We start from the raw sequence: 115,343 nt of genomic DNA on the forward strand, positions 1-115,343 counted from the left end.
AAAAACGGAAACAACCAAAGACTCTAGTGAAATTTCCGCTAATGGAGACACCATTACCAAAATAACGACAAAAACAACTGAAACAGTTAAAACCGATGTTCCAATTTTCTCAAATGAAGAGGTAAACAAAGGGCTTGCTGAATATGCTAAACTTAAAGACGAATATGTTGCAGCTGTGAAAAGTAAAAATGCTGCAGAAATTAAAGCGTTAAGCGATAAATATACGGCTTGGGCAAATCAGGCAACAGGCTGGGCAAGCAAGCTAAAGCCAGATGAAATACAGAAGTATTCTGATTATGTGCTTAAGTTAAGCGAAGAATGGACGAAAGCAGCGAAGGAAGCAGTAACTAAGTAAAGCTCAAATTATAGAAAATCGTCATTCTCGCGTATGCGGGAATCTTAAAGCACTTTTGTTAGGCATTAAGATTCCCAATCAAGTTGGGAATGACGGTTCTTCGGAATTTATTTACAATCAATTTTGTCAAAAGTCATCGATCCACCAAACTTTAGTTTGCTTAGGTCTTTGAACTTGGTTTCTCCTTTTACTTCCTGTACATCGCCAAATCCCTCTGCTAGCTGATCACCCTTTTTCAAAAAAACCACTTCCCTAATTGATGTTTTGCCTTCAGACTGAAAAGTATAATTAGCAATTATGGTATCGCCTTTAACAATTCCGGCTAAAGTGCCTGCATTTTTATCTTTTTCGTATAAATTATAACCTAGTGTACCTGTTACCTTATTATCCGCTGTTTTTAACGACAGGGTGGCAGTATCCCGGTTTTTAATATACTGGAAGCACCGAATAGAATCAGGGCTTGCCGTTGCATTGGTTACTATGGTGGAATCTATTTTAGCCTGTGTTTTTTTGCCGTGCCGCCCTGGCAAGATGCCATCAATAAAGTGGCTGCTCCTAGTATTGGGAAGATGTTTTTCATTAGGATATATTCTTTTCTTATCGGATTGATTTTTTATTATTAAGCAAAGCCCCTGCCAAAAAGATTCTTAAACCTGTGCCGATCTTACATTGGAATTATTTTATCCTAAATATATGAGCTATGTTATAAGCTTAACTGGGAAGTTATTTTAAAAAAAACAACGAAATGCTGGTTCCTTTGTGTTCTTCAGATTTAATATCGACCTCTATTTTATGGAATCGGGCAATACTTTGTACAATGGCCAGCCCCAGACCAAAGCCGTTTTCTTCGGTATTTCCCCTTTTAAACCGATCGAAAGCATTTTCTACCAGTGCTGCGCTCATACCAGATCCGGTATCGCTGATGGTGAGGATATATTTTTCGGCCTCGGTTTTATCTGTTATGGCAATGGTACCTCCCTCAATATTGTACTTTATCGCATTATTAATGATATTGATTAAAAGGGTATGTATCAGTGCTTTATTTCCGGTAAAATGAAAATTCTTTGAAAGGTGGGCATTATAACTGATATTTTTATCTGCTATTCGATCTTCCAGATCTTCATATATATCATCGATTTCCTGTTTGAGGCTAATTTCTTCGGTTTTCAGATACTGATTGTTTTCTACCTTCGAAATGAGCAACAGGCTGTTGATAATTACCTTTAAGCGGTTTAAGGTTTTTAAAGAGGCGTAGATTTTGTTTTCATGCTCTACCGGAATATCTGGCGTGTTGAGCATATTTTCGAAGCGCGTACTTAAAATTGAAATGGGGGTAAGCAGCTCATGCGAAACGTTAGCTATAAACTGCTTTTCTAAAGCGAAAAGTGTATTTATTTTACGCATTAAAGAGTTTATGCTATTATCAAGGATTTTAAAATCGTTGGTAGTAGTTGGTATATTTTGGTAATTGTAATGTGACGGATCATCAACCAGATTGATCTTTTTGTCGATAATGAGATAAAAAGGCCTTAATAAAAAGTTTGAGAAGGTAAAATCTGCTACCAAAGTAATAAGTAAGGCGGCAACCAACACAATCAGCATGTAAAAGCGGATCGAATTTTTAATCGATTGGAGCGCTGTCATCGTTTCTCCAATCTCCAGATTATACCAGTTTGTATGATAAGAAAATTTATAATTGAGGATTCTATATACCTCAATATCTCCTTCAATTTCCCTCTTTTCTGTAAATACTTTTGCTGTAGAGTCTTTCTGATTATCGGGGATATCTGTTAAAACGATAAATTCTTCCTTTAAAATATTGTAATCAGTAAAAGATTGTTCCTTATTTAAAAGACTGTCGATCTCATTATCGTTTAAGTTTTTAATGATTTTGTTTTTCTTTTTGATTAAACGGTTGTCAAATTGGTTGTAGGCAAGTTTATCCAACGAAAATAAAATGATAGCCCCCAACACCAAGATGATGGCGATTTTGGTTACTGCATTGTATAAGGAAAACTTAACCTGTAACTTCATTTTATTTAATGGTTCATTGGTTCAATTGCCATTGGTTCATTGGTAGATCGACGCTTAACTTCTGACTTCCGATTTCCCGACTCTCTAGCAATTAATCCGATAGCCAATACTCCTTACGGTTTCAAACCAATCTGTTGCACTAACTGCTGCAAGTTTTTTTCGCAGGTTTTTAACATGAACATCAACAAAGTTGGAATCAGAATTGACTTCTAAAATATCACCCCAAACGTGTTCAGTTAAACTCATTCTCGATACCACGCGGTTTTTGTTCAACACCAAATAGTTAAATATTTCGAATTCCTTTTTGGTAAGGTTTAGTCTTTCATCACCAAATGAAACAGTCCTGTTCTGAATATTGAGCAAAAAATTATGAATGTTTACCTCATTTTTCTCTAACTTGTGTTTTCTACGTGTAATGGCATGCATACGTGCTAAAAGTTCATTTAGCGAAAATGGTTTGGGTAAATAATCGTCTGCGCCTTCATCAAGTCCCTTAATCCGGTCATCTACAGCACTACGGGCGGTTAAGATAATTACAGCATCATCACGATCTTTCATGGCTTTTAACTGTTTTAAAATTTCAAAACCATCACCATCTGGCAAACCTAAATCGAGTAAAATGAAATCATAATTGTTTACAAATATTTTTTCTTCCGCAGAAGATTTTTTCCAGGCATGCTCTACAATAAATCCTTCTTTGCTCAAGAATTCATCCATTTCAAGCGCCAGGCTTTTTTCATCTTCAACTATGAGTACGTTCATTTTAATTTAGTTAATGTTCTTTAGTCTTTCAGCTTTATGCTTTAGTCTCTAAAACTAAGTTAATATTTTTTAAGATGATCGCACAAGCTTCTTCAATTTCTTCTTTGGTAATAATTAAAGGAGGGGCAATGCGCATAGAATTGCTGCAATGTAAAAACCAGTCTGATAACACCCCGTCTAAAATGCAGGCATCAATGATTTTTTTGTTGATCTCGAAATTTTCAAATTCAACCGCCAACATTAAACCTTTCCCCCTTATTTCTTTAATGGCAGGATGTTGAAGGAGCTGTTTAAACAATTGGCCTTTTTCTTCTACTTCGTCAACAATATGATCATCAACCAAGGTACGTAAGGTAGCCAATCCAGCAGCACAACAAACCGGATGACCGCCAAAAGTAGTCATGTGGCCCAAAATTGGCGTATGCGATAATATCGACATAATCTCCAGTGAACTGATAAAAGCCCCAATTGGCATTCCACCACCGATTCCCTTCGCCAGGAGCAGCACATCGGGCACAACATTATAATGCTCAAAAGCAAACATTTTACCGCTGCGACCGAAGCCAGATTGTATTTCGTCGAAGATTAATAAAGTTCCGGTTTCTGTGCATTTTGCTCGTAAAGCTTGCATATAGTTTAAATCGGCCACCCGGATTCCGGCTTCACCCTGAATGGGTTCGATAAAAACAGCAGCAATTTCTGAGGTGATTTTTTCGAGACCAGCAATGTTATTATGCTTGATAAAACTTACATGTGGCAAGAATGGGCCGTAGCCGGAGGAATAGAAATCGCTTTCCATTAAACTTTCGGCACCCTGCGTACTCCCGTGGTAAGCATTTTTGCAAGCGATAAATCCTTTACGTCCAGTATAACGTTTAGCTAGTTTCATTGCGCCTTCTACAGCCTCGGTTCCTGAGTTTAAAAAGTAGGTGCAGCTTAAGCTTTCAGGTAAAATATCGGCAAGGGCCTTGGCAAAATTTACCTGAGGCGTTTGTACATATTCGCCATAAACCATTAGGTGCATGTAGGTTTCTGCTTGCTCTTGAATAGCTTTCACTACCGCGGGATGGCAATGGCCAACATTACTTACACCGATACCGGCAATTAGATCGAGGTGTTTTTTGTTTTGGGCATCGTAAATGTAAATTCCTTTTGCCCTTACAAATTCGAGCATAAGCGGCTCTGGAGAGGTTTGTGCATTGTGTTGTAAAAACAACTGACGTTGGGTAAGCATGGCACAAAAGTACGGATTTAAGAAAGATTCTACTTCTTCTTTGACATCTTGTGATAAAAATCCAGATATTTTCTGCCAATAGAAATCCTGATGTTATTATTTAAAATCACATATGATCTTTCTAATGTTTTAATTTGACTTTCAGCCACAATAAATGATCTGTGGATTTGTGAGAAATCTGCATTTGTCGTTAGTAGTGCCAATGCTTCAGAAAAGCTTGACCTCGAAAGAATTGCTTTGTCCTCTAGGTATATTTTGGTTAATCTCTCTTGGGCCTCTACCGCATAAATTTTGTCTAATTTGATTTTAATAAACCTATTTCTTTGCTCATCGCTTTTTAAAAGAATAAAATCATTAACCTTTTCTGCTTGAATATTTGAAGAATTTGAAAATAACCGCTTAATGATTTGATCAAATTTTGCCTGTGAAAATGGTTTTAATAGAAAAGCATCTGCTTCCAGCTCATAGGAGTGAATGGCATAATTGGCATGGGCTGTAGTAAATACCAGCTTGTTGGTTTTGTGCTTGATTAATTTTGCGAGTTCAATGCCGTTCATTGTTGGTATTTCAATATCAAGAAAGATCACATCAACACGTTTTTTAAGGTTTTCGATTTCTTTGAGCGCAGTTGGAGCGCTACTGTACGACTTGAGTAATTTAAGTTCGGGCTGTAAAGCAATATAATCAGTTATAATATCCAGGGCAGAAAATTCATCATCAATGGCAAGGCAGGTATACATATTTCAGGAGTAATTGAGAGGTTAATTATTTTTAATTTAGAAATGATCGAGACTAAAGTAATAGTTATGTTACAGTTTTCCAAATCTATAAAATTAGGAAAAGATCAAAATGGTCGTTCATGTTGCTTAGTTGGCTGTTCATGTTGGTTAGATGGCAATTGATGCAGAAAATTTTATTTTAGATTTTTATCAATGAGGTTTGAGGTAATTAATCAAATAAATTAACCTTAAACTTTAAGAAAATGAAAAAACTATTATTTATTGGAATGATGTGCTTAACTAGTACTGTTACTTTTGGAGAAGGATTATTAACTTATTCAAAGACGTGTACTGTTCATTATTCAAGAGTTGTACTTAACGAAAATGGAGATCAAATAGGTTTTATAAGTTTTGATACTTCAGCTGCGAGTTGTTCGGAGGCAACGGCAAACGCACGTGCTGCTGCTGATTTATTACAGCTTGCACTTTAACTATTTGTATATTAATAAAGCCAAGTAAATTGGCTTTATTAATATACAAAATCTATAAAAATGTATACGCATTAATACGATTCTTATTTTGTAGATGTTTAGATTTTAAACGTTTATGAGAATTATAAGTTTAATGGTATTGATGAAATTTCAATGTGTAAGTCAAAATAAATTAATATGCCATCAAGATTAAAATTAATTATTAGTTTTTTACTAATAATTTTTAGCTTAACAGTAAAGTCTCAAATTCACGCGATTATTCAATATAAATTAATTACTACAAATAAAAATTTAAGGGATCATAATCAAAATTATATTTTGTATGTAAATGGTTTAAAATCAATACAAGTTTCTGGAAATAGCTTACTTCCTATCTCAAATGAAGATGAAAATAATCTAATGGATATAAAGATAATAAAAAGTGGAAAACCAATATTTATTTTAAAAGATTTTAAAAGCAACAAATTATCTTTATCTGATCATATTTCAACGAAACAATATTTAATTAATGATACCCTGAATTTGTTTAAATGGAAGATAACAAATGATTATAAGGTAATTCAAAAATTTAAATGTAGAAAGGCAGTCACAAATTTTCGTGGCAGAAATTATATAGCATGGTTTACCGAAGAATTGCCAATACAGAATGGACCATGGAAGTTTTGTGGACTGCCGGGACTGATAATTAATGTTGGTGATGATAAATCTTTTTTTAATTATGAGTTAACAGGCATTGACTTAAAATCAAAATTTGATGAAAAAATCATCTCTTTGCCAAAGGAATACTTAAATAACATAGCAATGGAGCATAAAAATTTTATAGCATTAATAAATAAAAAACAGGCGGATTATGAAAAGCTTTCAAGAACATACAACAATAGTGCTAAAGGAGTTTCGAACGTAACTATAAGCATTCCCGAAAAACAAGAAAAATTTTAATGGCCAGATGGTTTATTGCTTTAGCAATCTTCTTTTTTCATAATGTAGTATTCTGTCAAACCGTAAAATTAATCGGAAAGGTTGTAACAAAATATGAAAAATTACCCTCCGCTTCGATTCAACTTAAAACTTTTGGAAATGAAGATATTTTAATTTATGGTTTTTCTGACGAAGAAGGAAATTATAAACTTAGCGGTCCAATAGACCAATCCGATAAATTCGTTTTAATTGCGGCCTATATTGGTTATAAAAGAGATACAGTAATTGTAAGTCGGACTGATCTTTTAAAACAAGCTACTTTTCAGCATAATTTCAATTTAACAGAAGATAAAAGACAGCTTGATGAAATTTACATCAAAGCGCCTAATGCCATTCAGGTAAATAACGATACCACAACCTATAATGTTCAGCGTTTTACAAGTCCTGAGGATAGAAATCTGGAAAGTGTTTTAAGGAAAATGCCTGGAATGGAGGTAAACAAAGACGGAACGATTTTTTTTAAAGGTAAAAAAATTAGCAAAGTATTATTAGAGGGTGATGATTTAACAGGAGAGGGTTATAAAGCCATTACCAAAAACCTAAAGCCCGAGTTTGTTGAAGAAGTACAGGCTATAGAACATTATGTTGAAGATAATCTGCTTAAGGGTATTATTAACAGCGATGATATTGTTTTAAACCTCAAAGTAAAGAATAAGCAAGCTAAAAAGATAATAGGGAGTATCGACGGTGGTTTAGGTACAAACGATAGGAGGGTATTGTCTACAAACCTCATCTCTTTCATTAATAAAACCAAGGCCTTTGCTTTTGCTAACCATAATAATTTAAGTACAGAATCAAATGGGAATATCTTGGATCTGGTAGATGAGAATCGAGCTTTTACAGGAAATAATCAAATTATCCGTCATGAAGTTGGCACTTATAATCCTTTTGATGCGACTTCATATACCCTTAACAATATCATTCAAGGCAGTATAAATGCCATTACAAGGGTAACAGACAAGTTTAAGATCAGCTACGCACTATTGTATTCTTGGAGTAAACTGTACGGACAAACATCTATGCAGAATATTTATTTTCCACCAAATTCGATATATACTGAAGATAATGATGTTAGAACCAGTTTGAGCAAAACTTTTAAAGCTGATTTCAGCGCAGATTACCTGGTAAAAAGTAATGCCCGTTTCTGGGCTAAGTTTACATACAAACAAGTACCTGAGCGATTTAATAGTTCCGCTTTTTCTATATACGATAATATAGTTGGTGATAGTGTTTCGCAAAATCAGGCTGATTTAAACCGAAATTTTAACGCACAGTTGAAGTATACTGTCAAGGCAAATCAAAGAACCGCTTATTTGCTTTCGGCTAAAGTTTTAGCCGATGATGTAAACCAAAACTACCGAACAAGCTCAAAGCTTTATCAAAATATTCCCATATTTAATGGAAGCCAAAATTTATACCAGATAGTAAATAACAATAATTTTAAATTGAAATTCGATTTTGAGGGTTTAAAGAGATACAATACAAGTTTTCTGTATTTAAATGTGGGTAATGAAATTAACCATTTTAAAATAAGATCAAATTTGTTTGGGGAATTCCAGAATAATCAAATATCAATTGGTGATGCTTTTATCAATGATAATCTCTTTAAACTAAATCAAAGTTACATTACTGGGAAATATGTTTACGATAATCAACCTGTTAAGGTACTATTACAGTTAAAATCTACGGTTCAAGTGTTAAAAAATATGGGTAAGGATAGTACTTATTTGATTTTGGAACCAAGTTTATCTTTTTCTTATAAGTTGACCGATATACAGGGTATTTCTTTAAGTTATAACTATAAAAATTCGAATCCCCAGCCTATTGAATATTATGAAAATTATATCCTTACCAATCTGCGTAGTTTAAATAGTGGATTGAATAATTTTTATAATTATAATACTCATAATCTCGGGGTGAATTATAATTTAAATGATTTCGCTAACAGTTATTTTAACCTCAATTTGGGCATAAATGGAAGTTATAGTCAATACGGATTTCTTTACACTAATTTTTTCTTAAATACTTTAAACTACGCTAAGAAAGAACCGTTTAAAGGCGTTAAAACAATAACTGCCAATTTTAACGCAAAGAAATTTTTTCCTGCCTTGTCCATGTCGTTTACGGCAAATTATGTTCCCTCTTTCTTAACTTATTATGGTAAAGCAATCACTGTGATAAATGAATATCATGCTTTTAACCAATCGGCCTCATTAAAAATAAATACCGGGTTTAATCTGCCAATAAATTTTGGATTAGGAACCGAACTGCAAATTAATTCGACCAGAAGTGAAGGAGAACAAATTGCTAAAAATAAAGCCTATAAATACACATTCGAATATAGGTATAAGATCAGTGATAAAATTTTCAATATCTCTTCTTACAACAGGTATAATGTGAATAATCAAAACTTTAACCTGATTGATACGGAACTGCAGTTTAATCCTATTAAAGGGAATTTCAAGTATAGTATTCAGGGCAAAAACCTTGCAAACCTTAAAGCTTTTACCAATTTAAATATTAATGAAGTATATTCTTCTAATTACTCATCTTCTATATTAGGCAGATATATAATGTTTAACGTATCGATGTCAATCAAATAATTAATTAAACAAAAAAGACCTACATCGCTGTAAGTCTTTTTCTTTATTGCCTCTGACCGCCTTTAAATCTATTGAGTAACTCGCGTTTAAAACCTTCCTGCGCCCGGTAAAACTTTCCAACAATTTTTATCGGCAATACCGATTTAAGTTTGTTGTAATATTTTTTATCGAGATTAAGATCTCTTTGCTTGAAGTCGAATTCGCTGGTAATTAAACTTTGAACCTGTGCATCGGTTAGGTTATCTATTTCAGTCGTTTTCCTGAATGAGATCATTTTCTGCATACGTTCTTTTCGCAAGGCATTTTGTTCAGCCTGCATATCGTTATAAATCGGCCAGAAAATTTTAGCCTCTTCTGGTGATAAATCCAGTTTTTGAGTGAAAAATGCTATTTTAAGTGATTCTATTTCTTCTCCCTTTGGTCTTTGTGCCAACAGGGTTGTGGGTAATAAAAACATTAAAGCAACAAAAAGTAAATTTTTCATTTTCATCTGTTTATTCTTGTTTTCAAAGGTGATGAAGCTATCATGATTTCGATATAGTTTTTGTTATTGTTAATCATGATGGTTCCATTAATTATTTAGTTCCTGAGATAAATCACTTGACGAGAAATTACTCAAGATGTAGTTTTCCATTTCTGTATCTGAAGCAGAAGTAGTTTTTATATGAGATGATGTAGTGTTTTGCGCTTCTAAATGATCGATGATCGTACTTTCATCAATGTCATATAATAGCTGCTCGTTTATTGCTTCTGCAGATTGTAGCTGCTGAATCGCAGTAGTTGAGCCGTTCTGGTAAAAATAAACACCAAACGAAGCCATTAATAAGAAACAGGCCGCGCTTGCGTATTTAACAATGTTGCGCCTCCATAAAGGAATAACTTTAGCCTCCCTTTTAGGCTCCGATGCTACAATCCTGTCAGTAATTCTACGTTGCAGCGTATCGAAATAATTTTCAGGTACTGCAAAGGACTGTTCTGCCTTAGGCATTTCAGACAGGGCAATTCGGGTTTGTATGCGTTCCGTTAGATCTTCAAAATAATTCTGCGGAACTTCAAAATTATTGTTACTGGTTTTCTGTTTCAACCCATCTAAAAAGACAGCAGAAAAAATGTCCTCATCACAATTTTCGAAATATCCATCAGGAACGGAGAAAGGATTGCGTTTCCCCATTGCCGCAAGTGCAGGGGCTTCGTTCATCCAGTCGTTATTTTCTATATTTTCGTTCATCACAGATATATGATACAATTAAAGTGAAAAGGTTTAATAGTCTACTTCATCATTTGTAATAAAAGCTTCAATTTTTTTTGCAGCGATGTGAAATGATGCTTTTAAAGCCCCTACGGAGGTACCTAAAACTTCCGAAATCTCTTCATATTTCATATCGTCGAAATATTTCATGTTGAAGATAATCCGTTGTTTTTCAGGCAGGGTAAGGATTGCTTTTTGCAGTTTAAGCTCAAGTTTATCGCCGTTAAAATAAGATGAGGCAACTAAGTTATCGGCAAGCTCGGATGATACTTCATCTAAAGGTGTATTGTTCCGCTGTTTTTGCTTGTTTAAGAAAGTGATGGATTCGTTGGTGGCAATACGGTAAATCCAGGTATAAAGCTGAGAATCGCTTCTAAATTTATCAAGGTTTTTCCAGACTTTAACAAATACTTCTTGTAAAAGATCGTCGCAATCATCGTGGTTTAAAACCAGCCTGCGAATGTGCCAGTATATTTTTTGCTGATATTTTTTCAGCAACAGGTTAAAGGCTTCATTACGCGTACGCTCAACAGCGAACATGGCAAGAATTTCTGAATCTTCAACTTGTTTCATTTATGATAATTATAAAACCACAAAGACACTAAGTCCACAAAGGTTTGGTTATGCTTGGTGTTTTTGGTGTCTTTGTGGTTAAATTTTAAATTTTATTTTTTTCTGCCAATTACTTTTTGAACAGCTTCAACAATGTTTACAGCATCTAAGCCATATTTAGACATTAATTGATCTGGTGTTCCGCTTTCGCCAAAAGTATCGTTAGTGGCTACAAACTCTTGTGGTGTTGGCAATTCTGTAGTTAACAAACGCGCTACACTTTCGCCTAAGCCACCAAATTTATTATGCTCTTCGCAGGTAACCACACAACCAGTTTTTTTAACTGATTTTAAGATGGCTTCGTCATCTAAAGGTTTAATGGTGTGGATATTGATAATTTCAGCATCGATACCCAATTCAGCTAATTTCTCACCAGCTTCGATTGCTTTCCAAACCATATGGCCTGTAGCGATAATGGTAACATCTGTCCCTTCGTTAACCATCCATGCTTTACCGATCTCAAATTTTTGATCCGGATCTGTAAATACAGGAATTACCGGACGGCCAAAACGTAAATAAACCGGGCCTTCGTATTCTGCAATGGCCATAGTTGCTGCTTTAGTCTGGTTGTAATCGCAAGGATTGATGACTACCATTCCTGGCAACATTTTCATTAAACCTATATCTTCTAAAATTTGGTGGGTTGCACCATCTTCGCCTAAGGTTAAACCCGCGTGAGATGCACAGATTTTAACGTTTTTATTAGAATAAGCTACTGATTGGCGGATCTGGTCGTAAACGCGGCCTGTAGAAAAGTTGGCAAAAGTACCTGTAAAAGGAATTTTACCACCAATAGTCATGCCTGCTGCAATACCGATCATGTTTGCTTCTGCAATACCAACCTGTGTAAAACGCTCAGGAAAATCTTTAATAAAAGCATCCATTTTAAGTGATCCAACTAAATCGGCACATAAGGCAACTACATTTTCGTTTTTCTTTCCAGCCTCATGTAAACCAGCTCCAAAACCCGAACGTGTATCTTTTTTTTCTGTATATGTATATTTTTTCATACCCCAAACCCCTAAAGGGGCTTTATTTGTAGTTAAAATTAAAAGTTATTTACTCCCCCTTCAGGGGGCAGGGGGTTAGTAATCCCCTAAAGTTTCTGGTAATTGCGCTAACGCTGCTGCCAACTGCTCATCATTAGGCGCAGTACCATGCCATTTATGTGTGCCCATCATATAATCTACACCAGCACCCATTTGAGTACTCATTAAATTTAGAATTGGTTTACCTTTTCCGGTTAGAGTTTTAGCATAATGTAAGCCTTCAACGATTGCTTGCATATCGTTACCATCGGTATTGATTACGTGCCAGCCAAAAGCTTCGAATTTAGCTTGTAAATCATCCAAGGCAAGTACTTTGTTTGTTGGCCCGTCAATTTGCTGTCCGTTATAATCAACAGATGCAATTAAATGATCTACTTTATTAAAAGGGGCGAACATTGCTGCTTCCCAGTTTTGTCCTTCCTGTAATTCTCCATCACCTAATAAGGCAAAAATGATAGATTTATCTCCGTTTAACCTTTTAGCCAACGCTGCACCAATAGCAACTGATAAGCCCTGACCTAACGAGCCCGAAGCAATACGGATACCCGGTAAATGTTCGTGGGTGGTTGGGTGACCTTGTAATCTAGAATCTAGTTTACGGAAAGTTGCCAGTTCACTTTTATCGAAATAACCAGCATGAGCTAATGTACTGTACCATACCGGAGAAATGTGTCCGTTCGAAAGGAAGAAAAGATCTTCGCCAGCGCCTTCCATTGTGAAATCTGTTTTGTGGTTCAAAACTTCAAAATATAAAGCAGTAAAAAAATCTGTACATCCAAGCGAAGCGCCTGGGTGGCCAGATTGACATCCGTGAACCATTCTTACGATATCTCTTCTAATTTGAGAGGCAATATCTTCTAGATCTTTAATTGTATGTTTCATTAAATAAGAGGTTGTTGTTACATAGCAAAGGTAATATTTTACCCGCTATATCATAATTAGTTATTGATTAAATCGAGTACTTGTTGCGTTGAGTTTTTTGTGTCAACTTTCTTGATGATATGGGTAATTTTTCCATCACCATCTATAATGAAAGTGGTACGTACCGTACCCATGTATTTTTTGCCGTACATATTTTTTTCTGCCCAAACACCGTAGTCGTTTACGATTTTCTGGTCGGTATCTGCAAGCAGGGTAAATGGTAAATTATGCTTGGTAACAAACTTTTGGTGCGATTTTTCGTCATCAACGCTAACCCCTAAAACCACAATGCCTTTTGCTTGTAAGCCCTGGTAGTTATCCCTGAAATCGCAAGCTTCGGCGGTACAGCCTGGTGTATCATCTTTAGGGTAAAAATACAGAACAACCGTTTTGCCTTGATAATCACTTAAAGAAACTTCAATGCCGTTTTGATCTTTTGATGTAATTGCCGGTGCCTGATCACCTTCTTTTAACGCTGCCATATTTATAATGATTGAATTTTGAATGTTATAATGATTGAATGATTAATAGTGCATGCAATTTAAACAGTTTAACTTATTATACTGTTCAATTTATGTTAAAAGATGACATTTAATAGTATAAATGATTGATATTGATGCGGAAATGCTTATGAAATCTGTAAATTCTTAAAATATTGTTCCTATTTAAAGAATGTTACTGTGTATTTTCTGGTGTTTTCTTTCATATCCATTACTATTAATTCCAATGTATGCTTTCCGGAAGTTGTTCTTTCGTCAAAGCTATGCCAAAGTGTAGCTGTTTTAGCATCGAATTCCATCAACGCCCATTTGCCGTCGATATAGCCATTAAAACTTTTTATTCCGGATAGATTATCGCTGATCCTGAAAAATATTTTAGATAAACCCGCCATGTTTTTCCCTTCAGCAATATTTACAGGTACGATCCTTGGTGCAAGGGTGTCAATTGCGATATAAAAACTGCCAAAGTTTTTTGGAGTAGCCTTAACATAGCCATTTTTGAAAAACCCGCCCTGAGATGTACCGTTGTTATTTACAATTAGGGCTTTGCTTCTTAAGTTTTCGGGAAGATTATAAGCCTTGATTGAGATATCGAAACCGATATGCAGCGGCGTGTACTTATTATGAATCTGATGTAAAGCCGACCATGCATTTCCCGTTGGTTTAGGCAACTTTTTATAAGTGAAATTTAAATCGCTGTACAATGTCCCGAGTGGGAAAACCACTTTAATATCATCGGTATTAAACTCATTTACCTTATTATATGGATAAACTATTCCAGTGGGAATAACCGGAGCTGTAACCGGAGCTGAACCTGCATTCACAGTAAAAGGCAGAACAGAAGAGTTTCCTTTCGAATCGGTTATGATGTAGCGCAACTGATGCGAGGCAGCATCGTTGAAATTAATCCTGCCACTGTTTACCAAACCACTATAAATTTTTAAAGGATTGCCGGGTTCGACAAAACTTTTCTGAATACTTCTTTTGGTATTTAAATAAGTTGGGTAATCGATGTGCGAGTTGATGGCCTTACTGTCTTCAAACGCAAAGCGTTCAAGGGCAGAAGTATATATTTTCTTCCCATCAACCTCCAGTTGGATCGAATATACCCCGTTGGTGCCCGATAAACCATTGTGCCGATCGGTTACCACGATGCCAAAGCCAACCTCACCGGTTAAACTGATGGGGGCAGTGGTTTTATAATTGCCATTTGCTCCACTAATGCCGATGGCTTGTTTAGGTGTATTTTCGTTAAAGGTTTTGCCATTTAAACGGTATACATACAAACCATGAATAACAGGTGGAATGTTATCGGGTATGATGATTCCGAAAAATTGCGGGTTTATGGTTTCTTCTGTTTTGGTATCTCTGATTTCGAAATGCAGATGCGGACCGCCCGAACTACCACGGTTACCAGACCAGGCAATAATCTCGCCTTTATGTACCGGAATTAATGTGGCATCGGGGAACTCATCAATCTCAAATGATTTTTTTTCGTATTCAAGGTTTTTAACAATGGTTGCAATTTTGGGAGCAAACCGTTGAAGGTGGCCATATACAGTAGTGAAACCATTAGGGTGGTTGATGTACAGTGCCTGTCCGAAACCACTGTTCTGAACCCTTAACCTCGAAATATATCCATCTGCAACGGCATAAACCGGGTAACCTTCGCGTTGGTTGGTTCTGAAATCAATTCCAGAATGAAAGTGATTGCCGCGGATTTCACCAAAAGAACCTGCAAGGGCAGGAGGGCTAATATCCAAAGGTTGTCTGAAATCGGTAATCGGGTATTTATTCGTACTATAAATCTGTTGCGCCTGAATAAAAGTTGAAGCAAATAAAAGGCAAATTGAAACTAAAAATTTTAACTTGTACTGGATCGGGTTTTTAATCATTCGTTACTTTACATCAAAATTTAAAAGTTGCTTTCCTTCTAACCAGGCTTCCAATTTATCGCCTTTATTTATTTTTCCGACGCCCTGCGGTGTTCCGGTAAAAATTAAATCGCCTTTTTTTAAAGTAATATATTGAGAAACAAAGCTGATTATCTTCTCGAACGAGAATAACAAATCTTTAGTATGGCCTATCTGGCGGCTTTCTCCATTTACCTTCAACTCAAAATTTAAGTTGTAAAGATCCTCAAAATCACTTTTAGGATGGAAGATACTGATAGGTGCCGAGTGATCAAAAGCTTTGGCAAGCTCCCATGGCAATCCTTTTTCTTTATGTTTGCTCTGGATATCACGGGCGGTAAAATCGATGCCTAACCCCACTTCATCATAATAATTAGCGGCGAATTTTTCTGCGATATGTTTTCCTTCTTTACAGATTTTTAATACCACTTCTAATTCGTAATGTACATCATCAGAAAAATCAGGCAGGTAAAAAGGTTTATTGTCTTTTAAAACAGCTGTATCAGGTTTCAGAAAAATTACGGGTATAGTTGGAACCGGATTGTTCAGTTCTTTTGCATGTTCGGCATAATTTCGGCCAATGGCGATGATTTTCATTCTTAAGACTATGAAATATGATAAAATAGACGGGAATTAAATCCACATCAATCAAAAATAGAAAAGAAAATGGTGTTATAAAACCGAGATCCGTTTTACCTGGCTTTCGGAACCGGCAATAACCCTCAAAAAGTAAATACCAGGATTAATCCTGTTTGGAATGACGAAGCTTTTGGTCTGCTCGCCAGCATTTAGGCGTTCATTTGAAAGTGTTGCCACTTCATTTCCCAATAAATCGATGATTTTGATTGTAGTCTGTGTGCCATCTTTTCCGATAGATAAGATAATATTTAATTGATCTTCTACAGGATTTGGATATATTTTTACGATGGTTAACAATTTATCTTTTGCTACAACCGTTGTATTTTTTGGAGTTGTGGAGTAAGTATTGAACATTCCAGAGCCACCAACTGTCATATACAGTGGTTTGTAAGGCGTAATGTTGGCTTTGATTTCAGGAATTCTGCTTACTTTTTTTGTTCTGTTTTTTAAGCTAATGCGAATACTATCACCTTGTTGTGCCCAAGAATTTACGCCGCACAGTAAGACAATGCACAATGTGCATGCAAGTTTTGTGAGGAACGTTATCTTAGCGTAGAGTTTCATCAAATTGGTATAGCAAATGTATTAATTTAAAACAAAGAAATTAAACATTTTGTTTAAAACCCATAATTTAACACAATTTAACAATAAAATTTAAATTTCATAGTGTTAAAAATACACAATAATTTGGTTGTTAAATTGTTATAGTTAGTTTACTTTTGCTCGCAAAAAATAATCAACGAAGTGTCAAATCATAAAAATGTCAACGCGTTAACCGCCGGCGGGGTTCTAATAAGTTTAGGAATTGTGTTCGGTGACATTGGTACATCTCCATTATATACCTTAAATGCAATTTTTACAACCATTTTAGGCGGTAAACAGGATATAAATCCCACAAATGTTCTTGGTGTACTTTCTTGCATCATTTGGACGCTAACACTACAAACCACCATTAAATATGTTATTATTACCTTAAGGGCCGACAATAAAGGTGAGGGTGGTATTTTCTCTTTATTTTCTTTGGTTCGGAAAAAGGCGAAGTGGCTGGTGGTTCCGGCTGTGGTAGGAGGTTGCGCATTACTCGCCGATGGAATTATTACACCAAGTATTACGGTTACCTCAGCAATTGAAGGTTTAACCAGTAAGTTCGATGTGCCGGTTATCCCCATTGTATTAAGCATTTTAACGGTTCTGTTTATTATCCAGCAGTTTGGAACCAATTTGGTTGGAAAGCTTTTTGGGCCCGTAATGTTTGTTTGGTTTGCTGTTTTGGGTGTTTTGGGTATGTTTTTTATTGTTAAAGATTTTACGATCCTAAAGGCATTTAACCCTTATTACGCCATTCATTTACTGGTTACCAATAAACTAGCGTTTTTAATTCTCGGCGGTGTATTTTTATGTACAACAGGGGCTGAGGCCTTATATTCAGACTTAGGCCACTGCGGTAGAAATAACATCAGAATCAGTTGGATTTTTGTGAAATTAACCCTTATTCTAAACTATTTAGGGCAAGGCGTTTGGATTTTGCAGAACAGTGGGAGTTATGTTCCTGGCGCTAAAATGAATCCATTTTTTCAGATTGTTCCTGATCAGTTTCAGATTCCGATGGTTATACTGGCCACTATGGCGGCAGTAATTGCGAGTCAGGCTTTAATTAGTGGATCTTTTACCTTAATTGCTGAAGCAGTACGTTTAAACCTTTGGCCTAAAATTAAAATTGTTTACCCATCGGTTTCTAAAGGCCAGTTATACGTTCCCTCTATTAACTGGATGTTATGGATTGGTTGCTGTGGTATTGTACTGTTGTTTCAAAAAGCAGAGAAAATGGATGCGGCATATGGTTTATCGATCACCATAGCCATGTTAATGACTACCATTCTGGTTAGTTTTTATTTGATAAGCAGACGTTTCCCGAAATATTTAGTTGCGATATTCTTTTTTACCTATGTAATTATTGAAGGAACATTTTTGATCAGTAATTTAACCAAATTCTTACATGGTGGTTGGGTAACCGTATTAATTGGTTCGTTATTGTTTACTGTGATGTGGAGTTGGTTTGTAGCCCGCAAAATCAAAAACCGCTTTGTTAAATATGTCGAAATTGAGGATTATTATGAGATTTTAACCGAGCTGAGCGGAGATGAATCGGTTCCGAAATACTCGTCTCAGCTGGTTTATTTAACCAGTGCGAACTTTAAAACGGAGATTGAATCAAAAATAATCTATTCCATTATACAAAAGGAACCAAAACGTGCCGATGTGTACTGGTTGGTACATGTTGATGTAATGGACGAGCCTTATACCTTAGATTATAAAGTTGAATTCCTGATCCCGGGAAAACTGATCAGGATTGATTTTAGATTAGGTTTCAGGATTGAGCAACGTGTAAACTTATTGTATCGTAAAGTGGTTGAAGAGTTGGTGAAAAATGGAGAAATCGATATTACCAGTCAGTACACTTCGTTAAACAAGCATAAAATTGCTGGCGATTTCAGGTTTGTTCTTTTAGAAAAACATTTATCTAAGTTTACCAAGTTAAGTTTCTATGAAAGACAGATTATGGATTATTACTTTATCCTTAAAAAATTAAGTTTATCAGAAGAGCGGAGTTTTGGCTTGGATAGCAGTTATGTTGATGTAGAGAAAGTTCCGTTGATTTTCGTTACACCAGATGATATTGAATTGAACAGGTTGCCGGTTTAACTGATGAGAACTGCAATTTTAATATTGGGCATCAGTTTGTTTATAGTTGGCCCCATAGCTAAACTATACCATTTCGATCATGCAAATAATTATATGATAGCATCTGGATTGGGGCTGGTAATGATTACCGCGCTGGCCTTTATAAAGAAGAAATAAATTGAATCCTCTTTCTGTTAAAGAATGGGGATTTTTTGTTAGAAGGACATTTGCGAGATCGTCACCCTGAACTTGTTTCAGGGTCTTACCACTCAAGGGCTATCGGTTGGTGTCTCACCGACCGAAACATTTAATCTCTGAAATGTGTAAGAATCCCGAATTCATCAATCCCTGTTTCGTAAAAAATTGCGCTACTCCATTTATAATCTTCTGGTTGAGTACATAGATTCCATTTTTCTCTAGTTGGATTATCGTGTATATAATCGAGTTTTTGTATCAGGGTATCTTCTTTGCTCAAAGGGATGGCCAGTGGATCTCTTTTCCAAAACTGAAATATTCTATCATTCTTTTGTGAACGGTATCGGTTTATAAGTGGAGGGTTATTAACTAACAAGTACCTCCTGAACTCGTGTGCTGTAAATTTGGTAAAGCTGGCTGCAGGAGCCTCCTTTCCGTTTAATTTCAACATATTCCAGATTAAATGAATGTGGTTTGGCATAATCACATAGCCATATACTTCAATAAGTTTTTGATTGACCAGAAATTTTAGTGAATTTATGATGATCATTTTTAAGTTATCATCATTTAATAAATGTGCAAAGTCACAGATGGTATCTGTATAGAAATATGGATAATTGTAATCCATTTGTCCCTGTCTTTTATGGAAGATATGCATAGTTTAAAATTTAAATTGTAGGGACAATTTTAACTCAAGATACGAAAAAAGATAATATGCTGTAGTAGGCTTCGGTCGGTGAGACACCAACCGATAGAACTGAGGGGCTTTTTGTTTTAAAAGGTGGGGATTTGTGGGTTAGTGAGTATCTACCAATAGAAGCATTGCCATGCCAAGGCTATCGATTGGTGTCTCACTGGCCGAAAGAATTGGAAGATACTGAAATAAATTCAGCATGACCAAGTAAGTAATAATCTACTGCTTTGCCCTTAAGTACTTACTGATTGTATTGGTATAATTATCATCAAAGCCTATAGCAGAAATTTCTTTATACTTTATCTTTGTTGGTTCATCATCTATGAAACCTGCAGGATCGAAGTTTAGAATTTTTAAACTTCTTCTTTTCACTTTCACAATCTCTCCGATTTTAAAAAAGAAGCGATCATTGTTTTCGTTTTCTACAGCACATTTTAAGTTTATGCTTTTTATAGAATTGAAAATGGTTTCCCAGCTTTCTAAATCAATTTGGTAAGGCATTTCGATCAGCTTTTTCTGGCCCTCCTGTTCCATTATGGAATCGAAAAATTGATCATAGTCGTTGTGTCTGATCTTGGTAATAGAAGATGTTGGAAAAATAGTAAATCCTTTAAATAGAAAATCATCGTTCTCTTTAAGGAGAACAAAATCAAATGAGTGATCTAAGATATAACCATGAGAAAGCACATAAGATTTGTTACCAACGTCTCTTTTAATTTTGACATAGTTTTTCTGTGTCTGATGTTTCTCTATTTTCTCAAAAATTGTCATATCATTCATTAATAACCTAAGCCTCCGGATTTGCCAGTTTACTATGCCTGTAACCATAGGCAAAATAAACCACGAGGCCAATTACCAGCCAGATGCCGAAGCCGATCCAGTTCGAAATACCAAGTTCGCACATCATATACAAACAGCTGATCAATCCTAAAACCGGAATTAACGACAAGTTTTTGGTAATGCAATAGTAGGTGATGACCACACAGATGATCAAGAAAATCCACATGGGAATTTTGTGTTTAAACAACCCCCAACCGCTTTCGTATTTCTTTTCTACGGGTACTTTTGAGGCTGAAATAAACTGTTCGTAACGATCGGCCGGTAATGCACTTAAATAAGATTCTGCATCTACTTTTTCGGCCAATACAATTTGTGGCGAGGCATTTTTAACAATTTCCTCTTTAACAATTTTAAGTTCATCGCCACTTAAAGAAGTAACAAAAGTTACCGTTTGGATTGTTTTAGGGGAATTGAAAAAGAAAGCTTTTGTTTCTTTCCCATATTTTGTGAATGCAAAAATTATAGTCGCAATTAAAACAATAGGTACAATAAACTTACTGTTTACATAAGGTATCTTGAATTTTCCACGCTGTACATCAGGCCTGTTCTGTAACACTAAAACCCCTGCGCAAACCAGTACGAAAGCGAAAAGTGTTCCGATAGAACAAAGATCGGTAACGATAGTAAGATTCATAAACAACGATGGTACAGCTACAACAAATCCTACCACAATGGTTGCAAACGAAGGTGTTTTGTATTTAGGGTGAATTTTCGAAAAAGATTTTGGTAATAAGCCATCTCTGCTCATGCTCATCCAGATACGGGGTTGACCCATTTGGAAAACCAAAAGCACGCTGGCCATGGCAAATACCGCACTTACGGCAATAATACCGCTCATTAATTTTAAGTTAATCTGATCAAAAACGAATGCCAACGGATCGCCAACGGCTAAGGTATCTGATTTAACAATACCAGTTAAAACCAGTGCAATAGCCACATAAAGGATAGTACATATAATAATCGCCCACATCATTCCGCGCGGTAAATCGCGTTGTGGATTTTTACATTCTTCGGCCGTTGTAGAAATGGCATCGAAACCGATATAAGCAAAAAATACTGCCGAAACTCCCTTTAAAACTCCTGAAACACCGTTCGGAGCAAATGGATCCCAGTTTTTTGTGTCTACATAAAATATACCTACCGCTAATACCAAAAGAATTACCGCAAGTTTAACCACCACCATCGCATTACTGGCATTGCGACTTTCTTTCATACCGCGGTAAATTAACCAGGTAATTAAAATGATAATACCTAAAGCAGGAATATCTGCAACAAGATGAAAACTACCGATTGTTGGGGCGGTAAGCCATGCGTTATTGGCCAAGGCTGTAGCCGAATCTAAATCTGCCAGGTTTTTACCAGCCGCCAGAAGCGCTTCAGCATGTTTATGCCCGTTATAGGCACTTAAATAGTCCATTGTCATCCAGTCGGGTACATGGATGCCCTCTATGCCGAGGGGAGGTATTTTGATGGTAGAGAGTAGTCCTGTAAAGTAATCAGACCAGGATATGGCTACCGTAATATTACCGATGGAATATTCCATAATGAGCGACCAACCGATAATCCAGGCAACCAGTTCGCCGAAAGCTACATAAGAATAAGTATAGGCACTACCCGAAACAGGTACCATTGAAGCAAACTCTGCGTAAGCAAAGGCCGCAAAACTACAGGCTACTGCCGTAAAAATAAATAAAAAGATTACCGCCGGGCCACCATCTGCACTTGCCTTGCCAATCGTACTAAAAATTCCTGCTCCAATAATCGCTGCAATTCCAAAAGCTGTTAAATCGCGAACACCGAGTGTTTTATGTAGTGTATTTTCATGGTCGCCATAGCCTTTTGCCGCATCTTGTAATATCTTGGAAATAGATTTCTTTCTGAATAGCTTTTCGAACATCTTTTGTTTGCTTGTTTCCTCAAACTTATAAAAAGTTTGGTTAAAAACGTTTAAAGCAGGATATAATTTTTAATACACCACACTCTAGTAGGCAAAATGCCAACGAAAAGAATGGCAATTATTAGATTAAAGTAAAAAAAAGCAATTATTTGGCTTGAATAATCCTTTGTTTGATTCGCATAATTTTAGGGTAAGTGAAACAGTTAATTTTGCTATCGATAATCAATCAGATAAATAAGAGTACTTAAATATATGTTTGATTGGAATATTTATATACTATTACAGTACCAATATGAATGCAGATATAGCACAAATAAAATATATAAAAGAACGTCACCAGGGTTTGGCTACTCTACTGGCCTTTGCCTTAATTCCATTGTCGGGTTTTGCTACCGATATTTATATCCCCTCATTACCTACCATGGCTGGCGAAATGCAGGTGAGCAATGTTCAGGTTCAACTTACACTCAGCATTTTTCTAATTAGCTATGGGGTTGCACAACTTTTTATCGGTAGTGTGCTCGATAGTTTTGGCAGATATAAAATCTGTTTATACGCCTTATTAATTTTCGCGGCGGCAAGTATAATCATTGCAACTACCCATAACATTTACCTTATTTATTTAATGCGCATTATCCATGGGCTTACTGTAGGTGCAATTGTAGTGGCAAAAAGAGCATACTTCGTCGATCTTTTTGAGGGCGATCAGCTAAAACATTACCTGAGTTTGTTTTCCATCATCTGGTCTACCGGACCCATTGTAGCACCTTTTATTGGTGGTTATCTGCAAACAGTATTTGGCTGGGAATCTAATTTCTATTTCTTGGCCGGTTTTGCACTTGTTTTTGCGGTGCTCGAGTTATTGTTCAGTGGCGAAACCTTAAAGCATTTTACCGATTTTCAACTGAAAAATATAACAGGTATTTATATCGAAATGATTAAAACAACAAGCTTTACCTTGGGTATCGTGATGTTGGGTTTAGCTTATTGTATGGTAATGGTTTACAACATGACTGGACCATTTATCATCGAGCACCATTTTAAATTTTCTCCGGTTATTGCCGGTTATAGTTCCCTGTTTTTAGGTTTCGCCTGGATGGTAGGGGGCTTTATCGGCAAGGCCACCATTAATAGGCCCTTCTTTAAAAGATTAATGATCAACTCGCTGTTTCAGGTAGCGTTTGTAGTTCTGATGATTATAAGCTTAAATTTTGTTTCTAATCTCTGGTCTTTAATTTTATTTGCCTTTTTAATCCATGTAGGAGCAGGCTTCACCTTCAATAATTACTTCACTTTTTGCCTGAGCAAATTCCCTAAAAATGCAGGAATTGCAGGTGGCTTAACCGGAGGGATTACCTATGTTATTGTTTCTTTTTTGAGTTATGGCATTGTAAACCTGATCCCTGCTAAAGATGAGCGTAACCTCAGTTACAGTTATCTGATCATGATCCTGTTGTCGGTTCTGGTAATGTTTGTGATTCTTAGGATTAGAAAGAAGGATGAAGCCTAAATAGTTACTGCGGTAGTAATTAGAAATGATTTTTTTTGAAGAGCAAAGCCTGCAACAAATGGGTGGGGTTCTGTCCTGCTGTTTGTTACAATCCTTTTTGGGAAAAAGTTGGTAAAAATAATGTATCCAATACCCAAAAGGGATTTTCACTTCCATCAGGTCTATTAACCAGGGTACAGCAGATAAAACAATGGATATGCTTACCGAAAAACATGTTAGTACGTTGAGGTTCTGGATTTTTGCTTAGTTTCCGTGCCCGCTGTGTTTCCGTGGCAAAAAATGCTTAGCAATATGCTAAGGCCAGTTGATAATTCTCCTTCGTTTTGTCACGCTGAGCGGAGTCGAAGTGCCTTTACAACGTCCATGCCGTAAAAAAAGAATTAAACTTCTGTCTTAGCGAGATGCTAAGACCAGAACTAGTATTGATCTGTGCTCATCCTTTTTATCCGTGGTTCAACAAAACAAAAAAGTCGTGGCAAAAAGCCACGACCTTTAATTTATCACTTTAAGGGGATAAAGTCTTCTACCTTCCACCTCACAACCTTCCACCTTTCCTTATCCCAGTTTCTCCAGTTCTGTTTTTACAAAACTTGCCAGTTCTTTTACATATTCTGCGCTGAAATCAAATTTGATTCCTGCTGTTTCATATATTTCGTTCATTGGCTTAGTATAACCTAATGAAAGTGCCGCTAAGTATTGATTTAAAGCCTTTTCTGGATTTTCTTTATAGTTTTTCCAAACCGCAATGGCACCTAACTGGGCAATTGCATACTCAATATAGTAAAACGGAACTTCGAATAAATGCAGTTGTTTTTGCCAGCCATTTCCAAATTGTTGTTCTAAATCTTTCCAATCGGCAAAACCAGCGCCAAAACGGTTAAAAATCTGCTTAAAAGTTTCTTCACGGTCAGCCGCAGTATGGTTTGGGTTGGTGTAAATCCAGTGTTGAAACTGATCAATTACAGCAACCCACGGTAAAGTTTTCAAAACATCAGCCAACTGTTCTTTTTTAGCACGGTTTAAATCTTCTTCGTTGTCGAAATAAACATCCCAGTTATCCATAGAGATGAGCTCCATACTCATAGATGCGAGTTCAGCAACTTCAGAAGGGCAATGTTTAAAGTCGTTTAATTCTAAATCTGCGGTTAAAAAAGTATGTACCGCATGGCCGCCTTCGTGAACCATTGTGGTTAAATCGCGCAACGAATTTGCCGAATTCATGAAGATAAACGGGGCTCCTGTTTCAGCCAATGGGTAATTGTAACCACCTGGCGCTTTACCCTTTCTGCTCTCTACATCAAAAAGGTTATTGGCTTTCATGGTTGCCAATTTTGAGCCCAATTTTTCATCAATGGCATTAAAGCAGGCAATACTTTTATCAATCAGTTCTTCGCCGTTGTTAAAAGGTTTCAAAGCTGGTTTGCCACTAATGCTTACTTCTAAATCCCAAGGCCTTAATACTTCTAGTCCTAAAGCTTCCCGGCGTTTTTCGGCCTGCTCTTTTAAAATCGGTACGATTTCTTTTTCAATAGCATTGGCAAAATCATAACAGTCTTGTGGGGTATAATCGAAACGGCCCAAAGCCTGGAACATGTAATCGCGGTAATTCTCAAAACCCGCATTTAAGGCAACCTGATTACGCAGTTTAATCAGCTCATCAAACAACACGTTTAAATCATCTTTATCAATTAAGCGGCGTTGTTGAATCGTTTTCCATGCATTTTCGCGTACCTCGCGGTTTAAATCTTTGATAAAAATCGAGGCTTGCTCCAAAGTATATTCCTGACCATTTAGCTCAACACTCATGGCGCCTGTAATGCTCTGGTATTTTTGTTGTTTCACCTGTAATTCGGTAAACAGCTCAATATTTTCATCGCGGTAAAGCGCTAATGCTTTTTTTATCGCACGACTGTAAACGAAATATTTTTCTTTGTCCAGGTCATTCATAAAAGGACTTTCGACAAATTTTTTGTTCAATTCGTTGGCGAATGGAGAAATTTTCGGCTCTATTTCAGTTGCAAAATATTGAAATTTTTTAACCAATTCTTCATTTGCGGTATCGCAACTCATTTTAATATACCTCCAGGCAAAATCTTCTTCTAAAGCAGCTTCAAGCTCCGAACGGTCTTTTAACCAGTGTTCTAACCCAGCGGTGCTGGTTATTTCGCGGTTTTGCAGTTCGGTAAAAAGTGGTTCTAAATTTTCCCAGGTAATGTTTAGTTCCTGTGGAATGTATGTTCTAGGTTTCTTAGTTATCATAATGGTCAATTATTGAATTAGAGAATGATTGAAGGAGTGAATGGCTTACGGCGCAATGTTATATGCTCTCATTCAAAATTCAATCATTCGTTCATTTTTATTTATGTCTCAAATACGCATCTATTAAAAAGCATATCGCAAATACTACCGATGCATAACCATTTAAGGTTTGAAACGCCCTGTTCACTTTGCTGATATCATTTGGTTTTACCAGTAAGTGCTGATAAATCAACATCGAACAGAAAAACACAATACCTACGTAATAAACCCAGCTAAAGGAGGTAAAAAACACAGGCAAAATAACACAGGTAGCAGAGAGTATATGCAACAGCACCGAAACATTCAAAGCATTTTTAATGCCAAGTGCCGATGGGATGGAATGTAATTTCTCTTCCCGGTCAAATTCTTCGTCCTGTAATGCGTATATAATATCAAATCCACTTACCCAGAACAATACGGTTAAGGAGTAAAGCACAGGAACCAAGGCAAAATGTCCGGTTACGGCAATGTAAGCGCCGATAGGAGCAAGCGCCAGGCCTAAGCCCAATACCAAATGACAAAGCGCCGTAAATCTTTTGGTGTAGCTATAAAACAAAACTACAAACAAAGCTACTGGCGACAGATAGAAACAAAGCGGATTGATAAAGTAAGTGGTAATGGCGAAAAGTACACAATTGGCGATTACGAAAATCAGCGCTTCGTTTGCCGAAACTTTACCCGCAGGGATATCGCGCATTTTGGTGCGTGGATTTTTTGCATCAATATTTCTGTCCAGATACCGGTTAAAAGCCATAGCCGAGTTTCTGGCAAAAACCATACAAAGCAAAACTAAAATCAGTTTATACCAGGAAAATGGGTTTTCTGTTGTAGTTACGCCCAAAAAGAAACCAATCATGGCAAATGGTAGCGCAAAAACAGAGTGGGCGAATAATACGAGTGAAAAGTATTTTTTCATTTTTTTTTTAGAACTGATTAATTTCCCGCAGGGGATGATTACACAGATTATTTGATTACACAGATTTTTAATGTTAAACTGAAAATTGTGCACCGCGAACCGAAAACCATTTAAAACTTCTTATAATCCGTTGGCACAACAAAATCTTTATTCACCTCATAAATGAAATTCAGCACTTCATCTTTTCCTGTTCCTTTTTCGGCAGAGGAAATAAAGGTGGCAGGGATCTCTTCGAAAAACTCACCTAATTTTTTCTTAAAGGCAGCTACATTTTTCTGGGTGGTTGTCATGCCCTGTTTATCAGCCTTGGTAAAAATTAGCGAAAAAGGTATCTGTTTTTCACCTAACCAATAGCAAAATTCTATATCAATTCCCTGTGGCTCTAACCGGCTGTCTATCAAAACAAAAACGCATTGTAAACTTTCTCTTTTGGTTATATAGGCGCGGATAAATTTCTCCCATTTCTCTCTGCTGGTTTTAGAAACCTTGGCATAGCCATACCCCGGTAAATCGACAATGTACCAGGCTTCGTTAATCAGAAAGTGATTAATTAACTGCGTTTTTCCCGGGCGTTGAGAGGTTTTGGCTAATCCATGTTGATTAACCAACATGTTGATTAATGAAGATTTACCCACGTTAGAGCGGCCAATAAATGCATATTCGGGCATAGTTGGTGCTGGTAGTGCCGAAATCTGGGTGTTGCTGCAAACAAATGTTGCCGTTTTGATAATCATAATGCAAAGGTAGGGTTTTGAGTCCGAAGTCGGAAGTCGGAAGTCGGAAGTTCAAATTGATAATTTTTAAATATGATTTTTGACACTGCGCTGAATACTTTGCGCCAAAGACTTCGGACTCCGGACTAAAGACTCCCGACTTTTATCTATCTTTGCCCCATATCATGAATCAGAATATCACCCCATACCAAGTAGAAGATGCAACTAAAAAGGAGCAGGTTGCAACCATGTTTAATAACATTTCGGGTACTTACGATTTTTTAAACCATTTTCTTTCTCTAGGGATAGATGTATTATGGCGTAAGAAAGCCATTAAAGAACTGGTTTCCATCCACCCGAGAACTTTGCTTGATGTGGCTACAGGAACCGGCGATTTTGCCTTTGAAGCCATTAAAAAGCTTCATCCCGAAAAGGTAATTGGTGTTGATATTTCTGAAGGTATGTTAGAAGTAGCCAAGAAGAAAATTAACGAGCGTAGTTTAAATGAAGTTTTTGCCGTTCAGGTAGGCGATTCTGAAGGTCTGCATTTCGAAAATGATACTTTTGATGCGATTACCTGCGCCTATGGTGTGCGTAATTTCGAAAACCTCGAAAAAGGATTAACCGATATGTACAGGGTATTAAAGCCCAATGGGAAAATGGTGATACTGGAATTTTCGAAACCAAAGATTTTTCCGGTAAAACAATTGTATAGTTTTTATTTTAAACAGGTAACGCCTTTCTTTGGAAAACTATTTTCTAAAGACCACAGAGCTTATACCTATTTGCCAGAATCGGTAGCAGCTTTTCCTGACGGAGAAGATTTTACCAGTCTGATGGAAAAAGTTGGCTTTAAAAGTACCAAACAAAGCATTTTAACGTTTGGAATTAGTTCGATATATGTAGGAACCAAATGATCAGAAAATTAAGCCTCATTCTTTCACTTTTTATTATTTCTACAACCACCTTTGCTCAAAACTGGGGTGGTGGAATAGACGATGAAGATTGGAGTTTTGGTTTTAATTTCCAGTATATCTCAGCCGAATACAAAATTCTTAAAAAGCAAAATTGGCGATCGCCTTTTTATGAGGTGCCAAATTCCCCGGATCCTTCTTACGATCCAAACTCGGGCATTCCGGTTACCTCAACATTAAATTCTATTTCAAGCCCACCGTCGCAAGGTTTTGGGTTGGGTTTTGTAATGAATAGAATGATCTCTGATAACTTCGATATCAGGGCAACGCCGTCCCTTATTTTTAGTGATAGGATAGTAACTTACGAGTATGAACCTATGGCGCCGATCAACGTAGGCAATGGGCAAACGAAAAACTTTCAAACCGTGGTTGAAAGAAAAGTTCAGGCAACCATGTTCGAATTTCCATTAGGCCTAAAGGTGAAGTCGAACCGGATGAATAATTTTAGGGTATATTGGTTGGGCGGCGCTAAATATTCAATAGATATAGCTTCGAAAAAGAAAACTTTCGATGAAGGCGAAACACCTGTAAATAAGTTTTTAAAAAATCAAAGAAATTACCTGTCGTACGAAACAGGTATTGGTTTCGATATTTACTTTGAGTATTTTAAAATGTCGCCCGAAATAAAACTCTCCTATTCGACCAACGATTTGCTTCAGCACGACAATACGGTTTATGCCAATCCAATAGATAAGTTGAAATTACGTCAATTAACATTCAGTTTGATTTTTCAATAGTCCTGCAATCCAAAAAAACTTACCTTTGTTGGTGTAGGTAAATCAAAGATGGTATCTTAAAGAATTACCGAGACTTAAAAATCATAAAAATGTCTAAAATCGTATTAATTACAGGCGCAACTTCTGGTATTGGCGAAGCTTGTGCACATACATTTGCCCAGCAAGGTTACAATCTGGTGTTATTGGCCCGCAGAGAAGATCGGTTGGCAAAAATTGCCCATCATTTAGAAGACAAGTATGCCATTACCATCAAACAGGTTTTTGCTGATGTTCGCGATAAAGAAAGTCTTACCGCTGCTTTAGAAGTTTTGCCGGCAGAATGGAAAAAGGTTAATGTTTTGATTAACAATGCGGGCTTAAGCCAGGGTTTAGATCCGATTGATAAAGGCGATACCAACGATTGGGACACCATGATTGATACGAATGTAAAGGGTTTGCTTTATGTAACCAAAATTGTTTCCAACTGGATGATACCAAACCAGTCCGGCCATATTATTAACATTGGTTCCATTGCCGGAAAGGAAGTTTATCCAAATGGAAACGTATATTGTGCCAGCAAACATGCTGTTGATGCTTTGAGTAAAGGCATGCGCATCGATTTACTGCCCCATGGCATAAAGGTTACCGAAATTAATCCGGGCATGGTAGAAACCGAATTTTCGGTGGTGCGCTTTAAAGGTGATGAAGACCGGGCAAAAAAGGTATATGAAAACCTGGAGCCGTTAATTGCCGACGATATTGCAGATGCCATTTGGTATGTAGTAAGCAGGCCAAGACATGTTAACATTAATGACATGCTGATTATGCCTACCGCACAGGCTACAGCAACAATTATAAACAGAAGTTAACTGTTTAAATTGTTTAAACTGGTTAACTGTTGTGAACAGCAATGGCATTTAACCGATTAAGGGAGGAAGGATATGAGCTATTAACCATGGACCATCAGCCAGAACAATTAACCGATTTAAACAGTTTACCGATTAACCTTATAACCATTAACCAATTAAAAGAAATGATATCAAACACAATAGATCAGGAAATAAAAAAAGCCATGTTGGCTAAAAACAATGCACAGTTAAGAGGTTTAAGAGCAATAAAGGCAGCTTTACTTTTAGCTAAAACAGAGAAAGGATCTTCAGAAGAAATTACGGAAGAAACTGAACTTAAAATTCTTCAGAAACTGATTAAACAACGCCGCGAATCTGCTGATATTTACAAGCAACAAAATCGCGAAGATTTGTATCAGGTAGAAGAAGAAGAAATTGAAGTGATTGGTCAATTTTTGCCAAAACAGTTAGATAGGGCAGAGGTTGCTGCAATTATCGAGGGTGTAATCAAACAATCTGGTGCTACATCGGTTAAGGATATGGGGAAGGTAATGGGCATGGCAAATGCAGCGCTTGCAGGTAAAGCTGATGGTAAATTAATTGCTGAGATTGTTAAAGAAAAACTAGCTTAATTGAGGTAGAGGGTATAAAGGCGTAAGGTTAACAATCTCTGGTCGCTTATCGCTCTGCGCAATGCAAATAACGTTTTTATACCGTTTTCGATTTTATTTCAGAAAAATGGCATAGAAATGCATAAATTTAATTTTACTCTACTAACTTAGTAGCACAATACCATCTAGAATATATATGACCTACCCGATAATAGAAGAAGACGGATTTAAATACATCGAAGCTGGAACAGGCGAAACACTGGTATTGCTACATGGCCTAATGGGCGAACTAAGCAATTGGGAACTGGTTATAGAACAGTTTAAAGATCGCTATCGTGTAATTATTCCAATTTTACCAATTTACGATTTGCCTATTTTAACATTAGGCGTAAAAGCATTGTCGAGATATCTTCATCGCTTTTTAAAATATAAAAATTTAAACCAGGTAGTACTTGTTGGTAATTCGCTTGGTGGCCATGTGGGTTTGGTATTTACGGTTGCCCATCAGGAGTTTGTTAAAGCCTTGGTACTAACAGGTAGCTCTGGTTTATACGAAAATGCTTTTGGAGGATCTTTCCCGCGGAGAGAGAGCTACGATTACATTAAGGAAAAAGTAGAGTTTACTTTTTACGATCCTGCAACTGCAACCAAAGAACTCGTTGATGATGTTTTTAAAACGGTTAACGACAGATCAAGGGTTATTAGGATTTTAACCATGGCAAAATCGGCAATACGCCACAATATGTCTAAAGAACTGTCGAAAATTACCATACCAGTTTCTTTAATCTGGGGTAAAAATGATAAGGTTACGCCACCAGAAGTGGCAGAAGAATTTCATGAATTGTTGCCGAATTCGGAATTAAATTGGGTTGATAAATGTGGGCATGCGCCTATGATGGAACATCCGGAAATATTTAATGCATTTTTAGAGAAATTTTTAGATAGAATATTGTTAAAATAAATGTTTGCAGCAGAAATCATATCAGATGCAATTCCATCACTAAGGGCCGATGACACGGTGCAGAAAGCTTTAGATCGTATGAACGATTTTAAACTAAAGCATTTGCCGGTTGTTAACGAGGTAACTTTATTGGGTTTGGTTTCTGAAGATGATTTACTAAATATTGATAATCACGATACACTTTTAAGCGATAGTGCGGTAAACATACTTAATGTTTTCGTGTTGAGTAATGTACATACTTATGATGTAATCAGGTTATTGAGTCAGTTAAAATTGACAGCTGTTCCGGTTTTAGATCAACAGAAAAATTACCTGGGTTTAATTTCGATCAATAACATGGTAAATGCCGTGGCCGAACAGTATGCGGTAAATGAACCTGGAGGAATTATCGTCTTGGAGATCAGTAACCGCGATAATTCTCTGGCACATATTGCACAGATTGTTGAAGCCGATAATGCACAGGTGCTCTCTTCTTACGTGAATTCTTTCGAAAATTCTACACGTTTAGAAGTAACGCTCAAAGTAAATAAAACAGAAATTACTTCATTGGTAGCTTCTTTCGAAAGATATGATTATCTGGTTAAAGAGGTATACAATAACACGCAGATTGATGATGGGTCGCAGGAGCGTTACGATTCTTTCATGAACTATTTAAATGTATAAACCTACTTTATGAGGATTGCAATTTACGGGAGAGATTTTAATGACACGGTTTTGCCCTACGTTCAAGAGGTTTTTAATCATTTAGCCGAGCATCATATCCAGCCGGTTTTATATTCAAAATTTAAAACATCTCTTCATGGCAAAATTAAATTGCCTGCCAATACGGTTATTTTTCACAACCATAGCGAACTAAAAGACCTTGCCGATGTATTGTTGAGCTTAGGAGGCGATGGCACCTTACTGGATACCTTATCGTTAATCCGCAATTCGGGCATACCCGTAATAGGGATCAATTTTGGCCGGTTGGGTTTTCTGGCCAGCATCAATAAAAATGAAATCGGATCGGCGCTAAAAGCCTTAATTAACGGAGAATATACCCTAGATTCCCGTTCTCTTTTAACTTTAGAATCGGATAATGGCCTGTTTGGAGAAGAGAATTTTGCACTGAATGATATTACCATTCACCGCCGCGATAATTCTGCCATGATGATTATCCATGCCTCAATGAACAATGAGTTTATTAATTCTTATTGGGCCGATGGATTGATTATTGCAACCCCAACAGGATCAACAGCCTACTCATTAAGCTGCGGCGGTCCGATTATTTATCCCGATTCTGAAAACTTTGTAATTACACCCATTGCACCGCATAACTTAAATGTAAGGCCGGTGGTTGTACCAGATGATAATAAACTCTCTTTTGAGGTAGAAGCACGCGAATCGAAATTTCTGGTTTCTTGTGATAGTCGAACGGTAACCGTAGAGCGTTCAGTAAAAATTAGCATAAAAAAGGCAGATTTTTGCGTAAATCTTATCCGCCTTAACAATGAAACCTACTTAAACACGTTAAGGAATAAATTATTATGGGGCATTGATACCCGTAACTACTAAGTATGACGCCAGCCAAACCTCTGTTAATTCTCCTCTTTTTTATCTTTAGCGGACAAATTCTTCGTGCGCAAGAAGGTACCTGGGAAGTTGGGCTAATGGGTGGAGGAGCAGGTTACATGGGCGATCTCAATCAAAATAATCCATTGCAGATTAGTGGACTCTCTGGTGGTGTCTATGTAAAACGTAACTTTAACCAATATTTAGGCGTTCGCTTAAATTATACTTACGGGCAGGTTAAGGCAGATGATGCTAATTCTAATAATGAACAGTTCCGTGAAAGAAACCTGCGTTTTAAAACAGCATTGAATGAATTTAGCGGTTTGATCGATTTTAATTTTTTTAACTTCAGTATAGGTGGCGGAACCAGACAATTCACTCCTTACCTTTTTACTGGTGTTGGTTTAGTTGTTTTTAAACCTACGGTAAAAATTGATGGTAAAAGATACCGGTTAGATCGACTCAGAACCGAAGGTCAGGAAAATGGTTATAACAATGCTGTTTTAACTATCCCATATGGATTAGGGCTAAGGTATAATTACAAAAATACCTGGAGTGTTTTTACTGAACTCGGTTACCGGACACCACTTACCGATTATATTGACGATGTAAGCGGCCGCTATCCGGTTAATCCTGTAATCGTTGGAAATGGCCAAAATCAGGTCAATTTATCCGATCCTTCACGTTACCAAATCGGACAAGCGGGTACACAAAGAGGCGATTTTAGAAAAAGGGACACTTATCTATTTGTTAGTGTTGGCATATCTTTTACCTTTGTATCCTCAAAATGCTATTCCTTTTAAGCTGATTTTGACATAATTAATGGGATTTAAAGAACAAATAGACTATAGCCGCCTGCCAAAGCACATTGCCGTAATCATGGATGGTAATGGAAGATGGGCAAAAGGCCAGGGTAAAGTGCGGGTTTTCGGACATGAACAAGGTGTACTTTCTGTAAAAGACATTGTAGAAGGTTGTGTTGAAGTAGGTATCGAGTACCTCACTTTATATGCTTTTTCTACAGAAAATTGGAACAGGCCTAAAGAAGAGGTAGATGCATTGATGCAGATTCTGATTTCTACCATTAACAAAGAAACCGAAACGCTTAATAAAAACAATATTAAGCTGAATGCCATTGGTAATATTGCATCTTTACCTCAAGAATGTATAGATGATTTAAAAGAAGCCATGGAAAAGACTGCCCATAACGAAAAATGTACTTTAACATTAGCGTTGAGCTATAGTGCAAAGTGGGAGATTTTGGAGGCCGCCAAAAAAATTGCATCGGCTGTGAAAGATAATACCATTTCTTTGGATGATATAAACGAAGACCTGTTTTCATCTAAACTAACAACCGTAAATATACCCGATCCTGAACTCATGATCAGGACCAGTGGCGAGCACCGTATCAGCAATTATCTGCTTTGGCAAATGGCTTATACCGAGTTTTATTTTACTGATGTTTTATGGCCGGATTTCAGACGAGAAGATCTTTTCGAGGCTATTGTAGACTATCAAAAACGCGAACGCCGTTTTGGTAAAATTAGCGAACAATTAAACTAATTTTTCTTTTAACACTTTTTAACAAGCGTTTAAACTAACTTAGCACCACTTTTATACGATAAATGAAACCATAATAAGGGAACAACGTAAAGAAATTTTGCTTTATAAAATATCGTTACCTTTTGGCCATTACTGAACAATTAATTTTAATGAAAAGAATATTTCAAGTTTTAATCCTACTAGTTTTAGCCGCTCCGGCCTTCGCTCAAGTACGTCCACAAGGTCAGGCACCGGTAACCCCTTCTTTAAAGGTTGGTGGCTTAGATCTCGATTATTTTAGTCCAAAAGAATATATCATTGGTGGTACCACGGTAACCGGAACCCAATATTTAGATAAAGAAGTATTAATTACCTTATCTAAACTAACTAAAGGCGATAAAATCGTGCTTCCTGGCGAGGCAACTTCTGATGCGATTAAAACGCTTTGGGCGCAGGGATTGTTTGATGATGTTAAACTTAATATCGAAAAGTTTGTTCAGGATTCGGTTTATTTTGAAATTGAAGTAGTGGAACGCCCGCGTTTAAGCTCCATCGATTTAAAAGGTATCCGTAAATCTGAAAAAACAGCTATTCAGGAAAAGCTAAATGATAAAACAGGTAAAATTGTAAACGATAACCTGTACAATACCACCTCGGCTATTGTTAAAAAATACTTATTGGATAAGGGCTTTTTCTTTACCCAGATCGATTACAAAACACGTAAAGATCCGAATGCAGAAAACAGTGTGGTATTAGAAGCAAATATCGATAAAGGTCACCGTGTTAAAGTACAGCATATCGATTTTACCGGAAACAAAGATTTTAAATCAGCAAAACTTAGAAAATACCTTAAAAACCCTAAACAATTTGCCTGGTGGCGCTTTTGGGGCTCTGGAAAATTCGCGAAAGAAAAATACGAAGAGAACAAGGTAAAAATGATTGCCAAAATGCACGAGAAAGGTTATCGTGATGCCGAATTATTAAAGGATACCATTTACCAGCACAACAAGAAAAAGGTTAACATCAGGATGGACCTTTACGAAGGAAAAAAATATTATTTCGGTAATATTACCTGGGCAGGTAATGCCATTTATCCGGATAGTATTTTGCAAAAAGTATTAACCATCGAAAAAGGTGATGTTTTTAGCGAAGAAAAATTAAATAAAAAATTAAATGGCGGTGGCGAAAACGGTGGCGACATTAACAGTATGTATACCGATAATGGATATTTAACTTTTAATATCGATCCGGTACAGACCAAAATTTATGGCGATACTGTTGATGTGGAATTACGCATGTACGAAGGACCACAGTATACCAACAACCGCATTACTTTAAAAGGTAATACCATCACAAACGATAAAGTTGTTTTACGTGAGATCCGTACCAAACCAGGACAGAAATTTAACAAAAGTGATTTAATCCGTACCATCCGCGAAATTGGTCAATTGGGTAACTTTGATGAATCTAAAACTGTACCTACACCTCGTCCTAATCCGGCAGATGGTACCGTAGATATTGAATATGCTGTAGAAGAGAAACCTTCAGATCAGATTGAGTTATCAGGTGGTTTTGGTGGTGGCCGTATCATTGGTACATTAGGTTTAACTTTCAATAACTTTTCGTTACGTAACTTATTTAATTTAAAAGCTTACAAACCATTGCCAAAAGGTGATGGGCAGAAATTAAGCTTACGTGGACAAACCAACGGTAAATATTACCAATCATATAGTTTCTCCTTCTCTCAACCTTGGTTTGGTGGCGAGAAACCGGTAAGTTTTGGTGTGAGTGCCTTTACTTCATTACAATCTAATGGATTAAGTTCAGATAATGCGCAGTTTCAAAAAATACGTTTAAATGGTGTAACGGTTAGTTTGGGTAGAAGATTAAACTGGCCAGATAACTATTTCCAGTTAAGTCATGCCGTTAGTGTACAACAATACATCTTAAACAACTATTCAGGATATTTATTCAATACGGGTACATCTTACAACATAAGCTTATCACAGGAGATTAGCCGCGATTCAAGAGATTCGCCAATCTTCCCTAAATCTGGATCATTCTTACGTTTCACCGTTCAGGCAACGCCTCCATTTTCATTGTTAAATAAAACAAACTATGCAACAGCATCAGATAGGGAGAAATATCGCTTTACTGAATATCATAAATGGAAATTCGATTCGCAATGGTACCAGCGTGTAGCCGGAAACCTGGTAATCAAAGCGCAGGCCCAATTTGGTTTCTTAGGGCAATATAGCAAAGCAGTTGGCCAATCAGCATTCGAGCGTTTTAAACTTGGTGGTGATGGTATGCAGGGATTCGATTTCTTGCAGGGATCTGAGCTGATCGCGATGCGTGGTTACGCTAACAATGCTGTTATCCCGAATGGATCCGATCCGGCTGTAGCGCAGCAATCAGGTAGCCCAATTTATACCAAATATGTATTAGAGGCACGTTATCCCGTTATTGCAAGCCAACAAGCCACAGCCTTCGTTTTGGCCTTTGCTGAGGCTGGTAACACCTGGAACAGATTTGGTGATTTTAATCCTTTTAACGTTAGAAGATCAGTGGGTGTAGGTGCAAGGATCTTCCTTCCTATATTTGGTTTGTTGGGTATCGATTATGGACATGCATTTGATACCATACCAGGGCTATCAGATGGAGGAAAGCAAAATTTTACATTTAGTATTGCACAACAATTAGGTGGATTTTAATTGATAAAGAACAAAAATTTAACTAATTATGCAATAAATCATTGCTATAGGAGTTTAAAGAAAGCTTAGGTTATTAACTATATCATTAACACACACACAAATGAAGAAGTATCTTTTTATCGCATTCCTACTTTGCACTTCTTTTGGTGCCTTTGCACAGAAGTTTGCTTATGTAGACACGGAGTATATTTTGAAACATTTACCAGAATATAAATCGGCGCTAAGTCAATTAGATGTTGCCTCTAAACAATGGCAGCAACAGGTAGATCAGAATTTTTCTGAAATAGACAGGATGTACAAAGCTTATCAGTCCGATCAGGTTTTGTTAACCGATGATATGCGCAAGCGCCGTGAAAACGAGATTATAGAAAAAGAAAAACAGGCTAAAGAATTTCAACGTTCTAAGTTTGGGCCAGATGGGGATCTTTTTCAAAGCAGGGTAAAATTAATTAAACCCATTCAAGATAAAGTAGCCGAGGCGATTAAACAGATTGCAAAATCTAAATATTTAGACTTCATTTTCGACAAGAGCAGTGAAGCAACAATGATGATTTATGCAAGTAGCAGTTACGATGTTAGTAATGACGTAATTGTAAAATTAGGTTATAAACCAGGGACTGTAAATAATTAGTATATTCGGCCCTGATTTTTGAAGAAAAACAATTAGAAAAAAATAAAAAAAGTAAAATAGAACGATGAGAAAGTTAATTAACGTATTCTTTGTAGCAGCAGGTTTATTGTTTACAGCGAATATGGCAAGTGCACAACAAAAATTGGGTCACATTAATTCTGAAGAGGTATTTGCAAATTTACCAGAGGCTAAAGCAGCTCAAACAACTTTAGAGACCTTAGGTAAACAAAAACAAGCTGATATTGATGCAATGATCAAAGAATATCAAAGTAAAATGGCTGCAGCAGAAGCTAAGCAAAAAACTTTGAGTGAGGCTAACAAAGAAACAGTGGGTAAAGAATTACAAGCTGCGGGTCAAGAATTACAGGATTTAGAAAAACGCATTACTGATGCGCGTACTAAAGCTTCGCAAGATATAGGTACTAAACAAGGTGAATTATTCCAACCTATTCAGGCTAAAGTTGCAACTGCAATTTCTGCTGTAGCTAAAGAAAAAGGTTTAGCTTACGTTTTCGATATCGCAAACGGACAAGGTGGTAACAATTTAGTTTTCTGGGATGGTGGTGATGATATTACTGCTTCAGTAAAAACTAAACTAGGAATCACTGCAACTGCTGCAAAACCAGCGGCACCTAAAAAGTAGTTCTGAGTCGGAAGTTCGGAGTTCAAAATCTCCTTACCAATTCAAAATATAAGGCGGAATTAAGTTTAACTTAGTTCCGCTTTTTTTGTTTTAAGATTTTCGTCATGCTGAATTTATTTCAGCATCTTTGATGTCTAACTTCAGCGCAGCAGATCCTGAAACAAGTTCAGGAAGACGACCGTTTTAAAGATTTAACTTTTCAATATTTATCTATAACTTCCAACACAATGCAGGCTTCGCCAATAGGTATTTTCGATTCAGGTTACGGTGGTTTAACAGTTTTCCGGTCTATTGCCGATAAATTGCCCGATTACAATTATATCTATTTGGGCGATAATGCCCGCTCGCCCTATGGCGACCATTCTTTCGAGACCATTTATAAATATACTTTAGAATGCGTAGAATGGCTTTTTGCTAAAGGATGCCATTTGGTTATCCTGGCCTGCAATACAGCATCTGCAAAAGCGCTTAGAACGATCCAACAGAAGGATTTGCCAAGCAAGTATCCTGGTAGAAGAGTGCTTGGCGTAATCAGGCCCACAGCTGAGGTAATTGATGGTTATACGAATACTAAATCGGTAGGCGTGATGGGGACCAGAGGTACAGTTAATTCTCAATCTTATCCTTTAGAGATCAATAAATTTTTTCCTGAGATTAAAGTTTACCAGCAAAGTTGTCCGATGTGGGTTCCACTGATCGAAAATAATGAACACTTACAATCAGGTGCAGACTTTTTTATAAATGAATATTGCGATCAATTACTTAACCAATCGGCAGCTATCGATTGCGTGCTATTGGCTTGTACACACTATCCTTTATTAATGCCTAAACTGAAGAAGGTATTCCCCGACCATATAAGCGTTTTAACGCAAGGCGAGATTGTATCCAGTAGTTTAGCTGATTATTTAAAGAGGCACCCTGAGATGGAAGAAAAACTAGCTAAACATGGCGAAAGGCATTTCTATACCAGCGGCGATCCAATTGCTTTTGATGAACACGCCTCTATTTTTTTCGGAGAGCCGTTGAAATCGGATAGAATGATTGTTTAACTGTAAACTGAACTCTGGTAATTGTTTGAATTGGTTAACTGGAAATTGCGCATTGAAAATTGTTAATTCCTGAGCTGCGTCCTGCTGAACTTGTTCAGCATCTATTCTGTTGATAAAAATCTTTAAATTGATTTGGTGCCAGCACAACCGGAAAGCTGCAGTAGAACTTTCTCCTTTGCGTCGGTAACTATAAAAGTTCAACTGTTAATATATTAAAATTAATTGAATAGCACGGTCTGTGCTGCTAATTCAAACAAGTGTGTATAATATACACTAACTAAGCCAGCCGTTTAAACCTATTCGAATTAATTCGAAGGAGTTATCGGAGTTAGCGCTAGATTAGTTGCACTTTTAATTCATCTGTCAGCTTAAACTCATCATAATAAAAGAAAACATTTTTCTTTAGGTTGTAACGAGTTAAAAGGATAACTTTGCGGCTTCAAACCCACACAATGAGTGATCAGATAAAACACGAATGCGGAATCGCTTTTATTCGCCTGTTAAAACCACTTTCTTACTACCAGCAAAAGTACGGTACAGCACTTTACGGCCTTAACAAATTATACCTTTTAATGGAAAAACAGCATAACCGGGGCCAGGATGGCGCGGGTATTGCCACCATTAAGCTGGATATGAAACCGGGCAGTAGGTACATTAGCCGATACCGGAGCATGGCATCTAATGCGGTAGCAGATATCTTCGAATATGTGCAGAACAAATTTGTCGATATCCAAGAAAACACGCCTGAATTAATGCAGGATACAGAATGGCTCAAAAACAACGTAAGCTTTATCGGCGAGGTGTTAATGGGCCATTTGCGTTATGGTACGCATGGTAAAAACAGCATCGAAAATTGCCACCCTTTTTTAAGGCAAAACAACTGGATGACACGTAACCTGGTAATTGCAGGTAACTTCAACATGACGAATGTTGATGAGTTATTGGAGCAATTGTACGAGTTAGGTCAACATCCAAAAGAAAAAGCAGATACCGTAACGGTATTAGAAAAAATCGGTCACTTTTTAGATGATGAAAACCAGGAGCTTTTCGATCAGTATAAAAAAGAAGGGCATGATAACATTGCGATTACACACAAAATATCTGATAATTTAGATATTGCAAATATCCTTCGCCGTTCGGCCAAAACATGGGATGGAGGTTATTCGATCTGTGGTATGGTGGGTAATGGCGATTCGTTCATTATGCGCGATCCGGCAGGTATCCGTCCGGCGTATTACTACTATGATGATGAGATTGTTGTAGCAGCTTCGGAACGACCAGCTTTACAAACCGCATTTAATATCCAGTTTAAAGATGTTAAAGAGATCGATCCTGGTCATGCTTTAATTATTAAGAAAAACGGTGAGGTGAGCATGGAGCAGTTCCGCGAGCCAACCGAAAGATTGTCGTGCTCTTTCGAACGTATTTATTTCTCAAAGGGAAGTGATGTGGAGATTTACCGCGAACGTAAACAGCTTGGTCGCTTATTAAGCGATAAAATCCTTCAGGCCGTTAATTACGATTTAAAAAATACAGTATTCTCATTTATTCCAAATACGGCAGAAGTAGCCTTCTTCGGAATGGTTGATGGTGTTCAGCAATATGTGCGCAGGCACCAGAAAGATATACTTTTACATAAAAAAGAAACATTAACAGATCAGCAGCTTGAAGACCTGTTATCATTAGCACCCCGTGTAGAAAAGCTGGCGGTTAAGGATGTAAAACTGAGAACTTTTATTACTCAGGACGCAGACCGTAGCGAAATGGTAGCACATGTTTACGATACTACCTATGGTATTATCAATAACCATCAGGATACTTTAGTGGCACTTGATGATTCGATTGTACGTGGTACAACCTTAAAGCAGAGTATCATTAAAATTGTTGACCGCTTACACCCTAAGAAAATTATTATTGTTTCTTCTGCACCTCAGATCCGTTACCCTGATTGTTATGGTATCGATATGAGCAGGATGGGGCAGTTCGTGGCTTTCGATGCGGCTATTCAGTTGTTAACGGAGCGCGGTATGTGGCAGGTGATCGAAGACGTTTACACGAAATGTAAAGCTTCGTTGCTTTTACCTAAAGAGGAAATTGTAAACCACGTTAAAGAAATTTATAAACCGTTTACGCCTGAAGAAATTTCGGCTAAAATTGCACAGATTATTACGCCAAAAGGTACTGTTGCTGAGGTTGAAGTAATTTATCAAAGTTTAGAGAACTTGCACGAAGCTTGTCCGAAAAACAAAGGTGACTGGTATTTCTCAGGAAATTACCCTACCCCGGGTGGAAATAAAGTGGTAAATAAAGCTTTCGTCAACTGGAAAGAAGGAAATAATCAAAGGGCTTATTAGGCCCTAAATGGTACTTGAATAATAAATAGCTCATATTTATATGGGCTATTTTTTTTCTCATTTTTGCCAGGGAGAACACTTGAGAAAAGCCCTTCGACTCCGCTACCATTGACAGATTGCACTATAAGGCTCGTCATTGCGAGGAGGAACGACGAAGCAATCTTTCATGCTATTGATCCTTGCCATAAAGATTGCTTCGTCGGCTGAAAAAGCCTTCTCGCAATGACGATAATCTGAGGAGATTTATATCTTTTAAATTCTCCTGGCATCATCCTGATCCGATAGCTATCGGATTTATCTCGGGATCTGTTTTAGTGTTATTACTGATAATATTGGAGAAAAGAAGTTGATGATTTTAGCGGCTCGTGAGGACACGAACCACGGCGTGGGAGGGTTTTTCGTCTTCCATTAATACTACTGTATTTTCCCACCTAAACCTGACATTCGCGGAAAGCCCGGAGGCAAATTCTTCATTTGCCGAGGACTTGAAGCATTGGCAGGACTAACAATAATAGTAACACTGTACCTGCTTTTCAAAACTTTTAACCACTAAGACACAAATTAATTAACTTCGTGAAGGTTCAATTGTTTCCAAACAGTGCGTCATCCTGACCTGTAGCGCAGCGGAAAGCTACGCAGTAAATTTATTTTAGGATCTGTTTTAGTGTTATTACTGATATATTGGAGAACAGAAGTTAATAATTTTAGCGGTTCGTGAGGACACGTACCACGGCGGAATAAAATTATTTATATTCTCGTGTCTGCCCTTCAACTCCGCTCAGGGTGACAAAACGTGAGGAAATTCCGTGTGTTCTGTGTTTCCGTGGCTAACAACGTGGCTAACAATAAGATGTGTATGCTGCGATTTTCTTTATCATCTTTGTGGTAAAAATCTATGCGTAGAACTTCAGGTAAGTTTTAACGATGAGCCAAATGGCAAAAAAGATGATGACCATACCTGCGATTTTATTCAGTTTTTTAAGCGCGTCTTCTTTTATTTTATAACGGAGTTTACTCGAGTAGAAACTCTTTGCACCATCTATACTCAATTGGGTGGCCATGGCGATAAAAAAGCAGACTAGCTTTTCGTTCAGCATGTTATTCAATTTAACCGAGATAATCCCACTTACAATAATCCAGAACATTAAGGTAGAGGGGGTAAGGATGCACATTAAAAAACCTTTTATTACATAGCCACGTTTACTTACTTTTTGAAGCGTTGAACTATTATAGTGCACCGTTATTTTAGAAACCAGGTAATATATACCTACGGCTAACAAAAATAGGCCCCCAATGGTGCCTACATATTTATCAAATTCTGCTTTATAATCAAAAAACTGGCTGCCAAAAAGAACCAGGCCAATTAAGACCACATCACTAATAATTACGCCAACAGCTAAAGAAAACCCAGCTTTGAAGCCCCTCTCTATGCTGGTTTTAATCATTGCAAAAAATACCGGCCCTGTTAAAAACGACGAAATAATCCCTGCTCCTATACCTAGTAATATGGCTTCAAACATGCATTGTATTGTTTATAATATGCGAATATGCAACTTTATACCTAAACATTTAACATTTATTTTTGTTGCATAGGTTGCATAAAATTTACTGGTTTTCATTTTTTTTTATTTATGTTTAGAGCCACTAAAACTAGATTTAAAAAATGAGTTCAGAACAAACACAAACCAAATGGGGGCAATTTATTCCTTTGGTTACGGTATTCTTTTTCTGGGGCTTTGTAGCCGCCAGTAATGATATTTTAATACCGGTATTTAAAAAAGCTTTTGATTTATCGCAAGCCGAAAGTCAATTGGTTTCATTGGCATTTTATATTGCTTATACAGTGGGAGCTTTAATTTATAATGGTATTTCTGTTATAATAGGACAAGATATTGTAAACAAACTGGGTTATAAAAATTCGCTTGCGCTTGGTCTGGTTATTTCGGCCCTTGGAACCTTATTGTTTTACCCTGCAGCAAACCTGCATTCATTTCCTTTAATGCTTTCAGGCTTATTTATTGTCGCATTAGGTTTCTCCTTACAGCAGACTGTTGCAAATCCATTAGCTATTGCATTAGGGCCAATTAAAACAGGTTCGCAACGTTTAACGCTTGCCGGTGGTATTAATAACTTTGGTACAACCATTGGACCACTTATTGTAAGTTTCGCTATTTTTGGTTCTGCGACAAATGCAACTACAAATATTAGTATAGAAAGCGTTAAAATTCCATATCTAATTTTAGGAGTTGCTTTTATTGCCGTTGCTGTTTTCTTAAAAATGTCATCGTTGCCTGATCGACCTGCTTTGGTTGAAGCTGTGGTTGAGGATACTAAATCGATTAAGGGATCTGCTTTGCAATATCCGCAATTGGTTTTGGGTATGATTGCCATATTTGTTTATGTGGGTGTTGAGGTATCTACCGCAAGTAATCTACCAGCTTATATGGAGAAAGATTTAGGCTTTGCCATTAAAGATATTGCCCCTTATATCTCTTTATATTGGGCAAGTATGATGATCGGTCGTTGGACAGGTGCTGTTGAAGCTTTTACTGATAATATCAGCACACAGAAAGTATTACGTTTTATTGCACCATATTTAGCTTTTGGTATTTTCTTAGCTGTAAATGCTATAGCAAAACATGATCTTGCTCCATTTTATGTATACAGTTTGATTATATTGGTGTTAATTGCTGCTGATATGGCGAGTAAAGGTAACCCGGCCCGCATGTTGCTAATCTTTTCGGCAATAGGTATTACTGCGTTGTTAATCGGAATATTTACTAAAGGAATGGTAAGTGTTTATGCCATTACCAGTGTAGGTTTATTCTGTAGCACTTTATGGCCTTGTATTTTTACCTTGGCAGTAAGCGGTTTAGGTAAACACACCAGTCAGGGAAGTAGCTTCTTAATTATGATGATTATGGGCGGTGGTATTATTAGCTGGGCACAAGGTGCTGTATCAGAATTTACAGGTATTCAATACAGTTATGTGGTTGGTATTATCTGTTTTGCTTACTTGGCATTCTATGCCTGGAAAGTGGCTGGAATATTAAGATCACAAGGAATAAATTTTGATCAAAAAATTTCTGGCGGACATTAATTTTTAATAAAGTAATTTTGCAGCCACAGAGATTTAGTTCTTTGTGGCTTTTTTGATTTTTATAATGGCAGATAAACCAAGTTTCGATTCGATATTTATGAACCTTGCCACCGATTTGGCAGCCCGTTCGCATTGCGTGCGTGCCCATGTAGGTGCAGTGTTAACAAAAGATACCCGTATTATTTCTATCGGCTACAATGGCCCACCGGCTGGTACGCACAATTGCGATGAGGAATGGCCAGAGCATGGCTGTGCGCGTGATAGTAAGGGGAGTTGTTCTTTAGCCTTACACGCTGAGGAGAATGCAATCCTGTATGCTTCTAAAAACGGTTCGAAAATAGAAGGCTGTACTTTATATACCACCTTATCGCCTTGTATTGCCTGCGCCCGCTTGATTCTGTCTTCGGGAATTAAATTGGTTTATTATTCTAAATCGTATGCGGCTTACAAAGGTTTGCCTAGCGATGAAGGAGTAGACTTTTTACGGAAATTTGGAGTTGAGGTGGTTTTGATGGAATCGTAAAGGTTTATTGGTAGTTGCAAGTATTCCATATGGATTATTGTTACTGCAAATTTGCAACTGTAGACCGCAAACTGATTCATTAGTCATTGGTTCATGACTTATTCATTAATTGTTTAAATCGACTCTGGATTTTTTCCTTACAACTTCCGTTCCGAGTATTTTGGTAGTCCATCTAATTCTATTTCTATGTGCTTGCGACAAGGTATTTTGATAAAATATAGGCTATAGATTTGGTTTTAAATGACAAAGGGGTGATCTCTCGACCATCCCCAAACTAAACTATTACTCAATCCATTCTGATGGAGGTGGAGTTATCGAAGGCTCCTTAAAATTTGGATGTGCAATATAATAATGAATTACACCTTGACTATCTTTCAGCGCTGCAAGTTTAAATGTCACTAGTTTTGGTGGTCCAGGAGTACATTGTCCAAAGCCTTGAAACCCAATTCTAGTAATTTTAACTTTTTGAATTGCTGGATTAAATGTTCTATCATAATATTTTTCTGCAACATCAAACTTATCCTCTGGATGGTCAACGAACCAACTGTTAGTTTGTTGAAACTGATTAAGAAAAACTGTAAAAGTTTCTCCAGCATCGTCTTTTCCGTTAAAGGTCATACTGCTCCAAGTACTTGTAATTTTTTGCACAGTAGGCGACCCGCAATTTATCCGAGTATAGGCAAATATTCTGGATGCACTTTCACTACTATTACCGGGATCATTCCCTAAAAGAGTACCAACTTCTCCAGTTGGATATTCTGGTGTTCCACCAATAACTGCAACGGCATATCCAACAGCATATCCTTCACGTAGTTGTACATGTGCCATCTGTATAGTGAAACCGTCCCAAGGAATCAGAGTTTTCCATTGTGTACCATCTCCATAGGGGAATAATTCACTTTTTGCGTAAGATTCCCAATTCGGAACATTCGCTGATGCATTAGGTTTACCTGAAAAAGTTTCCAGTTCTTTCTTTGGTTCAATGATGCTGTCTTTTTTACAGCCATAAAAGGTAAAAGTTGCGGACAAGGCAAGGACGAGCATTAAGCTTAAATGTTTTTTCATAGATATAAATTAAGTTTAGTAATTAATAGATGTAAGATATGTAAATTTTTATTGACTTAGATGTAAGTATGGTAGGTAATTAAATAAATCAGTCTAATTTCTGAACCTATAGCTTTGTTTACGGGTTTGAATATTTGCAAAATACTGATATTTAAGCATATGGTTTATCAACCACATCAAGTAAGTGGAACAACTTACCCTCCCCACACAAACCTTACAGGTAATTTCGAAATGTAACCCATTCACCGAGGATTTTACGGTGTGCGAACACATGAAGCAAAAATTAATAGTATTGCTAAACATCTCGTTTGCAAGCAACGGCTTTAATAAAAAAGAATTAGAGAGTTTGTCTGATTTAATCATTGGACAACAAACATTGGTAACCCACAATCACTCTAGCATTTGAATCTGAAGTTCCAGCTACAATAGATTTGATCACTAAGTTTTTTCTAAGCTTAAAGGTTTTGTAATGAGCGGATTGTCCGCCCTTAACAAGACACCAGTAAGTTGATAGCGGTATGTTTTTGCTGAAAAAAAAATAGTATAATGGGTTTTTAATTGTTTATTTGCCGTATTTTATTTGTCCTTATTTATACCTATTTTTGCGGATGCAAGAAAAAATCATTATCGTCGATTTTGGTTCGCAATTTACACAACTCATCGCTCGTAGGGTTCGCGAACTAAATATTTACTGTGAAATATATCCATACAACAATCTTCCTGAGGTTACGCCTGATGTAAAAGGAGTTATTTTTTCGGGTAGTCCATTCTCCGTTCGTCAGGAAGATGCACCTCAGATCGATTTATCGAAATACCATTTAAAATTTCCTTTATTGGCTGTTTGTTATGGTGCACAATATATTGCCCAACATTCTGGCGGTGCAGTGCAGCCATCTTCAACACGCGAATATGGTCGTGCTAACCTGAATTTTGTAAACCAGGAGAATAAATTATTTAAAGGCATTAACATCGGTTCACAAGTTTGGATGAGCCATGGCGATACCATTACCGATATTCCAGAAAATTTTGAGTTGATTGCCAGTACCGATAGCGTAAAAGTGGCAGCTTACCATATTACAGATTCAGATACTTATGCCATCCAGTTTCACCCTGAGGTAACGCACAGTATTGATGGGAAAATCCTTTTAGAAAACTTCTTGGTTGATATTTGCGGATGTAGCCAGGACTGGACTTCTGCTGCTTTTGTTGAAACCACAATTGCCGATATTAAAGCTACTGTAGGTAACGATAAAGTTGTTTTAGCACTTTCAGGTGGTGTTGATAGTAGTGTTGCAGCGGTACTTTTACATAAAGCCATCGGTACAAACCTACACTGTATATTTGTTGATAATGGTTTATTGCGTAAAAATGAATATGAAAGTGTTTTAGAGCAATATAAAGATTTTGGCTTAAATATTAAAGGCGTTGATGCTAAAGACAAATTCTTGGGTCAGTTGGCCGGGGTAGAAGATCCAGAAACAAAACGTAAAATTATTGGCCGTGTATTTATCGAAGTTTTCGACGAAGAATCTCACCTGATCCAAGATGTAAAGTGGTTGGCCCAAGGTACAATCTATCCTGATATTATTGAATCAGTTTCGGTTAAAGGGCCGTCGGCAACCATAAAATCGCACCATAATGTAGGTGGTTTACCAGATTTTATGAAACTTAAAGTAGTAGAGCCACTTAAAACTTTGTTTAAAGATGAAGTAAGAAGAGTAGGCACCACTTTAGGATTAGAATCGTTTATTTTAGGCCGTCACCCATTTCCAGGCCCAGGCCTGGGTATCCGCATTATCGGAGAAGTTACTCCAGAAAAAGTTGCCATTTTACAAGATGCCGATAAAATTTATATCGACAATTTAAAAGAAGCAGGCCTTTACGATAAAGTATGGCAGGCAGGCGCTATCTTCTTACCGGTAAGATCTGTAGGAGTGATGGGCGATGAGCGCACTTACGAAAATGTAATTGCATTAAGAGCAGTCGAATCACTTGATGGGATGACTGCAGATTGGTGCCATTTACCTTATCCGGTATTGGCTAAAATCTCAAACGAGATCATCAATAAAGTTAAAGGGATCAATAGAGTGGTATACGATATCAGCTCTAAACCACCTGCAACTATCGAGTGGGAATAGTTTTTAGTTCAGAGTCCTGAGTCATTAGTCGGGAGTCGATATACAAATAATATGCTTATGCTAGCAAGGTGGAATAAACTTTGCTAGCATATTTTGTTAAAAATGATAGGTATGAATTTCAAGAAGGTTTATTGGTTGCTGGTTTTGTTTACGGTAGTTTTGGGTGCTTGTTCACCTAAAATCAGGACACCCAAGCCTGAAACGGAAAAACCGGTTCAAAAAGAAAAACCAGCAGATAAAAAGCCTATCAAAAAGTTTTCGCAGGCAAGTGTTTCCTTGCTTGTTCCCTTTAAACTGGATGAGCTAAATTTAAAAACAGCTACAAAAGCCGACATTGAGAAATATGCCATGCCTATCGATTTTTATCAGGGCTTTAAATTGGGGTTAGATTCTGCTGCGATTCAGGGGTTAAATTTTAAACTCAATGTTTTCGATACACAGGATGATAATGCACATATATCGGTTTTGTACAAAAATGAGCGTTTTAAACAAAGCAATTTAATTATTGGCCCTGTTTTTCCCGATGGGTTAAAGTTTATCTCCAATTATGCCAAAGAAAACAATGCAATCATCGTATCTCCTTTGGCTGCTTCCGAACCTGCAGAATTTAATAATCCAAATCTGGTGTCCATTGTAAATAATATTGGTTTACATGGAAAAAAGATAGCCACATACATTGCTAAAAATTATAACCCTGCCAATACTATAGTGGTACTGATTAACCCTAAGAAAACAGAAGACGAACAGTTTGCAGTGCCAATAAGGAACTATTTTCAAACCAGTACCAAGTTTGTGGTACAGGAGTATGCTTCGGCCTATGCTTTTGAAACAAAAATGATCAAAGGCAAAGAATATGCCGTGGTGCTTACCTCATCTGACAGGACTTTTGTATTGCCAACAGTAGAAAAACTGTATAAATTAAAGCATCTACCCACTGGTGGTTATAGCATTAATCTATTTGGTCATCCCAATTGGGTAAAACAGAATTATCCTACCGATAAATTACAAGACCTAAATACCATTATCAGTTCTTCTTATAAAATAGACTACAAAAATAGTGCAGTTGTTGCCTTTATTAAAAAATATCGCTACAGGTATGGATTTGAGCCTGGAGAATACGCCTTTAAAGGCTTTGATGTTGGCTATTATTTCGGTAAACTGTTAACTACTTATGGAGAGGATTATAGAGATTATCTGGTAAAAGATAAATATAAAGGCCTCCATAATAACTTTTCATTTATCCATGATGAAAAATTAGGCTATATTAACACCAGTTTAATGTTACTGAAGTTTAAAAATTTTGCGTTAAACCTAGTTGAGTAATTCTATAATTTTTTCTTCCATTTTAATTATTGCATGAGAGCAGATCATCAGTTAAGAGCCTTTGAACAGATTTTAAGTAATTATGATGGAAGTTTGCCCTTGCATCGTTTTCTACCAACCTATTTTAAGCAGCATAAGCAAATGGGTTCATCCGATAGGAGATGGGCTACACGTCATATGTATAGCTTTTTTAGATTAGGAAAGGCTTTGCCGGCACTTCCACAGGAAGAACGTTTAAGTATTGCCGATTTCTTATGCCACGATACACTTAGCCTTATTGTAGAGAAAAATCTGCCGGAATTAAAGGAAAGTATTATACTGCCGCTGGGAGAAAAAATATCCATCATTAAAACCAGGTATCCGGATTTTGATTTACAGGAGGTATATCCGTTTCACGCAAATCTATCTGATGGATTAGACCGGGAAGCGTTTTGTACCTCATTCTTTAAACAGCCAGATCTGTTTATCAGGGTAGGAGGAGAAGAATCTGCAGCTATTATTGCAACATTACAAGATGAAAACATTGCGGTTAAAGCGATTTCTGATACTGCTCTGGCTTTGCCTAATGGAACCAAGTTAGAAACCATATTAAAAGAAGGTAGTTATCAGGTTCAGGATTTATCTTCTCAGCATACAGGCAGTTATTTTAAACCGAACAAATGGGATAAATGGTGGGATTGCTGCGCGGCATCTGGTGGGAAAACATTGCTTTTACATAGTTTAGAGCCTGTTATCGAGCTTTTGGTTTCCGATCTGAGAGAAAGTGTACTCCTAAACTTAGATGAACGTTTCCGTTTAGCCGGAATCAAAAAGTACCATAAAAAAGAAATCGATCTTTTACAGAATAACGACCAGATATTGCATCACTATGCCTTTGACGGGATTATTTTGGATGCACCCTGCACTGGTTCTGGAACATGGGGAAGAACACCCGAAATGCTCACGTTTTTCGAGGAAAGAAAAATTAATCAATTTGCAAACATCCAGAAGGGGATTGTCCAAAATATTGTAAAATATTTAAAGCCGGGTAAGCCTTTAGTTTATATTACCTGTTCTGCCTTTGCCGAAGAAAACGAAGTCATTGTTCAGCATATGATTGATACTTTGCCATTAGCGCTGGAAAAAATGGAATTGATAAAGGGTTATGAAAACAGTGCCGATACGATGTTTGTGGCGAGGTTGATTAAGAAGAGCCAGGATTAATCGCTCGGTTCGTCACCCTGAATTTATTTCAGGGTCTCAACATATAGATGCTGAAATAAATTCAGCATGACGCTCACTTAAAGCGACACTACGTATGCTCAAACCACGATTTGAAATTCTTTTTAAAGTATTTTACCGCTTCGATTAAAACGGCTATTGCTCCAATAATTAAGGTATATTCTTCAAAGCTGTTCATGATGTAAGCTTTATGTTTAGATGAATATACGCAATTATTGTTACATATTGATTGGAGGATTGTCATTTAATAGCGTGATCGTCATTGCGACCGTAGTGTTCCAAAGGAACTCCTTCAGAGGAGAAATCTTTAACCTTATATTCAAAGATTTCTCCATTTCGCTACCAATGAAGAATTGGTAGGCTTCGGTCGAAATGACGATTTAGCTGAATCTACTAAAGCCCAGTATTATTTCTGAACAATTTAATCGCTATAGCCAATAAAATTACCCCAAAGGCTTTACGTAAGATGTTCAATCCCGATTTTCCGAAAAGTTTTTCCAGTCTGTTGGTATTTTTCAATACAAAGTATACAAACAACATATTGAGTATAATGCCCACTAAAATATTCTGGGTATGGTATTCTGTTTTTAGCGAAAGTAGGGTAGTCATTGTTCCAGCTCCGGCAATTAAAGGAAAAGCCAATGGAACGATAGAGACTGTTTCTGGTGCTTCTTCTTTAAAAATCGTTAATCCCAATACCATTTCCATGGCGATAAAAAAGATCACGAAAGAACCCGCAATGGCAAAAGATTCTACATCTAATCCGATTACTTTTAATAACGATTCGCCAACAAATAAAAAGAGAATCATTAAGCCTGTAGCAACTAAAGATGCTTTTTCTGATTCGATATGACCTGCTTTTCTACGTAATTCGATTACAACGGGAATGGCGCCTAAAATATCGATAATAGCGAAGAGCACCATCGTTGTGGATAGGATCTGGCTTAAGTTGAACGTCATAAAATCGAATTTCATAGCAGCGCAATTTTAAGCAAAGGTAGCGGAATTTGTATCAATTCCTCCATTGTACTGTTATTTATTAGAAATAGAACTGTGTTCTTAACGTAAGCACATTGTCTTTTCTATCAGCAGTATAACCCTGAATTTGGGTCGATTCGTTTTTAATGATATCATAATAAAGTACAGCCTTAAAATGTGTATTAAAATGATGTAAAAAACCAAACCCAAAAGTATCAAAACGAACATCCGCTGGAGAAAGCCCCTGAGTATTTGAAATATCAAGCCCTTTCACCTTTGAATTTGGATCATACCAATCGTATTTTAAAATAAGCTGATTGTCGGTGCTATTCAAGGTTTGTACAAAGGTAAAGTAAGCACCAGTAAAGGTTCGGGTATAATAAGGCAAGGATACCGATTTACTATCAACAGGATAAGAGCCAGGAGTGGTTGAGGTAGTTGAAGTGCCTGTTTGTAGCCCTGATACCACTTCTGCCCTTAATTCAGATTTCCAGCTCTTGGTTTTTGTAGCCAATTGAATATCTGCACCATAATATCTCCGTGGAGCAACCTTATTAATTGTTGAAGCGGATGAATCTTTAACCATTTTCCATTGATCGTTGCTTCTATCCATTTTATAGCTTACGGGCAAACGATGATTTAAACCGCCTTGTAGCGTACTGATACCGCCCGCAATGGTGAAGTTTTTAAAGGCATAGGTTTTATGACTTAACCGGAAAATAAAATCCTTGCTGTTGTCAAATTCTCCGCTACCAGCCAAGCCCTGTCCGTTGTAAATGCCAAAATCGAATACAAAGTTTTTCAACCGGGCATCTTTCCAACGAGGATTTAGGGTAAACGTAACCCCCAGATCGCGTTCTGTTTTCATTAAAATCTGCGACATCCGGCCACGCTCCGGCGCTTCCCTCACTGAAGAAGATAATTGCAGTTCGTTCCCAAACGGACGGCCTGAAAGCCCTAAAGTAACCGCCAGTATTTTCCATTTATTTTCGTAATAACGTCCCCAAAAATCACGAATGGCAACACCTTGTTCAGTACCGTCAAACTGAAGTACAAAATAGGTAGAAGGACTGCCATCATCTGTTAACATCATATAATCTGCTCTTAAACGACCTCTTCTTAACCTAAACCGATTATTGGTAAACTCGCCAAAGTTTCCGCCTTGATACTCTGCCTGTGCACCATTTGCTTGCGCAACCTGGAATTGAGGCTGCAGGTATCCGCTAAAAGATAATGAGCCATATTTCTTAGAGATAATGAGCAAATGGTTAACCGTGGTAGAATCCATTACATCGTTAATTGTTCTCTGCGCATATCCTGCAGCGGAAATGAATAGCAAAACAATCGTTAAGAAGAAATAAGTGATCTTAAATTTGGCAAAATAGCGGTACATGTTATCAATTTTTTGCAAAGATAGTTTTATTAACAATTATTTAACATAAAAAAGCCCCGACTTTTGGTCGAGGCTTTAATTTTTTGAAAAATATAATTTATTTAACGTCTTTCAAATTAGAATTCTTTTTACTGTATCCAAAGTAAATGATAAATCCTAATGCTAACCAGCCAAATAATCTTAACCAGTTTGTCCAGCCTAAACCAAGAATCATTAAACCGCAGGCAACAACACCCAAAATTGGAATTAAAGGTACCCAAGGTGTTCTAAACTGACGAGGAAGATCTGGATCGGTTTTTCTTAAGATGATTACTGCTATACAAACCAGCATAAATGCAAATAATGTACCTATACTCGTCATATCACCAACTACATCACCAGGGATAAATGCAGCAAATAAACCTACAATTACCAAGATTACTAAGTTAGCTTTATAAGGTGTTTTAAATTTATGGTGTAAATCGCTGAACATTTTAGGTAATAAACCATCTTTACTCATCGAATAAAATACACGGCTTTGGCCCAATAACATCACCAAGATTACAGAAGAGAAACCAGCTAAGATAGCTACTGTTACTAATTTAGATAACCATGAGTATCCAGTCATATATTCGCTAATTGCAGCAACCACAGATGCTTCGCCACCTTTAGTTCTGAAAAACTCAACTGGTGCAATTCCTGTTAAAACGTGTGCGAATAATATGTATAATACAGTACAAACTGCTAACGATCCTAAAATACCAATTGGCATTGCTGTTTTAGGATTTTTTGTTTCCTGAGCGGCAGTACTTACCGCATCAAAACCGATAAAGGCAAAGAATACCGTTCCGGCAGCGCCAATAACGCCCCAAAAACCACCAAAACTATGGCTAATACCTGCATGATCTACATAAGTGGTAGCAGCCGGAATGTATGGGTGGTGGTTAGATTCGTTTATAAAACCCCAACCTAAAACAATAATTAAGATAACAATACCCACTTTGGTAATTACGATTAAACCGTTTACAAAAGCAGATTCTGAAGTTCCTTTAATTAAAAGTAAACTTAACAAGCCTACTATAAACAAGGCAGGAAGATTCATAATTCCATTTACGGTACCATCTGGATGCGATTGGAAAGGCGAGTGGCACCACTCGTAGGGTATGGGTGAGGTATGTAATACTTCTACCAATAGTTTATTCAGATATTCGCTCCAGGCTATACCTACAGTAGCGGCACCTACAGCATATTCTAACACTAAATCCCATCCAATAACCCAAGCCATTAGCTCGCCCATAGTAGCATAAGTATAAGTATATGCACTACCAGAGATTGGAATAGAAGAAGAGAGCTCGGCATAACATAAACCTGCCAAAGCACAGCCTATTGCAGCTATTATAAAACCGATTGTAACTGATGGTCCAGCATTTTGAGCGGCTGCAGCAGCAGTACGAACAAATAGCCCGGCACCAATAATAGCCCCTACACCTAATGCAACTAATGCACCTGCACTAAGTGTGCGCTTTAAGCCTTTGCTTGAATCACCTGCTTCTTCAAGCAATAGATGCATTGGCTTTTTAGTAAATAAACCCATATTATAGTTTTTGTTTAGATTAATTCAGCTCCAAACGTAATTAAAAATTACGGAAATGTAAAAGGGATTTTGGTTAAAAATCCCCTTTATTTGATAAGTTTTAGTTATTTATCTTTATTCAGGAAGGTTTTGTGCTTTATTCAATTCAACTTCTTGTGCTTTTGCAATCGAATCAACTTGTTTTTGCATGTTGTGTTGTAGCGAATCCATGCTTTTATTCATTTCTGCACCAGAAGTAATAATTTTATTGTTCATTTCTGTTTGCTGTTGCAATACTTCGCTAGTTGTCGGGCTACTTGATACTGCAATGTACGGAGCAATAACTAGTGAAACAATAGACATTAATTTGATTAAAATGTTCATCGAAGGGCCTGAAGTATCTTTAAAAGGATCTCCAACGGTATCGCCGGTTACAGAAGCTTTATGTGGTTCTGATTTTTTGTAGTGCATTTCGCCATTAATCATTACCCCCTGCTCAAAAGATTTCTTAGCATTATCCCAGGCGCCACCTGCATTGCTTTGGAAAATACCCATTAATACACCAGTAACAGTTACTCCAGCTAGCAATCCACCCAAAACTTCAGGGCCAAAAGTAAAGCCAACAATTATTGGGGTAATTAGGGCGATAGCACCCGGCATCATCATTTCGCGGATAGATGCTTTGGTTGAAATGGCTACACATTTTTCGTACTCTGGTTTGGCTTTGTACTCCATAATGCCAGGAATTTCCCTGAACTGGCGACGAACTTCCTGAACCATATCCATAGCCGCTTTACCCACCGCCTGGATGCAAAGGGCCGAGAAAATGAAAGGAATCATCCCACCAACAAACAATCCGGCTAAAACCGGTGCTTTATAAATATCTATCGCGGTAATACCTGCAATACCAACAAAAGCAGCAAATAATGCCAGAGAAGTTAATGCTGCAGATGCAATGGCAAATCCTTTACCAGTTGCTGCAGTGGTATTTCCAACAGCGTCTAAATTATCGGTACGTTCGCGTACTTCTGGCGGTAACTGACTCATTTCGGCAATACCGCCAGCATTATCCGCAATCGGTCCGAAAGCATCAATGGCCAATTGCATAGCTGTGGTGGCCATCATACCTGCGGCTGCGATGGCTACACCATATAAACCAGCAAAGTGATACGATAACATAATCCCGCCTGCTAAAACCAAAATTGGAATAACGGTCGATTTCATTCCGACAGCTAAACCTGCAATAATATTGGTGGCATGTCCGGTTGATGATTGTTGGATAATAGAATTTACAGGGCCTTTGCCCATCGCGGTAAAATATTCGGTAACAATACTCATAATGGTACCCACTACTAAACCAACAATAATGGCGTAAAACACATTGATACTAGAGAATTCATAACCACGTAATTTTAAGTTTTCTGGCAACATCCATTTTACGATAAAGAACGAAGCTACTGCTGTAATCAAAATTGACGACCAGTTACCTAAGTTCAGCGCATTCTGCACATTTGATTTATCATCTTTAATGGTCACGAACCAGGTACCTATAATAGAGAATAAAATTCCCAGCCCGCAAATTACCATTGGCAAAAGGATGGGAGACATACCTCCGAATTTATCAGTTACTGTAATTTCCTGTCCTAAAACCATGGTGGCTAATATCGTTGCTACATATGAGCCAAATAAATCGGCACCCATACCTGCAACATCACCCACGTTATCACCTACGTTATCGGCAATGGTTGCAGGGTTACGTACATCATCTTCCGGAATTCCAGCCTCAACTTTACCCACTAAATCTGCGCCAACATCAGCAGCTTTGGTATAAATACCACCACCTACACGGGCAAATAAGGCAATAGATTCGGCACCCAAAGAAAATCCGGTTAAAACCTCAATAGCCGTTCTCATTTCAGTGCTATCTACATGTGTAACATGAAATAGCTGTAAAAAAACAATAAATAAACCACCTAAACCTAAAATTGCTAATCCAGCTACGCCTAAACCCATTACGGTACCGCCAGTAAAAGAAACTTTTAATGCTTGTTTTAAACTTGTTCTTGCAGCCTGTGTGGTTCTAACATTCGCTTTTGTGGCCGATTTCATTCCGATATAACCAGCAGTTGCAGAAAATACAGCTCCAATAATAAAAGAGATAGAGATAATCCAGCTCGAATGCATAGGTACCCCTTTAATTTCGGTAATTGTTCCTGAGTAGGCTAGGAGCGCAGCCGTAAAAACAGCGAAAATGCTCAATACCCTCCATTCGGCTTTTAAAAAGGCCATAGCTCCATCGGCGATATAGCCCGCAAGTTCCTGCATGTTTTTATCACCTGCATCTTGCTTGTTCACCCAGGCGCTTTTAATCATCATAACTATAATCCCGACAAGGCCTAGCGCCGGAATACAGTAAATTAAATTGTTTTGTAAAAAATCCATAGTTAATAATTGGTTTTATATTTGGTTAGTTGTTTATGTTGTTGTGTAACTGGTTAACTGTTTAAATTGGTCAATTGTTTAATCTATTTCAAACGTTCAGCGCCAAACGCTTCTCTCCAAACTACGTACTTATATCTAGCAAGATAATAAAATATTTTTCTTGTGATTAAATTTTTCATTGTCAAGTAGAATAAAATTTCGCTCAATTAAAATAATACAAGCGAAGTACTCCTATTTTCTTTTTTTTAAATAAATTAGCCACAAACTAAACCAAACTAAAAATGAATATTGAAAAAGAAGATGGACCTTCTAAAAGAAAATTAAGCCTTTTTGATGCCACTATGCTGGTAATGGGTTCGATGATCGGAAGCGGTATCTTTATTGTTAGTGCCGACATCATGCGGAATTTAGGTTCCGGTTATTGGCTGATTGTGGTTTGGGTGATCACTGGGGTGATGACAGTTGCCGCCGCAATTTCTTATGGAGAACTTTCTTCCATGTTTCCCAAAGCTGGTGGGCAATACACTTACCTGAAAGAGATTTTCGGTAAAATGATGGGATTTCTTTACGGTTGGGGCTTGTTTACCGTAATTCAGACTGGCACCATTGCAGCTGTTGCTGTTGCTTTTGGTAAATTTACGGCCTATCTAATACCAGCTTTAAACGATGCTGCTCCAATTTTTCAAAGTGGCGGTTATAAAATTACCTGGATACAGATTTTAGCCATCGGTGTGATTCTGCTTTTAACCTATATTAATACAAAAGGTGTTGAAGGCGGTAAAATTTTGCAGAACATTTTTACTGGTTCTAAAATTGTCGCTTTAATCGGCTTAATTATTTTAGGCTTTCTTTTGGTGAAAAACAGTTTTTGGGCCGGAAATATGAGCTTTGGCTGGGATGCTTTCAATAATCTTAAAACAGATCCAAGCGGCAATTTTCTGAAATCGGGATGGGAATCCATTTCCGGAATGGCAATAATGGGTGGAATTGCAGCGGCCATGGTTGGTTCGGTATTTTCGAGTGTGGCCTGGGAAAACGTAACTTTTGTCTCGGGAGAAATCGAAAATCCTAAAAAAAATGTTGTACGTTCTATGGTTTTAGGTACTTCAGCAGTGATGATTCTTTATTTATTGGTCAATTTTATCTATCTCAATACCCTAAACAGAGAGAGTATTGCATTTGCCCTCAATGATCGGGTTGCTGTTGCAGCCTCAGAACAGATTTTCGGTAGTGGAATTGGTACAATTGTAATTGCCTTGTTGGTGATGATTTCTACTTTTGGTTGTGTGAACGGAATCGTATTAGCGGGTGCAAGGGTTTTTCAAACCATGGCAAAAGATGGAATGTTTTTTAAAGCAGCATTAAAAAACAATAAAAATGGAGTTCCTGAAAGATCACTTTGGATGCAGGGCATTTGGGCATCTGCTTTATGTTTAAGTGGGCAATATGGTAATCTTTTAGATATGATATCCTTTGTTATTGTGCTATTTTATATGATTACTGTTTTTGGTGTTATTTATTTAAGGATAAAACAACCTGGTCTTGAAAGGCCTTACAAAACCTGGTTATATCCAGTTACGCCAATTATTTATTTATTAATAGGGGCAGCATTTTGTATTTTGCTACTCATTTATAAACAACAATATACCTGGCCAGGGCTTGTGATTGTTTTGCTGGGTGTGCCGGTCTACTTTTTCATTAACAAAAAAGAGCAGTAGGATAAGCAAGGATAGATCCTGAAACAAGTTCAGGATGACGGTTCGAGAAGGGAATTTACAACGGAACCTCGCAGACTTTAAAAACTGCGAGGTTTTTTTACATTAAAGAATACTTTCTGTCAATCGGCTTTTAGGTCTCAAATCTCATATCTAACCTCTCAAATCCCGTTTTTGGATTTCGAAAATCAGGGTTCTGTGTCAATCGGTTCCGAAAGCCCCGTTATCCGCTTTACTTCTCCCGATAGAAAAAATCGGGATCGTGTTCGCTGCTACCGGGTTTAAGTAACTCAAAACTGTGCTTAAACTCAGTTTTCTAAACCCGACATGGCGGATACCGGCCCTGTGTGTAAGGCCTGCAGGCGTATGAGCATGTGGCGGGACTGGCACTGCGAAGAACCACAGGTTTTGCTTTTCTAAAAAAAAACTAAATTTTTAAATCCTGATGAGCAGCAGCGTGTTTTTCCTAAACCCTAAACCCTAAACCCTAAACCCTCTACCTTATATATATGCTAAATCTTACCGCTCCAAATCCCATTTTCACATTTTGAAAAGCAGGGTTCTGTTTCAATCGGTTCCGAAAGCCCCGTTATCCGCTTTACTTCTCCCGATGAAAAAATCGGGATCGTGTTCGCTGCTACCGGGTTTAGGTAAGTTAAACCTGTGCTTAAACTCAGTTTTCTAAACCCGACATGGCGGATACCGGCCCTGTGTGTAAGGCCTGCAGGCGTATGAGCATGTGGCGGGACTGGCACTGCGAAGAACCACAGGTTTTGCTTTTCTGAAAAAAAAAACTAAATTTTTAAACACTGTTGAGTTGCTGGTTGTTTACCCTAAACCCTAAACCCTAAACCCTAAACCCTAAACCCTAAACCCTAAACCCTAATTGTACGCCAAATCTCACATCTCTTGTCTAATATCTCAAATCTCACCTCCCTAATCACTCGTCTCGAACAAAAAGCGTATTTTTGCAAATAATGGGAACACTAGTAGATTCAGGGATAAAGGGTTATAAAAATTACGGCACGCATTTGCGCGAAAAGTATAAAGGGCAGCGTGTATTTAAAGTAATTGTAGATGGAGGTTTTACCTGCCCCAACCGCGATGGGAGCAAAGGTTACGGTGGTTGTACGTATTGTAACGTAGATTCTTTTACGCCGGAGCCTTCGCGTAAAAATCCAAATATTAAAGATCAGCTTGCCGAAGGCATGTTAAGGGCTAAAACTTCTTATAAAGCTGATAAGTATATTGTTTATTTTCAGCCTAATACCAATACCTATGCACCAGTACATTATTTAAAGATGATGTATGATGAAGCGCTATCGATTAATACCGAAGATATTGTTGGTTTTGCTGTAGGTACACGTCCTGATTGTATCGATGCAGAAAAGGTAGCTTTGTTAGAAAGTTATACCGACCGCTTCGATGTAGATTTAGAAATGGGCATGGAATCGATCTATGATGAAACCCTCGATCAGATCAACAGGGGCTGCAGCCATGGCGAATTTGTTGCTGCGGTAGAACTTTTAAAAGATAGTAAGCTCGATCTGTGCGTGCATACCATTTTTGGCTTCCCATGGGAAACCCGCGAGCAGATGCACGGCTACATTCATGAAATTAACCGTTTCCCACAAATCAAGTTTGTAAAGTTCCATCACCTTCATGTTGTAGAAGGATCTATAATGGGGGCTAAGTATAAAAAGGAACCCTTTAAATTGTTTTCTCTAGAAGAATATACCGACTTACTTTGCGAATTAATTCCTTTATTACGTCCGGATATTGTTATTCAGCGGCTTTTTGGTATTTCGGATTGGGATTTATTGATTGCACCTAACTGGGGACTTAACAAATCAGCAATTCAAACCTATATGGATAAAGAAATTGAAAAAAGAGGCGTAGTTCAAGGATCTGCTTATTTTTTGTAAAAAGTTAAATTTTTTAACAATTTTTTTAAAAACCCATGAAATTTCATGGGTTTTTCTGTTATTTATGATTTTTTAAGTCGATTTTTTATAAATTTCAGCTAAAATCATATAAATTATGGTTAATATGTGATTTTGTTTTTATTAAAAACTTGCATTAAAATCCCCTGTATTTTTTGTTATTTTTATTTTTAAGGTTAATTTTTGTGTTGTTTTGTAAAAATCACTCGTTTTTATTAAAATATTTTAATTTAATGGTGTAAAAATTGCAATATGTCGTATTTTTAGAAAAATAAATCAAGCATATTTTAATTATTTAAACAATACAAACAAATTAAACTAAAAACTATGAGTAAAATCTCCTTTAAACAGTATGCGCCTTTTGCGATATTGATGATTGTCGCAATTTTCGCTCTATTTATTCCACTTCTTCCTAATTTCGATGAAGGCAAGTATAGTGGGCCTGATATTGCATTCATATTAATCGCTTCTGCGCTTGTATTTTTAATGACTCCAGGCCTTGCATTCTTTTATGGTGGAATGGTTCATCGTAAAAATGTATTATCTACCATGATTAAAAGTGTGGTAGCCGCAGGAGTAATTACAGTTTTATGGACAGTAGTAGGTTTTAGTTTAGCCTTCGGAGATACCATTGGTGGCTTTATTGGAAATCCATCAACGTTTTTGTTCTTTAAAGGTGTAAATTCTGGAGCACCACACCTTCAGGGAGGAGCAGACTTAACCATTCCGCTATCTTTATTTGCTGTGTTTCAATTAATGTTCGCCATTATTACCCCAGGTTTAGTGGTAGGTGCCGTAGCAGAGCGTATCCGTTTTACCTCATATATCTTATTTATTGTTTTATTCGCAATATTCGTTTATTCTCCATTAGCCCACTGGACATGGCACCCACAAGGTTTCTTGTTTAAAATGGGGGTATTGGATTTTGCGGGAGGTACCGTAGTTCACATTTCTGCTGGTATGGCTGCATTGGCTGGCGCATTGGTTTTAAAACGTAGAAAATCTCACTTAGAGCATAAAGAAGTTCCGCCTGCAAATATCCCTTACGTATTAATTGGTACAGGTTTATTATGGTTCGGTTGGTTCGGTTTTAATGCAGGTTCTGCATTAGGTGCAAATAGCTTAGCTGTTTCGGCATTCTTAACTACCAATACGGCTGCTGGTGCTGCAGGTTTATCGTGGATGTTCTTTGATGTTGCAAGAGGTAAAAAACCTTCGGTTTTAGGTTTTTGTATCGGTGCAGTAGTTGGTTTGGTAGCCATTACACCAGGTGCAGGTTTTGTAAGTATTCCATCTAGTATATTTATTGGTGCTATTGCCGCAGTTATTTCTAACCTTGTGGTTTCTTGGAAACAAAAAACCAGTTTAGATGATACGTTAGACGTTTTTCCTTGTCATGGTGTGGGCGGTATCGTTGGTATGTTGTTAACCGGTGTTTTTGCAACAAAAACAGTAAATGCTGCTGGTGCTGATGGCTTGTTTTATGGTAACCCGACTTTCTTTATCACGCAATTAAAAGGTGCTGTAATTGTAATCATATTCAGTTTCGTTGTATCATTTATCATCTTCAAATTCATCAACCTAATTCAACCGATCCGCGTATCAGAAGAAGAAGAAGAAATGGGTCTTGATGCATCTCAACACGACGAGAAATACTCTCAAGGTACCTTGCTAGTTGAAGAAAGAGCGATCTATATCGAAAAAAACAGTCCATTAACAGAATCAATATCTTAAGGATTTTATAATATCTAAACTCAAAATAAGCTCAAACATGAAGAAACTTTTAACCGCTATTTTTGCAATGGCCAGCACTACGTGTGCCCTGGCTCAAGAGACCACTACATCACCACTTGAAATTTCAGGATCGGTAGATACGTACTTTAAATATGATTTTGCTAAAAATCCATTAAATGGAAAAACATCTTTTGTAACTGATCACAACTCGGTATCATTAGGTATGATTGATATTGCCTTGAAGAAAAAAACAGGTAAAGCTTCATTTGTTGGAGAGCTTTCTTTTGGCCCAAGAGGACAATCGCAATCTATTCCTGATGCGGCAGCCGGAGGTTCGTCTTTTAATATTCAAAACTTATATGTTAACTACGATTTTACCGATCAGTTAAGTATGACAGCAGGTTACATGGGTACATTCATTGGATATGAGGTAATCTCTCCAGTTGGAAATTTCAACTACTCTACTTCATACCTGTTTACCAATGGTCCATTCCAAAATGCGGGAATTAAAGCCACTTATAAATTCAGCGATAAAGTAAGTTTAATGGCTGGTTTATTTAACGATTGGAACGTTTACTCAGCTTCGAGAGGTGTTTCGGCTATCGGTGGCCAATTAATGGTTGCTCCTGTTGAAGGCTGGACTGCTTACATCAATGCTTTATCTGGTGCTGGTTTTGGCGGGTATGGAACGATTATCGATTTAACCACTTCATATCAAATTACAGAGAAATTTAAATTGGGTTTAAATGCAGCCAATTATGATATCAAAGATAGTTCGGTACCGGGAAGTTACGCAGGTGCTGTCTTATACCCTCAATTTGCTGTATTGGATGCAGTAACTTTAGGTTTAAGAGGTGAGTACTTTAAATTTAAAGCCGCGGGTGCAGTTCCGGCTACTGCTTTTACTGCAGTAACACTTACCGCAAATATTAAATCTGGTGGTTTAACATTTATCCCAGAAGTAAGATTAGACCATAACAGTGATAAACCTTTCTTTAAAGAAGGTGGCGCTGCGGCACCGAATGGTGGCCAGTTCTCTTTGGCAGCAGTTTACGCTTTTTAAGGAAATAAAATTGTTAATATTAAGCCGTCCCGATGTAAATAGGGACGGCTTTTTCGTACCTTTAAATAATTAGATCTGCCTGTTAACCGATTCAAATGAAACATCTTCTTTTTATTATTCTTGTTCTTTTTTCAATTCAATTATCTGCACAGCAAAAACAGTTTTCGAAAGATGATAATGGTAAATTCATTTATTATCAGGTGGTAGACTCGCAAATGATAAGCAAAGATACCTTGTTGCAAAGGGCTAAATCTTTTGTTAATGTTGCTTATAAAAAATCGATGAGGCAAGAAAGTGCTACCGATTCTTCTGTTTTGGCTAAAGGAACTATGGTAATTGATAAAACAATTTTGGTAGCTGGCCATCCAAGCGGAGAAGTAAGTTATAATTTCGTTTTTGAGGCGCGTAATGGCAAATATAGGTTTTGGTTAACCGATATGCTGTTTATCCCATACCAAAGAGACCGTTACGGAAACTTTGTAGCCACTACCAAAATTGGCGTGCCTTTAGAGCGTACACCTGGGAAATTGAGTGCTGGTGCATGGAAAGATATTTTAAATAGCGCCTATAACAAAATAGAAAAATTTGGTGATGATTTTAAGAAGTATTTAGCAACCAATAGGGTTGAAAAAGTCAAAAAGAAAGCTGAAACCATTTCAACGAAAAAGTGGTAATTAGTGCATAGAAAATAATTCCTCAGCCTTTTGGTAACGGAACTTAGAAATTTCGTTGATTTTGTTGTTCACTACCACGGCATTTACAATAACACCAATTGGTCCCCAGCCAATGCTATAGTGCAAGGTATCATGCATTAATACACCGCCGTCTATTTTTTCGAAATGGTGCTGGTGGTGCCAGAAAGCAAATGGACCAAACCGTTGCTCGTCGATAAAATACTCCTTATCCTTAACGTCTGTTATCTCCGTTACCCAGTTTAACTTAATGCCAAACAATGGGGCAACCTTATAGGTGATAATCAGGCCAGGGTACATTTTAGTATTGACGATGTTTGGTGAGGTTACATCAAAGGTCATATTCTTTGGGGTGATTTCGGCCAGGTTTATTGGCGAAGAAAAAAAGTCCCAGGCGATATCCAAATCAACAGGGAGTTTTTGGGTAAATTCTAATCTATAGGTTTTCAAGTTCTAAATTTATAGAACAACAAGTATAAAGCTATTTTGTTGCTTTATCTTTCAATTTGCCATCAATTAGTTTCACTAATGCTTGGAATTCTTTTTCTTCGTAGCCAATAGATTGGTAAATGATTTTACCATTTTCATCGATCAGAATATTTCTCGGGATAGATTGTTTTGCAAATTTGCTAAAAATATCTCTCTTCAGATCAGGTAATATTGGGAATGTGAATCCCGTTTTAGCTTTGTAGGGTATCAATTTATCCCAGCCTTCTTCACGCCCGAATACAAAAAATGCGAAGTTTTTATTGTCTTTATGTTTATCCCAAATTTCTTTTTGAGCCAAAGGTAACTCTGTATTACACGGGGGACACCAGGTTGCAAATAAATTTATCAGGATTAGTTTACCTTTATAATCGGTAATATTTACGGTTTTACCTTTCTCTACCTCGAAGCTAAATTTTGGACTTTCATCGCCTATTTTAGTGTAGGTGCCATTGTCTTCACTTTGTGCGGAAACAGAAATCGCAGTGAATAGTATAAAAAGGAATAGGAATATCTTTTTCATGGTTCTGATTTATGATTAAAGATACTCCTAATCTGGCTTATTTCAAATTTAATGCACCATTTTATCGGCACAGGTAGAACTGGCAAATGCTTCTGGTTTAGCCTTAAAAATAAAGCCCATACTTAAAATATATCCCATGGCATCGTTAAGTGCTTTGTTCGATTTAAACGATGGACTGGTGTTGATATCGGCATGTACTTCTAAAGCCACGTCATAAATATCAAGTAAATCACAAATAGAATAAGCAGTTTCGATTGATTTTTGTACTTCCATTAACATTCTTTCTTTAATGCTTACCTGTTGTGTGCTTTTTTCCTGATGGATGTACATAAAACCGCCATGATGTTCTCTTAACAGCACAATTACGGTTGCAAAATCGGTTATTGCGCCTTTTACCTGCGAATCGGTACCGATGCAAACTTTAAGCTTAAAGCCGTTTTGACTTTCTCTGATAATCGCGTTTTCTACTTCTTCGAGGATTGAAGATTGAATAATTTCACCACTAAATTTTTTCCACGTCATACATTTGTATTTTTTGAGGTTAATTCCAAAGGAATCCCTTTGGGACGAATGGTAATCAGGTTTTTATAAAAATAAGTGCTAAAAATTAAATATGTGTTAAGGTTAGGTTGTTTATTTGCTAACAAAAAGTTAGTTATCAACAAGTTAGTGATAATAGTTTAAATGAACTTATTATTTGTTGAAACAAATTATTATTCGGTCCGTTAATATTTGTACATTCATTAAAATTCTTAATTATGAGAGCAGAATTAATTCAAGAGCTCCAGTTATTACAAAATAGCAGAGCAAATAAATTTGCAGATGAACTGGCTGACAAGATCTTATCTTCGGTTGATGCCGTTAACGAAAAAGTGCTATCATCAATGTCTAAACGTGGTAACATGTTAATGTTGCTCGAGAAAAGATTAAACTTTTCTACGCTGCGGAAACTTAGGGAAAGATTTTTCAAGCCGTAACTAAGGCTGTAGTTCTTGGCGTAAAGAGAAATGATTACCTTTATGGCGGAATGATAGAAAATGCCTTAAAAAAATTAAATATTACTGCACTTAATGAGATGCAGGAGTCTTCTGTAAAAGCAGCCAAGACTGGTAAAGATGTAATATTGATTGCGCCAACGGGTTCAGGGAAAACGCTGGCCTTTTTATTGCCATTACTTTCCAACCTAAAAACCGGAGTAAAAGGAGTGCAGGCTTTAATTTTGGTTCCTTCGAGAGAGCTTGCCTTACAAATAGAGCAGGTTTTTAAACAAATGGGTACTTCATTCAAAGTAAACTGCTGTTACGGTGGTCATGCCGTACGGATAGAAAAGAATAATCTTGCACATCCACCTGCCGTCCTGATCGGAACACCTGGTAGAATAGCTTACCATTTAGAGCATCAAAACTTTGACGAATCTTTTATAGAAACCTTAGTTTTAGATGAATTTGATAAAGCACTGGAGTTTGGCTTTGAGCAAGACATGTCTTACATCATTGGCTCACTGCTTTCGCTAAAACAACGTATACTTACTTCTGCTACCAAAATGGAAGAAATTCCGGCTTTTGTAAAGTTAAATGTGCCTGTTGAAGTCGATTTTTCAAAAAATATCGAGGCAAAACCAGATCTAAAGCTCAAAAAAATAACTGCACCTGCAGCCGATAAGTTAGATTACCTTTTCAGATTACTGAGTAAAATAGGTAGTAAAAATACATTGGTTTTTTGTAACCACAGGGAAACGGTAGATCGGATAAGTGATTTACTTTTCGAAAATGGTTTAGGTCACGATGTTTTTCATGGCGGGATGGAGCAGTTCGATCGTGAAAAGGCATTACTTAAATTTAGAAATGGTAGCCATCGGATTTTAATCACAACTGATCTCGCTGCCCGAGGCCTGGATATTCCTGAGGTGGAACATATTGTACATTATCAATTGCCTTACACCGAAGATGCCTATATCCATCGCAATGGCAGAACGGCAAGGATGCATGCAAAAGGAACAGCTTATGCCATTTTAACTACAGAAGAACACTATAAGTATTTACCGGATGATATTGAGGAAGAAGTTTTATCCGAAAAGTATAAATTACCAGAAGCCAGCGATTGGGTAACTTTATACATTGCACATGGCAAGAAGGATAAAATTAACAAAATTGATATTGTAGGTTTATTTTTGCAGAAAGGTAATTTAACAAAAGAAGATCTTGGCCTGATCGAAGTTAAAGATACCAGCAGTTACGTCGCGGTTAAAAGAAACAAAGTAGAAAAATTATTGAAAGCATTGAGTGGCGAAAAAATTAAAGGTAAAAAACTTAAATTAGAAGTAGCGAGTTAGTTCATTGGTTCATTGGTTCATTGGTTCATTGGTTCATTGGTTCATTGGTTCATTGGTTCATTGGTTCATTGGTTCATTGGTTCATTGGTAAAATGGGGATTAAAGTTCTAGATTTATTTTTGTAGTCATTCAATAATTTATTTATTTAACCGTTTATTTAATAGCTCAATCGTTCAATATACTCATTCATAAATTTTCTAATTTAATCACGCTATAATCCGCTAACTCAATCACTCACTAATTCAGACATTCTCTAATTCAAACATTAAAAATGAGCAATAACGATATATTAAAAAAACTAAGAGTAGCCCTATCATTAAAAACAGAGGATATCATAACCATTTGCGACCTGGTTGGATTTAAGGTAACCAAGGCAGAACTGGGCGATATTTTCAGAAATGAAGACCATGAGAATTTTAAACCTTGCGGCGATCAGATTCTGCGTAATTTTTTAAACGGTCTTGTGATTTACAAAAGGGGTCCGAGGGATGAAAAAAAGCAATAATTTATGCTTTTTAATATTTTTTATACTGATCACACTTTCCTTTAACGCTCTCGCCCAGTCTCAGTTTAAAATAAGTGGTAGTGTAATCGATTCTTTGAAGAAGCCTATTGAGGGCGTAAGCATCCGATTGATTACCGATAAAGATACGCTCCGCTCAAATTCAGATGCGAAGGGAAACTTTGCATTCGCAAAAATAACCCGAAATAAATTCTACCTTACCATTACTGCATTGGGTTACAGGCCGTTTGCTTCTGTCTACGAAATCGAATCTTCGAAAAAAAACTCCGTTTTAGAACCCATTATGCTCAAGATGGAAACGATCCGTCTCGAAGATGTGGAGGTTAAAGTAAAGGTAGACCCCATTAAGATCAAGAAAGATACGATTGAGTATAACGCTGCTGCCTATACCGTAAGAGAAAATGATAAAGTGGAAGATCTGTTAAAACAACTGCAAGGCATTGAGGTTGACGAAAAAGGTGCTGTTACCGCCATGGGCAAAAAAATGACCAAGTTGAGGGTGAATGGAGAAGATTTTTTCACCAGTAATGTAGAAGATTACATCAGGCAGTTGCCCGCCGATATTATTGCCAAGCTTCAGGTAATTGAGGATTATGGTGATGAAGCCAATTTTACAGGCATAAAAGTGGGTACACCACAAAAAATGCTAAACCTGGTTACTAAGCCTGGCATGGACAAAGGTGTTTTTGGCGGCGTGAATATGAGTTCTGCGACCAATAATGCCCACAACTTTAGTGGTAACGGTAGCATCTGGAAAAAAACGAAGCAAATTGGCTTTGGAAGCCGTTATGGGATAACCGATAATGAATTTACCAAAATGAATAATGGGGGTTTAAATGGTAATATCAGAGACAAAATTTCGAAGGAATTTAGCTTTAATGGTGGCTATCATTTTAGTAATGGAATTAATAAATCTATTCAGAGTAATTACCTTGAAACGTTTAACCCACAGGGAACAATATTCGATTTAAGAGAAAGTGCCAATAATTCCAGATCGCTAAACAATAACATCAATCTCGGCTTAAATGGAGCCACAAAGAAGAATTATTTTAACATTTCGCTTAGTGGGGCTTTGGCCAATACCCATAACGATGCGTTTTCCACTTCCAATAAAACAGGTTTTATTAAACAGGATCTACTGTCTAATTCAGGTTCACGGAACAGTAATCCTAATGTTAATGGAAGTGTTAATTGGTCTAGGCGGTTGGCTAATAATAAGCGGTCGTTATCTATGGGATTTAATTTCGGTACAAGTGAAGGAAACTCAAACAGTACAATTAACGACATGATCAGGTACTACAACGAAACTACCAATATACTGGTTAAAGATTCTATACTGAACAGATTGGTTGATAATAATACCTCAAACTCCAATTTTGGGGGCAATTTCCAATTTTCCAATTCATTAAAAAAGCCAAACGACAGTACAGGATACAGTTTTATTAACCTGTCTTACCGTTTTTCAGTTAGCAGGAGCCGCAATTTGCAAACTACAACGGTTACCAATCCGTTGGGAAACAGTTTTGTTGTCGATTCACTGGGGCAAGATTATGTGTCTAATTTTATCAATCAGAATTTTGGTATCGGTTTTAATACCAACGCAAAGCGGATCAGTTATAATTTAGGCGTTAATTTTTCGCCAAGCATCATTATCGGTAAATACCAGAATACAGGTCAGGAGCTAAAAAATTATCAGTTAAACTTTTCTCCATCTGCCAATTTAAGTTATCAGATTAAAGACAATGGGAATTTAAGTTTTGGTTATAATGGTTACACCAGTTCGCCCGATTTTAATAAACTACAGCCCATTAGAAACAATAACGATGTACAGAACCTGATTATCGGTAACCCAGATCTAAAGGCAACATCGAGTCATACAGCCGATTTGAGTTATAATCAATTTGAACTCAAATCGGGATTGAGCATCATGGCAGGTATATCGGGAACTTTTGCTTTTAATAGTGTAGTAAGTAATACCCTTTTTCTGAGAGATACCCTAAACAGTTTAAAACAGCAAACGACCTATGAGAATGTAAATGGCATTTATAATGTTGGAGGTAATTATTCCTTCAATAAAAGGTTGTTAACCAATAAACTGTCGCTCTCCGTTAATGGGAATATTGCCTATAGCCGCAATGTTTTTTATACCGAAAATGTGTTAAACCGGAGTAGTGGAATTAACGTTTCGAATGCTTTTAGCTTTAACCTGAATGAGAAAAAATATTCCTTCAATAGCAGTGTATCGTATAGCTTTAGTTCAAACACTTACGCTGTAATGAACCAGAATATTAAGAATATCCAGGTTCTGGCTTTAAATGGCAGTGCCAGTTGGATTCCAAATAAACGGTTTAGGGTAAATGCATCGGCATCTAAAAGCTTAAATTTTGGCTATAACCTATATGCTGGCAATCCATTATTAGTGAACATGGGATTAAATACTTCTTTCTTAAAGGATAATAAACTCCTTTTTTCTATCCAGGCGAACGATCTGTTTAATCAAGGTGCACTTTTTAGCACCAGTATTAGCAATAATTCCATCTCCGAAAATAGAACGCGGTTTATCAGCCGCTTTGTTCAGGCCACACTAGGTTATAACCTGAGCCAGTTCGGGAATAAAAAAGGCAGAACGAATGTAAATTTAAGTGGAGCAGAATTTAATTAATCGGGAATTAATTAGTTTAGCGCTTTGTTCAAATCGAATACCCCATGAAAAGTAAAATCCTAATCCTTTTTTTATTGATCTTTGCAAGCAGTTCATTTGCACAGCTGAAGACAGATTCGTTAAATAGTAAACCTAAAAAGGAGAATTTTGCTGATGATTGGGCTGCATTAAGCAAGTACCAGAAAGAAAATGAACTTTTACCGCCACCAACAGAAAAGAAAAAAGAGTTGTTTTTTTAGGGAGTTCGATATTCGAATTCTGGAAGCAAAAAGATCCTGAATATTTTAAGGATAAACCTTATCTGGATAGGGGGATAAGCGGACAGATTTCGCCACAATTGCTCATCCGTTTCCGGCAGGATGTAATTAACCTTAAACCAAAGATAGTGATCATTTTGGCGGGGAGCAATGATATAGCCGGCAATACAGGCCATGTTACCATCGATAAAATTATGGATAACATTAAATCGATGGCAGAACTGGCGAGGCTGTATCACATTAAAGTGATACTCTGTAAATACCTGCCTGTTTACGAATATCCATGGAATAAGCACATTAAAGCGGCCGATAGCATTGTGTCCTATGCCAAAGAAAGAAATTATACCATTTTAGATTATTGGACACCGCTGGTAGATGAACGACAAGGGCAGCGTGCCGAATTAACGGTTGATGGTGTTCATCTCAACCTTGCAGGTTATAAAATAATGGAAGAAGTAACAGATGCTGCGGTAAAAAAAGCCTTGAAAAACTGGCATTAAATCGATAATGGCCCTTCGATCACGCTATCATTGCAGGCTCCAATCGAAAAATCGTCATCTCGACCGGAGCAACGCGGAGTGGAGAGATCTTTGGACTATTAAAAAGATCTCTCCTTCAGTGGAGTTTCTGTAGAACACTTTCTCAAACAAAAAAGTCCCGATTCTCATCGGGACTTTGTATTAATTTAGTTTTTTATATCTGATGCGTTTTGGGGTAACATCACCCAAACGTTTCTTGCGGTTTTCTTCATAATCTGAATAGTTCCCTTCGAAGAAATAAACTTCAGAATTACCTTCGAAAGCCAGGATGTGTGTACAAATCCTATCTAAGAACCACCTATCGTGACTGATCACTACGGCACAACCACCAAAATTTTCTAAGGCTTCTTCCAGGGCACGTAAAGTGTTTACGTCGATATCGTTGGTTGGCTCATCCAGTAGCAATACATTGGCTCCCTTTTTCAAGGTAATGGCCAAGTGTACACGGTTACGCTCACCTCCTGATAGGATGCCTACTTTTTTCTGTTGATCGCCACCATTAAAGTTGAACTTTGAAACATAGGCACGTCCGTTAACGGCTTTAGTACCCAATTGGATATTGTCCAATCCATCGGTAATGTTTTCGTAAACGGTTTTATCGGCATCTAAATCGTTGTGCATCTGATCTACATAACCCAACTCAACGGTTTCGCCTACACGGAATGTACCAGCATCTGCTTCTTCCTGTCCGGTAATTAAACGGAATAAAGTAGTTTTACCTGCACCATTGGGACCAATAATCCCTACAATACCTGCCGGCGGAAGGGAGAAGTTTAAATTATCGAACAATACCTTATCGCCATAAGCTTTGGTAACATTTGTTGCTTCAATTACCACATTACCCAAACGAGGCCCAGCAGGGATGAAAAGTTCCAATTTATCTTCTCTTTCTCTGCCATCTTCTGAAGCTAATTTATCGTAGTTGGCTAAACGTGCTTTAGATTTTGCATGACGTGCTTTTGGTGCCATACGTACCCATTCTAACTCGCGTTCTAATGTTTTCTGGCGTTTGCTTTCTGTTTTCTCTTCCTGCGATAAACGTTTTGCTTTTTGATCTAACCAGCTGCTGTAATTTCCTTTCCATGGAATACCTTCACCGCGGTCTAGTTCTAAAATCCATCCGGCAACATTATCTAAGAAATACCTATCGTGGGTAACTGCAATAACGGTTCCTTCGTAATTTTGTAAGAATTGTTCTAACCAATCGATACTTTCGGCATCCAAGTGGTTGGTAGGCTCATCCAATAATAATACATCAGGGTGTTGAAGCAATAAACGGCACATGGCCACACGACGACGCTCACCGCCTGATAATACACCGATTTTAGTGTCAGGATCAGGACAACGCAAGGCATCCATAGCTCTTTCTAATTTCGAATCAATTTCCCAGGCACCTAATGCATCAATTTTATCCTGAAGTTCGCCTTGTCTGGCCATCAGTTTATCCATGGCATCAGGATCAGAGTAGTTTTCCTCTAAGCCGAAAGCTTCGTTTACTTCTTCATACTCTTTTAAAATAGCAGTTACTTCGGCAACACCTTCTTCAACCACCTCGCGCACGGTTTTTTCAGGATCCAAGATCGGCTCCTGTGCTAAATAACCCACTGAATAACCTGGTGAGAAAACCACTTCGCCTTGGTAAGATTTATCTAAAACGGCAATGATTTTTAAAAGAGATGACTTACCAGAGCCGTTTAAACCAATAACCCCGATTTTGGCACCGTAAAAGAAAGAAAGGTAAATATTTTTTAAAACCTGTTTTTGTGGAGGGTAAATTTTGTTTACACCTGCCATTGAAAAGATTATTTTCTCGTCTGACATTATAATGTATTGTTTTTAAAGTAGTTTAATGCTATGATTGATATTAAGGGAAGGTTAACAGTTTTTCTTACAGACTGATTTTACCCAACCAAATAATGGCAACACCAAAATTGCTCACAAAGATAAGAACAACAAGCCCATTACAAAGTGCTTTATGATTATACTTTAATAAACTTTTAGCCACAGATTAACACGGAATGCTTTTCTGCATCATGCCAACTAATAAACCAATGACGAATGAACAAATGAACTTTTTAGCCAATGGAAGCACAGATTGACACAGAATGGTTTTCTGCATCATGCTAACTAATGAACCAATGACAAATGAACTAATCAACAATAACCCTAATTTTGTTTTAATGTAATTATCATAATTCGTTCATAAGATAAATCAAACCTTATAACGCAAAACAAAAGGTTTATATTTAGCTAGCGGATAATTCTTAGTAGATACCGTAAACATTAGTTAAAGCAAAAGCCTTTCAATCCTGAAAGGCTTTTGCTTTTTGATAATATGAAATTTGTCTTTTATTATGGGTTTTGAGATAAATTAGGATTTTTATCTCTTTCGGTTTGTGGGATAAAATAAATTACCCGCGCATTAGTAGCGTTAATGGTTTGATTAACTGAGCCATTAATGGTAGAGTGTGTGCCTGGGTAATCTCTTACCACTGGGCGGTTATTTCTAAATAGGTCGTAAGCCCGTTGACCTTCAAAAGCCAGTTCTAACCACCTTTCTTCCAGTACAATATCTAAAATGCTGTGCGTTGGCGTAACATCTGTCAAAGTATAAGCTGGAATTCCTGCACGGGTTCTAATTACATTCACATCATCTAAAGCCAATTGCGTATTGTTCAGCTTGGCATTGGCCTCGGCTCTGTTTAGGTACATTTCTGCTAAACGGAGGTAAACAGGTGATGTTAAATTAATCACGCCTTCTTGCAGGTTATTTTTATTTACATAATAAATAGGTGCAGCAGGGGTTAGTTTTGTATTTAACTGTTGTACGCCATTTACGATTAAAGGTGAAATAAAGCTTTTTCTTTTATCCTGAGGATATTTATTAAGAAAATTATAATACTTTACCGAAGCATATATTTCTCCCCATCCGCTTTCTCCCTGGCCTAAGGCATTACCATTGGCATCGCCACTATAGTATAACGAGCCAATAGCTGAATAATCGTAGTTCTCGGTTTTGGTGTGTTTGATGGCAAAGATATTTTCAGTATTTTTTTCTGGATCGCCTCTAAAATAGGTTTGATAGGCGGCATCCTGCATCAATTGATACTTGTTTGAACTGATAACCAAGTTGGCATATTCTACGGCTTTGGCGTTGTTATCCATATAAAGATAAATTCTTGATAACAGTGCATAAGCAGCCATTTTTGTAGCGAAGCTATTGCTTTTCTCTACGGTGATACATTGTGCAGCTTTTAATAGATCAGCAATTACAAAATCGTAAACCTGGGCAACTGTACTTCTTTTGATTATAGCAGCGTCGGTTTCACTTACCGTTTCGCTCAAAATTGGAACTCCAGCATTGGTGGTAGGGTTCTGTGCATAAGGCCTTCCGAACATGCGTACCAGGTTAAAGTGCAACATCGCCCTTAGGAATAAGTTTTCACCTTTAATTTGCAGTAAATCAGCAGATGAACCATCTGGAATAAGCTTAATGATTTTATTTGTTGCAGATGCAACATAATAGGCTTGCTGGAAATAAGCAGTTGCATTGGCAGAATTTACCAGGTGGGTATACTTATATAAATTAGTTACATCACTTGATGAGTTTTGGCCCTGAGCTACTTCATCAGAAGGGAGCTCGGCTAGCCAATGGTAATTATTTTCGTAGTTTAATGATTTTAGGGTAGCATAATTACCTAAAGTGGCCATACGCTTACCTTCGATTGTAGTTAATAGTCCACTATCTTCCGCTTTATCAGAGGGGAAATAAGTTTTACGACATGCAGATGCGGTAAGGATAACACTAGCAGCGATGACGAATTTTATGATGTGATTATGGTATATTTTCATGATAATCTTATTAATAATTAGAATGTTAGGTTAACGCCAAAAACAAATCTTCTGCTGGTTGGATATCTGAAAGACGAAATACCACCAGTAAGATCAACTTCAGGATCTACACCCGAAAACTTGGTGGCCGTAAATAAGTTGTCGCCGCTCACATACAAGCGGGCTGCATTTATTGAGGCCTTTTTTAACCAAGTGGTAGGTAAATTGTACCCTACAGTTACATTTCTCAATCTTAAATAACTTCCATCTTCTAAAAAGCGGGTAGAGGTTTGGTGCGATTGATTGTTGCCTCCAAATTTAGCCTGTGGATGGGTTGCACCGGTTTGCCCAGGAGTTGTCCATCGTACCGAACCTTTAGGTAATACCTGTTGATTATAACTTTCGTATACCCCGTCGTTATCGAAATAAAAACGGCTATCGTTATATACCCAGTTGCCATATACAAAATTTAAGAAAGCCGAGAGGGTAAAGTTTTTATATTCCAATGTATTGGTTAATCCGCCACTAAACTTTGGCGCTGATGATTTACCTGTATATTGTCTGGTAGCCTGGTTATAAGTACTGGTTACACCGGTAGGATCGTCTAATTTTTCCCAAAGCGGTTTGCCATCAGCCGGATTTACCCCTGCCCATTTTTGCATGTACCATTCATCCATATCATGACCCAAAGCTATTGGCTGGGTACTGGTGTTTACTACCAATAAGCCTTGATTTAACTCCATAACTTTGTTGCGGTTAAAAGACATATTAAAGCTGGTTTCCCATTTAAAGTCTTTTTGCTGGATGTTTTTAGCGTTGATAGTGAGCTCAATACCTCTGTTTCTTACCGCACCTATGTTTCTTCTAATGCTTCCATAACCCACTGTTGAAGGAAGTGGAACAGCAAATAGCAGATCAGAGTTGCGTTTGTCATAGGCATCAATAGTAATGTCGATACGTTTAAATAATCCAAAATCTAGACCTAAATTGTAGGCTCTCGATTTTTCCCAGGTCAAATCCGGGTTGGCAATTTGGGTGGGGAAGGCACCTGTTTGACCATTATATGAAGCTCCTGCATTTAAATTATATAGTCCCAACGATTGATAAAAACCATCAGGACTATCGTTCGTGGTAAAACGTTGGTTACCGGTAGTACCAAAACTGGCGCGTAATTTTAGAAAGGTAAGTGTGGTATTGCTCTTTAAAAAATCTTCATTAGATAGGATCCACGATGCGCCTGCCTGATAAAAAGTTGCGGCGGGATTGTTTTTCCCAAATCGCGAAGAGTATTCATTTACTATAGAAGCAACTAAGTAATACTTGCCTTGATAGCTATAGTCCGCCTGCGCAAGGTATTTTATATTTTGATACTGATCATATCTGCCTGTGGGTTTATTGGTGATATCAGTTGCTGTATTTATAGCATCCAATCCGGCTGGCAGACCTTTGGCGGTAATTCCGCTTTCATCATATTTATAACCTTCTATCTCCGCAACACCTAAAACACTCAGGCTATGATTGCCTAAATTTACGTTGTACTTAATTCTGTTCGATGATAAAAGTGTAGTAGAGAAAGTATTACCTAAAGATACTGTTCCCAGGTTTGTTGCACCGCTCTGACTTCTTCTGTCGTAATAATTGTTCGATCTGCCATTGGCAATTGTGGCCCTGTTGTAACTAGAAACTGTTAGGTTTTTGAGTATGTCATAATCCAGGTTTATATCACCTGTTGTGGTATAACTTCTTGCTTTTGAGTAATTGTATTGCAAGCTCTGCAAAAAATTTGAGCGGTCTCTACCTTTCCAGGAAGGAATATTCCTTGGATCAGTAGGGCTGCCATCTGCATTGTAAGCAGGGTCGTATGGCATATTTAAATAAGCCTGATAAACAGCACTTTCAGGGTTATAATTATCATTGATTACAATTCCGCTTAACAAAGCCGTTAATTTTAATTTTTTAGTCAACTGTGAGGTAAGGTTAGCCCTTAAACTATATTGTGTTTTATCGTTGTTGATTAAAGTTCCTTCTTCTTTAAAATAGTTGCCTGAGATATAAAATTGAGTTTTCTCACTCCCCCCAGATGCGGTTAACGTGTGGTTATTTACCATTGCTGTTCTAAAGGCCTCATTCCACCAATCGGTATTGGTATTTAGTACCGAAGCAGCTGGCGGAGTAGTAAAGAAAGATTTTTGGTAATCGTAAAGTTGTTGAGCATCCATTAGCTTAAAGTTACCTGTAGTAGCCTTTGCAATGCCAATGGTTGAGTTTAGGCTGAATCTGGTTTCTCCCGCTTTTCCTTTTTTGGTGGTTACAATAATAACGCCATTGGCAGCTCTCGATCCGTATAAACCTGTGGCTGCGGCATCTCTCAATATGGTAATGTTATCCACATCGGCCGGGTTATACGTACCACCAATGTTTCCATCAACTACAATTAGTGGCCCGGTACCGGCATTAATGCTGCCTACGCCACGTACCACTACATTCGAGCCAGCAGTAGGGTCGCCAGAAGCAGAACTCGCCACCACACCAGGCGCTTTACCCTGTAGCAGGTTGCCGAGGTTTACAGAAGTTACATCATTAAGCTGCGAGCCACTTACGGTAGTTACTGCACTCGAAATTTCTGATTTCTTCTTTGTGGTATACCCTACAACTGTTACGGCATCCAGTTCAGTAGTTTGATCTACCAAGGAAACATTTACAGAAGTAGTTGTGCCCACTTTAATGGTTTGTGTGGTAAAACCTAGGGCTTTAAACTCCAGGGTACTCTCATTATCCGCGCTAATAGTATATTTTCCGTTTGCATCTGTTTGTACGGCAGTTTTTGTGCCCAGAACGGTCACGGTAATTCCCGGAAGCGGGAGTTTTTTACTGTCGGTTACCGTACCAGAAATATTACGGTTTTGTGCCTTTACTACGAAAATACACGCAATAAAGGAAATCATTAAAAGAATTTTCTTCATGTTTTTTAGGTTAGATTAGTTACTGTTTTGTTATCTGTTGAGGAGCATAATCAGATTAGGGAGGGCTAAAAGTTATTCTTAGGTTCATTAATAATATACTTTTTAGTAAAATGATTTTTACTAAACTATAACCATAAAAGTCAAGATCAAACCGCGAATGCAGCGCAAACGTTTGCTTTAAATTGTATATAATGGATGGTGTGCTTACTATTTAAGCCTTTTTTGAAGGGTGATAAATATTGTATGCTTATATTGCCGATATTATTAAGCGCAAACGTTTGCTTCTCTTTAGTTTGGTAATACATTATAAAGAAAAAGAGATGAGTTTTTTTGGTAACTAAAATAAAAGCAAGAGTTATGCTTGTTGTTTTTTAGATTATTAGTGTATTAGGGCAATTAATAGATTTTTTGGTGATCTTTTTGTTTAATTTGAGTCGTTAAGATCATGATTTGACAGGATTGTTGTGGAAATAATCAGATAATAGGCGCGTTTTAGGAAAAACAGAAAATTTAGCGTTAATTACCTTATGGAATTAGAGATTGAAGTTTTAAAACCCATTTTTTATTTAATTTATACAAGCATAGAGAGCAGTTCGTTTAACAATGATGAACTTAAAGCCTTGCTTAATCAGTGCAGAGATTTTAATAATCGGAATAACATTACTGGGATATTATTATATGTAAGAGGTCTGCAGATTACAAAGAGTAAAGGGAGGTTTATGCAATTACTTGAGGGAGATGAACGGATCATTCGCAGACTTTTTAACAAAATCGTAAATGACGAACGTCATGAATCGGTTGTTTTACTGCAAATTGGCAAATATGAGCAGCGTTGTTTTACAGATTGGAGTATGGGATTTGAGCAGACTGATGGAGAACTTTATCAATCGCTATCTGATCATTTCGATTTAAATGATGTAGTTTCAAAATGTGATAAACTCGGTGTTGCAGATGTTCCGTTACAGTTTTTAAAGAAGTTATCATTAAATAATAAACATCATTTTGCCGAAGCACTTTATGGTTGAAAAGACTAAAGCGCTGTAGTTGGTTTCTTTATTAAAAGATAGGCTTATTTTATGATAAATGGATTACAATAAACTACGATGTTAGAAAACAAAAACAACCTAATTACAGTTAACTTCGTAATAGGGTAATAACAGGTGTGGTTGATCGGACAGTTTGTTGATTTTTATCTAATGAAATTGTTAAATGATGTCACGTTCTTTTTGTTTTTCTGTCAAAACTTGTAAATTGCCTAAGTAAAAAGATGCAAATTGTCAGTTTTTGATGGCGAAAAAATCCTTACAATAAACCGACAATAAAATATCTATAACCGGATGTTTTTGGCAAATGTCCCTTTAAAACCTTTAGAACACTTATTACGTAGATAGATATAAATAAAATAATATTTATCGAAACGATAATCTTACATTGAATTTTGGGTTCTCAGGCATTCAAAAGCCTCTTTATCCACCCATATGGCGCAATTGTTGATAAAATAAAGAAAACAGTACGTTCGTTTTTATAAAGTTATTTTATAGTTTAGGGACGTAGCTGTTAAGAAAGGTATTATGGAAGCAAAATTTTCACCACAGGTTAAAGATGTAATCTCTTTTAGTAGGGAGGAAGCGCTCCGCTTAGGGCACGATTACATCGGAACCGAGCATTTATTATTGGGCCTCATCCGCGAAGGCGATGGCATGGCTATAAAAATTTTACGATCGTTAGGGGTTGATACTGGTAAATTGCGCCGCTCAATTGAAGATGCCGTTCGCGGTACTTCGAGTGTTACAGTAAACTTAGGCAATATTCCATTAACAAAACAGGCAGAAAAAGTTTTAAAAATCACTTACTTAGAAGCCAAAATATTTAAAAGCGATTTAATTGGTACCGAACATTTGCTGTTATCGGTTTTGAGAGATGATGATAACATCGCCTCCCAAATCTTATTGCAGTATGGTGTTACTTACGATGTTTTTAAACAGGAGGTTGAAGTGAATAAAAATGGTTTCAGAGATGATATCTCAAACAGTGCTTCTACAGGAGGCGATGACGATTATCGCGAAGAGGAAAGCTTTAGTACACCTAAGAAGGTTTCAGATATAAAATCTAAAACCCCTGTTTTGGATAACTTTGGCCGCGATTTAACAAAAGCTGCTGAGGAAGGTCGTTTAGACCCTATTGTAGGCCGCGAGAAAGAAATTGAGCGTGTATCGCAGATTTTATCCCGCAGAAAAAAGAACAATCCAATTTTAATTGGAGAACCAGGAGTTGGTAAATCGGCAATTGCAGAAGGCCTTGCCCTACGCATTGTACAACGTAAAGTTTCGCGTGTGCTTTTTGGCAAACGTGTAGTTACATTAGATTTGGCATCATTGGTGGCGGGTACAAAATACCGTGGCCAGTTCGAAGAACGTATGAAAGCCGTGATGAACGAGCTTGAAAAATCTACTGATGTAATTTTATTTATTGATGAGATCCATACCATTGTTGGAGCTGGTGGTGCATCGGGTTCACTGGATGCATCTAATATGTTCAAACCTGCTTTGGCAAGGGGCGAAATTCAATGTATTGGTGCCACAACATTAGATGAATACCGTCAGTACATTGAAAAAGATGGCGCTTTAGACCGTCGTTTCCAAAAAGTGATGGTAGAGCCAGCTACACCGGATGAAACTGTAGAGATTTTGACACGCATTAAAGATAAGTACGAAGAACACCACGGTGTAACTTATACTGATGAAGCTATTTTAGCTTGCGTTACTTTAACATCGCGTTATATTTCTGATCGTTTCTTGCCAGATAAAGCCATTGATGCTTTAGATGAAGCCGGTTCACGTGTTCACTTAACCAACATCCATGTTCCTCAGAATATTATCGATATCGAAGCTAAAATCGAAGATATCAAATTAGAGAAAAACAAGGTTGTACGTAGCCAGAAATATGAAGAGGCAGCGAAACTGCGCGATACAGAGAAAAATTTAATTGAAGAATTAGATAAAGCTAAAGCGGAGTGGGAAGCTGAAACGAAAACTAAACGTTACGAAGTATCAGAAGATAATGTAGCCGAAGTGGTTTCGATGATGACTGGTATTCCGGTACAACGTGTTGGACAAACAGACAGTGCAAAACTGTTGAACATGTACGATAAAGTGGCTGAGAAAATTATCGGTCAGGATGATGCGATCAAAAAATTAACCAAAGCCATTCAACGTACAAGAGCTGGATTGAAAGACCCTAAAAAACCAATTGGTTCATTTATTTTCTTAGGTCCAACAGGTGTAGGTAAAACAGAATTGGCGAAAGAATTAGCCCGTTTCATGTTCGATAGTGATGATTCTTTGATTCAGATCGACATGAGTGAGTATATGGAGAAATTTGCAGTGTCGCGTTTAGTGGGGGCGCCTCCAGGATATGTGGGTTATGAAGAAGGTGGACAGTTAACTGAAAAAGTAAGAAGAAAACCTTATGCTGTAATCTTATTGGATGAGATTGAAAAAGCTCACCCTGATGTATTCAATATCTTATTGCAGGTTTTGGATGAAGGACAATTAACCGATAGTTTAGGTCGTAAAGTTGATTTTAGAAATACAATCATCATCATGACTTCTAATATTGGTGCGCGTCAACTTAAAGATTTTGGTCAGGGTGTTGGTTTCTCTACAGCAGCGAAAACAAACCAGGCCGATTCTCACAGTCGCGGTGTAATCGAAAGTGCATTAAAACGTGCTTTTGCTCCTGAGTTCTTAAACCGTGTTGATGATGTAGTGGTATTCAATAGCTTGGGTAAAGATGAAATTTTCAGAATTATCGATATCGAGTTAAAAGCTTTATTCGGTCGCGTTCATACCCTTGGTTATGAAATTGCATTAACCGAGAATGCTAAAGAATATATTGCTGAGAAAGGTTTTGATAGTAATTTTGGTGCTCGTCCGTTAAAAAGAGCAATTCAGAAATATTTAGAAGATCCAATCGCTGAAGAGATCCTTAAAGGCGAACTGGCAGAAGGTGATGTTTTAGAAATTGATTACGATAAAACAACCGAACTGATTTCGATCAACCATAAAAAAGGTGAAAAGAAAAAAGAAGAGCCAAAACAAGAAGAAGATTCTTCAAGTAAATAAACAAAAAACTCCCGATGAAAATCGGGAGTTTTTTGTTTAAAATATATTAGGCTACTATTTGGCTGTTTTTGAAGTATAAAAAAGATGGGCAGAAATTATCTTTTTTAAAGAAAATCGTTGTACCTTTCCTTAAACTATCCTGATTAATGAAACTAATTACCTTTACTTTAGCGTGCTTAGCGCTGTGTTGTGCATTATCCTGTAAAAAAGGAACTGATGATTCGGCAGGAACAAACGATCCTCCGGTACTTTCTGGTACAACTAATATTAATAACGAGGCCCTGTTAAAATTAGTAAACGATACCCGTTTAGCTGGCTGCAATTGTGGAACAACTGTTATGTCCCCTGTTGGAGCACTAACCTGGAACATAAATTTAGGCGCTGCAGCTATTAGTCACAGTAAGTACATGGCCTCTATAAAAACCTTAACACATACATCAGCCAATGGTGATAACGTCGGAGCTCGGGTCAAAGCTACTGGATACAATTGGACAACCGTTGGTGAAAATATTGCTGTTGGCCAAACCACGGAGGCGCAGGTTTTTAACGATTGGATTAAAAGTGAAGATCACTGTAAAAACATCATGAATGCCGCTTTCAAAGAAATGGGTGCAGCTAGAACTGATAATTATTGGGTTCAGGTCTTTGCCGCAAAATAAGTTATTTCGTCATTTCGAGGGGTAATTTATTTTATAAAAATCAATATGAGTGACGTTTAATTGATTTCTTTTGCCCTAAGGCGCTGTCTTGCCTCGGCTCGCCGCCGCCAAAGGGCTCTTTCTTTTTGGCATCAAAAAGACCAGCATAGCTAGCTTGAATGATTTTTCTTTAGAGGTCAGTGGGGTGGCTGGGTCAGCGGAATCCGAAAAATTTGTTAGGCCAGGTTTAAGTAGAACGGGGATACCGTGGTGCGGCCTAGTTGGGTGGAAACACAAAATAGGTTAAAATGTTGATTATTAGTAGTTTGTAAAATAACGTCAATGGTAGCGGAATGCAACGTAGTCGAGAAATCTATTATAGATCTCTCTCCCGACTTTAAGTCGGGACTGCGCTCCAGTCGAGATGACGATTTTTTTATAGGATTGCATTTCTGACTCCAGACTAAGGACTTTGGACTCAAGACTCCAAACTAAAAACTCCCAACTAATGTGATCCTCGAATTTACAAATGATCATGCGTCCTATGTCGTAACGAAACCGATGCATCAATCGCAGGTAGTATTAAGTAAGAACGAGAAAACAACAACTTTTAGGATCGATGTGGTACTAAACTATGAACTGGAGCGCGAAATCTTAGGCTTTGGAGAGTGTGTTAAAGTGCTTTCGCCACGATTGTTGATTTCGAAAATAAAAAGGCGTTTGGAACAAACCTTTAGTCAATACGAAACTAAGGAGGAGATGGATATTAAGTAATTGAATGAGAGAATATTGACAACTCTGCTCATAAATTCTCTCATTCAATCACTATGCCTTCAATACTAGCTTTTAAACTCGCTCGTTTTATGGAAATCGATATCAGGATAATCCTGTTTGGTTAAATTAATCATATATTCACTATCCGCCAAATAAACCGGATTCGCTTCTTTATCGAAACCGATGTGCTGTTGTTTACGTTTTACAAATTCATCCAGTTTCTTTCTGTCGGTAGAAGTTACCCAGCTCGAACGGGTATAACTCAGAGTACGGAAACGACATTTTGCGCCATACTCATGCTCTAACCTGAAATTGATTACCTCGAACTGAAGCTCACCAACCGCACCGATCACTTTCCTGTTTCCGGGCTGCATAACAAATAACTGTGCAACGCCTTCATCGGTTAACTGCTCAATGCCTTTTTCCAATTGTTTGGTGCGCATTGGGTCCATATTTTCTACCTCTTTAAAAATAGATGGAGAGAAACTAGGGATACCTTTAAACTGCAGTTTTTCACCTTCGGTTAACGTATCGCCGATTTTAAAGTTACCACTATCGTATAAGCCCACCACGTCGCCAGGCCAGGCCTCTTCTACAATACTTTTTTCGTTCGCCATAAAATCCATCGGGTTGGAGAATTTCAGTTTCTTATCCTGACGGGTATGGTAATAGAATTTATTGCGTTCAAACTTGCCAGAACAGATCCTTAAAAAGGCAATCCTATCGCGGTGTTTAGGGTCTAAGTTGGCGTGGATCTTAAACACAAAGCCACTGAAATTTTTCTCTTCAACCAGTACATCACGCTCTTCAGCCTCTCTATGTCGAGGGCTCGGGGCAATATCGATAAAGGTGTCCAAGAGTTCTTTTATCCCGAAATTATTGATCGCACTGCCAAAAAATACTGGTGCAACCAAGCCATCGGTATATAAATCCTTATCTATCTTACCGTAGATACCATCAACCAATTCAACATCATCTTTCAATGTATTGATTTCGTTCTCTTTAAGGTAATTTAATAAAGATGGATCATTTAAATCGCTTGCCGCCACAACCGAATCGGTTACTTTGGTCTTATCTGAATTGAATAAATTTAAATGTTTGTTATAAATGCTGTAAACACCTTTAAACGTATGTCCCTGGCCTATAGGCCAGGAAAGCGGACAAAGGCTGATATTTAATTTTTCTTCAATTTCATCCAATAAATCGTAAGCCTCTTTACCTTCACGGTCCATTTTGTTGATGAAAATGATTACAGGTGTGTTACGCATACGGCAAACCGACATCAGTTTTTCGGTCTGTTCCTCCACACCCTTTACACAGTCTACCACCAAAATAACACTATCTACCGCCGATAAAGTTCTGTAGGTATCTTCTGCGAAATCCTTGTGACCAGGGGTATCGAGAATATTGATGCGTTTACCACTATATTCGAAACCCATTACTGAAGTCGCAACCGAGATACCACGTTGCTTTTCGATCTCCATAAAATCGGAAGTATTACTTTGGTTCGCTTTATTCCTTTTTACCGCACCAGCAGTATTAATAGCACCACCAAAAAGCAGAAATTTTTCTGTCAATGTGGTTTTGCCCGCATCGGGGTGACTAATAATGGCAAAGGTTTTACGTTTTTCTATTTCAGGGTTAAGCATAATAAAATTTTGGGTATAAAGAGTGATGAAACCTTGTTAAAGGAATTTAACAGCGATAAGATTTGAGTATTGTTGTTTCATCTGGCCGCAAAGATAAGGAATTTGCTTAAAGTTTGAATAGGTTAATTGTTTAATTGAAAATGGGTTGCGTGTTTTTCGGATTTGAAAGGCAAGGTGGTGAGGGAGGATTTTAAAGTAAATGACTCGCATTTATCAAAAAATATCTGGCTAAAATTAAATTTTCTTACCAATCATTGTTTATTTTTGTGCTAAAATGTTTAGCTTTATTCATCCCTCCGTTTATTGTTGACTAAAATTTTACTGCCGATGCCCACTTTAGAAGAAACTTCTATGCCCGCAGAAATTGCGGCTAAATTTGTTAATTATACCTCAAAACACGTTTTCTTAACCGGAAAAGCAGGAACAGGTAAAACAACTTTTTTACGGAAACTCATCCAGATTACGCACAAAAAAGCCTTAATTGTGGCACCAACGGGTATTGCTGCAATCAATGCAGCTGGTGTAACTATCCATTCGCTTTTCCAACTTCCTTTTGGGGCATTTTTTCCTGATGCTGCTGGCGCCTTGATCAATGAAAACATTAATTTTAACTTCAATACGCCCAAAACTCTAGTGAAACACTTAAACATGCAAGGCAATAAACGCCGCATGTTGCAGGAACTGGAGTTACTTGTTATCGATGAGGTAAGTATGTTGCGGGCCGATATGCTCGATGCCATAGATTTCGCTTTACGTTATGTACGCAGGAACAGAAACCTTCCGTTCGGCGGAGTACAGTTATTGTTTATAGGCGATCTGCACCAGCTGCCACCTGTGGTAAAAAATGATGAGTGGCGCATCATGGCTAAATTTTATAAGAGTATTTATTTCTTCGATGCCCTGGCCCTGCAGGATAATCCACCGGTTTATATCGAACTGGATAAAATTTACCGTCAGGACGATGCTGTTTTTATCGATCTGCTCAACAACCTGCGGAACAACAAAATCACTGCAGAAGATACAGCCTTGCTCAGGCAGCATTTCAAACAGGATTTTAAACCCTCGGCAGATGAAAATTATATCACTTTAACCACCCATAACAATAAAGCTGATAGCATTAACCGTGAAAGATTAACCCAGCTGAAAACTAAATCTTACTTTTTTGAGGCAAAGATTCAGGGTGAATTTAGTGAATATGCTTACCCGAATGATAAAAGTTTAGAGTTAAAGGTTGGTGCACAGGTAATGTTCATCAAAAATGATATGACTGCCGAAAAGCGGTATTACAATGGTAAGATTGGTGTGGTACATCATATCGAAAAGGATGTAGTTGAAATTGAACTACCTGAAGACAAAGTGGTGATCCAGATTTCACCCTATACCTGGGAGAACGTAAAATATAAATTGGATGAAGCAACCAACGAAATCAAAGAAAATGTAGCAGGATCGTTTATCCAATACCCGATTAAGCTGGCCTGGGCTATCACCGTGCATAAAAGTCAAGGTTTAACCTTTGATAAGGCCATTATTGATGTAGGTGATGCTTTTGCACCTGGCCAGGCTTATGTAGCCTTGTCGCGTTTACGCTCTTTGAAGGGTTTGGTTTTAACTTCTCATCTTCGTGATAGTGGTTTGCAACAGGATCAAAATGTGCATTACTTCTCTAAAACAAAACAACCTTCCGAAGTGCTAAACGAGCAGATCAGTATAGAGAGTTATACTTTTATCCGCAGTTATTTGCTTGCCGCATTTGATTTGAACCTGATCCGCTATTATTTAAAAGAACACCGCCAGACTTTTGATAAAAGTGAAAAATCGACCAAGCAAAAACACGAAGATTGGACTGATACCGTTTATACCGACTTTCAAAAAATAACAGCCACAGCCGATACGTTTGTTAATCAGCTCAAAAACCTATTCGCACAGCAAACCGAACATACTTTATTTAATGTATCGAAAAGGGTAGAGGCTGCTTTAAAATATTTTAATCCTTTAGTTAAGGAAATTTCTGATCGTTTTCTGGTCCAAATTGAAGCGATAAAAGAAGAAAAGCAGATTAAAACCTATGTTACAGAACTGTTAGAGCTAGAAATTTTGGTATATGAGCAATTAAAAAAAATGCATAAAAGCAAAGCATTATTGCTAGCGCTCATTGCCGGGAAAGAGTTTAGCAAAGCCGATACCGATGCACTCTTGAATACGGTTGAAAGAAACAACCAGCTTCAGAAAGCCATTCAGCTAAAAGGAGAAACGCTTAAAGTAAAATCTGCAGCAGAGAAAAAGAAAAAAGAGCCAAAGATTGATACCAAGTTAGTGAGCTTCGAGCTGTATGAGCAGGGCAAAACCATCGACGAAATTGCAAAAGAACGTGGCTTTTCTGCCGGTACCATTGAGGGACATTTAGCCTATTATGTTTCTACACAACAATTGGATGTAACCAAACTGGTAAAGGCGAATAAAATCAAAAACATTACCGATGCTATAGAAAGTCAGAAAACAAAATCGATGGCTACGATAAGGGAGTTTTTAGGTAAAGATTATTCTTTCGGGGAGATCAAGCTAGTATTGGCATCGTTGTTTCCATCAGAGGAATAGATCGAAATATAACCGCAAAGATCGCTAAGAACAAAAATGGAAGTGCAGGCCAGGTTTACTACGCGCTTATAAGGAGCGTTTGTTCTATAAATCTGATCGTCATGCTGAACTTGTTTCAGCATCTTTCCTGAATAAAGACCCTGAAATAAATTCAGGGTGACGATTGTATGTTTAAGTATGTACAGAACATTTTTCCCAAAACAGATTATTTATCTAATTGAGTTTATAAACTTTGTTGTAAATGGTTATTAAAATTGCCTCTGTTTTCTCTGTGAAAGCTCAGTGAATCTCTGTGGTTAAACTATGATGAATTCTATTTTCTACGTAAATATTTGTGTCCTTTGTGGTTAAACCCTAAAATTATTTATCTTAGCATCCGTGGAAAAGGTTAAAGTTTTAGCGCAGTACATGCCCGAACCAGCGGCACCGCTAATTGCAAAATGGATAGATTATTTTCAGTGCGAATTTAAGATTTCTAAAACCCGCTCTACAAAATTGGGCGATTATCGCCATCCTTATCAAGGCAAAGGCCATCGAATTTCGGTAAACTTCAATCTTAACCATTACGCTTTTCTGGTTACCACAGTGCATGAGTTTGCACATTTGCTCACCTGGAACGATTTCAAGAATAAAGTAAAACCGCATGGCACAGAGTGGAAGAAGAACTTTCAGCGGATGATGGTTCCCTTTTTTGAACTGAATATTTTTCCAGCCGATATCCACAAAGCGATTGATAATTATATGTCGAACCCTGCGGCATCCAGCTGTTCTGATCTGCATTTATCGCGGGCCTTAAAAAAATACGATAGCAATAAAACCGAGACTTTACATTTAGAGCAATTGCCGATTAATACCACTTTTAAAATTAAAGATGGCCGGCGTTTTACCAAAGGCGAACGCATTAGGAAGCGGTACCGCTGTATATGTTTAGATGATAAACGGTTATATCTATTTAATCCTTTGGCAGAGGTTTTTGTGGTGGAATAAGATTAATTTGCTGTCATTCTGAATGCAATGAAGAATCTTTTGCAAAATAGCTCTGCAATTATATTTTGCGTTTGAAGATACTTTAGATTAATGTCATTTGAAGTGTCAATAGTAAACAGATTCTTCGTTGCGCTCAGAATGACAAATCAGCTATACAAACTTAAACTCATCCCCATCAAATAAACCTTTATCGCTTAATTTTAAGTGTGGAATCACCAATAAGGCCATAAAAGAAAGCGTCATAAAAGGCGCAAGCAAAGTAGAGCCTAAATCTTTCGCAAATTGATCTATAGAGGTATAACTTTGAGCAACCTGATAACCGTTATGGTTGCTCATTAAGCCTGCTACTGGTAAAGCTAAAACTTCTTTTTTCCCATTCCCCAATGCCACTACGCCACCAGTTGCTGCAATTACAAGGTTCACGGCTTCACAGATACTTTTATCATCAGCGCCAAGGGCAATAATGTTATGACTATCGTGTGCAACGCTTGATGCAATGGCGCCTTCTTTTAAGCCAAAGTTTTTTACGAAGGATACTGCAATAGGCGCATCATGATAACGATTTACCACCACCATTTTCAAAACATCGTTTTCCAGATCACTAATGATATTTTGATTTAAAACTTTCGGTTTGGCAGATATTCTATTGGTAATCAATTGCCCGTCCAATGCCTCAATAACTGGAATTTCTTTTTGTCCGGTGAATGGATAAATAAAATCTTCTTCCTTTTTCAAACTGCAATCGAAATGGTTTACCGATTCTTGATCTTCGACATGTTTTACCCAGTTGCCTACTGTTTTTCCATTTTCGGCAAGCAATAAGCCATCGATATAGGTTTGTTTAACCTTGAACGTTTTTAAATCTTCAAGCACGATAAAATCTGCATCATCATTGATCTGAAGTGAGCCAACATCTAATTTATAGTGAAGAATAGGATTGATGCAGGCTGCTTGTAGGATATTGAATATATTGATCCCTTTTTCTACTGCCCTTGCACAGAGCTGATTAATGTGGTTTTCGACTAAGCTATCAGGATGTTTATCATCGCTGCAGAACATCATCATTTCTGGCCAATCGTTCAATAGATCGATCAGTGCATCAAAATTTTTGGCGGCGCTTCCTTCACGGATGAGGATTTTCATGCCGCGCTGTAATTTATCCAATGCTTCTTCGGCAGTAAAACATTCGTGGTCAGTAGAAATTCCGGCATTGATGTATTGTTGAACAGCATCGCCACGTAAGCCTGGGGCATGTCCATCAACAGGTTTACCCAACTGGTGCGCAGCAGCAATCTTTTTTAAAACTTCTTCATCTTTATACAGTACGCCAGGGAAATTCATCATTTCGCTGAGGTATTTTATTTCGGGACGTTCTAAAAGTGATTTTACATCATCATGGTCCAATTCAGCTCCAGCCGTCTCAAAAATGGTAGCTGGAACACAGCTTGGGGCACCAAAATTAAATTTAAAAGGGACGGTATTGCCATTTTCGATCATAAATTCCACACCTTCCATTCCACAAACGTTGGCAATTTCGTGTGGATCGCTAATGGTTGATACCGTTCCATGAACAACCGCCAATCGCGCAAACTCACTTGGAATTAGCATACTGCTTTCAATATGCACATGGCTATCTATAAAACCTGGAGAGATAAAATGTGCTCCTTCTTTCTGTTCAGAAATTTTTGAGATTGATTTTATTTTTCCATCCTCAACGGCTACTTCGCCAAAGAAAATATTCTGCTTTGTGATGTTGATGATATTCCCTTCGACTTTGAAATTGCTCATGCATTCTTTATGTTTAACTGGTTAATTGTATAAATTGGTTAACTGTCGATTTACTTTAGCAATTAACCAATTCAAACAGTTTATACAATTAACCACCTTCTTAATATTTCAATAATTTATCAATCGTTTCTGCCAATCTTGCCTTAGCTAAAAAATCTTCCTCCAATACCCTACTCATTGGAATTGCCGTGTCTAAGCTTGCACAGCGCATTACAGGTGCATCGAGATCAGAGAAACAGCGCTCTCCAATCCAGGCAGATAGTTCGGCGCCAAAGCCATTGGTTAAAGTATCCTCATGCAAAATTAAAACCCTTCCTGTTGCTTTAACGGCTGTCCTTACAGCGTCTTTATCCCAGGGCTGTAATGTACGCAGATCAATTAATGTAGCGCCACTTTCAGGATATTGTTTCAGGTAATCTAACGCCCAGTGCACACCCAGTCCGTAGGTAATGATCGCGAATTTACTTCCTTCGGCAAGCCTAACTGCTTTACCAATCTCTGTCGTATAGTAGCCATTAGGAACAGGAGCGCTTAAACTTCTGTAGAGGTATTTGTGCTCGAAATAAAGCACTGGGTTTGGATCTTCAATCGCTGCCAACAGCAAACCTTTCGCATCTTCAGGGAAAGCTGGATAAACAATTTTTAAACCTGGTGTTTTGGTAAACCATGCTTCATTACTTTGTGAATGGAACGGACCTGCACCTGTTCCGGCACCCGTGGGCATACGCACCACCACATCGGCCTTTTCGCCCCAACGGTAATGGGTTTTGGCCAGGTTATTCACGATCTGATTAAAACCTACGGTTACAAAATCTGCAAATTGCATTTCTACAACAGCTTTATAACCATTTATAGATAGACCCAAACCTGCACCTACAATGGCCGATTCGCAAATAGGAGTGTTGCGGACTCTACCTTTGCCATATTTTGTTGTAAAACCATCTGTAATTTTAAAAGCCCCACCATAATCGGCAATGTCTTGCCCCATTAAAACGAGGTTAGAATACTTTTGCATGGCCAAGTCTAATCCATCGGTTATTGCATCTAAATATCTTTTTTCAGTAGAAGATGGATTGGGCTGAACAACCTGTTGTGAGTAGGGGAAATACATATCTTCTTCTTCCTGAGCGGCATTAGCAATAGGCTCATCCTCGTTAAAAGCTTCTTCAACTTCCAACTCAATGTCTCTTTTAACCTGGATTTTAATATCGACAATTGAATCTAAGGTTAAAATACCCTGCTCAATTAAATAGGCTTCGTAATTGCTTAATGGATCTTTCTTTTCCCACTCATCCAACAATTCTTGCGGAACATATTTCGTGCCCGATGCTTCTTCATGTCCACGCATCCTGAAAGTTAGGCATTCAACTAAAACAGGTCTTGGATCTTTCCGGATTTCCATGGCCAGTTGATTGATGGTATCATAAACTTCTAGAATATTATTTCCATCTATCTGAATACCTTCCATGCCATAACCAATGGCCTTATCAACCAGGTTTTTGCACCTGAACTGCTCTGACTTTGGAGTGGAAAGGCCATATCCGTTATTTTCGATCAGAAAAATAACAGGAAGGTTCCAAACTGCTGCAACATTTACCGCCTCGTGGAAATCGCCTTCACTGGTTGCCCCTTCTCCGGTGTAAACTAATGTGGCGTGCTGTTTATTGGCTAAAACATCGGCAAGAGCAATACCATCTGCCAAAGCCATTTGCGGCCCCAAGTGGGATATCATCCCAATTATTTTATATTCTTGTGTGCCGAAATGGAAAGAGCGGTCGCGGCCTTTGGTAAAGCCGGTAATTTTGCCCTGCCATTGGGCCATTAATTTTTTTAAAGGAATATCGCGAGCGGTAAAAACGCCCAAATTACGGTGCATGGGTAAAATGTACTCCTCACTTTGCATCGCTAAGGTGCTACCAACAGCTATAGCTTCCTGGCCAATGCCCGAGAACCATTTGCCAATTCTACCCTGACGCAACAGCTTGAGCATTTTGTCTTCAACCATCCGAGGGTAAAGCAATCTTTTGTATAAGTTCAGCAAGAACTTGTCGTCTTTATCACCTCGATTGAAATGCATAACAGGCTTTTGATTGAGATTTTAAGAAATATCCCATGGATTGAGGACTTCAAGATTTGCGATTTTTTTAAAATCGGAAGTATTTCTTGTGATTAATGTAAGGTTGTTAGTGATTGCTGTTGCAGCTATTATGGCATCAGGAAGTTTGATTTTATTGACCCTACATATTGAAATTGTTCTTTCTACAATATCTTCGGTTAAACTAAAAATCTTGCTTGATTCTACAAAACCGAGTAATGTTTTATAGTTACTATCAGGTGGATTAAACCTTAAGATTTCGATTTTGTTTATTACTGATATATTCGGAATATTATCAATAATAGGGTGCATAAACACCATTCCATTATTCTCAATTTTACCATCTAGGTAGCCGATAATAACGTTGGTATCAATTAAATATCCCGTTCCCATTCGTTCCTGCTATCTATAACATGTTGCTGGAATTCTTCGTATTGCTGGTCGGTAAGATTTAAAGAACCTGCGAATCTCTTCGAAAGGCTTTCTTTTGGCTTTGTATTTTTCTCTAAAATTTTAACAATATCTAAAGCTTCTAAATCCTGTATGAGTTTATAAGCCTTTTCATTTGTGATTTCTAACAAAACCGTATCCATATTTTTATATTTATTAGTCTCTATATCAAATATACAAAAATATAAAGGCTGATTAAAATTACATTTCAGCTTCAAGTCTGTTTAAAGACACAAAACTAAAGGCTCCGGACTTAAGACTCTCGACCTTTTTTCAATTCTTCCCATTGTTTAGCAAAAGATTTATCGGCAACTTTAGGCATCTCCCGGTATTTGCCCCAGCTCTTTTTGAAAAATCTTTTGAGCATAAAATTTTTAAACTTTCCGCCAAAAAAATCCATCCATTTGCGTTTTTGCATCATTCTGCTGAACATGCTCCAGCCAATTTCTTCTTTTTTGCCGTTTTCATGCCCTGCGGCGGCATCTCTCCGGTTAAGCAAGAGCATTTTATGGATATCGATTTTTACCGGGCACACTTCTGAACATTTGCCGCAAAGACTAGAAGCATAGCTTAAGTGTTTAAACTCTTCCATACCCTTTAAGTGAGGCGTAATTACTGAGCCGATTGGCCCACTATAGGTTGTATTATAAGTATGCCCACCAATATTTTTATAAACCGGGCAAGCATTTAAACATGCACCACAACGGATGCAGTACAAGCCCTGTCTCTGGTCTTTTTGTGCCAATAAATTGGTGCGGCCATTATCCAGCAAAATCACATACATTTCCTCTGGCCCATCTGTTTCATTGGGTTGGCGTGGACCACTTAAAATGGTATTATAAACCGTTAAGTTTTGCCCAGTTCCGTGCGATGCCAGTAAAGGCCAGAACAGATCAAGATCAGCCATAGAGGGAATTACCTTTTCGATACCTACTATAGCAATGTGGATTTTAGGGAAAGTGGTGCTTAAACGTGCATTGCCTTCATTCTCCGTTAGGGCAATACTTCCGGTATCGGCAATTAAAAAATTTCCACCACTAATACCAATATCGGCATTTAAGTATTTATCGCGGAGTAATTCTCTTGCTTTTTGTACAAGCTGGGGGGGGGTGGCATCGATAGGTGTGCCAAATTTATCATGAAATAATTGCGCTATATCTGTTGCACTCAGGTGCATGGCCGGGGTAACAATATGGTAGGGAGCCTGACCAAGCAATTGAACAATGTATTCGCCCAGATCACTTTCTAAAGATTCGATGTTGTTCTTTTCCAGGAAATCGTTTAGGTGGATTTCCTCGGTGGTCATCGATTTTGATTTGATAACCGTTTTGCCATTGTTTCTTTTGATGATGTTGAGGATTTCCTGTTGGGCTTCTTCAGCATCATTGGCCCAGATTACCTTACCACCACGGCGTTGGAAATTTGATTCGAATTCTGGCAAGAACTTATCAAGGTTTTCCATCACACGCCATTTAATTACGTGTGCCTTTTTTTTGGATGCCTCTAAATTTTCGAATTTTGATAAGCCACGCTCAACAGCTGCATTGTATTTCCCAATATTATAATTTATGGTTTTACGATGCGGTAGATCGAAAGCTTTCTCGTCAGATTTCTCTAAAAATTCCTCGGCAATATTCATCAATAGTTCTTTTGTAATAGGGTAACGAATATTAACTGATTTTAGTTTTTAGCTATTTCGTTATCACATCAAAGATAGGAAACCCTGCTGAGTTTATTTTTAGAAATTAAAACTAAGAAGAAGGTTGCTTTTTTAAAAGAATATTACCATACGATTTTGTCTATGTACTTTTTTACTATTTCGTCGCTTGAAATGAGATCTAAATCCAATTCCATACTTGTTGCGATGATGATTCTATCAAAAGGATCGCGATGTAAAAATGGCAGCACTTTAAGTATTTTCAGCGTTCCGTAATCTATAGGAAGAATAGTAATGTTACTTGTGTTGCACGAATCTATGAGTTCATCTAAGGAGTATTCCAGTTGTAGTTTACCTAGTGATTGTTTTATGGTTATCTCCCATAAACTAACTATGCTTAAATAAAGTTGAGTATTAGGATCTTCTAAAATCTTTCTTGCTGTTTTAGATAATGCAATATTATCATCTTGCATCCAAAGTAAAACGTGTGTGTCAAGCAGATATTTTTTCACTACATGTAATCTTTGAAATCATCCAATGGCGCATTAAAATCATCACTCATTTTCATTCTTCCTTTTAGCAAACCAAGCTTTCTTTGTGTTTTTTCTTCATTTTTTTTCTTTACTTTTTTTTGTAAAATAAAATCAATAAAATCTTCTACCTCTTGCTGGTAGGCAACAGGGATCATTTTAATTTTCTCTAAAATCTGCAACTGATCCATAAGCTCGCTTTTATCAAAAATAGCATTTTAATCTTGAAATATAAAGCTACTGCATTAGGCATAAAAAAGTCCCGATGTAAAATCGGGACTCAATGTTTTGAATTATTATTTCTTTGGATTACCTTTTCCGTCCATGTCTACTGCCGGGCGTTTTGCGCTGTTGGCCAATTCCCATGCGGTAAAATAGGTTAGTTTTGCTCTTTTGGCCAAAAGTGGGAAGTTAATTTTGCTTACTTCATCACCTGGTTTGTGGTAGTCTTGTTGTAACATGCCATCATAATAGAAGATAATTGGAATACCCAATTTAGCAAAGTTATAATGATCTGAACGGTAATAAATCTGCTCAGGATCTTTTGGATCATCGTATTTATAATCCAGTTTCATTTTGGTATAGGTTGCGTTAACTCGCTCGCTTAAATTAGCCAAATCACTACTCAACATTCTTGAACCTACAGAGTAAATGTAATTTGCAGAATCTGCTTTACCTAAATATTCTTCGCCAGTACGGCCAATCATATCGGTATTTAAATCAGCAATGGTATTTTCGACAGGGAAAACCGGATGCTCCGAATACCATTCAGAACCCCAAAGCCCTTTTTCTTCACCAACAACAGTCATGAAAAGGATACTGCGTTTAGACCCCTTTCCGGCTTTTTTAGCATCTGTAAATGCTTTTGCCATTAATAAAACGCCGGTAGTTCCCGATCCATCATCATCTGCTCCGTTGTTCACTTTGTCTTTTGCATTTGGATCTGTTTCCAATCCAATATGGTCGTAGTGGCCAGTAAGGATTAAAACTTCTTTTTTAAGTACCGGATCAGAACCTTCTAAATAACCCAGAACGTTCTCACATCTAACTGGTGTTTCTGTTTTTGCAGCACTTGCGGAGAAAGGTACGTTTAATACTTGCGAAGCCGGAGCCTGACTATCCACTATTTTCTTTTGTAGATCAGCCACAGTAGTGTTTGAGGCCTTTAGCAGCTCGTTTGCCAAAGCAACAGATATCGAAATGCGTGGAATATTGTTTTGCTTTTGGGCTTCGATAGCGGCATTGGTTTTCACCATTACCCTACCATTTTTAAGGGTTTGCTTGGTGTTTTCGGTTATTCTATCAACCGCTGGGTCGATCAGGATAATTGCTTTCACATTATTTTCTGCAAAATACTTTGCCCTTGCTTCAAGCGTAGCACGATAAGCTGCTCTATCAATTCTTGTACCCGGTTTTACAGTTGGATCTCCACCATTAAACATGATCACCACTTTTCCTTTGATATCGGTACCTGTAAAATCGTTATAGTTGTCTTTCTTTAAACCATAACCGATAAATACAAGTTCGTTGGCTGAGAAAGTAAAACCTTGATCGCTGATTAAGGTGGGAGATACTAAATAATCTTTTTGGTATTCTTTAGGCTGACCGTTAACCGTTAAATGGCTTTCTTTTAAGGTAACGTTAACCAAGTCGATTTTTTGGAAATAGCTACCATTTACAGGCGCTTTTAGACCTAAAGATTTGAAATAATCGCGGATATAATCAGCAGCCATCCAAGCGCCTTTTGTGCCTGTTTCGCGGCCTTCGTATTCATCAGAAGCCAATACAGAAAGGTGTTTGTAGGCATTTTCAGGATTAATGGCCTTGCTGAATTTTATCGCATCCTTATTTGGTATAAGGGGCTTTACCTGGCTAAAGCAACTTGCGGTAACAAGCGATACCAACCCAAGGGTTAAAAATTTTTTGTTCATTATGATAATAGTTAGTTATTTTCTTGTTAGCACGAAATCTTTTCAACCCTGTTTTGGTGGCGCCCGCCCTCAAATTCAGTTGTTAAAAAGGTTGTGGTAATCTCTTTAGCCAGTTCTTCCGAAACAAATCTGGCAGGTATACACAAAACGTTTGCGTTGTTGTGCTTGCGGACTAAAGAAGCAACTTCATTCTCCCAGCATAAACCTGCTCTGATGTGCTGATGTTTGTTCGCGGTGATGGCTACACCGTTTGCCGATCCACAAAGTAAAATCCCGTAGGTAAATTCTCCATTTTCTACAGCAGCAGCAACCGGATGAGCGAAATTTGGATAATCGACAGAATTTTCTGAATAAGTGCCAAAATCTTTTACTTCGTAATCCTGTAAAAAATCTTTTAATATTTCTTTGTATTCAAACCCAGCGTGATCCGCTCCAATAGCAATTTTAATTTTTGTATCAGACATTGTCAAATTTATAGAGAATTATAAAATCTATTCGTAATGTTTTTGTTAGTTAGCATAGAAAGCAGCATCAGCCTTTTTCTTCTTTTTTTCTATGTAGGCTGATACAAAGATACTCGCCTCATATAATAAGAATAAAGGGGCAGCCACTGTTAACATCGTTAAGATATCAGGGGTTGGCGTAACAATAGCAGCAATGATTAAGATAATAACTGTGGCATACCTTCTGCTCGATCTCATCAGCTTTGGTGTCATTAACCCAAGTTTCGACAAGACGAAAATAATAACAGGAAGTTCGAAGATAATTCCTGTTCCTAGCGTCAATGTAGCTATTGAAGACACATATGAATCGACAGTAAAAGTGTTCTTAATTTCAGAACTAACCGTATAACCTGTTAAAAAATTAATAGATAATGCACAGATAATAAAATATCCGAATATAATACCGATGATAAAAAGAATAGATGCAAAGAAGACAAATCCACTGGCGGATTTACGTTCCTTTTCATGTAATGCGGGTTTAACAAAACGCCAGATTTCCCAAAGTAGGTAAGGAAAACCAAGAACAATGCCGCACATTACACAAACATTTAATTGCAGGTTAAACTGACCGGCCATTTCGGTATTAATAATCTCTCCATTGATTTTGGTGATACACATATCTGCACCAAGTGAAGGGAATTTTTCTACCAGTTTGCACATCATCCTGTAAGTCCAGAAATCTGGTTTTTTTGGACCGAATATGATTTTATCTAAAATGAATTCGTTGAAGTAAAAAGCAATACCGGTAAAAACGGCAATGGCAATTACGGCTCTGATTAAATGTTTACGGAGAACATCCAGGTGATCAAAAAAAGACATTTCTGCCTCTAATGTGGTGCTCTTTTGTCCGATAGCTTTTGTTAGTGAAGTTTTTTTAGTGTCGCTCATGTTGAAAACAAAAATACCATTCTATTTGAATAGAATGGTATTTACGTGTTAAATATAGAAATAGTTTATATTATTCTGAAAATTCGAAAGTTTCCATAAATTTCGTAGTGAAATTTCCAGCTCTAAAATTCGGATCTTTCATTAACTGCAGATGGAAAGGAATGGTTGTTTTTACACCTTCAATTACAAATTCACCTAAAGCACGTTCCATAGTACAGATTGCCTCTTCGCGTGTTTGTGCCACACAGATTAATTTGGCAATCATCGAATCGTAGTTAGAAGGAATTGAATATCCTGCATAAACGTGCGTATCAACGCGAACACCATGGCCACCCGGAGAGTGGAAATTGGTGATCCGCCCTGGTGACGGACGGAAGTTATTTGCTGGATCTTCTGCATTGATCCGGCACTCGATTGCGTGCATATCAGGGAAGTAGTTTTTACCCGAAATTGGAATTCCGGCAGCAACTTTAATCTGTTCTTTAATTAAATCGAAGTTGATCACCTCTTCCGTAACCGGATGCTCTACCTGGATACGGGTGTTCATTTCCATAAAGTAGAAGTTACGGTGTTTATCAACCAGGAATTCGATTGTACCAGCACCTTCGTAATTTACGGCCATTGCACCTTTAATAGCTGCTTCGCCCATTCTTACACGGAGTTCATCTGTCATAAAAGGAGAGGGAGATTCCTCTACCAATTTCTGGTGACGGCGTTGAATAGAACAATCGCGTTCTGATAAGTGACAGGCTTTGCCAAACTGATCTCCGATAATCTGGATCTCGATGTGACGTGGATCTTCGATATATTTTTCTAAATATAAACCATCGTTACCAAATGCTGCGCCAGATTCCTGACGGGCACTATCCCATGCATTTTCGAAATCTTCGTCTTTCCAAACTACCCTCATACCACGGCCACCACCACCGGCGGTTGCTTTTAGAATAACAGGGTAGCCCATTTCATTCGCAATTGCAATACCTTCTTTAACGCTGGTAAGCAAACCTTCAGATCCTGGAATGGTTGGTACACCGGCAATTTTCATGGTTTCTTTTGCAGAGGCTTTATCGCCCATGCCATTGATCTGCTCTGGAGTTGCACCAATAAATTTGATGTTGTACTCGCGGCAGATGTTAGAAAACTTAGCATTTTCTGATAAGAAACCATAACCTGGGTGTATGGCATCGGCGTTAGTTAATTCTGCAGCCGAGATAATATTTGGAATATTTAAATATGAATCTTTACTAGGAGGGGGACCAATACAAACAGCCTCATCAGCAAAACGTACGTGTAAACTTTCGCGATCTGCGGTAGAGTAAACAGCAACCGTTTTGATGCCCATTTCCTTACAGGTACGGATAATACGCAAAGCGATTTCACCCCTGTTGGCAATTAGTATTTTTTTAAACATAATTTTTTAATTGATGATTACACCGATCATGTGATTACACAGATTATCTGTGAACTACAAGCCGATATATTCAAATTTTAAATTAAATGCCATGGTTCGTGGCGACACGAGCCATTTATATTTTATTCAGTTTGTATAATACAATACTGAAAATAACAATTTACTGTTTTCGGTTCGTGAGGACACGGAACCGAGGAATAAACGTTACGTAGTTTACTAAATAGGTTCTACTAAAAATAACGGTTGATCGTATTCTACTGGTGATGCATTATCAACCAAGATTTTAACGATACGGCCAGAAACTTCGCTTTCAATCTCGTTGAAAAGTTTCATTGCCTCGATAATACAAACTACTTTACCAGTGCTAATTTCGTCGCCAACATTAACAAACATTGGCTTGTCTGGACTAGCTGAACGGTAGAACGTACCGATCATTGGCGATTTAATAGTAATGTATTTTGAGGTGTCTTCTGCAGCCGGTACAGCAGGTGTTGCTGCATTTGGAGCAGTAGGAGCTGTAGCAACAGGGGCAGCAGCCTGTACAAGCGGAGCCTGTGGTACGGTAGCATGCACAACTGTTGGTGCTTGGTTTGTTTTGATCGTGATTTTGAAGTTTTCCTGCTCAATAGCAACTTCATTTACTCCAGAACGAGAAACAAATTTAATCAGTTCCTGTATTTGTTTGATATCCATTTTTTAGGCTAGTTATGTAAAAAATAGTGTTTATTGAATTAACTAAGTTATACTTTTTTTGTTTTATTTTTTTAAGGATGGTTGATAGTTTTTTAGTTGATGGCTCATAGCCAATCGACCATAAACCATTAGCTATAAGCTATTGACCATAAGACTTCTGACTAGTTAGTGTCGTAAGCCCATTTAAGGTATACCGAACCCCAGGTAAAACCACCGCCGAATGCAGCTAAAACGATGTTATCGCCTTTTTTCAACCTGCTTTCCCATTCCCATAAACATAAAGGAATTGTTCCGTTGGTTGTATTTCCGTAACGTTCGATGTTGATCATTACTTTATCGGTGGTAACGCCCATGCGGTTTGCAGTGGCATCGATAATGCGTTTGTTGGCCTGGTGAGGTACTAACCATGCAACATCATCGGCGGTTAAGCCGTTGCGTTCCATAATTTCGGCAGCAACATCGGCCATATTGGTTACTGCAAATTTGAATACTGTTGGGCCTTCCTGGTGTGCAAAATGTAATCTTGCGTCAACAGTTTCGTGTGTTGCCGGCATAACCGAACCGCCAGCTTTCATGCCTAAGAAATCTCTTCCAGAACCATCAGTTCTCAAGATAGAATCCTGAATACCGAAACCTTCTTCATTTGGCTCTAATAAAGCACAACCGCAACCATCACCAAAAATGATACAGGTTGTACGGTCTTCGTAATTGATGATTGATGACATTTTATCGCCGCCAACAACTAAAACTTTCTTGTGTCTTCCTGACTCGATAAATGATGCACCGGTAGAAAGCCCGAAAATAAAGCCAGAACAAGCGGCCTGTAAATCGTAACCCCAGGCATTTGTGGCACCAATTTTATCAGCTAAAACGTTTGCTGTTGCAGGGAAAGTAAAATCTGGAGTAGTGGTGCAAAAGATAATCAGTTCAATTTCTTTTGCATCAATTCCCCTCTTTTTAAGTAAACCATTTACGGCATGAACAGCCATATCGGAAGTACCTAAACCTTCTCCCTTTAAAATTCTACGTTCTTTAATTCCCGTTCTGCTGGTAATCCATTCATCCGAAGTGTCAACAATGGTTTCTAACTCTGCGTTTGTAAGCACATAGTCGGGAACGTAACCATTTACTGCTGTAATAGCAGCGTGAATTTTACTCATTTTAAGAATTTTAATAAATTATTTAAATGCCATTCTAATCTTTTCTACCAATCCTGTAGTGATCATTTCTCTGGATTGTAGAACCATATTTTTAACAGCTAGCGGACTAGAAATTCCATGTCCGATAACAACGGGAGCGTTAACGCCTAGAACCGGACTTCCACCGTATTGTTCATAATTAAAACGATCGAAGAACTCATCTTTAAGTCCCTTTTTGATGGTAAGTACGTAAAACGATTCTGCTAATTTTAGCATTATATTTCCGGTAAAACCATCGCACACAATTACATCGGCTTTATCATTAAATAAATCCCTTCCTTCCACATTGCCAACAAAGTTGAAAAGATTGGTTTCTTTCATTAACGGGAAAGTAGCCATGCTTAGCATATTTCCTTTCTCATCTTCTTCGCCAATATTTATCAGGGCAACTTTCGGATCATTTATCTGCAAAAGATTTTCTGCGTATAAGCTGCCTAAAACACCAAATTGTAATAAAATATCGGGTTTGCAGTCGGCATTGGCACCTACATCTAACAGTAAGCCAGTACCACCTTTAATTTTTGGAAGAATTGTACATAAACAAGGGCGGATAATGCCCGGAATGGTTTTAACGCTAAAAACTGCGCCAACCAACATGGCTCCAGAGTTACCAGCACTTGCGAAAGAATCGATTTTGCCTTCTTTTAAAAGGTTAAAACCAACTGCTATGCTCGAATTTGGTTTCTGAACGATTGCTTTGGTGGGATGTTCGCCCATACCAATTACTTCATCAGTATGAACGTATTCAAAATGATCTGGATTAAAACCTTCTTCTGCAAGAATGGGTTTAATCTGTTCGGTATCGCCAATAAGAACTAAATGCTCTCCAGCGTTAAGCGATTGATGAGCAGCTATTGCTCCCAAAACAATTGCTTTGGGAGCATAGTCTCCGCCCATTATGTCGAGGCCTATTTTCATAGAAAAAATCTGTTTGTGTTAAGTCAGGTGTAATCCTGAATTTTTCAGTTGACTAAGGTATGACTAAAGCCGCTGAAAACACAAACAATTTTTTAAGAAAATTACCCTATCTGAGTATTTTCGATAACCAGTTTGCCGTTGTAGTATAAGTTACCATCAACGTTGTAAGCACGGTGAGGTACGTGAATAGCACCTGTTGCCGAGCATGTTGCTAAAGAAGGAGTAACCGCTTTATAGTGTGTTCTTCTTTTATTTTTTCTCTGTTTCGAGATTTTCCGTTTTGGATGTGCCATTGGTGTATAATCTAATTATTTTTTTAACTTATTAAGGGCTTCCCAACGTGGGTCGCTTGTTTGTTCATTTTCTTCAGCCTGCTTTTGGATAGATAACTGATTTAAGCGATCAATCATCTCCTGATCGCAATCTTTACCTGCCTGCTCGCAGTTTTTGATATAAGGTACCGCTACGTTAATCATTTCGTATAAAGGGCCCGATATATCAATCTCGGTATCTTTACGGCTTAGCGAAATAATTTCTTCATCATCGCTTTCCATCTCGGCCTCTGCAAATTTTACGATCTGTCTTTCGTATAGATTTACCGGTAATGAAAACTCAGATAAACATTTATCGCAATCTAAGTTAACCGTACCAATAACTTTGAATTTTAGAAGCAACATGGTCTCTTGTTTCTCAAGTTCCAGGTCTACTTTTAAATTTCCACTTTTAATTAACGAATACTCAAATGCATTAAAAAAGGCGTCATCAAGCTCATAATCAAACTGATGAGTTCCCAATTTTAATCCGGTAAACGGTAATGAAAATTGTTTTAGTGGGTTCAAAGTACTGTAAAATTTTAGCCTGCAAATGTAGGGATAAAATAATTAGATTAAAAATGTTTTTTAAAAATTGTTGATGTTAATCGGACAGGTTTTCAGAATGTTAATTGAAATATTGAAAGACCTTATCGGTTTCTTGTTAGTCGGGATTTGTGATCCCGACTTAGAATAAAGGATTTTTACTCATTAAATGGATTGTAAACCCACAGTCCATCGGGGCGAGATTGCAAATCTCGACCAACAAAATTCCTAATTGGCCAATACCATTTCCTTATTATTTCTGCTCCACTCGCTCCAGGAACCGACATAAAGCTTAGGGATGGGTAAACCTGCATAATCCATAGCCAGTAGCGTATGGCAGGCGGTAATGCCCGAGCCACAGTGTACAATTACGTTTTCGGGTTTAACGTGGGCCAAAGCTTCAGCATATTTTTCTTTCAATATTTCTGGGGCCAGGAAAGCACCCGTAGCATCCAAATTTTCGGTATATGGAATATTTGTCGCACCAGGGATGTGCCCTGCAATTAAATCGATAGGTTCAGTAAGGCCTGCAAAACGATTGGCATCGCGCACGTCAATCACAATGTAATCGTCGGTTTTGGCAACTTTTTCTACCTCATTGATATCTGATAACGGTAAGTTCCATGCTGTGATTTCGTATTTTTCGACAGATTTTGGGATTTCTATTTTATCTGTAGTCGGGAAGCCTGCTTTAATGGCCGCCTGGAAGCCTCCATTAATTACCTGCGCTTTTTCATGACCGATTGCTTTTAGCATCCACCACAGCCTCGCAGCTGCGTTACCGCCGTTTTTATCATCGTAAACAATCACATGGCTATCTTTTGTGATACCAAGTTGCTGCAAAACGGCAGAAAACTGGTCGAATGTTGGTAAGGGATGCCTTCCGCCAATGGCAAAATCGCCAATGTTGGCTAAATCGTTATTTACATCAGCAAAGAGCGCACCAGCAAGGTGTTGCTCGTCATATCTTGCTTTTGATCCGGCACTGGCATCGATAAGCACAAATTCATCTGGATTTAATTTAAGTAGCTCAGAAGGCTGGATGATTGGGGAAATTGGTTGCATAATGAAAGCTTGTTTTAGTATTTGTCATTTGAATAGGGTATATCATTTGCCTAACTAACATTAAGAAAAAGCTAGAGTGTTATAAAATGAAATAATTTTGGAAAGTTGAAAAACTACTGTTTATTAAATAAATCATCGATAGATTTAATTCGTTGCCCTCCTTTAAACATACGGCTCTCAAATTGTTTAGTTTTAAATTTTTGAAATTCTTCTAATGTTTCAAAAATCATATAATCTTTAGGGATAGTAAAGTAGTCATTAGGAAAGTTTACCATTTCAACATTTTTAACATATTCAATGCGGTTTGGACGATCATACTCTAAAATGACACCACTTAAGCCGAAAACATTTTTGTTATAAAATTTGTAATTATTTAACTGTGCTGTTATATATACGGTTATGGTTGTTTTATTTATTTTATGTTGCATTATTACCTTTCTGCAATTGTAACCCGCAATAACTTTATATTCTTTGGTATATATGTTATTATAAAAGCTTGATGAATCGGGCATAACAAAATCTTGACTTTTGAGGGCTATTTTTTCTCCATTCTCATTTGTAAGCCTGTAAACCAAACGGTTTTTTGTGTTTATAATGGTATAGGTTGGTGTTAACCTAATCATAGAAAGCGGCGTTTTTGCCAATATGCTGTCCTTACTATTAATTATTGGAGTAGTTTTAAGCATGTCGCCTTTGTAGCACATGGTTACATAAGGTTTGTCGTAAGTAATGCTATCCTTTTTGTATGTTATATGATAAGTGAAAATTAATCCATCTGTGATTTTTTTTTGACTATATAAGTTACTAGAAATGAATACACTAATGAATATTAAAATAAAAAATATTTTTTTCATAGGATTGAAATTTTCATAAATTTAAATAAAAAACAAAACTTATGAAAACAATTAAAATTTACTCTTTTTTTACTTTCTATTTGCTATAACAGCTTGCAAAAAAGAAATGGTAAATAAACCTATTGATGTGTCATTTGCCAAAAATAATTAAAGAATATGGATTACAACCCATAACCAAAATTCCAGAAGGGGCAAAAACGCTAAATTTTAACACCAATGCAGAACTTAGAGATTTTCTTAATAAAGTAAACGAATCTAAAAAGACATCAAATGACCAATATGATGCTTTATTGCAAAATATAAATAAGGCAAATTCTATTTTAAAATTAAGTGAGCTATCATCAAAAAAAACTTCATCAAATCAGAATATCACATCGGTATTAAATGTTGGCTCACCAATAACTATACATGGTTCAACCTCACTTGGGGCGTTTTTCACTATGCAAACATGTGCCGCAGGAGAAACAATACAGAAAATAGATGGAGTATGGACGCGTCTTTCTAAGTTTTGTGATGTTACCGGACTCATAAATAGCAATCCAACAGTAAATATTGAAACTTGGAATTCTCAAATTACTACACCATTTAATATGACTGGAACTGACGAAGATGGAAATGAAGTACTCCGAAAAAATATAAATTATACACTGCAATTCAGTGGTTATTACATTATTTCTGTAGCTGGTACTCCCACTGGTTCACAATCCATGAGTGGGGGTAGCGGTTGCTTCCAATGTACAGGAGGGGTTAGTGATGTTACTTTTGCTGAATTCAGAATTACCTATTTATAAGACAGATTTTCCGACCTATTTAAATTGATTAAATTTGGTGGTTGTCACTAGTTCGCATCATCCTTCACATCACTAGCAGTTTCAATTAATTTTCTGCCGCTGCGTAACTGGGTTTTTTAGTGCCGTTCATTTTGAATTTGATGCACAATTTTACCTAAAATAAACCTGATAGAGTGGAAATACTTTTTGATATGGTGCTTCGACAAGCTCAGTATGACAATCACAAAAAGATTGAAACGGATAGCAGGACTTTCGGAACCGATGAAACACAGCACTTGCTTTACAATAAATAATTGACCGCTTTAGTTTTTAGAAAGTCCGAGGTTAGATGTCCGAAGCCAAGTTTATTATAGCCTATCGTTCTTATATGCTTTAGTCTTTCTACTCTTTACAAACCCTCAACCTTAATACCCTCAACCTTTTACCTTAAGACGCATCATCTTTAATATCAAACTGCGTTTCAACCACTTTTCCACCTGTACGCAACTGATTGCCCAACATTTCTTCTTGCTCCCTACGGTTTTTTACAATATGGATAGCCGAAAACAATGCTTCGGTGAAAGAAGTAGAATCAGCCAGGTCTTTACCCGCAATATCGTAGCCTGTTCCATGATCGGGAGAGGTGCGCACGAAGTTTAAACCAGCGGTATAATTTACGCCATTATGGAAAGCTAATGTTTTGAAAGGAATTAAGCCCTGGTCATGGTACATGGCCAAAACGGCATCAAACTGTTTGTAGCTACCATTGCCGAAAAAGCCATCAGCAGGGTATGGGCCAAAACAAACAATACCTTTATTGTAGGCTTCCTGAATGGCCGGTGTAATAATTTCAGCCTCTTCGGTGCCCAATAAACCATTATCGCTCGCATGTGGGTTTAAGCCTAAAACGGCAATTTTTGGTTTTTCGATCCAAAAATCTTTTTTCAGGCTTTCGTTAATCAGTTTTAATTTACTGATAATTTTCTCTTTTGTAATCAAGGTTGGAACATCTTTCACCGGAATGTGACCAGTAACTACACCCACACGTAAATTTTCGCTGATCAAAAACATCAGCACATCTTTACTACCACTTTTTTCCTGCAGGTATTCGGTATGGCCCGGAAAAGCAAAAGTTTCTGATTGAATGTTATGTTTGTTGATGGGAGCGGTAACCAGTGCATCAATATCGCCGTTTACCAGATCGGCTGTTGCGCGCTCAAGTGATAAAAGTGCATATTTTCCACCTGTTGGCGTTACCTGTCCCAATTCGATTTTCACATCTTCTTCCCAGCAATTAATCATGTTTGCCTTTTTTGGCTGTGCCTGGTTGGCATGGCTAACTACGTTAAAATTGAAATCACCCAGGTTATTTGCTTTTCTATGAAAAGATGAAACCTTGGTATGGCCATAAACAATCGGTATACAATAATTTAAAATGGCAGGATTGGATAATGTTTTAATGATTACCTCTAAACCTATGCCGTTTACGTCGCCTATACTGATGCCAATTTTAAGTTTATCGCTCATAATTACTGGAAAATTTTAGCGCAAATTACTGATTTTCGTTTAAACAGGTGCTTACCGGATAAAAATTAGTTATTTTGTGCAAAATAGAGTAGCCACGGAAACACGGTTTACACGGAAAATAAACTGATCATATTCATTTCAAATTCCATTTTTTCTGTGTTTCTGTGGCAAAAGAAAACGTAAAGATGAGTTTAGTAAAAGCGAAAAAACATTTAGGCCAACATTTTTTAACCGATAAAGGCATTGCCAACCGCATTGTAGAGGCATTGGTAAACACCGATAAATACAATCAGGTTTTAGAGGTAGGGCCAGGGATGGGAATCCTATCTGATTTTTTGCTGCAGCGTAAAGACTTAGAAACTTATCTTATTGATATTGATACCGAATCTTTCCACTTTTTAAATGAAAAATATCCTCAGCTTGGCGATCGGTTGATTAATGGCGATTTTTTGAAACTCGATTTCGATGCTATTTTTCCAGGTCAGTTTGCCATTATTGGTAATTTTCCATACAATATCTCATCACAGATTTTATTTAAGATTTTAGATAACCGCAACAAGGTTGTAGAAATGGTTGGGATGTTTCAGAAAGAAGTTGCCCAACGTTGTGCTTCACCTGCTGGAAGTAAGGATTATGGAATTCTGAGCGTATTTCTTCAGGCTTATTATAAAATTGAATATCTATTTACCGTTAAACCGGGTACATTTAATCCACCTCCAAAAGTACACTCTGCAGTGATCCGTTTAACCAGAAACGAAGTGGAGACTTTAGACTGTGATGAAAAATTATTCTGGCGGGTGGTTAAGGCAGGTTTTAACCAGCGGAGAAAAACTTTGCGTAACGCTGTTTCTGCGGTGATGCCTAAAGATAAAATGGACGATCATATCTACTTCGAGAAACGTGCCGAGCAGTTAACCGTTGCAGATTTTGTAGCCTTAACGCAGCATGTGACTAAGTTGATGGAGGTTTAGCATTTTTATTTGTCATGCTGAGGCATGAAGCATCTGTTTCATCGGGTGCAGATGCTTCGTACCTCAGCATGACAGCTTTGAAAAAACACCTATGTAATCCTAAAATCTGTGTCATCATCGGCGAAGCGATTCTTGCAAATCCGTGATTATTTTCATTGAATTTCTCCTTTCCTTTGCGACATAATTTTAAACATCGTGGTTAATTACAGCGAAATTTTCAGCACGCAAGGAATGGATTATCAAACCTATCGTGCATTGATTGATCAACTTCTTTTGGAGGGAAAAGCTACTGGTGATGTAACTTACGATTTGCACTATACTAAAATGAATGTGCAAAGGATGAGTCGTGTGGATAAAACAGTTAGCTTAACCGATGAGTTGACTTCAACCATTGATCATCTTAAAGAAAATTATAAATTTTTAGTGATTACCGAAGGCTGGTGTGGTGATGCTGCCCAGATTGTTCCGGTGTTCAATAAAATCGCGACTGCATCATTAGGAAAAATTGATCTGAAATTTGTTCTCCGCGATAAAAATTTGCCCTTAATTGATGCGCATTTAACCAATGGTGGAAGAGCTATTCCGGTTTTAATTGTGTTAAATGAATCAGCAGGCCAAGTTTTAGGGACCTGGGGTCCACGGCCACAAATTTTGCAGGAGCTTTTAAAAGAGTGGAGAAAAGAAAGCACTGAAATGCCAATTTTGGCAGAAAAACTTCACAGCTGGTACGCTAAAGATAAAACGCAGACGACACAAGCCGGATTAAATGAACTTTTGAAGGGGCTAAAGTTATAATCTTATAGTTTCATTTTAGGCGGTCGTCACCCTGAACTTGTTTCAGGGTCTATCTAAAGATGCTGAAACAAGTTCAGCATGACGATTCGTAGAAAAAATCTTACTTCGTAAATTTAATCAACAGAAACAGTTAATCCCTCTTGCTGTAAAATTTTGCGGTAAACTTCCATTTCGGTAAATGATCCTTCCAAAACAGGGCATTTTCCATCATTATGTACTTTCCAGGCAATTTTCTCAGCCTGCGATTCGTTATAATCTAGATATTTCATCATGCAGTAAATCACATGATCGAAAGTATTGATATCATCATTCCACAAAATAAGGCGATGTACGGTTTTTAGGGAAGTTAAAATTTCTTCGAGCGTAAAGGTCTCTTCTTTGGTTTCTGTAGACATGGCGCAAAAATAAACATTAGTATCAAGTATTTAGTATCGAGTAACAAGATTTTGTTCCTTTGTTAATAATAATGGCTTAGGCAATAAATGATTAACTTTGTTTAACCGAAATATAAATAATAGCATGCACCAGTCTAAAATAGCCGGAATAGGTTACTACGTTCCGAAAAATGTATATACCAACGATGATTTAAGCCGTTTTATGGATACCAACGATGCGTGGATCCAGGAGCGTACCGGTATTAAAGAGCGCCGTTTTGCCGATCGTAACGAGGAAACCACTACCACAATGGGTATTGAGGCAGCCAAAATTGCGATCGAAAGGGCTGGGATTACCGTTAGGGATGTCGATTTTATCGTTTTTGCCACATTAAGCCCCGATTATTATTTCCCGGGTTGTGGCGTATTATTGCAACGCGAAATGGGCATGGGTGAAATTGGTGCTTTAGATATCCGCAACCAATGTTCGGGCTTTGTTTATGCACTTTCTGTGGCCGATCAGTTTGTAAAAACAGGTATGTATAAAAATGTGCTGGTAGTGGGAAGCGAGAAACATTCGTTCGCCATGGATTTCGAAACACGTAGCCGTAATGTATCGGTGATTTTTGGCGATGGTGCTGGCGCTGTGGTATTACAGCCTACAGATGAAGCAGGGAAAGGGATTTTAAGTACACATTTACATAGCGATGGTGCCGATGCCGAAATTTTGGCCATGTATTATCCAGGTTCTCATGCCAATAAATGGTTGAAAGATAAACCTGCCTATCCTGAACAGGAGTTGGGTGGCTTATTTATGACGCAGGAAATTTTGGATAGCGGTGCCGCTTTACCTTATATGGATGGGCCATCGGTTTTCAAAAAAGCGGTGGTAAAATTTCCTGAAGTAATTAAAGAGGCTTTGGCCGCAAATAATTTAACGGAGAAAGATATTGATATGTTGGTGCCACATCAGGCAAATTTGCGAATCAGCCAATATGTGCAGCAGTTGTTGGGTTTAAATGATGATCAGGTTTTTAATAATATCCAAAAATATGGCAATACCACAGCAGCTTCTGTTCCTATCGCCTTATGCGAAGCTTGGGAAGCAGGCAAAATTAAAGATGGCGATCTGGTTTGCCTTGCCGCATTCGGATCGGGTTTTACCTGGGCCAGCGCACTGATTAGGTGGTAGGTTTAGGGTTTAGGGTTTAGGGTTTAGGGTTTAGGGTTTAGGGTTTAGGGTTTAGGGTTTAGGGTTTAGGGTTTAGGGTTTAGGGTTTAGGGTTTAGGGTTTAGGGTTTAGGGTTTAGGGTTTAGGGTTTAGGGTTTAGGGTTTAGGGTTTAGGGTTTAGTTAAAATAGCCAAGCAAGTTAGGATAAAATAAGACTGTTTTCTCATTAATATAGATTCGTCATTTCGAGGGATAATTTATTGTATAAAAATCAATATGAATGACAAAAAAATTGTAAGCTGCGAGGAATCGTCATTGCGAGAAGGCTTTTTCAGCCGACGAAGCAATCTTACAACGATCGCTACTAGCGTGCGCATTAAGATTATTCATTTGTGCCGTTGTTTTTAAAGGCATTCATGAGCTCGCTTCGTTCGGTTATCTTCGTGCCTCGCAAGGACGACCTTTCTTTGGAGGTCTGTCAATGGTAGCGAAGTGCAACGAGGTCGAGAACCCGAGGCTCAGTGAAGCTAAATCTACATCTAAAGATCTCTCTACTCCGCGGTGCTTCGGTCGAGATGGCGACCGTTCATTTGAAGTTCTTTATAGTGATGTAGTCGATTGGCCTATTGTACTTTTGGCTTAATAAAATCACCCATATTATAACACATTAAAATGGCTTTTTCTGGTGCCTTTGGTCCAATCACAATCAATCTGTAATTCCGCATAATTTTGCTTTCCGGCCTGTTTTACCTTTGCGGCTACAAATTTAACAATGCGATCGGTCATAACCGCTGTTTGCATGGTGTCAATCTTGTTAAAAACCTCGTTAACGATAAACACAACAGGGATAATATCGATCTGTTTAGGTAGCGGATCTGAAAATTTAATCGGCGAAATAGGTACAGGTAGCTGCAGATCTGGATTAAAATCTACATCCATAATCCGCATGTACAAAGATTTAGATTTAAATTGATCAAGATAACTGGTTTCTTCCTTTTTGTTCTGATAATCCGTTTTCCAATAATAAAAAGTAGGGTGAACAATTGATTTTTGCTTACACCCAAGGAAGAGAAACATAGAAATCACTAAAATACTTATCTTGCGCATATCAATTTTATTGAGCAAAAGTAGTATAAAATGCGAGCAGTTTTACAAAGAGTTACACAGGCAAGTTGCACGGTTGATGGTGAGGTTACGGGAGCGATTGATACCGGATTTTTAGTGTTGTTAGGCATAGAAGATGCCGATGCTTTAGAGGATTTGGATTGGTTAGCACAGAAAATTATCGGTATGCGTGTTTTTGGAGATGAAAACGGAATGATGAATAAAGCACTTGCCGATGTGGGCGGAGATATTTTATTGATCAGCCAGTTTACCTTATTTGCATCTACCAAAAAAGGAAACCGTCCAGGTTTTACAAGGGCAGCGCGACCAGATGTAGCGATTCCACTTTACGAGAAAATGATCGAAAAGCTATCGGCTTTATTGGGTAAAAAAGTAAAAACCGGAATTTTTGGTGCTGATATGAAAATCGCACTTTTAAACGATGGACCAGTTACAATTTTGATTGATACAAAAGATAAGGAATAATTAAATTTAATCAGTAGTGACGTAACTTATTAAGTCTTGAATGGTCAAAAAAATAATATTAATTTATTCCAAAATTTAACCTAAGCTAAATATGAAGGATAAAAATCCGAACCGGCTAGCGGAATACAGTTGTCTTGCGTTTTTTCTGATTTTAAAGTTAGTGTTATCTTTTGTATTGGTCAATTCAGTTTACGAGCTGCACCGTGATGAATTTCTGCATTTAGATCAGGCAAACCACCTCGCTGCGGGTTTCACCTCTGTTCCGCCGTTAACCTCGCTATTTTCATGGCTTATTAAAGCTTTTGGCAATGGATATTTCGTGGTAAAGCTAGTTCCTGCATTATTAGGCGCCTTCACCATATTGTACTGCTGGAAAATTGTCGGTTTTTTAAAGGGTAACTTACTGGCCAAATGCCTGGTTGCTGTAGCTTGCCTGTGTTCTGCCATGCTCAGGCTAAATACCCTTTACCAGCCCAATTCTTTCGATGTTTTGGCCTGGACAGCTATATTCTATTATCTGTTAAAATATTTCGATAAAAACGAAGCCAGATACCTGTATGCCTTTGCCATTTTTGTCGCTTTAGGTTTTTTAAATAAATACAACATCCTTTTTCTCATCATTGGTTTACTACCAGCTATACTCATTACATCAAAACGAAAAATATTTACCGATAAACATCTTTATCTGGCCATTTTACTGGCGCTTTTAATCATTTCGCCCAATATAATCTGGCAGATTAATAATCACCTTCCGGTGCTCGCCCACATGAAACTTTTACAGGCAACTCAATTGGTTCATGTAAACCGGATTGATTTTTTTATCGGACAGTTCCTCTTTTTTATCAGTTCGATCTTTATTCTTTTAGCAGGCATTGGCAGCCTGATTTTTTATAAGGATTTCAGCAAATACAGATGGATTATTTTCTCCTATCTGTTTACACTTATTGTATTTAGCTATTTTAAGGCAAAAGATTATTATGCATTAGGTTTGTACCCGGTTTTATTGGCTTTCGGAGCGCATTATTTAAGTCGGGTTTTAGCAAAGAAATATGTATTAACTGGATTACTGTTTGCCTTTAATATTGGCTCATTCATTTATTTGATACCGCTTATTATGCCAGTTTATAGTCCTGATGAAATTGT

The 115,343-nt window shown here is 37.5% G+C and carries 103 protein-coding genes (2 of these 103 cut by a window edge); 49 read left to right on the forward strand and 54 right to left on the reverse strand.

Features of this window, described 5'->3' with window-relative positions; genetic code table 11:
• Positions 1–355 carry the 3' portion of a hypothetical protein gene (locus AW17_RS00230; RefSeq protein WP_029274055.1) on the forward strand. The gene continues 74 nt to the left of window position 1, outside the view, so 355 of the gene's 429 nt are visible here — the last part of the coding sequence; the start codon falls outside the window, past its left edge; the stop codon is at positions 353–355.
• Between the two features lie 107 nt (positions 356–462).
• Here the strand turns inward: AW17_RS00230 and AW17_RS00235 are convergent, their stop codons facing one another.
• The 5 genes from AW17_RS00235 to AW17_RS00255 form a co-directional block, all read right to left on the reverse strand.
• Positions 463–885, reverse strand: a complete 423-nt coding sequence (locus AW17_RS00235) for a hypothetical protein (RefSeq protein WP_051691551.1) — start codon at positions 883–885, stop codon at positions 463–465.
• A 193-nt stretch (positions 886–1,078) separates the two neighbouring features.
• A complete protein-coding gene (locus AW17_RS00240) occupies positions 1,079–2,389 on the reverse strand; it encodes a sensor histidine kinase (protein ID WP_029274058.1) in 1,311 nt (436 codons plus the stop codon).
• An 84-nt stretch (positions 2,390–2,473) separates the two neighbouring features.
• Positions 2,474–3,151 (reverse strand): response regulator transcription factor, encoded by a 678-nt coding sequence (locus AW17_RS00245; RefSeq protein ID WP_029274059.1) that lies wholly within the window; start codon positions 3,149–3,151, stop codon positions 2,474–2,476.
• A 34-nt stretch (positions 3,152–3,185) separates the two neighbouring features.
• Positions 3,186–4,385 carry an aspartate aminotransferase family protein gene (locus AW17_RS00250; protein ID WP_029274060.1) on the reverse strand — a complete coding sequence of 400 codons (1,200 nt, stop codon included), beginning with the start codon at positions 4,383–4,385 and terminating at the stop codon, positions 3,186–3,188.
• Positions 4,386–4,414: 29 nt separating this feature from the next.
• On the reverse strand, positions 4,415–5,125 hold the full coding sequence (locus AW17_RS00255; protein WP_051691552.1) for a LytR/AlgR family response regulator transcription factor: 711 nt from the start codon (positions 5,123–5,125) through the stop codon (positions 4,415–4,417).
• Between the two features lie 242 nt (positions 5,126–5,367).
• Between AW17_RS00255 and AW17_RS00260 the strand changes: the two genes are divergently transcribed.
• The 3 genes from AW17_RS00260 to AW17_RS00270 all read left to right on the forward strand — a co-directional run bounded on the left by AW17_RS00260 (position 5,368) and on the right by AW17_RS00270 (position 9,176).
• Positions 5,368–5,595, forward strand: a complete 228-nt coding sequence (locus AW17_RS00260; RefSeq protein WP_029274062.1) for a hypothetical protein — start codon at positions 5,368–5,370, stop codon at positions 5,593–5,595.
• A gap of 177 nt (positions 5,596–5,772) precedes the next feature.
• Positions 5,773–6,534 (forward strand): GLPGLI family protein, encoded by a 762-nt coding sequence (locus AW17_RS00265; RefSeq protein ID WP_029274063.1) that lies wholly within the window; start codon positions 5,773–5,775, stop codon positions 6,532–6,534.
• On the forward strand, positions 6,534–9,176 hold the full coding sequence (locus AW17_RS00270) for a TonB-dependent receptor (protein ID WP_029274064.1): 2,643 nt from the start codon (positions 6,534–6,536) through the stop codon (positions 9,174–9,176). Before AW17_RS00265 ends, AW17_RS00270 begins: the two co-directional genes overlap by 1 nt.
• A 43-nt stretch (positions 9,177–9,219) precedes the next feature.
• Here AW17_RS00270 and AW17_RS00275 read toward each other — a convergent pair whose 3' ends face one another.
• The 9 genes from AW17_RS00275 to AW17_RS00315 form a co-directional block, all read right to left on the reverse strand.
• A complete protein-coding gene (locus AW17_RS00275) occupies positions 9,220–9,660 on the reverse strand; it encodes a hypothetical protein (protein ID WP_029274065.1) in 441 nt (146 codons plus the stop codon).
• Between the two features lie 87 nt (positions 9,661–9,747).
• The gene (locus tag AW17_RS00280) at positions 9,748–10,404 is read right to left on the reverse strand and encodes a hypothetical protein (RefSeq protein ID WP_029274066.1); all 657 of its coding nucleotides are present in this window, start codon (positions 10,402–10,404) and stop codon (positions 9,748–9,750) included.
• A gap of 33 nt (positions 10,405–10,437) precedes the next feature.
• A complete protein-coding gene (locus tag AW17_RS00285; RefSeq protein ID WP_029274067.1) occupies positions 10,438–10,998 on the reverse strand; it encodes an RNA polymerase sigma factor in 561 nt (186 codons plus the stop codon).
• A 92-nt stretch (positions 10,999–11,090) separates the two neighbouring features.
• Positions 11,091–12,047 (reverse strand): transketolase family protein, encoded by a 957-nt coding sequence (locus AW17_RS00290; protein WP_029274068.1) that lies wholly within the window; start codon positions 12,045–12,047, stop codon positions 11,091–11,093.
• 75 nt (positions 12,048–12,122) lie between these two features.
• Positions 12,123–12,968, reverse strand: coding sequence for a transketolase (locus AW17_RS00295; protein ID WP_029274069.1), 846 nt, complete (start codon positions 12,966–12,968; stop codon positions 12,123–12,125).
• A 56-nt stretch (positions 12,969–13,024) separates the two neighbouring features.
• Positions 13,025–13,489 carry a thioredoxin-dependent thiol peroxidase gene (gene bcp / locus AW17_RS00300; protein ID WP_029274070.1) on the reverse strand — a complete coding sequence of 155 codons (465 nt, stop codon included), beginning with the start codon at positions 13,487–13,489 and terminating at the stop codon, positions 13,025–13,027.
• Between the two features lie 179 nt (positions 13,490–13,668).
• A complete protein-coding gene (locus tag AW17_RS00305; protein WP_029274071.1) occupies positions 13,669–15,402 on the reverse strand; it encodes a M23 family metallopeptidase in 1,734 nt (577 codons plus the stop codon).
• Positions 15,403–15,405: 3 nt separating this feature from the next.
• Positions 15,406–16,017 (reverse strand): fumarylacetoacetate hydrolase family protein, encoded by a 612-nt coding sequence (locus AW17_RS00310; RefSeq protein ID WP_029274072.1) that lies wholly within the window; start codon positions 16,015–16,017, stop codon positions 15,406–15,408.
• A gap of 75 nt (positions 16,018–16,092) precedes the next feature.
• Complete coding sequence (locus AW17_RS00315) at positions 16,093–16,623, reverse strand: T9SS type A sorting domain-containing protein (protein WP_051691553.1); 531 nt, start codon at positions 16,621–16,623, stop codon at positions 16,093–16,095.
• 180 nt (positions 16,624–16,803) lie between these two features.
• On the opposite strand from AW17_RS00315, the gene AW17_RS00320 reads away from it, so the two are divergent.
• Together AW17_RS00320 and AW17_RS23960 are read left to right on the forward strand one after the other, a co-directional pair.
• Positions 16,804–18,762: a KUP/HAK/KT family potassium transporter gene (locus AW17_RS00320; RefSeq protein WP_029274074.1), complete on the forward strand. Its 1,959-nt coding sequence runs from the start codon at positions 16,804–16,806 to the stop codon at positions 18,760–18,762.
• Between the two features lie 3 nt (positions 18,763–18,765).
• A complete protein-coding gene (locus AW17_RS23960; protein WP_157280172.1) occupies positions 18,766–18,918 on the forward strand; it encodes a hypothetical protein in 153 nt (50 codons plus the stop codon).
• A 130-nt stretch (positions 18,919–19,048) separates the two neighbouring features.
• Here the strand turns inward: AW17_RS23960 and AW17_RS00325 are convergent, their stop codons facing one another.
• The 3 genes from AW17_RS00325 to AW17_RS00335 form a co-directional block, all read right to left on the reverse strand.
• Positions 19,049–19,594: a transposase gene (locus AW17_RS00325; RefSeq protein WP_209444172.1), complete on the reverse strand. Its 546-nt coding sequence runs from the start codon at positions 19,592–19,594 to the stop codon at positions 19,049–19,051.
• A 255-nt stretch (positions 19,595–19,849) separates the two neighbouring features.
• The gene (locus AW17_RS00330) at positions 19,850–20,401 is read right to left on the reverse strand and encodes a hypothetical protein (RefSeq protein ID WP_157280173.1); all 552 of its coding nucleotides are present in this window, start codon (positions 20,399–20,401) and stop codon (positions 19,850–19,852) included.
• Positions 20,402–20,417: 16 nt separating this feature from the next.
• Positions 20,418–22,367, reverse strand: coding sequence for an amino acid permease (locus AW17_RS00335; protein WP_029274077.1), 1,950 nt, complete (start codon positions 22,365–22,367; stop codon positions 20,418–20,420).
• Positions 22,368–22,659: 292 nt separating this feature from the next.
• Here AW17_RS00335 and AW17_RS00340 point away from each other — a divergent pair, with 292 nt between their 5' ends.
• Positions 22,660–23,877 (forward strand): MFS transporter, encoded by a 1,218-nt coding sequence (locus tag AW17_RS00340; RefSeq protein ID WP_029274078.1) that lies wholly within the window; start codon positions 22,660–22,662, stop codon positions 23,875–23,877.
• 555 nt (positions 23,878–24,432) lie between these two features.
• Here the strand turns inward: AW17_RS00340 and AW17_RS00345 are convergent.
• The 3 genes from AW17_RS00345 to yihA form a co-directional block, all read right to left on the reverse strand.
• The gene (locus AW17_RS00345) at positions 24,433–26,136 is read right to left on the reverse strand and encodes a M3 family oligoendopeptidase (RefSeq protein ID WP_029274079.1); all 1,704 of its coding nucleotides are present in this window, start codon (positions 26,134–26,136) and stop codon (positions 24,433–24,435) included.
• A 97-nt stretch (positions 26,137–26,233) separates the two neighbouring features.
• Positions 26,234–27,091, reverse strand: a complete 858-nt coding sequence (locus tag AW17_RS00350; RefSeq protein WP_029274080.1) for a UbiA-like polyprenyltransferase — start codon at positions 27,089–27,091, stop codon at positions 26,234–26,236.
• A 110-nt stretch (positions 27,092–27,201) separates the two neighbouring features.
• On the reverse strand, positions 27,202–27,825 hold the full coding sequence (gene yihA / locus AW17_RS00355; protein ID WP_029274081.1) for a ribosome biogenesis GTP-binding protein YihA/YsxC: 624 nt from the start codon (positions 27,823–27,825) through the stop codon (positions 27,202–27,204).
• 164 nt (positions 27,826–27,989) lie between these two features.
• Here yihA and ubiE point away from each other — a divergent pair, with 164 nt between their 5' ends.
• The 14 genes from ubiE (at position 27,990) to AW17_RS00425 (ending at position 42,398) form a co-directional block, all read left to right on the forward strand.
• Positions 27,990–28,721 (forward strand): bifunctional demethylmenaquinone methyltransferase/2-methoxy-6-polyprenyl-1,4-benzoquinol methylase UbiE, encoded by a 732-nt coding sequence (ubiE, locus tag AW17_RS00360; protein WP_029274082.1) that lies wholly within the window; start codon positions 27,990–27,992, stop codon positions 28,719–28,721.
• Complete coding sequence (porT, locus tag AW17_RS00365) at positions 28,718–29,515, forward strand: type IX secretion/gliding motility protein PorT/SprT (protein WP_029274083.1); 798 nt, start codon at positions 28,718–28,720, stop codon at positions 29,513–29,515. Before ubiE ends, porT begins: the two co-directional genes overlap by 4 nt.
• 89 nt (positions 29,516–29,604) lie before the next feature.
• Positions 29,605–30,363 (forward strand): SDR family oxidoreductase, encoded by a 759-nt coding sequence (locus tag AW17_RS00370; protein ID WP_029274085.1) that lies wholly within the window; start codon positions 29,605–29,607, stop codon positions 30,361–30,363.
• 164 nt (positions 30,364–30,527) lie between these two features.
• Positions 30,528–30,974, forward strand: coding sequence for a GatB/YqeY domain-containing protein (locus tag AW17_RS00375; RefSeq protein ID WP_029274086.1), 447 nt, complete (start codon positions 30,528–30,530; stop codon positions 30,972–30,974).
• Positions 30,975–31,149: 175 nt separating this feature from the next.
• Positions 31,150–31,914, forward strand: a complete 765-nt coding sequence (locus tag AW17_RS00380) for an alpha/beta fold hydrolase (RefSeq protein WP_029274087.1) — start codon at positions 31,150–31,152, stop codon at positions 31,912–31,914.
• Positions 31,915–32,577: a CBS domain-containing protein gene (locus AW17_RS00385; RefSeq protein WP_029274088.1), complete on the forward strand. Its 663-nt coding sequence runs from the start codon at positions 31,915–31,917 to the stop codon at positions 32,575–32,577. It begins immediately after the preceding gene.
• A gap of 9 nt (positions 32,578–32,586) precedes the next feature.
• Positions 32,587–33,468, forward strand: a complete 882-nt coding sequence (locus AW17_RS00390; RefSeq protein ID WP_029274089.1) for an NAD kinase — start codon at positions 32,587–32,589, stop codon at positions 33,466–33,468.
• Between the two features lie 2 nt (positions 33,469–33,470).
• The gene (gene porG / locus AW17_RS00395) at positions 33,471–34,268 is read left to right on the forward strand and encodes a type IX secretion system protein PorG (protein ID WP_029274090.1); all 798 of its coding nucleotides are present in this window, start codon (positions 33,471–33,473) and stop codon (positions 34,266–34,268) included.
• A 19-nt stretch (positions 34,269–34,287) separates the two neighbouring features.
• Positions 34,288–35,028 (forward strand): undecaprenyl pyrophosphate synthase, encoded by a 741-nt coding sequence (locus AW17_RS00400; protein WP_029274091.1) that lies wholly within the window; start codon positions 34,288–34,290, stop codon positions 35,026–35,028.
• A 149-nt stretch (positions 35,029–35,177) separates the two neighbouring features.
• Positions 35,178–37,721 (forward strand): outer membrane protein assembly factor BamA, encoded by a 2,544-nt coding sequence (gene bamA, locus AW17_RS00405; RefSeq protein ID WP_029274092.1) that lies wholly within the window; start codon positions 35,178–35,180, stop codon positions 37,719–37,721.
• A 100-nt stretch (positions 37,722–37,821) separates the two neighbouring features.
• A complete protein-coding gene (locus AW17_RS00410) occupies positions 37,822–38,352 on the forward strand; it encodes an OmpH/Skp family outer membrane protein (RefSeq protein WP_029274093.1) in 531 nt (176 codons plus the stop codon).
• 64 nt (positions 38,353–38,416) lie between these two features.
• Entirely contained in the window at positions 38,417–38,995 is a 579-nt protein-coding gene (locus tag AW17_RS00415; protein ID WP_029274094.1) for an OmpH/Skp family outer membrane protein, read from the forward strand.
• Positions 38,996–39,222: 227 nt separating this feature from the next.
• Positions 39,223–40,044: a glutamate racemase gene (murI, locus tag AW17_RS00420; RefSeq protein WP_029274095.1), complete on the forward strand. Its 822-nt coding sequence runs from the start codon at positions 39,223–39,225 to the stop codon at positions 40,042–40,044.
• A gap of 452 nt (positions 40,045–40,496) precedes the next feature.
• Complete coding sequence (locus AW17_RS00425) at positions 40,497–42,398, forward strand: amidophosphoribosyltransferase (RefSeq protein ID WP_029274096.1); 1,902 nt, start codon at positions 40,497–40,499, stop codon at positions 42,396–42,398.
• Between the two features lie 893 nt (positions 42,399–43,291).
• Here the strand turns inward: AW17_RS00425 and AW17_RS00430 are convergent.
• On the reverse strand, positions 43,292–43,918 hold the full coding sequence (locus AW17_RS00430; RefSeq protein ID WP_029274097.1) for a LysE family translocator: 627 nt from the start codon (positions 43,916–43,918) through the stop codon (positions 43,292–43,294).
• Positions 43,919–44,061: 143 nt separating this feature from the next.
• On the opposite strand from AW17_RS00430, the gene AW17_RS00435 reads away from it, so the two are divergent.
• Together AW17_RS00435 and AW17_RS00440 are read left to right on the forward strand one after the other, a co-directional pair.
• A complete protein-coding gene (locus AW17_RS00435; RefSeq protein ID WP_029274098.1) occupies positions 44,062–45,498 on the forward strand; it encodes an MFS transporter in 1,437 nt (478 codons plus the stop codon).
• 64 nt (positions 45,499–45,562) lie between these two features.
• Entirely contained in the window at positions 45,563–46,021 is a 459-nt protein-coding gene (locus AW17_RS00440; protein WP_029274099.1) for a deoxycytidylate deaminase, read from the forward strand.
• 282 nt (positions 46,022–46,303) lie between these two features.
• Here the strand turns inward: AW17_RS00440 and AW17_RS00445 are convergent, their stop codons facing one another.
• Complete coding sequence (locus AW17_RS00445) at positions 46,304–47,086, reverse strand: hypothetical protein (RefSeq protein WP_029274100.1); 783 nt, start codon at positions 47,084–47,086, stop codon at positions 46,304–46,306.
• A 608-nt stretch (positions 47,087–47,694) separates the two neighbouring features.
• Between AW17_RS00445 and guaA the strand changes: the two genes are divergently transcribed.
• The 3 genes from guaA (at position 47,695) to AW17_RS00465 (ending at position 51,750) form a co-directional block, all read left to right on the forward strand.
• Positions 47,695–49,224: a glutamine-hydrolyzing GMP synthase gene (gene guaA / locus AW17_RS00455; protein ID WP_029274102.1), complete on the forward strand. Its 1,530-nt coding sequence runs from the start codon at positions 47,695–47,697 to the stop codon at positions 49,222–49,224.
• A gap of 111 nt (positions 49,225–49,335) precedes the next feature.
• Positions 49,336–50,547, forward strand: a complete 1,212-nt coding sequence (locus AW17_RS00460; RefSeq protein ID WP_029274103.1) for an ABC transporter substrate-binding protein — start codon at positions 49,336–49,338, stop codon at positions 50,545–50,547.
• A gap of 33 nt (positions 50,548–50,580) precedes the next feature.
• On the forward strand, positions 50,581–51,750 hold the full coding sequence (locus AW17_RS00465; protein WP_029274104.1) for an RsmB/NOP family class I SAM-dependent RNA methyltransferase: 1,170 nt from the start codon (positions 50,581–50,583) through the stop codon (positions 51,748–51,750).
• Positions 51,751–52,161: 411 nt separating this feature from the next.
• Here the strand turns inward: AW17_RS00465 and AW17_RS00470 are convergent, their stop codons facing one another.
• The 4 genes from AW17_RS00470 to AW17_RS00485 all read right to left on the reverse strand — a co-directional run bounded on the left by AW17_RS00470 (position 52,162) and on the right by AW17_RS00485 (position 58,133).
• Positions 52,162–52,728: a MarC family protein gene (locus AW17_RS00470; RefSeq protein ID WP_029274105.1), complete on the reverse strand. Its 567-nt coding sequence runs from the start codon at positions 52,726–52,728 to the stop codon at positions 52,162–52,164.
• Between the two features lie 79 nt (positions 52,729–52,807).
• Positions 52,808–54,139, reverse strand: coding sequence for a hypothetical protein (locus AW17_RS00475; RefSeq protein ID WP_051691554.1), 1,332 nt, complete (start codon positions 54,137–54,139; stop codon positions 52,808–52,810).
• Between the two features lie 97 nt (positions 54,140–54,236).
• Positions 54,237–55,712 (reverse strand): amino acid permease, encoded by a 1,476-nt coding sequence (locus AW17_RS00480; protein WP_029274109.1) that lies wholly within the window; start codon positions 55,710–55,712, stop codon positions 54,237–54,239.
• A gap of 114 nt (positions 55,713–55,826) precedes the next feature.
• Positions 55,827–58,133 (reverse strand): sodium-translocating pyrophosphatase, encoded by a 2,307-nt coding sequence (locus tag AW17_RS00485; protein WP_245234982.1) that lies wholly within the window; start codon positions 58,131–58,133, stop codon positions 55,827–55,829.
• A gap of 281 nt (positions 58,134–58,414) precedes the next feature.
• Between AW17_RS00485 and AW17_RS00490 the strand changes: the two genes are divergently transcribed.
• The 5 genes from AW17_RS00490 (at position 58,415) to AW17_RS00515 (ending at position 65,262) form a co-directional block, all read left to right on the forward strand.
• Entirely contained in the window at positions 58,415–59,851 is a 1,437-nt protein-coding gene (locus AW17_RS00490; RefSeq protein ID WP_029274111.1) for an APC family permease, read from the forward strand.
• Positions 59,852–60,825: 974 nt separating this feature from the next.
• Positions 60,826–61,773, forward strand: a complete 948-nt coding sequence (gene mnmL, locus AW17_RS00500) for a tRNA modification radical SAM protein MnmL/YtqA (protein WP_029274115.1) — start codon at positions 60,826–60,828, stop codon at positions 61,771–61,773.
• Between the two features lie 345 nt (positions 61,774–62,118).
• The gene (locus AW17_RS00505) at positions 62,119–63,525 is read left to right on the forward strand and encodes an ammonium transporter (protein ID WP_029274116.1); all 1,407 of its coding nucleotides are present in this window, start codon (positions 62,119–62,121) and stop codon (positions 63,523–63,525) included.
• A gap of 37 nt (positions 63,526–63,562) precedes the next feature.
• Positions 63,563–64,588, forward strand: coding sequence for an outer membrane beta-barrel protein (locus AW17_RS00510; RefSeq protein WP_029274117.1), 1,026 nt, complete (start codon positions 63,563–63,565; stop codon positions 64,586–64,588).
• 95 nt (positions 64,589–64,683) lie between these two features.
• A complete protein-coding gene (locus AW17_RS00515; protein ID WP_029274118.1) occupies positions 64,684–65,262 on the forward strand; it encodes a DUF4468 domain-containing protein in 579 nt (192 codons plus the stop codon).
• On the opposite strand, the gene AW17_RS00520 is transcribed toward AW17_RS00515, so the two are convergent.
• From AW17_RS00520 to AW17_RS00530, 3 genes are read right to left on the reverse strand one after another with little or no spacing between them, the layout of a single operon-like run.
• Positions 65,263–65,730, reverse strand: coding sequence for an SRPBCC family protein (locus AW17_RS00520; protein ID WP_029274119.1), 468 nt, complete (start codon positions 65,728–65,730; stop codon positions 65,263–65,265). It abuts the gene before it with no gap.
• A 31-nt stretch (positions 65,731–65,761) separates the two neighbouring features.
• On the reverse strand, positions 65,762–66,289 hold the full coding sequence (locus AW17_RS00525) for a TlpA family protein disulfide reductase (RefSeq protein ID WP_029274120.1): 528 nt from the start codon (positions 66,287–66,289) through the stop codon (positions 65,762–65,764).
• 48 nt (positions 66,290–66,337) lie between these two features.
• The gene (locus AW17_RS00530) at positions 66,338–66,811 is read right to left on the reverse strand and encodes a ribonuclease H-like YkuK family protein (RefSeq protein ID WP_029274121.1); all 474 of its coding nucleotides are present in this window, start codon (positions 66,809–66,811) and stop codon (positions 66,338–66,340) included.
• Positions 66,812–67,047: 236 nt separating this feature from the next.
• On the opposite strand from AW17_RS00530, the gene AW17_RS00535 reads away from it, so the two are divergent.
• From AW17_RS00535 to AW17_RS23480, 6 genes are all read left to right on the forward strand, one after another.
• Positions 67,048–67,266: a hypothetical protein gene (locus AW17_RS00535; RefSeq protein WP_029274122.1), complete on the forward strand. Its 219-nt coding sequence runs from the start codon at positions 67,048–67,050 to the stop codon at positions 67,264–67,266.
• A 50-nt stretch (positions 67,267–67,316) separates the two neighbouring features.
• On the forward strand, positions 67,317–68,621 hold the full coding sequence (locus AW17_RS00540; protein ID WP_029274123.1) for a DEAD/DEAH box helicase: 1,305 nt from the start codon (positions 67,317–67,319) through the stop codon (positions 68,619–68,621).
• A gap of 271 nt (positions 68,622–68,892) precedes the next feature.
• Positions 68,893–69,126: a DUF1456 family protein gene (locus AW17_RS00545; RefSeq protein WP_029274124.1), complete on the forward strand. Its 234-nt coding sequence runs from the start codon at positions 68,893–68,895 to the stop codon at positions 69,124–69,126.
• Positions 69,110–71,806, forward strand: coding sequence for an outer membrane beta-barrel protein (locus tag AW17_RS00550; RefSeq protein WP_029274125.1), 2,697 nt, complete (start codon positions 69,110–69,112; stop codon positions 71,804–71,806). Before AW17_RS00545 ends, AW17_RS00550 begins: the two co-directional genes overlap by 17 nt.
• A 44-nt stretch (positions 71,807–71,850) precedes the next feature.
• Positions 71,851–72,045 (forward strand): hypothetical protein, encoded by a 195-nt coding sequence (locus AW17_RS24585; protein ID WP_051691556.1) that lies wholly within the window; start codon positions 71,851–71,853, stop codon positions 72,043–72,045.
• A gap of 98 nt (positions 72,046–72,143) precedes the next feature.
• Positions 72,144–72,563, forward strand: a complete 420-nt coding sequence (locus AW17_RS23480; protein ID WP_051691557.1) for a GDSL-type esterase/lipase family protein — start codon at positions 72,144–72,146, stop codon at positions 72,561–72,563.
• Positions 72,564–72,743: 180 nt separating this feature from the next.
• Here the strand turns inward: AW17_RS23480 and ettA are convergent, their stop codons facing one another.
• The 3 genes from ettA to AW17_RS00575 all read right to left on the reverse strand — a co-directional run bounded on the left by ettA (position 72,744) and on the right by AW17_RS00575 (position 79,396).
• Entirely contained in the window at positions 72,744–74,423 is a 1,680-nt protein-coding gene (gene ettA, locus AW17_RS00565) for an energy-dependent translational throttle protein EttA (RefSeq protein WP_029274126.1), read from the reverse strand.
• A 531-nt stretch (positions 74,424–74,954) separates the two neighbouring features.
• Positions 74,955–76,454 (reverse strand): RagB/SusD family nutrient uptake outer membrane protein, encoded by a 1,500-nt coding sequence (locus tag AW17_RS00570; RefSeq protein WP_029274127.1) that lies wholly within the window; start codon positions 76,452–76,454, stop codon positions 74,955–74,957.
• 17 nt (positions 76,455–76,471) lie between these two features.
• Entirely contained in the window at positions 76,472–79,396 is a 2,925-nt protein-coding gene (locus tag AW17_RS00575; protein WP_029274128.1) for a SusC/RagA family TonB-linked outer membrane protein, read from the reverse strand.
• Positions 79,397–79,923: 527 nt separating this feature from the next.
• On the opposite strand from AW17_RS00575, the gene AW17_RS00580 reads away from it, so the two are divergent.
• The 4 genes from AW17_RS00580 (at position 79,924) to AW17_RS00605 (ending at position 84,932) form a co-directional block, all read left to right on the forward strand.
• Entirely contained in the window at positions 79,924–80,421 is a 498-nt protein-coding gene (locus AW17_RS00580; protein ID WP_051691559.1) for a BLUF domain-containing protein, read from the forward strand.
• Positions 80,422–80,967: 546 nt separating this feature from the next.
• On the forward strand, positions 80,968–83,520 hold the full coding sequence (locus AW17_RS00585; RefSeq protein WP_029274130.1) for an ATP-dependent Clp protease ATP-binding subunit: 2,553 nt from the start codon (positions 80,968–80,970) through the stop codon (positions 83,518–83,520).
• Between the two features lie 146 nt (positions 83,521–83,666).
• Positions 83,667–84,179: a CAP domain-containing protein gene (locus AW17_RS00590; protein ID WP_029274131.1), complete on the forward strand. Its 513-nt coding sequence runs from the start codon at positions 83,667–83,669 to the stop codon at positions 84,177–84,179.
• A 489-nt stretch (positions 84,180–84,668) separates the two neighbouring features.
• Positions 84,669–84,932 carry a WCX domain-containing protein gene (locus AW17_RS00605; protein WP_083488590.1) on the forward strand — a complete coding sequence of 88 codons (264 nt, stop codon included), beginning with the start codon at positions 84,669–84,671 and terminating at the stop codon, positions 84,930–84,932.
• A 65-nt stretch (positions 84,933–84,997) separates the two neighbouring features.
• On the opposite strand, the gene AW17_RS00610 is transcribed toward AW17_RS00605, so the two are convergent.
• Positions 84,998–86,581 (reverse strand): peptide chain release factor 3, encoded by a 1,584-nt coding sequence (locus tag AW17_RS00610; RefSeq protein ID WP_029274134.1) that lies wholly within the window; start codon positions 86,579–86,581, stop codon positions 84,998–85,000.
• Positions 86,582–86,908: 327 nt separating this feature from the next.
• On the opposite strand from AW17_RS00610, the gene AW17_RS25070 reads away from it, so the two are divergent.
• Positions 86,909–89,176, forward strand: coding sequence for a helix-turn-helix domain-containing protein (locus AW17_RS25070; protein ID WP_051691560.1), 2,268 nt, complete (start codon positions 86,909–86,911; stop codon positions 89,174–89,176).
• A gap of 378 nt (positions 89,177–89,554) precedes the next feature.
• Positions 89,555–90,163: a SprT-like domain-containing protein gene (locus tag AW17_RS00620; RefSeq protein ID WP_230149336.1), complete on the forward strand. Its 609-nt coding sequence runs from the start codon at positions 89,555–89,557 to the stop codon at positions 90,161–90,163.
• 150 nt (positions 90,164–90,313) lie between these two features.
• Here AW17_RS00620 and ade read toward each other — a convergent pair whose 3' ends face one another.
• The 18 genes from ade to AW17_RS00710 all read right to left on the reverse strand — a co-directional run bounded on the left by ade (position 90,314) and on the right by AW17_RS00710 (position 107,002).
• Entirely contained in the window at positions 90,314–91,951 is a 1,638-nt protein-coding gene (ade, locus tag AW17_RS00625; RefSeq protein WP_029274137.1) for an adenine deaminase, read from the reverse strand.
• Between the two features lie 100 nt (positions 91,952–92,051).
• Positions 92,052–94,028 carry an alpha-ketoacid dehydrogenase subunit alpha/beta gene (locus AW17_RS00630; protein WP_029274138.1) on the reverse strand — a complete coding sequence of 659 codons (1,977 nt, stop codon included), beginning with the start codon at positions 94,026–94,028 and terminating at the stop codon, positions 92,052–92,054.
• A gap of 21 nt (positions 94,029–94,049) precedes the next feature.
• Positions 94,050–94,439, reverse strand: coding sequence for a type II toxin-antitoxin system VapC family toxin (locus AW17_RS00635; RefSeq protein ID WP_029274139.1), 390 nt, complete (start codon positions 94,437–94,439; stop codon positions 94,050–94,052).
• A complete protein-coding gene (locus AW17_RS00640) occupies positions 94,421–94,639 on the reverse strand; it encodes a hypothetical protein (RefSeq protein ID WP_029274140.1) in 219 nt (72 codons plus the stop codon). The genes AW17_RS00635 and AW17_RS00640 overlap by 19 nt, the downstream gene beginning before the upstream one ends.
• Before the next feature lie 110 nt (positions 94,640–94,749).
• Positions 94,750–96,135, reverse strand: a complete 1,386-nt coding sequence (locus AW17_RS00645; protein WP_029274141.1) for a LutB/LldF family L-lactate oxidation iron-sulfur protein — start codon at positions 96,133–96,135, stop codon at positions 94,750–94,752.
• 143 nt (positions 96,136–96,278) lie between these two features.
• On the reverse strand, positions 96,279–96,665 hold the full coding sequence (locus AW17_RS00650) for a type II toxin-antitoxin system VapC family toxin (RefSeq protein WP_029274142.1): 387 nt from the start codon (positions 96,663–96,665) through the stop codon (positions 96,279–96,281).
• Complete coding sequence (gene vapB, locus AW17_RS00655; RefSeq protein WP_029274143.1) at positions 96,665–96,874, reverse strand: type II toxin-antitoxin system VapB family antitoxin; 210 nt, start codon at positions 96,872–96,874, stop codon at positions 96,665–96,667. The genes AW17_RS00650 and vapB overlap by 1 nt, the downstream gene beginning before the upstream one ends.
• A 105-nt stretch (positions 96,875–96,979) precedes the next feature.
• A complete protein-coding gene (locus tag AW17_RS00660; protein WP_029274144.1) occupies positions 96,980–98,614 on the reverse strand; it encodes a M28 family peptidase in 1,635 nt (544 codons plus the stop codon).
• 26 nt (positions 98,615–98,640) lie between these two features.
• Complete coding sequence (gene rpiB / locus AW17_RS00665; protein ID WP_029274145.1) at positions 98,641–99,078, reverse strand: ribose 5-phosphate isomerase B; 438 nt, start codon at positions 99,076–99,078, stop codon at positions 98,641–98,643.
• 45 nt (positions 99,079–99,123) lie between these two features.
• Positions 99,124–100,005: a twin-arginine translocase subunit TatC gene (gene tatC / locus AW17_RS00670; protein ID WP_029274146.1), complete on the reverse strand. Its 882-nt coding sequence runs from the start codon at positions 100,003–100,005 to the stop codon at positions 99,124–99,126.
• A gap of 70 nt (positions 100,006–100,075) precedes the next feature.
• Positions 100,076–101,416: an acetyl-CoA carboxylase biotin carboxylase subunit gene (gene accC / locus AW17_RS00675; RefSeq protein ID WP_029274147.1), complete on the reverse strand. Its 1,341-nt coding sequence runs from the start codon at positions 101,414–101,416 to the stop codon at positions 100,076–100,078.
• Positions 101,417–101,632: 216 nt separating this feature from the next.
• Positions 101,633–102,109, reverse strand: coding sequence for an acetyl-CoA carboxylase biotin carboxyl carrier protein (gene accB, locus AW17_RS00680; protein ID WP_029274148.1), 477 nt, complete (start codon positions 102,107–102,109; stop codon positions 101,633–101,635).
• 161 nt (positions 102,110–102,270) lie between these two features.
• Complete coding sequence (locus AW17_RS00685; protein ID WP_029274149.1) at positions 102,271–103,269, reverse strand: beta-ketoacyl-ACP synthase III; 999 nt, start codon at positions 103,267–103,269, stop codon at positions 102,271–102,273.
• Between the two features lie 18 nt (positions 103,270–103,287).
• On the reverse strand, positions 103,288–104,226 hold the full coding sequence (gene plsX, locus AW17_RS00690) for a phosphate acyltransferase PlsX (protein ID WP_029274150.1): 939 nt from the start codon (positions 104,224–104,226) through the stop codon (positions 103,288–103,290).
• Between the two features lie 101 nt (positions 104,227–104,327).
• Entirely contained in the window at positions 104,328–104,519 is a 192-nt protein-coding gene (gene rpmF / locus AW17_RS00695) for a 50S ribosomal protein L32 (protein WP_025143959.1), read from the reverse strand.
• 15 nt (positions 104,520–104,534) lie between these two features.
• The gene (locus AW17_RS00700) at positions 104,535–105,065 is read right to left on the reverse strand and encodes a YceD family protein (RefSeq protein ID WP_029274151.1); all 531 of its coding nucleotides are present in this window, start codon (positions 105,063–105,065) and stop codon (positions 104,535–104,537) included.
• 246 nt (positions 105,066–105,311) lie between these two features.
• Positions 105,312–106,148, reverse strand: a complete 837-nt coding sequence (locus tag AW17_RS00705) for a sulfurtransferase (RefSeq protein ID WP_029274153.1) — start codon at positions 106,146–106,148, stop codon at positions 105,312–105,314.
• A 113-nt stretch (positions 106,149–106,261) separates the two neighbouring features.
• Positions 106,262–107,002, reverse strand: a complete 741-nt coding sequence (locus tag AW17_RS00710) for a hypothetical protein (RefSeq protein ID WP_029274154.1) — start codon at positions 107,000–107,002, stop codon at positions 106,262–106,264.
• A gap of 134 nt (positions 107,003–107,136) precedes the next feature.
• On the opposite strand from AW17_RS00710, the gene AW17_RS00715 reads away from it, so the two are divergent.
• Entirely contained in the window at positions 107,137–107,793 is a 657-nt protein-coding gene (locus AW17_RS00715) for a hypothetical protein (protein WP_157280174.1), read from the forward strand.
• A 426-nt stretch (positions 107,794–108,219) separates the two neighbouring features.
• Here the strand turns inward: AW17_RS00715 and pdxA are convergent, their stop codons facing one another.
• Entirely contained in the window at positions 108,220–109,299 is a 1,080-nt protein-coding gene (gene pdxA, locus AW17_RS00720; RefSeq protein WP_029274157.1) for a 4-hydroxythreonine-4-phosphate dehydrogenase PdxA, read from the reverse strand.
• A gap of 185 nt (positions 109,300–109,484) precedes the next feature.
• On the opposite strand from pdxA, the gene rsmA reads away from it, so the two are divergent.
• Together rsmA and AW17_RS00730 are read left to right on the forward strand one after the other, a co-directional pair.
• Positions 109,485–110,270, forward strand: a complete 786-nt coding sequence (gene rsmA, locus AW17_RS00725) for a 16S rRNA (adenine(1518)-N(6)/adenine(1519)-N(6))-dimethyltransferase RsmA (RefSeq protein WP_029274158.1) — start codon at positions 109,485–109,487, stop codon at positions 110,268–110,270.
• A gap of 195 nt (positions 110,271–110,465) precedes the next feature.
• Positions 110,466–111,065, forward strand: a complete 600-nt coding sequence (locus AW17_RS00730; RefSeq protein ID WP_029274159.1) for a thioredoxin family protein — start codon at positions 110,466–110,468, stop codon at positions 111,063–111,065.
• Positions 111,066–111,178: 113 nt separating this feature from the next.
• Here the strand turns inward: AW17_RS00730 and AW17_RS00735 are convergent, their stop codons facing one another.
• Positions 111,179–111,460 (reverse strand): ATP-dependent Clp protease adaptor ClpS, encoded by a 282-nt coding sequence (locus AW17_RS00735; protein WP_029274160.1) that lies wholly within the window; start codon positions 111,458–111,460, stop codon positions 111,179–111,181.
• Between the two features lie 124 nt (positions 111,461–111,584).
• On the opposite strand from AW17_RS00735, the gene AW17_RS00740 reads away from it, so the two are divergent.
• Positions 111,585–112,631, forward strand: a complete 1,047-nt coding sequence (locus AW17_RS00740; RefSeq protein WP_029274161.1) for a 3-oxoacyl-ACP synthase III family protein — start codon at positions 111,585–111,587, stop codon at positions 112,629–112,631.
• Positions 112,632–113,267: 636 nt separating this feature from the next.
• On the opposite strand, the gene AW17_RS00745 is transcribed toward AW17_RS00740, so the two are convergent.
• On the reverse strand, positions 113,268–113,717 hold the full coding sequence (locus tag AW17_RS00745) for a hypothetical protein (protein ID WP_029274162.1): 450 nt from the start codon (positions 113,715–113,717) through the stop codon (positions 113,268–113,270).
• Between the two features lie 30 nt (positions 113,718–113,747).
• Here AW17_RS00745 and dtd point away from each other — a divergent pair, with 30 nt between their 5' ends.
• The gene (gene dtd / locus AW17_RS00750) at positions 113,748–114,200 is read left to right on the forward strand and encodes a D-aminoacyl-tRNA deacylase (protein WP_029274163.1); all 453 of its coding nucleotides are present in this window, start codon (positions 113,748–113,750) and stop codon (positions 114,198–114,200) included.
• Between the two features lie 91 nt (positions 114,201–114,291).
• Positions 114,292–115,343: the 5' portion of a glycosyltransferase family 39 protein gene (locus tag AW17_RS00755; protein ID WP_051691562.1), read on the forward strand. It continues 490 nt past the right edge of the window; the window shows 1,052 of its 1,542 coding nt (coding positions 1–1,052); it begins with the start codon at positions 114,292–114,294; its stop codon lies beyond the right edge, outside the window.

The organism is Pedobacter borealis DSM 19626, assembly GCF_000708285.2.
Classification (GTDB): domain Bacteria; phylum Bacteroidota; class Bacteroidia; order Sphingobacteriales; family Sphingobacteriaceae; genus Pedobacter; species Pedobacter borealis.

Coding starts and splice junctions, on each gene's coding strand:
- AW17_RS00240 (WP_029274058.1), bottom strand. CDS start 2,389: ATGAAGTTACAGGTTAAGTTTTCCTTATACAATGCAGTAACCAAAATC.
- AW17_RS00245 (WP_029274059.1), bottom strand. CDS start 3,151: ATGAACGTACTCATAGTTGAAGATGAAAAAAGCCTGGCGCTTGAAATG.
- AW17_RS00250 (WP_029274060.1), bottom strand. CDS start 4,385: ATGCTTACCCAACGTCAGTTGTTTTTACAACACAATGCACAAACCTCT.
- AW17_RS00255 (WP_051691552.1), bottom strand. CDS start 5,125: ATGTATACCTGCCTTGCCATTGATGATGAATTTTCTGCCCTGGATATT.
- AW17_RS00260 (WP_029274062.1), top strand. CDS start 5,368: ATGAAAAAACTATTATTTATTGGAATGATGTGCTTAACTAGTACTGTT.
- AW17_RS00265 (WP_029274063.1), top strand. CDS start 5,773: ATGCCATCAAGATTAAAATTAATTATTAGTTTTTTACTAATAATTTTT.
- AW17_RS00270 (WP_029274064.1), top strand. CDS start 6,534: ATGGCCAGATGGTTTATTGCTTTAGCAATCTTCTTTTTTCATAATGTA.
- AW17_RS00275 (WP_029274065.1), bottom strand. CDS start 9,660: ATGAAAAATTTACTTTTTGTTGCTTTAATGTTTTTATTACCCACAACC.
- AW17_RS00280 (WP_029274066.1), bottom strand. CDS start 10,404: ATGAACGAAAATATAGAAAATAACGACTGGATGAACGAAGCCCCTGCA.
- AW17_RS00285 (WP_029274067.1), bottom strand. CDS start 10,998: ATGAAACAAGTTGAAGATTCAGAAATTCTTGCCATGTTCGCTGTTGAG.
- AW17_RS00290 (WP_029274068.1), bottom strand. CDS start 12,047: ATGAAAAAATATACATATACAGAAAAAAAAGATACACGTTCGGGTTTT.
- AW17_RS00295 (WP_029274069.1), bottom strand. CDS start 12,968: ATGAAACATACAATTAAAGATCTAGAAGATATTGCCTCTCAAATTAGA.
- bcp (WP_029274070.1), bottom strand. CDS start 13,489: ATGGCAGCGTTAAAAGAAGGTGATCAGGCACCGGCAATTACATCAAAA.
- AW17_RS00305 (WP_029274071.1), bottom strand. CDS start 15,402: ATGATTAAAAACCCGATCCAGTACAAGTTAAAATTTTTAGTTTCAATT.
- AW17_RS00310 (WP_029274072.1), bottom strand. CDS start 16,017: ATGAAAATCATCGCCATTGGCCGAAATTATGCCGAACATGCAAAAGAA.
- AW17_RS00315 (WP_051691553.1), bottom strand. CDS start 16,623: ATGAAACTCTACGCTAAGATAACGTTCCTCACAAAACTTGCATGCACA.
- AW17_RS23960 (WP_157280172.1), top strand. CDS start 18,766: ATGAGAACTGCAATTTTAATATTGGGCATCAGTTTGTTTATAGTTGGC.
- AW17_RS00325 (WP_209444172.1), bottom strand. CDS start 19,594: ATGCATATCTTCCATAAAAGACAGGGACAAATGGATTACAATTATCCA.
- AW17_RS00330 (WP_157280173.1), bottom strand. CDS start 20,401: ATGACAATTTTTGAGAAAATAGAGAAACATCAGACACAGAAAAACTAT.
- AW17_RS00335 (WP_029274077.1), bottom strand. CDS start 22,367: ATGTTCGAAAAGCTATTCAGAAAGAAATCTATTTCCAAGATATTACAA.
- AW17_RS00340 (WP_029274078.1), top strand. CDS start 22,660: ATGAATGCAGATATAGCACAAATAAAATATATAAAAGAACGTCACCAG.
- AW17_RS00345 (WP_029274079.1), bottom strand. CDS start 26,136: ATGATAACTAAGAAACCTAGAACATACATTCCACAGGAACTAAACATT.
- AW17_RS00350 (WP_029274080.1), bottom strand. CDS start 27,091: ATGAAAAAATACTTTTCACTCGTATTATTCGCCCACTCTGTTTTTGCG.
- yihA (WP_029274081.1), bottom strand. CDS start 27,825: ATGATTATCAAAACGGCAACATTTGTTTGCAGCAACACCCAGATTTCG.
- ubiE (WP_029274082.1), top strand. CDS start 27,990: ATGAATCAGAATATCACCCCATACCAAGTAGAAGATGCAACTAAAAAG.
- porT (WP_029274083.1), top strand. CDS start 28,718: ATGATCAGAAAATTAAGCCTCATTCTTTCACTTTTTATTATTTCTACA.
- AW17_RS00370 (WP_029274085.1), top strand. CDS start 29,605: ATGTCTAAAATCGTATTAATTACAGGCGCAACTTCTGGTATTGGCGAA.
- AW17_RS00375 (WP_029274086.1), top strand. CDS start 30,528: ATGATATCAAACACAATAGATCAGGAAATAAAAAAAGCCATGTTGGCT.
- AW17_RS00380 (WP_029274087.1), top strand. CDS start 31,150: ATGACCTACCCGATAATAGAAGAAGACGGATTTAAATACATCGAAGCT.
- AW17_RS00385 (WP_029274088.1), top strand. CDS start 31,915: ATGTTTGCAGCAGAAATCATATCAGATGCAATTCCATCACTAAGGGCC.
- AW17_RS00390 (WP_029274089.1), top strand. CDS start 32,587: ATGAGGATTGCAATTTACGGGAGAGATTTTAATGACACGGTTTTGCCC.
- porG (WP_029274090.1), top strand. CDS start 33,471: ATGACGCCAGCCAAACCTCTGTTAATTCTCCTCTTTTTTATCTTTAGC.
- AW17_RS00400 (WP_029274091.1), top strand. CDS start 34,288: ATGGGATTTAAAGAACAAATAGACTATAGCCGCCTGCCAAAGCACATT.
- bamA (WP_029274092.1), top strand. CDS start 35,178: ATGAAAAGAATATTTCAAGTTTTAATCCTACTAGTTTTAGCCGCTCCG.
- AW17_RS00410 (WP_029274093.1), top strand. CDS start 37,822: ATGAAGAAGTATCTTTTTATCGCATTCCTACTTTGCACTTCTTTTGGT.
- AW17_RS00415 (WP_029274094.1), top strand. CDS start 38,417: ATGAGAAAGTTAATTAACGTATTCTTTGTAGCAGCAGGTTTATTGTTT.
- murI (WP_029274095.1), top strand. CDS start 39,223: ATGCAGGCTTCGCCAATAGGTATTTTCGATTCAGGTTACGGTGGTTTA.
- AW17_RS00425 (WP_029274096.1), top strand. CDS start 40,497: ATGAGTGATCAGATAAAACACGAATGCGGAATCGCTTTTATTCGCCTG.
- AW17_RS00430 (WP_029274097.1), bottom strand. CDS start 43,918: ATGTTTGAAGCCATATTACTAGGTATAGGAGCAGGGATTATTTCGTCG.
- AW17_RS00435 (WP_029274098.1), top strand. CDS start 44,062: ATGAGTTCAGAACAAACACAAACCAAATGGGGGCAATTTATTCCTTTG.
- AW17_RS00440 (WP_029274099.1), top strand. CDS start 45,563: ATGGCAGATAAACCAAGTTTCGATTCGATATTTATGAACCTTGCCACC.
- AW17_RS00445 (WP_029274100.1), bottom strand. CDS start 47,086: ATGAAAAAACATTTAAGCTTAATGCTCGTCCTTGCCTTGTCCGCAACT.
- guaA (WP_029274102.1), top strand. CDS start 47,695: ATGCAAGAAAAAATCATTATCGTCGATTTTGGTTCGCAATTTACACAA.
- AW17_RS00460 (WP_029274103.1), top strand. CDS start 49,336: ATGAATTTCAAGAAGGTTTATTGGTTGCTGGTTTTGTTTACGGTAGTT.
- AW17_RS00465 (WP_029274104.1), top strand. CDS start 50,581: ATGAGAGCAGATCATCAGTTAAGAGCCTTTGAACAGATTTTAAGTAAT.
- AW17_RS00470 (WP_029274105.1), bottom strand. CDS start 52,728: ATGACGTTCAACTTAAGCCAGATCCTATCCACAACGATGGTGCTCTTC.
- AW17_RS00475 (WP_051691554.1), bottom strand. CDS start 54,139: ATGTACCGCTATTTTGCCAAATTTAAGATCACTTATTTCTTCTTAACG.
- AW17_RS00480 (WP_029274109.1), bottom strand. CDS start 55,712: ATGGGTTTATTTACTAAAAAGCCAATGCATCTATTGCTTGAAGAAGCA.
- AW17_RS00485 (WP_245234982.1), bottom strand. CDS start 58,133: ATGGATTTTTTACAAAACAATTTAATTTACTGTATTCCGGCGCTAGGC.
- AW17_RS00490 (WP_029274111.1), top strand. CDS start 58,415: ATGAATATTGAAAAAGAAGATGGACCTTCTAAAAGAAAATTAAGCCTT.
- mnmL (WP_029274115.1), top strand. CDS start 60,826: ATGGGAACACTAGTAGATTCAGGGATAAAGGGTTATAAAAATTACGGC.
- AW17_RS00505 (WP_029274116.1), top strand. CDS start 62,119: ATGAGTAAAATCTCCTTTAAACAGTATGCGCCTTTTGCGATATTGATG.
- AW17_RS00510 (WP_029274117.1), top strand. CDS start 63,563: ATGAAGAAACTTTTAACCGCTATTTTTGCAATGGCCAGCACTACGTGT.
- AW17_RS00515 (WP_029274118.1), top strand. CDS start 64,684: ATGAAACATCTTCTTTTTATTATTCTTGTTCTTTTTTCAATTCAATTA.
- AW17_RS00525 (WP_029274120.1), bottom strand. CDS start 66,289: ATGAAAAAGATATTCCTATTCCTTTTTATACTATTCACTGCGATTTCT.
- AW17_RS00530 (WP_029274121.1), bottom strand. CDS start 66,811: ATGACGTGGAAAAAATTTAGTGGTGAAATTATTCAATCTTCAATCCTC.
- AW17_RS00535 (WP_029274122.1), top strand. CDS start 67,048: ATGAGAGCAGAATTAATTCAAGAGCTCCAGTTATTACAAAATAGCAGA.
- AW17_RS00540 (WP_029274123.1), top strand. CDS start 67,317: ATGATAGAAAATGCCTTAAAAAAATTAAATATTACTGCACTTAATGAG.
- AW17_RS00545 (WP_029274124.1), top strand. CDS start 68,893: ATGAGCAATAACGATATATTAAAAAAACTAAGAGTAGCCCTATCATTA.
- AW17_RS00550 (WP_029274125.1), top strand. CDS start 69,110: ATGAAAAAAAGCAATAATTTATGCTTTTTAATATTTTTTATACTGATC.
- AW17_RS24585 (WP_051691556.1), top strand. CDS start 71,851: ATGAAAAGTAAAATCCTAATCCTTTTTTTATTGATCTTTGCAAGCAGT.
- ettA (WP_029274126.1), bottom strand. CDS start 74,423: ATGTCAGACGAGAAAATAATCTTTTCAATGGCAGGTGTAAACAAAATT.
- AW17_RS00570 (WP_029274127.1), bottom strand. CDS start 76,454: ATGAAAATATACCATAATCACATCATAAAATTCGTCATCGCTGCTAGT.
- AW17_RS00575 (WP_029274128.1), bottom strand. CDS start 79,396: ATGAAGAAAATTCTTTTAATGATTTCCTTTATTGCGTGTATTTTCGTA.
- AW17_RS00580 (WP_051691559.1), top strand. CDS start 79,924: ATGGAATTAGAGATTGAAGTTTTAAAACCCATTTTTTATTTAATTTAT.
- AW17_RS00585 (WP_029274130.1), top strand. CDS start 80,968: ATGGAAGCAAAATTTTCACCACAGGTTAAAGATGTAATCTCTTTTAGT.
- AW17_RS00590 (WP_029274131.1), top strand. CDS start 83,667: ATGAAACTAATTACCTTTACTTTAGCGTGCTTAGCGCTGTGTTGTGCA.
- AW17_RS00610 (WP_029274134.1), bottom strand. CDS start 86,581: ATGCTTAACCCTGAAATAGAAAAACGTAAAACCTTTGCCATTATTAGT.
- AW17_RS25070 (WP_051691560.1), top strand. CDS start 86,909: ATGCCCACTTTAGAAGAAACTTCTATGCCCGCAGAAATTGCGGCTAAA.
- ade (WP_029274137.1), bottom strand. CDS start 91,951: ATGAGCAATTTCAAAGTCGAAGGGAATATCATCAACATCACAAAGCAG.
- AW17_RS00630 (WP_029274138.1), bottom strand. CDS start 94,028: ATGCATTTCAATCGAGGTGATAAAGACGACAAGTTCTTGCTGAACTTA.
- AW17_RS00635 (WP_029274139.1), bottom strand. CDS start 94,439: ATGGGAACGGGATATTTAATTGATACCAACGTTATTATCGGCTACCTA.
- AW17_RS00640 (WP_029274140.1), bottom strand. CDS start 94,639: ATGGATACGGTTTTGTTAGAAATCACAAATGAAAAGGCTTATAAACTC.
- AW17_RS00645 (WP_029274141.1), bottom strand. CDS start 96,135: ATGAATATTGCCGAGGAATTTTTAGAGAAATCTGACGAGAAAGCTTTC.
- vapB (WP_029274143.1), bottom strand. CDS start 96,874: ATGGATCAGTTGCAGATTTTAGAGAAAATTAAAATGATCCCTGTTGCC.
- AW17_RS00660 (WP_029274144.1), bottom strand. CDS start 98,614: ATGAACAAAAAATTTTTAACCCTTGGGTTGGTATCGCTTGTTACCGCA.
- rpiB (WP_029274145.1), bottom strand. CDS start 99,078: ATGTCTGATACAAAAATTAAAATTGCTATTGGAGCGGATCACGCTGGG.
- tatC (WP_029274146.1), bottom strand. CDS start 100,005: ATGAGCGACACTAAAAAAACTTCACTAACAAAAGCTATCGGACAAAAG.
- accC (WP_029274147.1), bottom strand. CDS start 101,416: ATGTTTAAAAAAATACTAATTGCCAACAGGGGTGAAATCGCTTTGCGT.
- accB (WP_029274148.1), bottom strand. CDS start 102,109: ATGGATATCAAACAAATACAGGAACTGATTAAATTTGTTTCTCGTTCT.
- AW17_RS00685 (WP_029274149.1), bottom strand. CDS start 103,269: ATGAGTAAAATTCACGCTGCTATTACAGCAGTAAATGGTTACGTTCCC.
- plsX (WP_029274150.1), bottom strand. CDS start 104,226: ATGAAAATAGGCCTCGACATAATGGGCGGAGACTATGCTCCCAAAGCA.
- rpmF (WP_025143959.1), bottom strand. CDS start 104,519: ATGGCACATCCAAAACGGAAAATCTCGAAACAGAGAAAAAATAAAAGA.
- AW17_RS00705 (WP_029274153.1), bottom strand. CDS start 106,148: ATGCAACCAATTTCCCCAATCATCCAGCCTTCTGAGCTACTTAAATTA.
- AW17_RS00710 (WP_029274154.1), bottom strand. CDS start 107,002: ATGAAAAAAATATTTTTTATTTTAATATTCATTAGTGTATTCATTTCT.
- pdxA (WP_029274157.1), bottom strand. CDS start 109,299: ATGAGCGATAAACTTAAAATTGGCATCAGTATAGGCGACGTAAACGGC.
- rsmA (WP_029274158.1), top strand. CDS start 109,485: ATGAGTTTAGTAAAAGCGAAAAAACATTTAGGCCAACATTTTTTAACC.
- AW17_RS00735 (WP_029274160.1), bottom strand. CDS start 111,460: ATGTCTACAGAAACCAAAGAAGAGACCTTTACGCTCGAAGAAATTTTA.
- AW17_RS00740 (WP_029274161.1), top strand. CDS start 111,585: ATGCACCAGTCTAAAATAGCCGGAATAGGTTACTACGTTCCGAAAAAT.
- AW17_RS00745 (WP_029274162.1), bottom strand. CDS start 113,717: ATGCGCAAGATAAGTATTTTAGTGATTTCTATGTTTCTCTTCCTTGGG.
- dtd (WP_029274163.1), top strand. CDS start 113,748: ATGCGAGCAGTTTTACAAAGAGTTACACAGGCAAGTTGCACGGTTGAT.